We start from the raw sequence: 96,588 nt of genomic DNA on the forward strand, positions 1-96,588 counted from the left end.
AAAGCCACTTAACGCAAGTGTTAAGTGGCTTTTTTGTTTTTATATTATATAATATCGCTTATTTCTTAGCTAATTTAAACCTCACCTTCTCCCCTGCAGCATCAATCTTCATTAAATAAATAACTGTTGCCAATTCCTTAATCTATAATTTACACTCAATATATAAGATAAATAAAACAATAAGATTATTTACTATAATTCAAAAAAGAGAAAGTACCAAATACAAAAAACGCTTAGCAAAAGCTAAGCGTTCTTTTAAATATTAAAGAGTGTAAATTTCTTAGTACTTATAAAATTAATAAAGGAGCAATAAATCCAACACTTAGACGTCCTGTATTGTAATTTTCAAGACCTAAATTCTCTTTAGCATAGCTTGAATGATTATAATAACGTCCAACATAAGAAACAAAGAATCTAATATTCATATCTTTAAAAGGAAGATACTGTACAGAAGGAATGAATCCATAACTTGTACGCAATAAATCTGTTCCGCTGTTATCAGCCTTTACATCTTTTCCATAAGCATTACTCGCCATCAAAGTCATTGACAAATTAACCTTTGGCGCAACCAAATACTCCATTCTTAACCAGTTTTCCATATAAGAAACACTTTGAGCTGTAAAATCACTTTGATTTTCTACTAATCCTGTAACAATTCCCTTACGGTCGATTGCTTCATGACTATATTTAAAATCATACATCAAAGTCAAATTATTATTTTGGTATTTATGTCCTAAAGCATAATAATTCATTGCTTTATTCTTTGCTTCTTGAAAATAGCTATAACTATATAGTGTTTCTAACTTACCATCAAAAAAACTACCTCTCCAAGTACCAATATAAGCAAGGTGCATTTTTGATTTTTCAATATGCTCAGGTAACGTTCCTTTATATAAATCTTCAAAATTTTGAGTACGTGAATTTAACACTTGTAAACCAAATCCATGATTCGGAGAAACTTGGTGTGTAATACCAGCACCTGTCAAGAAATTATCAGCATACTCTAAAATGTCGTTATACTCCAAGATATCAATTGGATTTAAATCGAACTCAAAACCACCCCAATCTGCACTCATCTTACCAAGATTCAATTGTGTTTTTGGAGATAATTCCACACCAATAAACGCTAAATCAGTACCTCTACTAATATGATCACGAGACCCAACATTAGGATCCTTAGTATATCTATCACGGAATCTAAAATACACTTTATCGTGAATTTTACCTTTTATTTCAAGTCTAACTTGGTTATTATTAAACTCTGAATTTGTATGTGTTCCATCTTGAAAATACGTATCGTACGCAAAACGCATATTCATAATTACATCAACATTATTTAGCAAACTTTGCTTCCCAACTGAAATAATTGGTTTTGAAATAGTATCATTACTCGTTTGCTGATTCTGTGCAAACATTCCCGTTTGCATCAAAATCAAAAGAAAAAATAAAGATTTTTTCATAATTATATTTTTTATTTGGTTATAAAAAGTGTGTTTATAATAAGAAAGCACCTAAGGCAAATCCAGCTGCCACAGCAACTATAATTGCAACTAAGCCAGGCACCATAAAACTGTGGTTAACCACAAACTTTCCGATTTTTGTACTCCCCGTTCTATCAAAATTAATAGCAGCAAGTAAAGTAGGATATCCAGGTAAAACGAAATCAGCATTCACAGCAGGGAAAATAGCAATCAAAGCAGGGTTAGAAACACCTAAAGCCATCCCTAAAGGCATCATTGTTTTTGTAGTAGCAGCTTGACTAAACATTAAAGCACCAAGAACAAAAACAGCGATAGCAAAAGTCCAAGGATAAGTAGTAACAATACTTTCCATATATCCATTTATAGCGATTTTATTATGAGCCATAAAAGTTGCACTCATCCAAACAACTCCAAAAACAGATACAACTGCTGTAGCCATTGATCCGAACAAACTTACCTTAGTCACATCAACAGCACTTGTTTTCGTAATAATCATCATTATTGCAGATGCCGTAAGCGTTATAATACTAATTACAGCTACCATTTGTAATTCACCATTCGCTTTTAAAACCAAGTTAGCAACACCTGGTTCAAACTGTGGTAGTATTTGAGGGAAAGCCCCTGCTACGACAATCAATAATACAGCGATAGCAAAAACAATAACAGAAGACTTAGCTCCTTTTTTCAAAGATTTCTGAGGTCCAACTTCATTTGAATCTAAACTTTTTGCAAACTCAGGATCCTTCATCTTTTCCTGAAAAATAGGATCATCCTCCAGTTCTTTACCTTTTTTCAAGACAGCAAAACATCCAAACAAGATTCCTATTAAACAAGCTGGAATACAAATTTTCATAATATCTATCAATGCTCCAGGATAAGCCAATATACTTGCACCTGCAAAAGCTGCAGTAGCCGCACTCATTGGACTTCCAGTGATAGCTAAATGAGAAGCAATAACAGAGATACTTAAAGGTCTTTCAGGTCTAATTCTTTTTTTTGCTGCTACCTCTGAAATAATAGGCAAAAGCGAATATAAAAGATGGGCAGTACCTGCAAATAAGCAAAAGAAATAAACAGTAAAAGGAGCAATAAAAATAATGTTAGAAGGATTACTACGGATAACTTTTTCTGCCAATCTAACTAAGTAATCTAACCCTCCACAAGCTTGTAGAGTTGCAGCAGTAGAAACAATAGCCATAATAACAAGCATAACATCAATTGGAGGATCTCCAGGTCGCATTCCAAAAACGAAAACAAAGATCATTAATCCGACCATTCCCATCACACCTAATCCAATTCCTTTCATTTGCGACCCTATAAGGATCATTGCAATTAGGATTATAAACTGTAATAATAACATAACTATCCTATTTTAATTAGCACTACTACATTAGGATAGGTATAAAAAAGGAGCGTTTATAAATACTATTAAGTATTCCGCTCCTTTATAACCTATTCTCTTAATGAGTCATATTTTAATATTTAAAAAACATATCTTGGATAGCTTGACGATCTTTTGTTTGAGTCAAAGCTAACATCAATAAAATTCTTGCTTTCTGTGGACTTAAATCATCAGACACAATAAAACCTAACGCTTGATCATCAACCTCATTAAATAAAGTTACACGTCCAGCACCAGCTCTTGCAGCTCTACATACAATAATTCCTTGTTTTGATGCAGCTTCTAAAGCATCTCCTACAGGAGCATTAAAGTTTCCATTCCCCATACCTGCATATACAATACCAGCTACACCATCTTTAGTTGCAGCTTTCACAGCTCTTGGATTAGCATCTGCATATCCATAAACAACTTCAACTTCAGGTAAAGTTTTCAACCCTTTAATATCAAATTTTTGTTCTGGAGATCTTAGTGTTTTATAATAGTAACTAACTTTACCATCATAAATCAAACCGATTGGTCCAAAATTTCTTGACTGAAAAGTAGCCATATTTGTAGTAACTGTTTTCGTCACATCTCTTGCAGCAAATACCGCTTCATTCATTGCAGTAACAACCCCTACACCTTTACTATTTGGCGATGAAGCAACCATTACAGCGTCCAATAAATTTCTATTACCATCTTGGCTCATTGCAGTAGCTGGTCTCATTGCTCCAACTAAAACGACAGGATTATCAGACTTAACAGTTAACTCTAAAAAATAAGCAGTTTCCTCTTGAGTATCAGTTCCATGAGTAATAACTACACCATCAGCTTCATTCTTTTCAAAAATTTCATTAATACGATTACTCAGTTTTAACCAAGTTTCGATATTCATATCTTGACTACCTATTTGAGCAATCTGCTCTCCTTTAACTTGAGCGAAGTTTTTCATTTGAGGAACAGCATTCACAAGGTTTTCAACCCCGATTTGTCCTGCTGTATAAGCTGCTTTAGTAGAAGATTCACCTGCACCAGCAATTGTACCACCAGTTGCTAAAATAATTACTCTTGGTTGCGTGTTTTTTTCAACGTTTTTAGACTGTGCTTGAACTTGAAAAGTTAGTAGTATTCCAACTACTAAGGTTAATACTTTTTTCATAATATAATTGTTTTAATAAATTAAGAATTAATTAGTTTCGGATGGATTAAATTTTCAAGAGAATAAATTTCATCCCATTTCTCTTGAGAAATCAATTTACGTTCCAAAACTACAATTTCATGAATGTTTTTTCCTGAAATTAAAGCCTCCCCTGCAACACTTGCAGAAGCTTCATATCCCAAAATCGGATTTAATTGAGTAACAATACCTATACTATTCATTACAAGATTTGCACAATGCTCTTCATTAGCTGTAATTCCAAGTACACACTTATCAACTAAAGTTTCTATTGCATTTTTTAAATAATCTAAAGAAGTAAACATTGCAAAACCAATTACAGGCTCCATTACATTCAACTCTAATTGTCCAGCTTCAGCGGCCATTGTAACCGTTAGGTCTTGTCCGATAACATAAAAGCACGTTTGATTTACGACTTCAGGTATAACAGGATTTACTTTTCCAGGCATAATTGAAGAACCTGGCTGACGAGCAGGAAGATTAATTTCATTGAACCCTGTACGTGGACCAGAACTTAACAAACGTAAATCATTACAAATTTTAGAAATTTTCACGGCAGCACGTTTAAGAGTTCCCATAATTTGAACATAAGCACCAGTATCACTTGTTGCTTCTATCAAATCAGGAGATAATGAAAGCTGTAGATTTGTTTCTTTAGCCAGATAATTTACGCACAACTCTGGATATCCTTCAGGAGCATTTACTTTCGTTCCAATAGCAGTTGCGCCCATATTTACTTCTAAAACTAATTTTTGCACCTCTCTTAGTCTGAGTAAATCCTCTCCAATAGTAGTAGCATAAGCAGAAAACTCTTGTCCTAAAGTCATTGGAACAGCATCCTGCAATTGCGTACGTCCCATTTTAAGGACTCTATCAAATTCTTTACCTTTAAGTTGAAATGCACTTTGAAGTTTTTCAAGTGCTATACAGAAATCATCTATTTTAAGATATAAAGCAATACGGAAAGCAGAAGGATAAGCGTCATTAGTAGATTGAGAACAATTTACATGATTATTAGGGTGAACAAAATCATATTGTCCTTTTTCATAGCCCAGATACTCTAAAGCTATATTTGCAATAACCTCGTTAGCATTCATATTTACAGAAGTACCAGCACCACCTTGAATAAAATCACTAACAAATTGATTATCGTATTTACCTGCTATTACTTCATCACAAGCAAAAGAAATTGCCTCACATATCTTATCATTTAATACACCACAATCACGATTAGCTAAAGCAGCTGCCTTTTTAACCCATCCTAAAGCTTTAATAAGTTTAGGCTCATGGTGCAAAGTAATGCCAGTAATATTAAAGTTTTCTACAGCTCGGAAAGTTTGAATACCATAATATAATTCATTAGGAATATTTAACTCTCCTAAGAAATCATGTTCTTTTCTTGTATTTTTCATATATAAAAATTTTAATTCATTACATTTTATTTGTAATCAAAAAACTTTTACTAGCCCCAACTATATATATTTCATACTACATTGTAAAGTTGCAATGAAAATAACATTATAAAACTGATAAATCACCATACTTTATAATAAAAAATATTCATAAATTAATAAGAATCAAACAATTACCAAATTACAATATTTCAACAAAAAACAGACAATACACCTCAAATCAACAACTATTCACTAACTATCACTTACATTGTTCTATTTTTAACGACTTTCTTACAAATCATTATAATACACACCCTCCCTTTAACTCTTATACTTCTATAACATAGCGATATGAAAATCACTAAAAAAAGTTACTATAAATGCTAAAGAAAAAAAAACATTAATGTTTTTAAAATTTATTTGATTTATAATTGGTAACAAACTATACTTAGATTACAAAATAACAAATACACTTACCCAAATTCATTCTATATAAATAAATACAGTAGTTTTGTTGAAAATAATAAAAATGACAAAATCACTTATAGCTTTAATTTTATTAAGTACGACAACATTATTCGCTCAGAAATTAGAAATCATTCCATTAGGAGTATATGGAGGTGGTGATGAAAGCAATCTATCCTCATATTTAATCGGAGTGGAGAATACAAATAGCTACCTGTCGTTAGATGCCGGAACAATACGCAGTGGTATAAATAAAGCAATTGAACATAAAACTTTTAATGTTACCAATGAAACAATTCTTAAAGAATATATCAAAGGATATTTTATTTCACATGGCCATTTAGACCATCTATCAGGACTAATTATAAACTCCCCTGAAGATAGTCACAAACCAATTTATGCATTACCTTTTGTAATTGATATTTTCAAAAACAATTACTTCACAAATGCATCCTGGTCAAACTTTGGGAATGAAGGTGATTCTCCTATAATAGCGCGTTATACTTACAGTAGAGTAAAGCCAATGGTAGCTTTCAATATAAACAATACACCATTAACTGCTGAAGTTTTTGAACTAAGTCATGTTAATCCACAGAAAAGTTCAGCAATATTAATCAGAAATAATGATGAATATATTTTATACTTTGGAGATACTGGAGCAGATAGAGTAGAAAAAACAAATCACTTAAACACTATTTGGGAGTATATAGCGCCCCTTATAATCAACAAAAATCTACAAACTATTATGATAGAAGTATCATTTAGTAATAGCCAACCAGAAGATAAACTTTATGGACATTTAACTCCAAATTTACTTATTGAAGAAATAGGAAATTTATCAAAGTACACGGGTAAGCAAGCTTTAGAAAACTTAAATATAATTGTTACCCATCTTAAGCCAAGTGGCAAGCAAATAGAACAAATAAAACAAGAATTAACAAAAGGTAATATATATAATCTCAACTACATTTTTCCGTCACAAGGAGTTAAAATATCACTATAACAAAAAATCCACTTCAGTTTGAAGTGGATTTTTTGTTATATATTAATCGTTTACTTGTTTGAATAAAAATTTATCAAAGACATAAACAGTAACAAAAGCAATCAGTGAAGGTATTAACCAAGGCACATCATAACTACTCATTGGTAACCATTTTATAAAACTACTTGCCTTTTCAGAGAAATCAACGAAATCATATTTCAATGAAATAAATGAACTAAACTGAATCAATGCAACAATAGCAGTAGTTATTATTGCTCCGACAAAAGGAGCTCTACGTTTTACTCTCTTTCCAAAGGCCACCATATAAATAATCAATGTCAATGTAATAGGATAAATAATTCCTAAAAAAGGAGCTGCATAATCAATAATACTATCTACACCGTTAACTGCTAAAATTGCAGAAGAAACACACGTTATAGTTACTACTAAACGATAACTCAAAAATCCTTTTGTAAGTTGACTAAAGAAAGTTCCTGTTGCACATACTAATGCTATTGCAGTAGTTAAACAAGCTAACGCTATACAAAGAGATAAAGCAAAAGTACCTTGTGTACCTAACACACCATTTGAAATATGTAATAACAATTCAGTTCTCTTCAGATGCTCTCCAATAGGATAACCAGAAGTTGCTCCTAAATAAACTAATCCTCCATAAATAAACAACAAACAGAAAATAGCAACAGACCCAGCCATAAAAGTAACCTTAGTTTTTTCTTCTAATTTTACATAGCCTTTTGATTTTACAGCAGATATAATAATACCAGCATAAATAACAGAAGCTAAAACGTCCATCGTTTGATATCCTTCAGAAAAACCAAGTCTAAAAGCATCATCATTACTTCTTTCTAATAAAGCAGTAGTATCAATAGGCTTTATAATCCCTAATATAACCATTGACACCAAAAGTAATAAAAGCAAAGGCGTTAAATATGAACCGATTATATTAACAACTTTAGACGGAGAAATAGACAAAACTAAAGTTATAGCAAAAAATATAACAGATGATATTATAGGACTAAAATCAGGCCAAATAGCTAAAACGCCAATTTCATACGTAGTAGCAGCTGTACGAGGAATAGCTACCAAAGGTCCAATACTCAAAATAATAGCAGTTGCCAATATCCAACCCAACAAACTGTTTATTCTCTTTCCTAAATCAGTAAACTCATCACCAGAAATCAACACCGCTATTATTCCTAAAAAAGGAGCTAAAATAGCTGTAATTGAAAAACCTGATACTGCAAAATTCCAATCTCCTCCACTTACTAAACCTATAATTGGTGGTAAAATAATATTCCCCGCTCCAAAAAACATTGCGAATAAGGCAAAACCTATTATTAAGGCATCTAGTGCTGATTTTTTTTTCATTGTAATCATATTTGTATTCTATTTATAAGTCGCTAAAAGAGAATAAACAATAGCTTATAAAAGCTACAAACTTTAGGTGTAAATTCTACATTTTTTAAACTAAAAAAATATTTAAGGTGCACAATATATAAAAAATATCCCTAAAAATTGCAATTACCCCAAATCAATACATTCAATTTATTTTACTTTATAACTAAAAAAAAGAAAACTACTTGGCTTTTTACAATTAGCAAGTCTATTATAATGTTATAAATAATTGTTTCTATCTACTTCCATAAAACTATAGTTATCTAACCTAACAAGCCTATCCTCGAATTAATGATAAGAAATTACTTTTCTTATAAAATCTATGTTTATTAATTCAACAGCAAAAAAACATTACAAGTTAAATTGCTTATACTAAATAACACAAAAGCAAATTAACATTATTGTGTTATAAAAGCAAAAAATACAAATAAATAATAATTAAAGTAAATTTTAAAGCAAAAAAGTCAACAAATAACACGAAATACACAACACAATAAGATATAATATTATTTATTTTTACATAATCAAGCAATATTTATTTAACAAATAAAACTTATCGTTATGATGCAAAATAAAAATATAATTCACGCAGATGGAGAAAACCAATTTAATAATTGGCCAATGACAAATAATATTTATGTTATTAAGCATTCTATAGATGAGATGCTGATGTTACCTATTGAAAATAGCAATCTATATGCTATTTCATATGTAAAAGAAGAAGCCAGTTATTATAATGGATACACTACAAAAGAAATAAAAAAGCCCTGTTTATTCTTTTCTATTCCAAGTGCTTCAAAAGAAATAAATTTAAAAATTAAACAACCTGCTGTTATATCAGTCCTATTTGAAAAAAGCCTCTTGGGACTTAATAATCAATTACTATATAAACTTAATAATTCTGTAAAAAGCTTTCCTTTATTATTATTAAATGAAAAACACGAAGAGTTTGTTAGAATAATTGTTGAAAAAATAGAAGAAGAACTTAATAGCTGCTTTCCCTCTAAAAGTGAACAAGTAAGAAGGTTAATTGAATTACTAATTTACAAGAACTATAAAATACAGCCAATTCAAACTTGGGACAAACAAAATGTAGATAAAGGACGTGTTTGTCAAAATTTTTTAGATTTATTAGAAATGCAATTTCCTGTCACTAAGAATGGGAACAAATTAAAGGCAAACAAACCTTCATATTTTGCTGACAAATTAAATGTTCACATAAATTATTTAAATTATACAGTTAATAAATCATTAAACATATCTACATCCCAATGTATTAAAGATCGTATTATCTCAGAATCTAAAAACTTATTACATTATACAGAATGGTCAATAACCGAAATAGCATTTACATTAGGATTTCAAAGTCCAGGTTACTTTTCAGCATCCTTTAAAAAGGAAACAGGACTTACACCTAATCAGTTTAGAAAAATAAACAAAATTGCATCATAAATAATTTCCAAAATCAGAATTGTACTTACTATACAATTCTCCCTAATCTTTAAATAAGAAAGCCACTGATTGATCAGTGGCTTTTAACATTTATTCTTTTACAGTTCTCAGTAATTCAATTTCAAATATCAATGTACTATTCGGACCAATTTCCTTGCTAATATACTCATCCTTATAAGCGTATTCAGCAGGAGTTACCATTTTGAATTTTGTTCCTATTGGCAATTTAGGAACTACGATTTGATAAGCTTTAATCAACTTATTCAACATAAATACTGCAGGTCTGCCTCTTTGAATAGAGCTATCAAAAACATCACCATTTACATTAACCCCTTCATAATGACACTCAAACTTATCTTCCAACTTAATAAATTCACCAGTCCCTAAAGAAAGTACTTGATATGCAATTCCTTCAGGTAATACAATTACATTCTCTAATTTCGAAAACTCTTTTAAAAATTTTTCACCTTCTAAAATATTTCTATTCGCTAACTCTTCTTTTCGCTTTTTTAATAACTCAGCAACTCCCATATATTAAATTCAATTATTTCTTACCTCCCTCTGTCTTTTTCAATTGGTACTTTCCTTCTATTAATTCATGTTCCTGGTATGTATGTAACTGCCAAATACACAAATTCTCAATTGCACGAGTACAGCCAATATACCATTCATACGGTGTTAATTTATTCGGTTTATCTACTATCAAAATAACATTCTTGCGTTCCAATCCTTTAAACTTTACAGCTGTTGTATACTGTAATTTAGTAGGCTTTAATGTTAAGTTAGCAGTAGTCAATTCCTCCATTCCTAATTCAAGAATTAAATCTGCAACGTTATTTCTACGTTGCCAAACTTTACTTTGTACAAGAACAATCACATCTTCAGCTTTCAAAGACGACTTAGGATCATTAATATTTCTTATCAAAACCTCCATTGCCTCTTGTAATTGTTCGCGAGTTTGAAACGAGCGTAAATCTATTTCATCATATTCTTTATGATGCATTACATCATCCCATTCTTCTGGATGCGCTTGAATATGTTCTGCTATTTGACGTATTTGAGTTTTTTGAGCACTACGTCTTACTTTGTGTAATTTAAAATGCGTGAAATACTCCTTCATAAAATAAGCATAATCCGAAACATCACGTCCAAAAAGCGAGAAACTTTGATCCAAATCATACAACAAGATAATATTCCCTTGCTTCATACCATTATGATCTCCACACAACTTATGCATCATTAAATGCAAATTCCTATCAAACAGATCTTGAGCCTCATCAATAATCATATAATCATAATTAGGCAATTTATTTTCACTTTGAAGAAAATCAATAGTTTCTTTTATAAAAACCGCAAATTTAGCAGGTTCTAAATAAAACAGCTCACTTTCATTTATTCCAGGTAAATTATCAACTATAAACTGAGTCATCGTAATACAGTCAATATTTACATTTAGCGCTTTAAAACGTTGAGCATTATACCCACACAATAGTGCATTCCAACACAAATAGATTCCTTTACGCCCTACTTGCATTTCAGCATAAGCCATTGCCATCGTTGTTTTTCCAGTACCAGGAGCTCCTTCAATCATCAAACGAGGGTTCTCTGAAAGAGAATATAGTATCTCTAAATTCCTCTCTTTCAACCACTCTAAAGAGTCATAAGTTTGAAACAAGTTTGTATCCTGTACAACAGGGTTAAACGTATTTATAATCGTTGATATTTCTGCTTTAGTAAGCTTTGAAAACCGAATAGGGTGAATACTTTCTAATCTATTCTTTGTATATTCATAGATATGTAAAAAGAATTTCTCAATATTCTTATACCTATCCTTTTTCGTAAAATCACTATAAATTAATTGAGAATCATAAATGGTGTTCTCAATTGCTATTTTTGTAGTAGGAAATGATACTGCTTCACAAAACTGTACATGTTTAAAGTTTGGAAAAACCTTATTCATCAAGGTATACTTATACCCTTTAACTTGTTCAAAAGGATTCTGATTTAACCATTTCTTTCTTCTTCCATCTTTAAAACAGAATCTTCCTTGATCTACAAATATATTTCCACCCTTTACTTCTAAAACTATCACACCAAATTCTGACACAATAATAAAATCAAGCTCAGCATCAGCTTTTGCTCGTTTTACATTACTATTATCGTGAAAAGGTAATTTCATACTGTACCATACATACCAATCATACTTACTTTTGGAAAGGGACTCAACAATATCTCTATATACCAAAAATTCACCAAAAGGTACTTTAACACCATTAATTACCAATTGTTCTAACTCGTCCAACGGATATTCTGGATATATTTTTAAAGGCATAATTTTTTAGTTTTTCAAATCTCACTAATTTACCAAAAGATTTTAGCTCACACAGCCTAAAACCACATAAACTTTTCAGTATTCCATAAATCTCACAATAAATAATCTGAATACTTTCTCAATTCATATAAGCAGTAAAAAAGATACATTTTTTCTACATATACAAGTAATAAAATACAGACCTTGAAATTAGTATTCACTTCATTTCTTAACAAAATTTAAAAAAATCAATTACAAAACTAACTTTTTATAATCCACCTCAACAAAAAAAGACAATACTAAAATATAGTATTGTCTTTTTATTTTCTTTATTTCTTTTACTCTCTTGGAAATACAGGACGTCTCATTTTATACTTACTTCCTGACAAAGACTCAAGAAACGCAACCAATGCTTTAATTTCTTCCTTATTTAATTCTAATGGTTTCATTAATGAATCAGTAACAGGATATAAAGGATCTGCTAATTTTTTTTCTGCTGTCGGATTAATCATTTTCATACCGCTATTGTACATATTTACAATCCCCTCCAAATCATCAAATAATCCATTGTGCATCCAAGGCCTTGTCAATAATAAGTCTCTTAATCCTTGTGTTTTGAATTTACCAACATCATCAAGGTTCTTAGTAATTTCATATCTTCCTAAATCTTGGTATTGACGTTTATAATAAGTCAACCCAATATTATGAAAATCTTCATCTGTAAAATACTTTCCATTATGACAATTCATACATCTGCCCTTTGTTCGAAAAATATGTAAACCATAAACTTCTTGCTCAGTCAATGCATTATACTTTCCTTCAACAAAAGCATCAAATCTACTTGGCTGACTCTTTATAGTACGTTGAAATGAAGCAATTGCACCAACTATTCTCTCATATGTAATTTCACTATCACCAAAAGCCTTTTCGAAATATGTTTTATAGCCTTCAATTTTTTGTAATTTAATAGGTAAATCAACTATATCGATTGCCATCTCATTATGTGCACTTAAAGGTCCTGCTGCCTGTTCCTCTAAAGAAGATGCTCTACCATCCCAAAAAAAAGAAGCTCTCTCTGCGATATTGTACAAAGAAGGTGTATTTCTTGGTCCTTTTAAATGATCGTGTCCTAAAGCTACCATTCGTCTATCTGTCCACCCTAATTCAGGATCATGGCAAGTGCTACACGAAATCTGATCAGACTTAGATAACTTTGGATCAAAAAACAATAGTTTACCAAGAACCACCTCAGCTTTATCTTGCACCTCAAAAAATGTAGAATCACGTTTAATACTACTCAACTCCTCCCATTTTACTCCCTCGTCAATAATAGGCTTAGGCCATTCTGCTATTGGTTTTTTATAACTATCTATAATTGCTAAATAAGCAGGATCATCGCTTCCTACTAACTTCTCAACAATAGTATTAAAACCTACCAAACCAAAAGCCAAAACACCAGATAATAAAAAAACTACCTTTCTCATTTTGTATTCTATTTGCTGTTAGAAAGTAACACCAACTGCTACTCCCATATAATTATTTGATTTATTAATGTTATATTTTGTTTGTTCTACTTGTGCTTGTACATAAAAAGCAGGGACCTTCTCTAACTGCAAATCATAACGAGCTACCAAACCTATTTGTTTATAATTCGCATTCATAACCTCAAAGTTTGAATACAACATTTCTGTTACACCTTTTTGAGAAGGAAAATCCATTAACTTATTCGTACTTTCCTTGACATTTCTAACCTTGACGTACGGTTTTACATTTAAAACACCAGACTTAGATATTTGTCGCATATAATCTATAGTCAATCCAAAGTGAATATATGTAAAACGTTGTTTTGCAAAAGTATCTTTTCTGCGTTCACTATTTTGTTCAACTCCAAAAAAAGGAATAGCAACCAAGCGATTTACCTCATCTTTATACTGATAAAATAACTCACTAAAGAAATTGCTCTCAATGTATTTATACAATTCTTTCTCAGCTAATCGCGTTATTATCTTTGCATTCTGTGTGTAGAAATACTCTGTACCAATAGCCTCTTTTAACCAATAGTTCATCTTCATTCCTACCCTATGTTGACCAAAGTCAAAAAACTTTAATCCACTAACTGTATAAGTCGTTGTTTCTAACTTCGCCAAATCATACGCATCAACACCTGAATCACCTTTATTCTTTGTTAGATTAAACTTTCCTATTACCCCTTGTAACACAAAACTCTTATTTTTACTCTTTGCTAAAGTAGCTCCAACATTGTATCCAAATCCCTCAAAAGTAGAAACCAAATCTTTAGCACCACTAAAAAAATAGTTATAACTCCCCAATCCACTCATATGATACACATATGGTTTACTGATTTCGCTTACAAATTTCACACTACTATTTTGTGTGTACTTATTAAAATGTCCAAACACTCCAATTTCATAATCTCGATAAAAGTTGTAATCAATTCCAAGGTCCATTTTAAAAATAGAGGATGTATTCTTTGACCGTGGGTCTACTTGTCTATATCCATTTTTAGCTACATAATTCACTTCCCCTCCAAGTACCCATCTATTCCATTGCTTAGCAAAACCACCGGCAAACTGATAAACTTCCTGTTTCATTGTTCCTCCTACAGAATCAGCAACGACATATGGACCAATTATATCCTTATCTAAACTTTCATTCCAAACCATATTCTGCTGGCGTTGGTTCATATAAGAAGCGCTTCCCCAAACCACTTTATTCCCTTTCAAACGTTGAAATGAATTAGTACTAATCTTAAAACCTTCTAACCCATCACCATCTTGTAACACGTACGCATCCTTCTTATCCTGCTGGTAGTTTACACCTAACTCAGAAAAAGACAAATCACTATACACGGTCATCCTTGCTTTATTAGTAAAAAATGATTCACTAAACACGCGTTCAGCACTGTATTGGTTTTCTATCTTATTATAGAAAGACAATGTATCTTTTGTTTGCGCGTAGCCTCCTAAAGAAAACACCCCACAAAGAACACTAACCAATTTTTTATATCTAAATTCCACAACAACCTCTTTTTACTTGTGACTAATTCCATTAAGCAAACTTGCTGGGCTATCTGGCACAAAGTCAACTGTCGAATTATTAGTATCCTTATAAACATTACGCCCTGCAGTATTCTGTCCTAATGACTTTCTTCTTATCGCTTTACCAAAACGCGTATCATCACTTTCAGACGAACCACAATAAGAAAAGCCACTATCTAAAGATGCTCCCATTACCAAACGTTGAAACTTAGGAGCAATACTACTATTTACCCCATCGACAATCCACGCATTCGGAATTTTATAAGTAGACTTTTTCGTTTCCTTACCTGTAGCATTCACATAAGAATAATCATACTTATGATTAGCCAACCAAGACTCCACACTTTCACCTTCAGGTAAACGCGCCAATACATGTCCTTTATACCCTCTGTTATGCATAATAAACATACTATATTTCATATTTGTATAAACTACAATCGCATTAGGCACATTTGGGTTATCTGGCTGGTTAATTGCGGGACTCTCTGTTATAGGAAATTCAAAATCAGCATTAGTCAAATCTGGACCAGGGATGTTTACTGTTCTATGATTTTGAGCATTATCAGCAACTACAATAAAATCTCCAGGCTCTACAGGATAATCCTTTCCTTTTCCGGGTAACATTAATACGCCATCAACAGGAAAAGCACTATCAAAAACATTAGGTGTCTCATTATTATCTGTCGTAGTCAAAAACTCTGACTTACAAATTAACAATCCATCCGCATATAACACCTCATCCGTATTATTTACTATCTTAAAATATTGCCCTGAGTTATATGCTTTCCCTTCCAATGTTTTCACACCTGTAAAAAATATTTCTTCAAAAATGAAATCCTTGCTGAACTGTTTAACTCTCAAATCAACCACTAAATTTAGCACTTGTCCTGAAGCATCTAACTTATCATTTACACCACCTACTCTGATTTCCTCTCCATCCTCTAAAAAAGCAGCACCCTCAACTGACATACGGTAAGCTCCAGTAGGTAATGCAATAGAATAAAACGACACACCTACCACTTGTTCTTTTGTCACTAACCCCGTATTAATCTCTGTAAATTCTAAGTCCAGTTCTTTAAACTCCTTTACTCCATTTGCTTTAAAGTTGATAGAAACAATTGTAGATTGATTTACACCAGCAGTAACATCATCATCACTCAAACAAGAAGAAACTGAAATACCCAAAGTAAAAACAGTTAGCAAAATATATAGTACTCTTAACTTCATCTCTATTGTATTCTTAAATATTAAAATTAATCTCCATTCCAAAATAAGGACCTTCAGTATCCTTTCTGTTTACTTTCACGCCATTTAAAGTATATGATTGGTAGTGTGTAAACAGCCTATTAACAAACATTGAGGCTTTCACTGATTTATAAATTCGTTTAGACACCTTAAAATTAGCATTAAACGTAAAAGGCAATCGTGTTTGCATCCCATCAGTAGTAGAAACATTTCTTACTAAATTTTGTAGCATTGGGTCTGTTTTATCCTCTTCTGTAAATGAGTGTACCTCATTGTCAAATCCAAAATACGCATACGGTTCAGCTACGCGATTTAGCATTTGTTCTCTTCTAAACAAATCCCCTTGTAAAGAAGCTGAAATATTCATATCAATACTCGGCACATACGTATCAATAACAAGGTTATAAACCATAGATGATTTCTTATACCCATTATCATCAGCGTAAATTCCGACATAAGGATAATCCTTTCCGTTCAATGTAATTCCTGGACGATAATAAAAATCAGAACTATTAGAATATATTGTTTTAAACCAAGCTCCATTTAAAGTAAAACGTGTATTAATTCCCTCAATTCTCGGTGAACTATACCCGAATTCAATCCCATCTTTAAACGTATTACTTCCATTTTCACGCATACTATATTGATAATGTAGTAATCTATCTTCGTATAATGTTCCCTCTAAATTAGGATGCCCTAAATCATCGTTCCACTGCAATCCAGTCGTCTCATACTTTTTGTATTCAAACCCTCTAAAGTAATTCACATCCCTAAACCCATTATTCATACGCTCGTTGAAATAAGTCACAAACAACTTGTGCTTTTTATAAGATAAATCAAGGCGAATTTCTCTCTTTATATTCTTAGCGGCAACTAACGAATGATTTTCCGTATTCAACTTAAAAGTGTTAAACTGTGCGTAACTATTATTATTTACTTGATCAAAGTAATTCACTTCAAGCATATCAAAATATCTATCATTTGGATACAGCAACGAAAGCGTAGGCTGTTTATACAACTCACCATATCCTAATGTAACATCTGTTTTCAACACATCTTGTCCTAACCTAACATCCGGAAGTCCCCATTGAAAATTAACACGAGGTTCTGCATATACCCTATCACTTGTACTAAAATCACTTTCAATTCCCAACATCTTAGATAAACGCACACCTGTGTATAGCTGAAAATGGTGATTACCTGTTTCATATTCCATCCTATCCCCAATAAATCCAGCTAATATCTGAGAAGCGGGAATATCTGAGAATGGTCGTGTTCTACTATTTACAAGTCCCTTAGATGGTGGAAGCAAAGGATCGTAAACTTCCCCCTTGCCATTATTCTTAGAATATCTAAAGTCAATTCCCGTTTCAATATTATGAGCAATACCACTTGTATTAATCCCTAACTCTGTTTGTAACTTAACATTAATGTTTACTGGTCGTCCTTCTGTTCTAAAGTCTGACACATAAGACAATGGCAAGTAGTATCCTTGGTTAATCCCAGTTTCACGGCTTGTAGAAATAGCTTTAAAACCAGTTTGTTGTACAAATGTAGTTCCTTTTATGTCCTCTATTCCTTGAGAAAAAGCAGTATTCAAAGTAATCTTTTTAAACACATTCTCTTTATCAAACTCCCATTTAAAGTTATTAGCTATACTTATATTTTGTCTTGTATTTTTATACCTATCCGTACGTGCATAACCACTATCTGGATCAAATTTATCATTATCAATAGTACTATTGTAATCCAAATTAGCATTCCATATTAAATCATATCCATTAACAACAAAAGACTTCTCCGTACGAAAAGAAGTAGAAATACGTTTATAATTTTCCAATGTATTAGTCGGTTCATTCTTTGCATCAAGATAATCCATACTTAGATTTAGCTTCCAACCACTACGTGTGTCTACCCCTTTTCCAACATAATACATCTTACTAAAACCATCTGCTTTAAAACGAGCTTGTAAAGGCGTATAACCAATCTTTCTTTTGATTTGAATTAATCCAGACGTTAAATCACCATAAGCAGCAGTAGGAATACCCCTTGTTATCTCAACACTTTCAATATCATTTGTTGATAGAGTACGCATATCTACTCCTGTTCCAATTGTATTTCGCTTAGCATCAACCTTACCACTACTCAACATTTGTTCCTGATAAGAAGAAACTTGTAAATCAGCGTTAGAATTAATAGGATTTCCATCTAATATAAACTGTACACCAAGAGAACCAGTGTCATACCCTTGTTTACCTGTTTCGCGGAGTAACACAGGGTTTTTACCCGTCAATACAGGATCTTTTGCTTGTCCACCAGGAAGAAGTTCCATCAAATCTGAAAAACTTGAAGGCTGTAAGTGTTCCATCGCTTGGCGATTTATTACCGAGGTAGAAGTCAATCCCTTCCCCTCTTTTGCAGTAATTACCATCTCCTGTAAAATATTAGATAAAGAAGTTAACTGAATAGTAATGGCCTTCTTTTGCAATAAATTAATTTGTGTTGTAGAACTCTCATATCCAATATGTGTAACCTCTATTCTATAATTGTCCGCAGACAACTTAAAATCTACAATCCCTTTAGTATTTGTAATACCTACCAACTCTTTTGTAGCACTACTCACGAGAATAGTTACATCACTTATCGATTGTTTATATTCATCTTGTATAGAAATAGTTAAGTCTATTCCTTTATCTTGACCAAAAATATGAGAACTACAAAAAAAGGCACAAAGCACTAAAGCTATTGACAATACCTTATGTAAACGTGTCATTAAATATAAATTTGAAACTTCGCGACAAAATTAGACAAGAATTAGAATGTAAACTAATTTATTTAGACTCAGTTCAAATAAATGCGACTATAGTAAAATAGAATAATTACAAATAACTATATTATATATAATTCACATAATTGAAATAAAATATACAACAATAGATGAAATTTATTACTAATAACACCTTTCTAAAAATATACCTTATACTAAATAATATACCTAACACGACTAAAAAATTATAGATACAGATGATATTTATACGTTAGATATGATAATATAATGTGATTACGACTGAAACTATTAGTCTATCTTAATTCACAATATCGTTAATGTCTTAATTAAAAGCTTTTATGGGGACTACGTACAAACATCCTTTTTTTACAAGAAACATAATAAACGAAGATTTAAAATATAATACATTGGATTGTTATTGTGATAAAGAACATATCATAGGGTAGTTTTACACGTACTATGTTCGACACATCTACCACTCAAGTACCACAGAAGTTCGGAAAACAAGCCTTTTTACCGAAGAAGTGTGGTACTTGAGTGGTGCTTGTCCGAAACAAGTATCAAAGAAGCCTGTAATGATACTACTTTAATTCCCCTTTAATTAATTGAGATACTAAGAACAAATTACTGGTCTGGTCATCAACTATGCATAAGGCAACATAATTAGACTGAAGATTAAAAAGGAATATGTACCCTTATATTGAATCCTTCAATGTGAAAGTAAAGCACTTTAAACTAACCTTTTTTTTATTAAACCCTTTTCTTATATCAAACTCACATAAATATAAGTCTCTCTTTCTCATTTATCTTAATATTTGTACTAACAAACACTGATACAGCTTACTTTTTAAGTACTCAAAAAAAAACCGGTTATAAACATAATTTATAACCGGTTGTGAACATATTCTTTTATTTTTCTAATCATATCGTATCGCTTTTACAGGCGATATTTTCGTAATCATATAAGATGGTATCAATAACACCAACATTGCTATAACTATAACTCCAATATTTAACAACAATACATCTGTAAAGCGAATTAACACAGGAGCCTCTCTAACATAATAAGCTACTGGATCTAATTTGATAATGCCTGTATACTTCTGAATCATTAAGACCCCTAAACCAATAACATTACCATATATAAGTCCTTTCACAATTAAATACACTGCATTGTACAAAAACATTTTACGAATAGACCAATTATTAGCACCTAATGCTTTCAAAATACCAATCATTTGAGTGCGTTCTAATATTAAAACTAATAAGGCAACGATCATATTAATTGATGCTACAGCAACCATAATGATAATAATAACCATAATATTAAAGTCAAACATTTCAATCCATCCGAAAATATTAGAATATTTATTTGTAATCGTTTTGCTGTCTACTGTAGATGGTAACTCTAAATACAACTCACTTCCCTTCTTATCTATTTCATCAAAATTCTTAACTAATACTTCTACACCACCAATCTCATTTTCGTTCCATCTATTTAAACGCTGTACGTGTTTCAAATCTCCAATAACAATATTAGCGTCGAATTGTTGTAAACCTGAATTATATATACCAACAATATCAAACTGACGAACATTAGGTACTTTATTTCCCCACTCTTTCATAAAGTACGTAGTCATTTTATCACCTACATCTAAATGCAAACGATCTGCCATATATTGAGAAAGCAACACTTCATTACTCATTGTATTACCCATTTCTGGTAAACGACCAGCAACAAGATAGTCTTTTATTTCTCCAAGGTTATAAAGCGAATCTACACCCTTATAAATAATTCCTTCAAAAGCAGTCTCAGTACGAATAATACCAGCCTTTGATGCATATACTTGTACTTGTTCAATCCCATCTACCTTTTTAAAGGCATCAGAATTAACAATATCTCTATCTAAAGGTTTCAAAGTTAAGTCACTTACATTGCTATCATAATTAGTAATAATGATATGACCACTAAAAGCTGAGATTTTATCTCTAATTTTGTACTTCAAACCCAAACCAGTAGCTACGGATATTAGCATCATAATAATCCCTAAAGCAATAGCAGTTATTGCAATTTTTATAATTGGAGCAGAAATACTACTTTTATAATTACTTGACGTAACTAAACGTTTGGTTATAAAATATTCTAATTTCAAAGTAAATATGGTATCAAATTCAACGTTCAAAAATACATTTTTATTCTTAGTATGTCTATTGGTTTCTTGCTTAAATGTAAATTGTCGTGCTACAAATAAAAAGCCTCTTGCAAAAAGCATTGACACTACTTTATTAGTTGGTGCTGAAAACACAGCATTGTATTTTGACAAATTACAAAACAAGAATATAGGAATTCTGACTAATCAAACAGGAGTTATCAGAAGCAATACATCTACTGATAATTATGATACTTCTATTGTTGATTTTCTTTTAGCTAATAATATAGCTGTGAAAAAAATATATGCACCTGAACACGGTTTTAGAGGAAATGCTGATGCAGGTGAATTAATTAAAGATGGTAAAGACATTAAAACAGGGTTACCAATTATATCTTTATACGGAAATAGTAAAAAACCATCTAAAGAACACTTAGCTGGAATTGATATTATGCTTTTTGACTTACAAGATGTAGGTGCACGTTTTTATACCTATATTTCTTCATTACATTACTTGATGGAAGCTTGTGCTGAAAACAACATTCCTCTTATTGTATTAGATCGTCCTAATCCCAATATTGGTATAGTAGACGGTCCCACTTTAGAAATGGAAAATAAGAGTTTCGTTGGTATGCATCCAATTCCTGCTATGCACGGAATGACTATTGGTGAATACGCTCAGATGATTAATGGTGAAAAATGGTTGAATAAAGGTGTACAATGTAACTTAACAATCGTGCCAAATACAAACTACAATCGTAGTATTACTTATTCATTACCTGTACCTCCTTCTCCAAACTTACCTAATCAAAAAGCGATAAACTTATATGCAAGTTTATGTTTCTTTGAAGGAACAAATGTTAGTTCTGGTAGAGGTACAAACTTACAATTTCAAGTATATGGTTCTCCTTTCTTAACTAATATGCCCTACACTTTTACACCAAAACCAAATGCTGGTGCTAAAGACCCAATGAACAATGGTAAGTTATGTTATGGAGAGAACTTATCTCAAGAAGAAGACGTAACTAAACTCGAAATTAAATGGTTGTTAAAAGCTTATCAGAGTTCTAAAAATAAAACTAATTTTTTCAATAATTTCTTTATTAAATTAGCAGGGACTAAATCATTAAAAGAACAAATTATTGCTGGTAAAACTGAGCAACAAATCAGAAGTACTTGGCAAAATGGTTTGGAAAATTTCAAACAAAAACGTAAACCGTATCTAATTTATTAGTAATAAATCTAAGTCCCCTTTTGAAAACACCTAACAACAGATACATTTCTCGAAAAGCCTTTATTGCAATTGGAACAGCTATTTTAGCTATAACAATGATTTCTATTTACTTCTTGAGTTCGTCTATCAATAACAGTAATCAAGAAACCTATAAATATATTACACAAAAAAACTTTTATCAAAAATTAGGTGCTCTTGAAATGGAGTTTCAGAATTTAGATGAACATCTCTTATCCTTAGGTGAAATTACTGAAACAAGCTCTATTCAAGACCTAAAGATGAAATTTGATGTTTTGTCAAAAGTTTATAACAACGGAAATATAATTCGCTTGAATTGGTTTTTGGTTATTAACGAACAAAACCAAGTTATTGATTATTATCTTGGTGCCAATAGACAATTTCACAATGACCACACTTTTGTGAAGACAATCTTAGCTAATCCAACCTCCTCGGTAGTAAACAATTTTGTTGTTAAAGACAACCATTACTATTGGCTGATTTACAATAGTCGCTCTTTAGAAGATGGCAATAAATTAATCTATGGGATTACTTTAGATATGGAAAGTTTTCATAAATATTTGACTACAATAGATGTTTCAACTCCTAATTATGCATATATATTCACCAAAGAAGGATTGTGTATTTATCATCCTGAGATAAGTATAATAGGAAAAAATGTATTTGAGTTATCAAGTCTAAAACCACAAGATACTATTAGCTCCTTTAAAGCAAAAGAACCTCCTGTAGTACTGTCTGAATACTTAAATTTAGAAGTATTTCGCTTTATAAGCCCTTTTAACTCTAAGAACTTCAAAGGGTATATCACAGTTAATTTTCCAAAGTTTAATGTAGACGACAATGTAAAACCTATTCAAAGAAATACTATACTTATCTTTATTACAACTGTTTCTTTAATTGTAGTACTTTTTTATTTTTTTAGCCAAGCTAACAAACGTGCGCACTTAGAGAAAAAAGAATTAGCAATAGAAAACGAAAAAGTAAATAAAGAGAAAGCGTTAATGCAGTTACAACAACTAAAAAATCAAATCAATCCGCATTTCTTGTTTAACTCATTAAACTCACTTTATATGCTCATTGATATTAATCCAGATACTGCACAAAAATTCACATTAAATCTGAGCAAAACATATCGTTACCTAATTACCCCTCCCGAAGATAATATCGTTGATTTGAATGACGAAATAACCTTTATTCAAAAATATATTACACTACAACAGATTAGATTTTCAAAAGAATTACACTTTGAATTAGTTAATAAGAATGGCAATCATACAGATAAAAAAATCCCTTATTTAGCATTGCAAATTACAGTTGAAAATGCACTAAAACACAATATTGCAACAACTGAAAATCCGCTACTAATTCAAGTCATTATTGAACGAGATTATATTATTGTAACTAACAATTACAATCCTAAAAAGTCTCATCAACAAGGAGAGTTATTTGGTTTAAAATACTTACAATCAATTTATAAATATTACAATAAAACTGATTTTATAGCAAGACAAGAAGGAGATACTTTTGTGTGTATCTTACCTTTATTCTAATTTAAAAAACAACCATTCACTCCATTTTTCAATCCATTCACTCTTTAAAATTTTATGCTTAAAATTAAGGTGAGTAGCTTTAGCGTAATTTAACTATAACTTTAAATAGGAATGAATAAAAACGCGGTAAAACTAACTATCAGTGCATTACTACTTTCTTGTGGGCTATCACAGGCAACTTATGCCTTGGCTCCAAAAAAGAAAGCAACACCAAAAGCTGAAAAAGAAGTTACCAAAGAAAAGGATTCAACAGATAGTAAAAAAAACAACTATGCTGATTTACTAAAGAAAGGAACTTATAAGAAGGGAATGTTCAATACAATTCAAGTAAAAACGGATGTGTATTTTGAAATTCCAGATAGCTTATTAAACCGCCAATTCTTAATTGTAAATAAATTATCCCAAGTTCCTTTAGAAGTTAATGATGCAGGAGCAAATAAAGGAATGAATTATGAAAATAAATTAATTACATTCCACAAAGATACATTAGCAAATAAAGTATGGGTTAAGACAGAAACAACACGCGTAACGTCCCCAGAAAAAGACGCTATAACAGAATCAGTTAAAAACAACTTCATTCAATCTGTACTTGAGGTATTTGATATTGAAGCACAAAACCCTGATTCTACTTCAACAGTTATTAAAGTAAATAAAGTATTTGACGGAAGTCAAAAAAGTTTTAATGACGTATTAACTGGATTAGGACTTCCAACATCTATTAAAACAAACTTATCCTTTATAGAAGGTGTAAAAACATTTCCTGAAAACATCGTTGTGAAGTCATTAATGACTACAAGTGTAAATGAAGGAACTGGAGATATGCCCGTTTCATTAGGTGTGACAAGTAATATTGTATTGCTTGCAAAAGAGCCTATGCAACCTCGTATCGCTGATAAAAGAGTTGGTTTTTTTACAGAAAAAAACTGGTTCTTTAGTGATGCTCAACACAAAATGGAGCAACGAGAATTTATTACTAAATGGCGTATGGAGCCAAAAGAAGAGGATATTGAAAAATACCTTCGCGGCGAATTAGTAGAGCCTAAAAAACCAATTGTATACTATATTGACCCAGCTACTCCACCACAATGGAGACAAAAAATTATAGCAGGTGTTCACGATTGGCAAGTAGCTTTTGAAAAAGCTGGTTTTAAAAATGCCATTATTGCAAAAGAACCAACTGAAGACGACTTAGATTTCGATATTGATGACGTTCGTTATTCTGTTATTACGTATGCTGCATCACCGAAAGCAAATGCTATGGGCCCTTCAGTAATGGATCCAAGAAGTGGTGAAATCCTTGAGGCTGATATTATTTGGTGGCACAATGTAATGACATCTGTTCATAGTTGGATGAGAATTCAAACAGGACCTATTGATCCAAAAGCAAGAGCTAACAAATTTACAGATGAACATATGGGTGAAGCTATTCGCTTTGTTTCGTCTCACGAAGTTGGGCATACTTTTGGTTTAAAACACAATATGGGGGCTTCTTTCGCCTTCCCTGTTGATTCATTGCGTTCTAAAGAGTTTACTGATAAAATGGGAGGAACTGCTCCTTCTATTATGGACTATGCACGTTATAACTACGTTGCACAACCACAAGACGGAGTTACTGCAATTACTCCTCAAATCGGGTTATATGACAAATATGCTATAGAATGGGGATATCGTTGGTACCCTGACCAAGAAACAGAGAAAAAAGCACTTCGCAAGATGATCGAGGACCATCAAAATGATCCTATGTACTTCTATGGAGAGCAACAAAGTTTCTTAAACATCGTTGACCCACGTTCTCAATCTGAAGACTTAGGTGATGATGCTATGAAAGCAAGTGAATACGGACTTGAAAACTTAAAAATAGTAGTTAAAAATATTATTCCTTGGACTTACGACGAGGGAGAGGATTATTATGAAGCTGGTAAATTATACATGGGCGCTGTTGGACAGTGGCAAATGTATAACCAACATGTACTTTCAAATATCGGAGGGGTTTATTTAGACCATGCTGTATACGGAAACAACAAAAAAGCATACGCACCTGTACCTTACGATACACAAAAAAGAGCTGTTGAATACTTGGCTAAACACGCATTAGAAATTCCAAATTGGTTATTCTTTAATGATGTTGTTGAAAAAACATATAGTTTAAAAGACTCTCCTGTAGGTCCATTTGAATATTCTCCTTACTCATTAGCAAGAGAATTACAATACACTACTATATACTATACTTTGATGGACGAACGCTTATTGCGTCTATTAGAAAATGAAGTATTAGAAGCGGAAATGAAAACTGAAAAGAATTTTACTATTAATGACTTGTTTACAATGCTTAATAATGAGATTTTTGCAAAAACAAATAAAGGTAAAGCCCTTTCAATTTTCGACCGTATGACTCAAAAGAACTATGTTGATGCGTTGATCATTGATGTAAACAAGTTATTTGAGAAAACGAATAAAAAAGGATTAGTTGCTAACACATCTTTACAATTTCCAACATTGTGTAATCACCTTGAAGGAGATAAAGAATTGAGAAACATTAACTACACAGTTATGAAAAGAGTATCTGAAGTTACTTCTTATAAAAAAGCTGAGTTAATCAAAATCAAAAAGCAATTATCTAAAAAGAAGAATACAGGAGATAAAGCTACAAAAGCTCACTACTTTGATATAATCAATCGTATTGACGAGGCTTTAAATCTTCAGTAATACACTAACCCTACAATTTTTTAAAAGGAACTATGAAGAAATTTTTCCTCCTTTTTTCACTACTAACTATTTCTTTTGTCTTTGCACAAGAGAAAAGAGTGATTACAGGTTTTGTTCAAGATAGCGTGGACAAACTTGGGTTACCTGGTGCTTCTGTGATTGTAGAAACACAAACTGTTTCTAATGCAACAGGACACGATGGTATAATTGAAAGTACAAGTATCGGTACTATGACGGACTTTGATGGGAACTTCTCATTTCAAGTACCAACAGATACAAAAGCAATTCGAGTTAGTTTTATTGGTTATGAATCTAAATTAATCAATTTAACATCGAAAGAGCACTATGTTGTAACGTTAGGTGCCGATGACAACATCTTAAACGAGGTTGTTATCACAGGTTACCAAACGATTGAAAAAAGAAAACTTACCTCGTCTGTAGCACAAGTAAGCATGGCTGATATTGAGCAAGCTGGTGTTGCAAGCGTTGATCAAATGTTAGCTGGACAAATTGCAGGGGTTGCTGTAACTCCTCAAACTGGAGCTCCTGGTGGACCTGCTAAAATAAGAATTCGTGGTACTGCATCTCTAAACGGACCTCAAGATCCTTTATGGGTTATTGACGGTATGCCTTTAGAAGGTAACGACTTACCTGATCTAAACGATAAAGGAAGTATTGCTGAATTACAAAACTACTCTATCGCAGGTCTAAACCCTGATGATATCTTAGATATCACTATTCTTAAAGATGCTTCTGCAACAGCTATTTATGGTGCAAGAGCTGCTAATGGTGTAATCTTAGTTACCACTAAAAAAGGGAAAAAAGGGTCTATGAAAGTAAACTTTACGGCTAATACTTTCATCAACGAAAGACCTAACTTTAATAAGTTGAATCTAATGAATTCATCTGAAAAAGTAGACTTCGAATTAATGTTAGCTGGTAGAAGTGACATCTATAATACACGTTCTAACCAAGGTGAAGTAATGCGTATTCTAAATGGCACGAACCAATTAGATGCCTACAGAAATGGTGGTTTTGACGCTTTAAGCTATGAAGCACAATCTGCAATTAACAATTTAAAAAACACTGATACTGATTGGGGTAAATTATTATACCGTCCTACTTTTAACCAACAATACGGTTTAAGTATTTCCGGTGGTTCTGATTTATCTGATTACTACTTCTCATTAGGTTATTTCAATGAAGAAGGAACAACTATTGGAACAGGATTTGAACGTTACAACATCACGTTAAAAGACAACTTTCAAGTTAGTGATAAATTAAGAGTTGGTGTAGCATTATTTGGAGCTCAATCTAAAAAGAAAAGCTTTGTTACTGATGCTGATTCAAGTATTAATCCGTCTACTTATTCAAGAAATGCGAATCCTTATTTAGCACCATATAACGAAGATGGTAGCTATATGTATGACAAAGATATATCAGGATATAGTGGAAGATATGTTCCTTTTAACTTTATGGAAGAAAGAAACAATACAAGCTATGAATTAGAAAATAAATCATTAAAAGCTGTATTTGACTTAGAGTACCAAGTGTTAGAAGATTTAAAATTGACTTCTCAATTAGGCTTGCAATTAGAGAATAATGACACTGAAAAGTACTTAGGAAAAGAAACATACTCTACACGAAAATTCCGTGAAGGTACTCGTTACTTCAAAGGAGGAAAACCATATTATTTCTTACCTGAAGGAGGAATTATTGAAAACTTTACTGATAAATACTTCCAATACAACTGGAAAACACAAGCTACTTATAATGCTATCTTTAATGATATGCACGAAATAGATGTAATGGCTGGTATGGAAATTCGTAAAACCGACCGTACGACTATCAAGTCTAAAGGGTTTGGTTATGATTCAAATTCATTAACAACAAAACCTATTGTTTTTCCTGAAGGAAGTACTGACACTACTGATAAACTATACGAAACTTATAAAAGAGCAGAAGATGAAAATGCCTATGCATCATTCTTTGCTACAGCTGCCTATACTTTTAATAGAAAATATACTGTTTTTGGAAGTGTTAGATATGATGGTTCTAACTTATTTGGTGTTGACCCTAAATATAAATATGTACCATTATGGGCTATTTCAGGTTCTTGGAATGTAACGAATGAGAAGTTTATGGAAAATGTTGATTTCATCAGCAATTTGCGTTTACGTGCTTCTTATGGTTTACAAGGAAATATTGATAGAACAACTTCTCCTTTTGTAATTGGAGAATACCAAACATCAACTATATTACCAGGTAATCCAGAAAACACTATCCAAGTAACAAATGCTCCTAACGGAACCTTGAGATGGGAAAAAACAACGAATACAAACTACGGATTTGACTTAGGATTATTCAATAACAGAATTTCTTTAGGATTTGACGCTTATAATAGAAAAAGTACTGACTTAATTGGATTAAGAGCATTACCTCTTGAAACAGGTTTTGAATTTACTAATATGAACTGGGCTCAAATAACAAATAAAGGTTATGAAATTTCTTTGACAACAAGAAATATCTCAAATCCTGGATTTAGTTGGACTACTACATTCAATTTTTCTCACAACAAGAGTAACATTGACAAAATTCAAACATCGGATACACAAAGAACACCTGATCGTGAAGGAAGACCTGTTAATGCAGTATTCGTAATCAAAACTGCTGGTCTTGACGAAAATGGTAATATCTTATTTTGGAAAGATGGGGCAAAAGTTTCGGGTACTGAATTCTTCAAGTTAAAAGATCAAATGCCTGACATCTATCCTGGTTCTGGAGTAATTTCTGAATTAACTGATGAAGAATACAGAAACTTATATTCTTATGCAGGAGATAAAGATCCTAAGTTTACAGGAGGTTTAATCAATACTTTTAAAATTAAAAACTTTGATATTACAGTATCTACTGCATTTAACATCAAGCAAACAGTTTTAAAATCACCTTCGTATAACCCTGGAATGGTTGACCCTGGAAGAAATTATACTACAGATTTATTGAATACTTGGACTCCAGATAATCCAAATGCTACATTACCTGGAATCATTGGAGATGACTATGGAGACCCTTTCAATAACTTAAGTAATGACAATTGGATGATGGCGAAATGGTTTACTGGTGGGGATGCTGGAAACTCATATAGATACTTAGATATTTGGAAAAAAGATATTAGCTATTTGCGTGTTAGTAGTATTCGTTTAGGTTATACATTACCTAAAGATGTTTTAAATAGATTAAGATTAGACAATGTAAGATTTACATTAGAAGGTCGTAACTTATTTGTTATTGGAACTGATTACGATGGTTATTTTGATCCTGAAACGTATGGTAATATCTACGCTCAACCTATTCAAAAATCAATCACGTTAGGACTTAATGTAACTTTCTAACAAAGACTAAAATGAAAAAAATATTAGTATTACTTAGTGGTTTACTCTTAGGAGTAACCACTATAAGTTGTGAAAAATTTCTTGACATTGAACCTCAAGGAAAGATTATCCCTAAAACAGTGGAAGATTTTCGAAAAGTATTAACTTCTGCTTATCAAGGTTATCCTAAACATAAATCTTTAACTAACTTTCGTACAGATGAAATTTTCATAGAAGCAAATGGAGAAAACTTTGGCTTCTTAGGTGTTAAAGATGTTTATACCTTTCAAGATGCTAATCCTGACAAACAAACCTTGGAATTTGGATATGACCAATTTTACAAAACAATCTTCTATGCTAACCAGACGATTAATGAAGGTGTTAATACAATGGAGACTGGGGATGAAAAAGAGCAATTGTTAGGAGAGGCTTATGCTATTAGAGCAATGGCTTATTTTGACTTAACAAACCTGTATGCTAAGCCATATAACCCTGCAACTGCTTCAACTGATTTAGCTATCGTATTGCAAAACAAAATTGATATTGAAAACAGAAAACCAAAGTCAACAATGACTGAAGTTTATGCTCAAGTTCACAGTGATATTGATATGGCTAAAAAGCATTTGAAAGTTACTTTCTATGACGCTGGTAAAAACTACCGTTTTACACAAGCTGCTATTTATGCTTTAGAAGCAAGAGCAAACTTATATCAACAAGAGTATGAGGCTGCACTTGTAAGCATTGATAAAGCGATGACGTATAAAAGTGAATTACAAAACTTAAATACAACTAAAGATATTTCTGTTGCAGATTTTAAATCTGTAGAGTCAATCTTAGCTTTAGAAACTGCTTTACAATCAACTTTACAATCGTTGACTTATGTATCACAAGATCTATTAAATGCATTTGATAAAGAGAACGATTTAAGATTTGCTGTATCTTTTGAAAAATCTGGAGACTTTTATGTTCCTGTAAAAACAGGTAAAGACAACCAAAAGGTGTCTTTCCGTACATCTGATTTATATATGATGAAAGCAGAGGCATTAACTCACTTAAATCGATTAGGAGAAGCTACTGATGCTCTTAAAACAATCATTAACAATAGATATAAACCAGAAGCAGCGAGTAAAGTAATAGCTTCTCTAAATGGTTTAGATCAAAAAGCGATGATGAATGCAATCTTAGATGAAAGCTTTAAAGAATTTGCTTTTGAAGGACGTAGATGGTTTGACCTAAGACGCCTTGATCAAAAAGAAATTAACCATAAATTAGGTACTCACGTATATAAACTAATTGAAAACGACGTAAGATATACATTGCCTTTCCCTAAAAAGGCAAGAGAAAATAATCCAAACTTATAGTTTGAATTCTCTAAGAATACTTTAAACAACAAGGAAAAAAGGAAGCGTAACGCTTCCTTTTTTTTTGCTTATAACTATCATAATATATCCAATCATTCGTATCATATTTAAACCTATTGTACTCAATGAATGCTCTGAACATCCACCTAATAAACTACATTTAAAACAACTCTACAGTCCTTGTACAGAGATATCTTAATATGTATTCATAAATTTTATACTTTTGTAAAAACAAAAATGACAAATGAAAATTGCCATTGTAGAAGATGAATTCTTAGCATCTACGTATTTAAAAAAACTATTATTAAAACAAGTTGTAATTCCAATTGAAGATATAATAATACTATCTTCAGTAAGGGAGGCAATCCTTTTTTTTACAACTAATACAGTCGATCTAATCTTTATGGATATTCACCTCGGTGATGGCAAAAGTTTAGAGATTTTCGAACAAGTAGAAATTACTACACCAATAATTTTTGTAACTGCATTTGATTCCTATGCCATTCAAGTTTTCAAACAATTTACTATTGACTATATACTTAAACCATTTGAAAAACCGGAACTTGAAAATGCTTTAATTAAGTTCAAAAATATCACACAAAAATTTGAAATTACACAAACATTACACACACTTGTCCAAATAGAAGAACAAACGACTAATGAATATAGAAAAAGATTTTTAGTAAATAATGGACATAAATTAAAATCTATTGAAACTGCTGATATTGCCTATTTCTTTGCTTCGGGCAAGCATTTATTTATTCATACTTTTGACAACAATAGCTACATTTATGACGATACTATTAAAGATATTATCAATAAATTAGATGACAAAGTATTCTTTAAAATTAATAGAAAATACATTATCAATCGAAAAGCTGTACATCATATCGTAAAACACAATAGTCAAAAGATCGAAGTTATCCTTACTCCTAATCCAGAAGATAATAATACTATTTTGGTCAGTAAAAACTGTATTTCTGAATTAAAAGCTTGGTTAAGCTAATTAAAATAACATATAAACTTTGTTGTAATTTTAAGAAACTCTGCTATAATAATTTATTATATTTGAAGAAATCAAACTGAGAAAAACTAAAAATTACATTATGAACATAAGTGATCGCTTAATCGATTTCGTTGATAGAATACTTGACTTATTTAAAGCAATTAAAGGATATTTAAACAATGCAGTTGCTTTTTTCGAAAAGTTAAAGAATATGATTTTAGAAGTTGTTGAATATTTCAAAGATAGAATTGAAGATGCTGTAGATAGATTAGAAGATCTAACAGACGAACAAATCCTTTCTTTAGAAGAAGAACACTTCTTTATATAATTTTTACTTTAAAATTATTTTTTTCTTCATCTCCTCTACTACTTCAAATGCAGCTGGACATATAGCTACATTTTTTAATGTTAGATTAGCTATTTGATTAAATTTTTTACGATCTGTGTGTGGGTATTCTCTACATGCTTTAGGACGTACATCATAAATCATACAATAATTCTCAGCATCTAAAAAAGTACAAGGAAGACTTTGTAAAACAAAATCGCGATCCTCATCAATCTGTAGATAGGTATCTATAAATTGTTGGGGTTTCATTTTTAAATGCTTCGCTATTCTTTCTATATCAGCATTGGTAAACAACGGTCCTGTCGTTTTACAACAATTAGCACAACTTAAACAATCTGTACGCTTAAATACACTATCGTGTATTTCTTGCATCTTATAATCTAAATCTTTAGGTGCTTTCTTTTTTAATTTATCGAAATACTTTTTATTTTCATTATGCTTATCTTTGGCAACTTTAGGAAGTTGTTTCAGTATTTTATCCATGGAAATTATTTTACTGCAAAATTACAATAACTCCTTTTTAAATTTAAATGAATTAAGAAATAATGAAAGATCTTTTAGGAAAAGCTATTTTAGATTTTCAAACAAATAACAACCCTCAGTCATTAATTACTGAGACAGACATTTCTGAAGCAGAAGAAATGGATATTCAATACCTTTTTAGATCGTTTAACGAAATGCCTAAATTGGAACAATTAGCTTTAAAAAAATGTAGAGGTAAAATACTTGATGTTGGTTGTGGTGCTGGTGCTCACAGCATATACCTACTTAATAAAGGATTTGATGTGAAAGCAATTGATATTTCTGCAAACTCTATAGAAGCTTGTAAACTAAGAGGTATTGAAAATGCAGAAGTAAAAAACATTTTAGATATCAAAGACGAAAAATTTGATACAATCTTACTATTAATGAATGGTACAGGTATTTTTGGAAGACTAATAAATACTACTAAATATTTAACTCATCTTAAGTCATTACTTAATCCTGGTGGACAAATATTGATTGACAGTTCGGATTTAATATACATGTTTGACGAAGATGAAGACGGTGGTAAATGGATTCCAATGGATAATAAAGATTATTATGGTGAATTAGTTTTTACTGTAGAATACAAAGGAGAAATTGAAGAACCTTTCAATTGGTTATACTTAGATTATAATACACTACAAAATGCAGCTAATGCGAATGGTTTAACCTGCGAATTACTTCAAGAAGGTAATAATTGTGACTATTTAGCTAAACTTAGCCTTACATAGCCTAAAATAGGATTAGATAAATAAAAAAGCGTCTGTATAATTATACAGACGCTTTTTTATTTATTCTCCAACTTTTGAATCATCTCCAAGATATTTCATAAAAATACCTTGTAAACCCATAGCCCATTCAGTTCCTACTTCTTGTCCTTTCTCGAATAAAACTTCATTTTTATCACTTAGTTTTTTTCCAATTGGTGATTCATAAAACTGAATTAACTTCTTAATATCATCATGAGTAAACTCAGTCATATACATATCAGCCATTTTATCTAATAGAAGATTTAAACTTCCCTTCAACTCTTTGTTAAAGTCAGCTCTCTTTTCCTCTGCTACGTCATTAGCTAAGTCTTTGGTTAGTAACTCAAACGTTTTTAACTGTCCGCTTAACTCCATATATTTCTTAGTATCAGCTTTAAATACTTCTTGTGCAAAAGAGAACTGAGCTACAAATACTAAAACAAATGATAGTAATATTTTTTTCATATTTATTTTTTTATCAATTGTAAAATTAAACTTAATTAAGGAATATCCAAATATTTATGTGTTTGCATAGATATTTTCCACTTTGGATTTTTCTTGACGTATTCTACAATTAATGGTGTCATCTCATCTCTCTTACTCCACTCCGTTTGTAACAATAACAAAGCATTATCATTTACTCTTGCAGCTTGTTCTTCTGCAAATATGAAATCATGCTTATTATAAATAACTACTTTCAACTCATGTGCTGCATCATAAACACTTTGTGTAGGCAATTTATTCTTTTTAGGAGACAAACAAATCCAATCAAAATCTCCACTCATTTCATAAGCCCCTGATGTTTCAATATTTGTTTGCATACCTTCTTTCTTCAATTCACTTGTAAGATAATCTAAATTGTACATCAAAGGTTCCCCACCAGTAATAATAACAAGCTTACCTTCGTTTTCAGATGCTTTAGCTACCATATCTTCCACTGTAGTCAATGGATGTAGTTCTGCATCCCAGCTTTCTTTTACATCACACCAGTGACATCCAACATCACATCCACCAAGTCTAATAAAATATGCAGCATGCCCTGAATAGAATCCCTCTCCTTGAATAGTATAAAACTCTTCCATTAATGGTAATTCTTTTCCTTCTTTCAATGCTTTATTGTTTTCCTCTTTCAACATTTTACTTTTCATTAAAGTGCAAAGATAAGCGATAAACAAAACAAATATTAGTTATAATAAAAAAACTCATCTAATTAAAGATGAGTTCTTAATATGTTTTAGTTTTAGTAATTGAGATTACTGTAATGCTTTAATCGTGTTTTTCGCAAATTCATTTGATGGATCAAGAGATAATACTTTATTGAATGTATCTATTGCTTCTTTGTTATCCTCATTATTTGCATAATACGTAGCGATTGATGTATAAGCTTCAATTACTTGATCTTGATAATCTGGGCTATTCAATGCTTGTTTATCCTCTAAAGACTTAATGAATCCTTGGTAAGCTTCAAAAACGCCTTTAGAAGCAGTTTCTGTCTTTAGATAACGATTTGTTCTTGCTTTAAAGAAGTAAGCCTCTGAAATACTTGGATCCAATACAATAGTTTTGGCAAAATACTGATCAGCTTTTAATAAATCTTCTTGTCCTTGCGCTTCATTACTACTACCCAATTGATAATAGCAATAAGCAGTATAGTAGTTGTCATAACTCACATTAGGTTGATCTTTGACTTCAGCTGAAATACTAAGAATATCTATCGCTTGTTTATACATTGACTTTCTATATAAATCAACACCTAAACCATTAAATTCACCTGCAATAGCAGGCTCTACTTTTATAGCTTCTTTTAAATTCTTAACTCCTATTTCGTAATTTTCTTTACTGTCTTTTGATAAAGCAATATGACTTAATCCTAAATACAAATAATCACGACCAATAGCTTTTGAGCTAATACCTAAAAACTTTGTCATTGCATCAATTGCCTCCTGATATTTTCCATTTTGATATGATGCGTAACCTAAATAACGAAGAATACGATTATTTACTCCTTTTACATTTTTAAGATTCTTTGCTAAATCTTCCAAAGCTTTATAATTATCCGTCAACAATAAAAAATCAGCATATTTCATCTGCGCATCAATCGCATTGTCTGAAGCGACAATATACTTTTTGTAATTTTCATTAGCATTAATTATATGAGCTTCCTTATTATCATTGTCTCTCCTCGACAATAGGTAATAATTATCAGCAATTTCTCTAAAGGCTGGAGCATAATTACTATTTACAGCAAGTATCTCTTCACACGCTCTAATAGCCTCTTTATAACCACGCCCACGTTTAGTAATAATTGCCAATTGCAACTTAGCATCAAGTAAACCTTCATCATAAGAAATTGCATTTCTAAAAGAAGAGAAAGCTTCATTAAAGTCTTTCAGCTCCATATATGCTTTTCCCATTACATTATGTGCTTCTGCAATTGTATAATCTTTTTCAATTACAGAACTGGCAATTTTCTGTGCCTCTTTTGGAAGACTATTCATTGAATACAAATAAGCATTTGCTACTAACAACTGCTCGTCATAATCCTTTTTACGTATTTCTGATAAAGCCTTGTTTAAAAATTCTTTTGCTCTGACAGCATCATTCGCCTCTAAAGCCAATTGTCCTAAACCAATATTATTTAAGAAGCCTTTACTTTTAACAGCGATACCTTTTTCAAAAAAGAAGCGTGCAGAATCAGCTTGCTCCTCCTTTAAAAAAACATCTCCCAAATAATAATAATTTTTACCATCATTGGGTTTATCAATAACTAATGAACGTAAGATTGCTTTTGCTTTATCCAATTGCTCATCTTGTATAGCTTTTTTTGCGGTCTCCAAATCTTGTGCAGTCATAGAGCTACTAACTATACCTGCTGCCAATAATGACAAGACCATTTTTTTATTCATAATCATGATATGGTTGTTTTATAGATATTTCTATATTTCTTTACGAACGTTAAGTTCTCTTGGTGGTACTTTAAATGGCACTAAACCCGATTTCAAAACAATACGTTGTCCCTTGTATCCAGCGATATAAGATGCAAAACCTACACCTAATCCCGATTTTCCTTGAATATCAATCACGTAATCTTTTCTAATTAAAGGATAAGTACCTTCTGCAATATTATTTTGAGTTGCTTTATAGTATTTTCCATCTTCATAATTCTTTACAGCTAATACTTTAATTCCTTCTAACAACTTTTCAGTAGATACTGTTGGTTGTACTAACCAATTTAAACCAATAACGCCTATTGCATTTTTATTTTTACTTACATACTCAATTACAGCATCGGTATCTTTCAAATAATAAGCATAATCTTTTGGAAACTCAGTAACATTTGCCGCTTTTCTAAAAGCAGAAGATACACTTGAATTAATATTATCAAATACCAAAATTGTTTTATCCTCTGCATCGACAGATTTACTCTGTAAATTTTTAATAACATTATTGTAATCAATAACACTGTCATTATATGTTTTATTGGTTACAAAAACAATCGCATCAGAAGCAAAATGAGTCATTTTTGGAGTAACGCGACCTTTAAAAAGTTCTAATTCTTTTTCATCTAATTCGCGTGGCAAAACAGCAATTCGAATAGAATCATTAAGTAATAAATTTAAAATCTCCTGTTCAGTGTGTTTAAGTAAATTAATCTTGATTCTATCATACTCATACATAAAAATCTCGTTAACATCATTAACAATAGGGAAGATAGACTCATCAACTAAAATATTCGTCTGTCCTGAAACCGGTGTTTCTTCTAATGTACTAAAATCTATTTCTTCTTTTGTTACATGATCAACCTTTTTTTTACATTGTACAAAAGCTACGCTAACACAAGATAATAATGCAACACTGCATAATAATCTAAAACCTCTTTTTTTCATTAGGTATGAACTTACTATAATTGTTATTCCCTAAAGATAAAAAATTAAAGGAACATCCAATAATAGAAGTTCCTAAATAATCGAATTCTATATATTGAAAAAACACTATAGATATTAAAAGAACTACATAAGAAATAGTATATACAAAAAAAGCTACGTTTTCACGTAGCTTTCTCTATTCTTGTTGCCATAATCGAATAAATCGAAAGACACCATATACGATAAGTAATACCCCAAACCATACACGATTAGTGTATTCTAAGGCTATTGGCATATCCTTCCAAACTAAGAACATTATACCTAATCCTAAATAAATAAGAAAGAAGGCAAGTCCTAAAATGAACAGAAATCGCTGAAGTAGCGATTTCTGTTTAAATTTATTTATCAACATACTATTGTACTTGGATAGTAATTGGTAATGTAAATTGAGAACGAACTGTTCTGTTGTTTTGAATTGCAGGCTTCCATTTAGGCATAGACTTCAAGACTCTCACAGCTTCTTTACCAGCTCCATAACCTGGGTCACGTGCTACTTTGATATCTGTTAAAGATCCGTCTTTCTCCACAATAAACTGAACAATAACTTGGATTCTCTTAACTCCAGAATCAATATCTGGTGTTCTAAATCTACTAATAAACTGCTTATTAAAAGCAGCCATACCTCCTGGGTACTCAGCTCTAACTTGTACAGCTACGAAAACCTCATTTGAGTCTCCATCTCCGTCTCCAGAACCTTTTCCTTTGTCAGCTTCACCAGTTTTTTCACCAGTTTTAATGTCTCCTTTTTCTTTGTCTCCTTTTTGATCTTTTGTACCAGGGTCAGCATCTTTGAAGTCATCTTGTTTAGCGATTTCTTCTTTTACTTCTTCTTTCTTAGCAATCTCAGGTTCAACAAACTTCTTTTGATCATTCACCGACTTAGTTGATTCCGCTGGTGGCGGTGGCGGTGGAGTTTCTTCCACTGGTGGTGGCGGTGGTAACTCTTCAATCGGTGGTGGTAAATTAATATCAACCACTTCGATTACTTGATCAATCACCTTTTTTTCTTTTATACCGAAAGTTCCCTTAGCCATTGCGATAAGCATTGGAGAAGCAATTGCTAAACCAAACATTGCCATACCTGCAAACAAAGCAACTGTAGTAACTTTTGGATTTTCAGATCTTAATTGATAAGCTCCGTAAGATTTGTTACGTCCTTCGAATACAATATCAATCCAATCTTTTTTAAAGATATTTAATTTTGACATAATTTCTTTTTTTCAATAAGACGTTAACTATTTTTCTCCTAAGAACTCTAAATCTTGTGCTGTGATATCAACGATAGCATACGCTTTTGTATTCGTAATTGCCATTTCATCTAATATATCTACAAGATTACGGTAAGTAGAACTCTCACTCGCTCTAATAATAACAATCAGTCCTTTCTCTGGATCTTGAGAATAAGCTAAAGCTTTTTTATTGTGCTCTAAAATAACTTGTCTTATTCCTGCTTGACCATAAGTAGATTCTGTTGGTCCCTCAAGTGGCTCGTGAGGCATCCCCATATACCACTTTAACTTATTATCCGCACCTAACAAGATAGTCATAGTACGATTCTCATCGACTTTAGTCTTACTATCTTCATCTGGCAATTCATCTTTATCCTTGTCAGGCATTGCAAGATTCATAGACTGCGGTTTATTCATTGATGTTGTCAACATAAAGAACGTAATCAATAAGAACGCTAAATCCACCATTGCTGTTAAGTCAACACCTGCATTTTGCTTTTTACTTCTTACCTTTTTGCCTTTACCGTCGCCTCCACCTGTATTTAATTCAGCCATTTACAGTTTTTTTAATGATTAAAAATCTTCATTTCTTAGACCTGTTACCAAATAAAATTTGTTCAAACGTTGTTCTTGCAAAATATCCATAACAGTTTTTACCTTAGGGTAGTGTACTTCAGCATCAGCTTTAATAGCTACTTCAAGTACTTTGTTATTTCTCTCTTTAGCAACAATACGTGCAGTTTGAACCCAATCCTTTAATTGGTTGTTTACTGAATCCGTAGGGATTCCAGGTTGCGATGCACTAATTTTATTTCTAACATCTGGCGGAAGATTCAAGAAACTTTTCAAATCCTTAATTGGAGTTCCAACACCCTCTATGTAAGAAAACGTCTGTTTTTCTTGATCATTAAATTCTATTTCATAACGCTCACCCATTTTCTCAAGGGTAGCTATACGATCTTCTTTACCTAAAACTCCAAAGAAAACCTTTTCTGCTCCATTCTCACCACCTACTGTAATAGTAGCTAAATTTACCTCCGGTAATTTAGTTTGTACTGTAGAATTTGGAGTATCAACAGGTAATGGCTCTGGAAGTTTTGCTGTAGAAGTCAATACGAAGAAAGTTAAAAGTAAGAATGACACGTCACACATCGCGGTCATATCCACTCTCATACTTTTCTTTTTCATTTTACCTTTAGCCATTGATAGTTAATTTTTAAACTGAACCTGTGTTATCTTACTAACACAGGTTATCAGTATTAATATTATATTCTTATTCTCGAATTATTTTACTAAACCTTTGAATCTTCTGTAAGATTGAGTAATAGCAAAACCTGCTTCGTCAATAGAATAAGTTAATCTATCAATTTTAGTTGTAAATGAGTTATACATAACAATAGCTAATGTAGAAGTACCAATACCTGTAGCAGTACATACTAAAGCCTCAGAAATACCTGTTGCTAATGCTGCCGAGTCAGGTGTACCAGAAGTTGCTAAAGCAGAGAACGCTTTAATCATACCTGTTACTGTACCTAATAACCCCACTAAAGTACCAATAGAAACTAATGTTGCTAATACAATCATATTTCTTTCTAACATTGGCATTTCTAATGTTGTAGCTTCTTCGATTTCTTTTTGAATAGCTTCTGTAGCTTCTTCACTTGAGAAACCTTCTTTTTTCATTTCTTCATACTTAACTAAACCAGCTTTAACTACGTTAGCTACTGATCCTTGTTGAGCATCACATGCATCCATTGCTTCGTTGATTTTTCCAGCGTTGATTGTACCTTGGATATCTTCTACGAATTTGCTTACATTTCCTTTTCCTGCAGCTTTAGAGATTACGAAGAATCTTTCAATTGAGAAAACCACTGTCATTGTTAATAAACCAATTAACGCTGCTACAACGATTCCTCCTTTATAAACCATTCCCATGAAGTTACCTGGAAGTGGGTGTCCTTCAGGATCACCATTTTCGAAGTTTGCAGGGTTACCCATTACAAATTTCCAAATAATGTAACCAAAAACCACACAAAATACTACTGCTAGTGATGCAATTACTCTGCTTGCTCCTGAACTAGATCCTTTTTTCTCAACTGTTTCGTTTGTCATCTTTTTAAAAATTTAATTCTTTTTTTTTCAATTATTACTTATTACTTATTTCTCTTTTAATACATATGAGAGTCGCAAATTTATGTTTTTACAGCAAATAAAAAAATTTAAAATGCTTTTTTTAAATTGTTTATTTGACGAATTAACACTAAGGAAATTTAACAGCCATATATAAAAGGAAATGTTAAGTAAAGGTAAAGATAATAAGTCTAATTGAATTAAACCATACTATTTTTTACAGAACCCTCATTTTTAACATTTCAATTTTATACTATTTATAATTTTACTTATCATTATCTTTGCTTTGTAAATGAAAATATTCACATTTAAGTTTAATAAATGAATACAGAAAAATTCACATCGCAGTTTCAAAATGGCTACACTTTTAAAGGTGATTATATCACAATTGGAGGTGCCAAATTAGACGACGCTATTCTTAGTGATCATTTAGTTAAAATTCCTTTAAAAACCATTAATAGACACGGCCTTATCGCTGGAGCAACAGGGACAGGAAAAACTAAATCTATACAGGTTTTATCTGAACAATTATCTTCAAAAGGTATACCAGTTTTAATGATGGATATCAAAGGTGACTTTAGTGGAATTGCTCAACCTGGAGTCGAAAATGATTTTATTAAGAATAGACATCAGCAAATGAATTTACCTTTTAATTCTCAGGGATTCCCTGTTGAATTAATGACTATTTCTGAACAGAACGGTGTGCGATTACGTGCTACAATTACAGAATTCGGCCCTATTTTGTTTAGTAGAATCCTTGATTTGAATGAAACTCAATCTGGAATTGTCTCATTAATTTTCAAATATTGTGATGATAAAAAACTTCCTTTATTAGATATTAAAGACTTTAAAAAGACGCTTCAGTACTTAACTAACGAAGGAAAAAGTGAAATTGAAGCTGAATATGGTAGAATTTCAGCAGCTTCAACAGGTGCAATTATTCGTAAAATCATCGAAATTGAACAACAAGGTGGAGAACTTTTCTTTGGTGAACCGTCATTTGATATTTCAGATTTAATGCGTGTTGATGAAAGAGGTCTTGGTTATATTAATATTTTACGTTTGACAGATATTCAAGATAAACCTAAACTTTTCTCTACATTTATGTTGAATCTACTTGCTCAAGTTTATTCTCAAATGCCTGAACAAGGAGATAGTGGACAGCCTGAATTAGTTATTTTTATTGATGAAGCTCACTTAATATTTAATGAAGCAAGCAAAACTTTACTTAATCAGATTGAAACAATAGTAAAATTAATTCGTTCTAAAGGAATTGGTATATACTTTATCACACAAAATCCAACTGATATTCCAAATGGTGTTTTAGCACAATTAGGTTTAAAAATTCAACATGCTTTAAGAGCTTTTACTGAAAAAGACAGAAAAGCAATTAAAACAGCGTCAGAAAACTTTCCGCAAACTGAATTTTATAAAACCAGTGAGATCATTACTCAATTAGGTACAGGAGAAGCCTTAGTAACTGCTTTAAACGAAAAAGGAATTCCTACTCCACTTACTGTTTGTGCAATGAGAGCACCTATGAGTAGAATGGATATTTTATCTAACGATGAAATTAATTCTATTATTGACAAATCTTCTTTAGCGAAAAAATACAATAATTATTTTGACAGAGAAAGTGCTTACGAAATCTTAACTGCTAAGCTAGAAAGAATGCAGTCAGAAGAAGTAGAGGTTCAAAAGCCAACAAAAACTTCCAAAACTACTACTGCTGCTCCAAAAAGTCAAAACAATGATATTACAAAAAGTGTTTTAAAAGTTGTAACAAGTGCTACTTTTATTCGTGGTGCTTTTGGAATATTAAATAAAATATTTGCTAATAATACAAAAGGTAAAAAATAATAAAAAAAGGCTGTCTATGTAGACAGCCTTTTTTTATTTAGTCATTCTAATAAATAGAAAATAATAGCTCTTTTATATTATAAACAAGCTAACATCTACTATTACATTATTCAGATTGAACGATCTCCTTCAACTTTTCCATTATCTCTGGAGAATCCCATTTCTCTTCAATATTATCTTCTCTCATTATTATATCCATCCATAAACCTTGCTGTTTTCCCATTTCTAAAGCTGCAACGTACGTATCAGTACTAAATGTAACTCTATCATATAAAGGCAACCATAAATCTGGGTAGTGAGAAGCAAACTTACTCTCTATCTTCTTACGCAATAAAAAAGTATCATCTGCCGTATGTTCACTCATTTCTCTAAAGTTTTGATATGACAACTCGGCAATTGCATCACCATTTGGCTTTCTCATCTCTTGATAACGACTCAAAACCTCATTCCAGTTTACCTCATCATATTGGTCAAGTATTTCACTTAAAACAAATACATCTTCTAATCCTGCATTTAATCCTTGTCCATAAAACGGAACTACGGCGTGAGCAGCATCACCAATTAAGGCTACTTTAGACTTGTGAATCCAAGGAAAACATTTCATTGTTACAAGTGAATTCACAGGATTTCTTAAGTATTGTGTTATATAACCAGGTATTAGTTGGGATACTTCTGGAAAATACTTAGCAAAAAACACCTGAATATCTTCTTCTGTTTTAATGCTCTCAAATGAAACATCTCCTTCAAAAGGCATAAATAATGTACAAGTAAAAGAACCATCTACATTTGCCAATGCTATTAACATAAAGTCCTTTCTTGGCCAAATATGAAAAGAATTAGCTGCTAATTTGTGTTCTCCTACCTCAGTAGCATCAATTACTAACTCTTTATATCCCAAATGTAAATATGATTGTTGATACTCAAACCTACTTTGTTTTTGCATTCTTGCTCTAATGCGTGAATAAGCTCCATCTGCCCCAATTATCAAATTATGTTTGATTGCTTCCCATTGCAATGCTTCTTCTTTAGCTGTAAATAACAGCCCTTTATCTAAATCAACATCCCAAATCGGTGTCTCAAACTTAAAAACTACACCAGCTTCTTCCGCAATCGTAATAAGGTGTTTGTTCAAATCTCCTCTTGATATCGCCCAAATAGCATCTCCTTTAACACTGTAAGGTTGGTGTTTAACCTCTCCTTCTATTGTATGAATTGCTCTTTGATACATCGGTATTCCAATTGCTCTTACTTGATCTGCAATACCTATTTTATCAAGAATACGCCATCCTCTATCTGAAAGAGCTAAATTGATAGATCTTCCTCTAAAGTCCAACGTTCTAATATCACAACTTTTATCATATACAACAACTTGGTAACCTTTCTTCTTTAAAGTTAATGCTAATACAACACCAACTAATCCACTACCTACAACTGCAATATCTTTACTCATCACATTTATACTATTTGAAACTATTACACCAAATAAACTATCGTATTCATAATTTATCTTGACTATAATAACTACTTATAATTCTGTTTGTTTTAGCTCATAAAGCTACAACCACAAATGATAACAAAAAAATAAAGAGCCAAAAAATGGCTCTTTATCTTTATATCAAAATTACTTTTTGAATTCTATTTTTTCTCCTACTGCTAATCCTTGTGATTTAGCATAAGCTCCACACATATGGAATAACAATCTTGCTCCTACGTTTCCATCCCAATCATCTTCTCCTGGTGCAACTTCTACCAAGTCCATACCAATTATCTGCTTATTCGTTTCAGATAATCTTGTGATCATATAAGTAGCTTGTTCAAAAGTTAATCCTCCTGGAACTGGTGTTCCTGTATTTGGACAATACCAAGGTAACAACGCGTCGATATCAAAACTAATAGCTACTTTCGCAGGTAATGAATCTATGATTTGGTCACATTTCGCTTTCCAAGACATTCCTTCAAACTCATCTGTTTTTAAATCCGAATCTGTATGAACTAATACTCTACCGTTTGAAGTATGTACAACCTCAGCTTCTTGCTCACAAAAATCTCTAATTCCTACTTGAACTATTTTTTCAACTTGAGACAGTCCTAAAGTATTGAACATAATTGACGCGTGAGAATAAGTAAATCCTTCATAAGCATCTCTTAAATCCATGTGTGCATCAAAATGTAAAATTCCAAAAGAATCGTGGTATTTTGCTAAAGACTTATAGTATCCTAATGGCGTACTGTGGTCCCCTCCTAATAACACAACTTTTTTACCTTTTTCCATCCAATAAGTGATTCTTTCTTCAACCTCTTTATGGAATACCTCACACGCTTCATTAATAGCGTCTAAATCTTTTTGCAATGCTGGATTTTCTGCAACATCTTCACCATTCTCTAATGCCTCAATAATTGGCTGAGCCATTTCTTTATATTTTGCACTATTCTCTGCCCAATGTGCAGGTGCCTCATCTATAAATATCCCTAATTTCCATAACTCAGGATACTGTTGATGATGTAAATCTACTTGAAAAGAAGCTTCTAAAATAGCCTCTGGTCCTTCAGAAGTACCAGCTCCATAACTAACAGTAACCTCCCAAGGTGCAGGAACTACAATAATTTCACTTTCTTCTGCAGTAAAAGGTAATCCATAAATACTTGCATCAGCTAATCCTGGTTGAGAAGGATCAAAATTGTCTATTTTATGCTGTTTTGTTGACATCTGTAAATGTTTATTTTTTTTGCAAATTTAAAATTATAATTCAATCTCAAAACAATACTACACATTAGATTGTTTTAGTCCTTGTTTCAATATTTGTCCAAAGTGATAAATATCTTCATAAGAGGTGTAAAAAGGAACTGGTGCTAAGCGAATTACATTCGGTTCACGCCAATCTACTATCACTCCGTTTTCCATTAAATAAGTAAATAACTCACGACCTTCTCCGTGTAATAAAACTGAAAGCTGACTCGCTCTTTCTTCTGGGACTACTGGTGTGATTACTTCAAAATTACCTCCTACTTCTTTTGCAATATCTTGAATAACAAAATCAAGATAAGCTGTTATTTGATCTCTTTTACCTATTAACGTAGACATCCCAACTTCAGAAAACATTTCTACAGAGGCTAAATAAGGAGCTAAACTTAGAATCGGTGGATTACTAATCTGCCATCCATTTGCACTTTCAATTGGATCATATTTTTTTTCCATCAAAAAGCGACGCTCTTTATTATGCCCCCACCATCCACCTAAGCGAACAAGTGTTTCATCTTGGTGATACTTTTCATGTATAAAACAACCTGAAGCATTTCCTGGTCCTCCATTCATATATTTATAACTACACCAAGCTGCAAAATCTACATTCCACTCGTGTAACTTTAATTCTACATTACCAGCAGCATGAGCTAAATCCCAACCTACTTTAGCATTGTATTGCTGTGCATAATTGGTAATCGTTTTCATATCTAATACTTGACCAGTGTAATAATTAATTCCACCTATCAGAACAAGAGCCAACTCATCTCCTACCTCATCAATTTTAGCAAGAATATCTTCCGTTCTAAAATTGTGTTCTCCTGCTCTACGTTTTACCTCTACAACAACATCTTTATAGTTTAGTCCGTGCCATTGTACTTGTGATTGTATTAAATACTGATCACTCGGAAATGCCTTCTCTTCACAAATAATTTTAAACTTTCCATTAGTAGGTTTATAAAAAGTAGCCATTAACAAGTGTAAATTAACCGTCAATGTATTCATTACAGTAACCTCACTTGCTTTTGCTCCAACAACCTTTGACAAAGGTTCACAGAATCTCTCGTGATAATCCCACCAAGGTTTTTCTGCATAAAAATGTCCCTCTACTGCTAATTCTGCCCAATCAGTCATTACTTCATTTACAAACTTAACTGCTCTTTTGGGCTGAAGCCCTAATGAATTACCTGTAAAGTAGATAACTTGTTTCCCGTTTACTTTTGGAAAATTAAACTCCTGTCTGTATTTAGACAGTACATCTTTACTATCTAAATTCTTTGCATAAGAAAGAGTGTTCTCAAACATCATGAATTATATTGCTTTTGGTTTTAGTAAATGTAACTATTTTAATCCTATCTCAAAGACACCTCATCGAATAAAACCGAATGCTACTTTCTATTAAAATAACTAAATGATTATCTCTAAACAATAACTTATCACAATAGTGTTAACTACTTTATATCCTTGTTTCCTTAACTCAAAACAAAAAAGAGGATATCTAAACAGATATCCTCTTTTATAAATTATTTAAAATCTTCTACTATAAGATTAGCATCGCATCTCCGTAAGAGTAGAATTTGTATTTCTCTTTTACAGCTTCTTTATAAGCTTTCATCATTAAATCATGACCACAGAAAGCTGAAATCATCATCAATAATGTTGACTTAGGCATATGGAAGTTTGTTACCATACAGTCAGCAATACTGAAATCGTAAGGAGGGAAAATAAATTTATTTGTCCATCCAACGAAAGGATTCAAAGTTTGGTTAGAAGATACAGAGCTCTCTAAAGCACGCATACTTGTAGTACCTACAGCACATACTCTGCTTTTTCTTACTTTAGCATCATTAACTATATCACAAGCTTCTTGAGTTACAAACATCTCTTCAGAATCCATTTTATGCTTAGATAAATCTTCAACCTCAACTGGGTTAAATGTACCTAATCCAATGTGTAATGTAACTTCTGCAAATTTAATTCCTTTAATTTCTAAACGTTTTAATAAATGCTTAGAGAAGTGTAATCCTGCCGTTGGTGCAGCTACAGCTCCTTCTTCTGTTGCATATATTGTTTGGTAACGTTCTGCATCTTCTGGAACTACCTCACGGTTGATATATTTAGGAATTGGAGTTTCTCCAAGTTCTTGAAGTTTTACTCTAAATTCTTCATAAGACCCATCATATAGAAAACGTAATGTTCTTCCTCTTGATGTTGTATTATCAATTACCTCTGCTACAAGAGAATCATCTTCTCCAAAGTATAATTTATTTCCAATACGAATTTTACGAGCAGGATCTACTAAAACATCCCATAAACGCTGTTCTGCATTTAACTCACGTAATAAGAAAACTTCGATTCTTGCTCCAGTTTTTTCTTTATTACCATATAAACGAGCTGGGAATACTTTAGTATTATTTAATACCATTACATCACCTTCATCGAAATAATCGATTAAATCTTTAAATTCTTTATGGTCAATAGTTCCTGCTTTACGATCAATCACCATTAAACGTGATTCATCTCTATTTTCAGCTGGAAACTCTGCCAATAACTCAGTTGGCAAATCAAAATTAAAGTTTGATAACTTCATTGAATACGGTTTAAATTAAAATAACACTAAAGACTATAATAGTCCAAGAATCTGCAAATATACAACCTCACGATAGGGGTTGTCAAGTATTTAACGATATTTTTCTTTTTATAGCTTATATCTCTGCTATATTAAATCCTAATTCAGTCAAGCAATCCCAAAAACTAATAAATGATTTACTAACTACCTCTGCCTCAAGAATTACTATATCAGTCTTTAATGCTAAAGGAGCAAAAGCCATAGCCATCCTATGATCTTGGTAAGTTTCAATTGCAATCCCACTATTAATCACTTGACTTGAATCGATAAATAAACTCTCATCCGTGACAGCAATAACAGCACCAAGTTTTGTTAATTCGTTTTGTAAAGCAACTAATCGATCTGTTTCCTTGATTTTTAACGTATGTAGCCCTTTTAACTCACATTCAACTCCCAATCCGAAACACGTAACTGCAATTGTTTGAGCTAAATCTGGTGTTTCTACCAAATCCGCACTAAACTTAGACTCTGCCTCTTCTACCTTTTGTAACGCTATACAATCATCTTCTAAAAAGATAGTTTCAACTCCTAATCTTACATATAACTTTGCTACATTACTATCACCTTGTAAACTATTCTCTTTATAACTACTTAATCGCATTGTTGTTCCTATAGGTGATAATGCGATTATGGAATAAAAATAAGAAGCGGAAGACCAATCAGATTCCACAGTAAAACTATTTTTAAATGGTTTTTCTAATTGTTTCACAACAATAGTATTGCCTTCAAAAAGTGTTTCTACCCCTAATTGATTTAATAAAGACAAAGTCATCTCAATGTACGGGCGTGAGGTAATATCTCCTATTAATTCTAATTCAACCCCTTGTTTAAAATGAGTTCCTACTAACAATAATGCAGTTATATACTGACTACTAATATTAGCAGGTAATACAACTCTCCCTCCTTCTGACAAATGTCCTTTTATTTGCAATGGTGGATATCCTTCAATTCCCTTATAACTAATTTCAGCTCCTAACTGACGTAAAGCATCGACCAAAACACCAATAGGTCTTTCTTGCATTCGTTTACTACCAGTCAATACCAAGCTTCTATTTGTACATAAAGAATAATAAGCCGTCAAAAAACGCATTGTTGTTCCTGCGTGATGAATATCAACCACTTCCTCTGTAGTTGACTTCAATGCATTTACCATAGCACAAACATCATCTGAGTCAGATAAGTTTTTAATGTGTAATAACGGAAACAATTGCTGTAAAATAAGTAGGCGATTACTTTCAGATTTACTTCCTGAAATCACCAACGATTTACGATTGTTTATTTGACTATGAGAGAGTATCTTCTTCATATAAACAGTTTATTTCAATTTTTCATTGTTGTGGTGGCGGTCGTGATCGCGCTTTGTTTTCACATCCATCTTTTTATCAAAAGCTTCTTGTAGATTAACTCCTGTCTGATTTGCTAAACAAAGTACAACAAAAACAACATCGGCTAATTCCTCACCTAAATCTTTATTTTTATCACTTTCTTTTTCAGATTGTTCTCCATAACGTCTTGCGATAATACGGGCTACTTCTCCAACTTCTTCTGTTAATTGAGCCATATTAGTCAACTCATTAAAATAACGAACTCCGTGTTCTTTAATCCAATTATCTACTGCTTTTTGTGCGTCTTGTATATTCATCTTTTTTATGCTTAATTCTTTTTAAATATTTTTCCTTTAATCCACTTGTCGTAAATAATCATCAATGCCATAAATACAACATATTTTACCATAAAATTCAAAACACAGGTTTGATTTCCTGCTATGGCACATCCTAACTCATCTGACAAAAACCAAGTTAATCCAATATATATAACCGTAAAAAAACTATATTTTACTAATGTATTCATTACTCTTTATTTTGTGTGTCAATAATTATAGTTACAGGTCCATCATTTAAGAGTTCTACTTTCATATCAGCTCCAAACTTTCCTGTCTGAATAGTCTTTCCAAGTTCTTTTTCTAATTGTGCTATAAATTTCTCATACATCGGCACGGCAAAATCAGGCTTTGCTGCACGTATATAAGAGGGTCTATTCCCTTTTTTTGTAGAAGCGTGTAAAGTAAATTGACTTACCAACAAAATATCTCCTTCGATATCTTTAATAGACTTATTCATCACTCCATTCTCATCATCAAATACACGTAAATTAGTTACTTTTCCTCCTAACCATTCTATATCACTTTGTGTATCTACTTCTTCAATACCAACAAGTATAAGCAATCCCTTTTCAATTTCACCTATAACTTGCCCTTCTACAGTTACAGATGCTCGTGTTACTCTTTGTATTACAGTTCTCACTTGATAATTCTTTTTTAAATCAATATCTACAAACTTAAAACTTTCAATTAGTCTCTCCTCTCTTTCTACTCGTTTTTTTTACTTTATCAAAACCTCAAAAAACAATATAAATCCAAACTAAACACTACTCAACATTCACTTAGTGAGAATATGCTTTTTTACACTAATTCTAATTAAAATATAAACAAAAAAGGAAACAACACAATCATAAACAGCTATAAACAAACATATTACACCTCATTTTTCAACAATTAACTTTTACCTAATTATTAGTATTTAATCTAAATAAAGAGCTATATGTCTTTGATTAGTTAATAAAATGTTTAATTTTATACATTAATTTAGAATAAGTCTTAATTAAACACTCACTATGAAACCTCTTAAAATCAATTTATTAATCGCTTTCATTTCTTTACTTTCTACTGTCTCTTTTGCTCAAACGCAACAATATGTAGGAAAAGTAATCAATCAACATACGAAAAAACCTGTACAAGGTGCGATTATCACCTTAATAGATACTAAACAAGTTTTTATTACTGAAGATAATGGTACCTTTTCATTTACAGCTCCCAAACAAATAGACATTATCGTCTCTCATTTAGGTTTTGAAGAAATCCGTATGTCTTTAAAAAATACTTCTCAAAATATTTATCTAAACCCAATTATGGAGCAACTCGAAGAATTGCTCATAAAATGCACAAACAATATAAATGATATTGATGTACGTAATCTAACTGGTTCTGTAGTTACACTTGATATGAATAAATTAAGTGAACGCTCTGAAATAGATATGGCAAAACTTTTACAAGGACAAGTACCAGGATTAACTGTTAATTATGGAGGGGAACTTGGAAAGAAACCTGAAATACGAATTAGAGGTAACTCTTCGTTTAATTACAATGGAAGTGCTAATGAACCTCTCTTTGTAATGGACGGAATTATTATTTCTACAGAAACTTTTCTTACTTTAAATCCAAATGATTTTACTACGATAAAAGTCCTTAAAGATGCTCCTGCTACTGCTTTATATGGTATAAAAGCAGCTAATGGAGTAATTGAATTAACTTCAAAAAGAGGTTTTGAAGGCAAACCTGTTTTTAGTTTTTCAATGAAACAAGGAATTACTCTTAGAGGTGAACGTCCTGTAGAAATGATGGGAACAAATGAAAAATTAGCATTCGAAGAACGAATGGAAATGCTGGCAACTCCTGGATATCTATTCTCTGAGAAATACATCACTAAAAATTATCAAAATAGCTCTTTATTACAAGCGAAATTAGCGGAGGGAAACAGAGTACTTGATTCTCTTAAACAATATAATACTGATTGGTTTAAAGAACTTATTAAGCCTAATCATTTTCAATCGTACAACTTTAGTGTGAGAGGTGGAACTGAAAAAAACACCTATTTCTACTCTTTGAATTACAGTAAACAAGGTGGTCGTATTCCTGGTAACGATATTAACCACATCACTGCCCGCGCAAACTTAAATTATCTAATATCAGATAACTTCAACCTTGCTATTAATAATAGCTTTGGGGTAGCAACTGCAAATACGGAGAATGGTATGGATAATGATCCATCTTCTCTTGCTTACATTTTAAACCCATATGAAACAAAAGAAAGTAAAACACTATATAGTTTTGACAAAAATCGTTCCTATAAAGATTTAATTAATCAATTCTATCAAAAAAGTACTACTAAGCGCTTTAGTAGTTCTTTGGTTATGCAATGGGATGTTTTACCTGAATTAAATATCTCAGGGGTAATTGGTGCAGATTATAGTTTAGGGGAAGTAAATAAACGCATATATAGTACTGCATACAGCCAACGTGATTATCCTATAAATGCACAAGGTTACTTATCAGAGGAAGATAATAAAAACTTTGATTTTTCTTCAAACATTCGTGCGAGTTACCAAAAGCAGATTGGAGACCACGACTTTTTTATTGGAATCAATTCTGATTATTATATAACAAATATAAAATCACTTTCTGCGTCTGGTTATGGTATTGCTGATGATATAAACAGTATTTCTGGTATCAATAACTCTTTAACGGGAGCCTATGCTCCTAATAATTCTGGGAACAAAATTAAAAATGCCCAATTAGGTTTTGGAGCTGCTTTAGGATATACATTCCAAAACACCTATGATCTATATGCAAGCATTAAAAGAGATGGTTCTTCTCTTTTACCAAGTAACAACAGATGGAACAATGCTTGGTCTACGGGTATCGGATGGTCTCCAAGTGAATATGCTTTTTTTGCTAAACAGAATATTTTAACGGCTTTAAAGTTTAAAGCTTCTTTAGGTTATACAGCAAGTATGGTTGGAATTACTCCACGTGATATTGCAACGACTTTCAGTAACTCTAACAACTTTTACGGAGAAAGTAGAATCTTACAACTCCTTGCTTTACCTAATAAGGATTTAAAACCTCAGCAAACCTATTCGACAAATTTTACAATTGATTTTGGTTTCCTAAATAGATTTAACCTTACAACAACTTTGTACAACGAATTAACGAAAGAAGCCATAGTTGCTGTTCCAATTGCAAGTAGCAATGGTTTTAAAACGTTTACAAAAAATATCGGGGAATTAGAAAACAAGGGTATTGAGTTAATGCTTAATGGTGATGTTCTACGCATTGCTGATTTTAAATGGAACTCATCTATTTCTATGTCTTATAATGCTAATAAAGTCAAAAATCTTTATGGTACGGATAAAATTTATTTATCTGACCAATCTGTTATTCCTGAATATGAAGTTGGCAAACCTTTAGGTGTTATTTATGGGTTACAAGATAATGGCGTTTACCCTATTACTGGATTACCTCAATATGTAGATAATGATGGAAAAATAATCAACTATGAAGACAATGTCTCTCCTAATTACTTCAATAATTTAGGATACTCTATTGCTCCTTATAGTGGTTTTTTCAACAACTATTTTAGTTATAAAAATTGGTCTTTAACTGTTAACATTAACTATAGTTCTGGTGGTAAAGCAACTTATAGTAAATCTTATATTAGAGATAATACAAATGCTAATCAGAATGCTATTAAAGGACAATTAGACAATATGTGGTTTGAAATTGGTGACGAAAACAAATTATATCCTGCTAAAAACCTTCCAAGCTCTGTTTATGATTTGTATCAATATCCAACAACAAAAACGGTGTATAAAACTGATTATATAAAATTAAACTTTGTTCAATTAGGTTATAACATTCCACAAAGCGCATTCATTAATCGCTACTTCAAATCTTTACAAGTAAATGTACAAGCTGACAATATTTACACCTATCGCAGACAAAAAGATAAAGGCTCTCTAAATGATGTATTACAACCTATTTTAACTTTTTCTATTAACGCTACATTCTAATTATGAAAAAAATATTTCTATTTATAGCTATAGGCTTTCTAACAGCGTGTAGTTTAGACATAAAATCACAAGACGAAATATCTGGTGATAATATCATTAATACTCCTACAAAAGCAATGGGAGTATTATCTCAAGCTTATAAGAGCCTTCCTGTTTCTTCTGAAAAATTCACTTTACTAACGGAGGATTTACAACCTAACTATCAAGTTGTGTACAAAAAAGAATATCAACTTAGCTATAATTGGGACCAACGTGAACTAACAAAAACAACTGCAACTATTTGGGAAGATTACTATAATGCTTTAATTAACTTAAATGTTATTTTACTTTCTAATGACAATTTGAATAAAGACAATAAGGATTGGCAATATATAAAAGGAAATGCACTCTTATTAAAAGCATATATATACTTTGATTTGTTGCAGCTTTACAGCAATCGTTATAATCCTAATGCTTTAGGTATTATTCCTAAAAACTCCTTAAGTCTGGAAACAAATAAGCGTTTAACCCAAACAGAAACATTAGTTGAAATTAACAACCTATTGGAAGAAGGATTGTCTCTCATAAAAGATTATCCTTATGAGAAAAACTATTTCATAACTAAAAAAGGAGCTCTGCATATACAAGCTCAAGTAGCTCTTTTTATGAGAGACTTTTCAAAGGCAGAAAAATTGGCGAAAGATCTTTTAAATGATAATTTTAAACTGATTAATACTGAAACATCGTATGCCAATCTTTGGAATAATCAGCTGACAAGTATTTCTTCTAATGTTTATTGGATATATGATTTACAAGAAAACCCTAATCACTATTTGTATTATCAACAAAACGCAGGTGATTATTTCTATATCAATGAAGCTCTTTCTTTTGCCGAAAAGGATATAAGACATAATGTTTCTCAATATTTATTTAAGTTTAAAGCTACTGGTACAGATGGAATAGATAGACAGTTGTTAGGAAAATATAAAACTACATCTGAAGACAAAACACAAAAGCCTATTGTTATGTCAAGAAATACAGAGACTTATTTTATTTTAATTGAAAGCTTAATTGAACAAAATAAAAATGCTGAAGCAATAGAACTGCTAAATGATTTCCTTTCAAACTTAAATGTAGATACTCTTACTCCTAATCTTTCGCAAAGTGAATTAAGAGCAATCTTTCGCTTACAAAAACAGAAAGAGTTCATTGGAGAAAAGATAAACTTCTTCGACTTAAAAAGATGGAATATTGACCTTGTCAGATATATACCTGATAGCAATAATAAAGCTGCTACAATTAAATCTACGGACTTCAGGTGGACTTGGCCATTGCCTGCTTCTGAAACGAGACATAATCCAAATGCAACTCAAAATGAAGGATGGACTATTGTTGACTAATATTGAAAAAAAATGAAAAAGACATTACAAAAAAACATATTCGTTTTAACTGCTTTCCTAATTACTATAAGCTCTTTTTTCGCTTGCTCTACTGAAGATAATGCAAATGGTGAATTTTTAGGTGAAAATAAAATAGTACTGATTCCGCAAACGAGCGTATTTCTAAAAGATAATAGTACTGATGAAACAGTAATAGACATTCATCTTGTAAAAGCAGTAAACACGCCTATTAAACTTAAATTTGCTCTACAAGGCAATATAGTAGAGAATACAAAAATTCTTGATATAGAAAACCCAACTATTGAATTTTTGCCTGGGCAAAAAAAAGCAGAACTAAGGATTAAAAGTACGTCGAGAAAAGTAATTACTGAACCAACAAATATTACTTTATCTCTTGTAGAAAACAATAGTACACTGAATCTTGAAAAACACTTACAATTTACATTACAACCTCTTTCTTCTACTGATGAATTAACATCTGACCAAATAGAGTTACTTGAACACTATAAACGCAATGGTTTAGATTTATTTCCTCTTATTGGTGATGTAGAAATGACAGGAACTATCTACTTTCCTGGTGATGGTAATTTAGAAGCTTTATATGACAAGAAAACAATACAGATTAATGGAATAACAACATTTACATTAAGTGAAAAAGCTACTGCAGAAAAACCAGTATTAAAAATGGTATCTAACGCAATGGGATTAGAAAGTTACTTATACAAATTGTTTAGAGATCTTACTATTGACGACCTTGTATTCTGGAATAATCAAAGTCCAGATGCTCCTCCTGCTAATAAAAACATTATGGAACTTATAGGTCTTACGCGAGAATCTAAAGAAACCTTTGAAGTTATGCTGGATGATATTGAAATAGACTTAAATACTAAAGAAGTTTCTTACATAGGGAAAGGCGAAGATTTTTATGGTGAAGAAATTACAATTATCCCTTTAACATACAGGTATAGTGCCTATGAAAGATTACAAAAATTCATTAATGATAAAAATCCTATCGCGATAGAAAGCATTGAAAATGGAGGTAATATTAATCCTGCTGCAATTATAAACAATGCAAATATTGAGGAAGATGACTATGATAATGACACTTGGACAGAAAGTACTGCAACTTTATCAAAGGACAAACTTTCTTTTAAATTTATAATGGGACACTCTGAAGCTGGAGGATACATAAACATAACTATTAACTACAAAATCAAATAATGACTACATACAAAATCTTATTATCTTCTTTATTTTTATCACTTTGTCCATTTATAACTAATGGACAAAGTCTTTATAAAGAATTACCAACGATACAGAATAAAACAATTGATAGCTTAACCAACGGTTTACAATACATTATTCACTCAACAGAACAACCGAACACAGAATACCGCTTGGTATTTAATATAGGTTCTCTTCAAGAAACAGATGACGAAATTGGTTATGCTCATTTCTTAGAACATTTAGTATTTAATGGTTCGGAAGACTTCCCTAATAGACAAGCAGTTGATACCTTACAAGCGCTGGGCTATAGTTTTGGAAGAGATATTAATGCTTATACGACGTATGAACGTACGGTTTATGAATTGTCTCTTTTAGACCCAAAACAATTAGATTTAGCACTTAATATCTTAGCTAACTTCTTAGGAAAATCTTCTTTAACAGATGAAGCTATTTTAAAAGAAAAGAAAATTGTAATCCAAGAAATTAGAGATTATGGCGTTGAATCTACTTTTACAAAAAAGAAATTAGAGGGAACAAAACACGCGCATCGTTTACCTATTGCAACTGAACAAGATATTATAAATATCGATCACCAACGCTTAAGAGAGTTTTACAAAAAATGGTATTCCTCTAATTTAGCTACAATTATAATCACTGGAAATGTTAATGCTGATAATGCAATAAAAGCAATCCAAAAGAATTTCGGACAATTTAATCCTGCTCCAAATGTCAATAGAAAACAGAATATTTTTGCTTTTAATCCAGTATTCAAAGACAAACTTACTACGCAAGAATCTCCAAACTCAAAAGTGAATAAACTTGAAATAATTCGCTTTGTAAAATCTCCTTTATTAGAATCTAAAGAAGACTTTAAGCTTCAACTTATAGAACATTTATATAACTCATTTTTAAAACAAAAACTGAAAGAGGGAAATTCTAAAGCGAATAACCATTCTACTTGGTATTTATCTAATAGAAATGAAAATGCTTTTGAACTACAAGCTACAACTAAAAAAGAACTCCTTTCTGAGGTTCAATTATTAAGTAGCATTATATACTCAATTGAACAAATTGGAATATCTGAAGAAGAATTATATGTTCTAAAAACTTCTTATTTAAATACTTTAAACAAAAGTGAAATCTCTAATCCTTATTATATAGCAAACTCTTATATTGACCAAGTAGCAGCATATAGCTACTTTTTAAATAATAGCGAAGAAGAACTTTTAGCACAAGAAATAATAGCTTCCATTTCAATTGATGATATCAATACGCATCATAAAAACACTTGGGCAAATGGTACTGCCAACTTATATTTATTCGAATTTAATTCTGATTTATTTGAAATCAAGAACGAAAAAGAATTAGAAAAGAGCTGGAAAAACGGAGCAAAACAAGTAACTAAATTCATTAAAAAGCAACCTATAATCAGTGATGATACAAACGAATTATCGCTAAATTGGGATACAATGCCTCCTATTGCTTTTAATTCAAAAGCTCATATCGTCTCTGAAAAAGAGTACAAAAATATTGGGGTTACCGAAATAACACTTCAAAATGGCTTGCGTATTGCTATTAAACCAACAACGAGTGAAGATAATAATTATATATTATCAATCGCTACACGAAAAGGCCTAAATCAGGTAAAACAAGATGAACGCGCTTTGTTTGAAGAAACTCCTTATTTCTTAGATACTGCTTGGATTAATGGCTTATCTAAAGACAACTATAGTGATATTGGAGCGCAAAAAGATGTTTCTACTTTGATAAGTATGATTGATAATGCCAGTATTGCAAATACTTCAAGTAGACAGGCTAATGCAACTGATTTATTTGAATGGAGCTATAGAAAACTGTATGACTATGTAATTCCTCAAGAAGACTTTGATGAATTTATTGCTGAAGAAATAGAGTCTTTAGCTACTACTCCCGCTACACCTAATTATCTGAAAAATCCATTTATCGCTATGTCTCATAAAATAGCTGCGTATAAATTTGGAATAAAGGCCACTAAACAACCATTAAAAACAAAAGAAGACATCCAAAGAATCAACATTAAAAATATGTTCACTCTTTTTGACGCAACATTTAGATCGCCTAAAGATATGTCAATCGTTATCAGTGGAAACTTCTCAATAGATGAAATTAAAGATAAAGCAACAACTTATTTTGGTAGTATTCCCTTGCATAAAAGGACACAGCAAAAGAGTAATATTGCTGATCCTCTAAAAGAGAAAGAAGAAATTACAAGAGCTAAAATAATTGCTTCAGAAGCTGAAAGACCAGATGTCTCAATCGTTTTCAAAGGTGATATTAATGCTACACTAAAACAGAGCATTATTGCTCAAATGGTACGTGAACTTTTAAATGATGCATTTTTAAATGTTTCTCGTGAAAAGGAAGGTTTGGTATATTCACCGTATTCAGATATTGACGTTACTCTATATCCTGAAGCTAAAACGTTTACTTCTTTACATTTTTCTGCAGAGGAAAAAGATCTTGCTACCTTAGAGGAATACGCCAAACAAGCGGTTAAGAAATTACAATCTACTCCGATCAACAACGAGATGTTAGAACGAATGAAGCGAACAATTCTAAACAACAAAACACTTCACTTAACAAGTAGTAGCACTTACCAATGGGTAGAAAAATTAAGAGAAATATACCTCAACTTTGAAGATTTAAGTGAGTTTGATCAGTATGATACTATATTGCAATCAATCACGACAGAAGACGTCTTAAACACAGCTAAAACAATGTTTAACTTAAATAAATACGGTGTATTCGTTATCGCTCCAAAATAACAACACAAAAAAGCCTCAAGAAGCATAAAATATCTTGAGGCTTTTGTTTTTTTATTTTTTTCGGGCAAATACAACTTGTTGTTGTAATACCTTTCCTACTTTCTGATATAAATCACGTACATATGGATAATCTTTTACCCCTATCACTCCCTTATTCTTTAAAAACAATAAAGTTCCTTCTACTTTATTTGTATCAACAGTAAACTTAACTTGCATTTCTATCCCTGCTTGTTGATTCCTCAACACTACATCTTCGGGTACTTTCTCTACTTCATAGCCTTGTGGAATTGCAATGCTAATCATATAATTTTCCATTGTAGGATATCCAAAATAAATAGGCATTATTCTATTTTCTGCTTCAAAAACTGTTGCGTTAAAATTGTATAATTGAAATGGATTTACAAAAAGCCTATCGTTAAACATTGATACAGCGTTTCTCTTATACAATGAATAATTTACTCTAACATCTTTTGATAAATCTTCCTTGGCATTAAACACTCTAACATTGCTAATTTGTACACCAAATTGTTGTGATTCATATGTCTTACCCAATTGCCATTCGCTACCATTATAACCACTTCTAAAAACAAGTGCATCATAATTAGTGTAGTTTTTAAGTAATTGCCCCTGCATAGAACCATCAATGTTTAATTCAACTTGATATCTATCGGTTATGCCTGAAACAAATTGAGGCATTAAATCAATTGACACAACACTTCCATTGTCTTTAAACAACATTCCTCTACCATTCAAATCTTCTAATGGCAAAATATTAATTCCTGAGTAAGGACTTGTGCCATCCAGTAAATAATAGGCTTCTCCTACTTCAACAGCAGTTATAACGTGATTGTAGTAATTTCTCTGCCAAGTTGTTTTCACGCCATTACTCCTTGTACTTAACAAGACAGGATTAGCTTGCAGACCTATATACCTCAACATACTTGTTAGCATCAGATTTATATCAGCAGAATTCCCAATCCCTTTATTGTATGCTGTTTTTGTACCATTACTCGCGAAAATGCCATAGGTACTATCCCATTTTACTTTTTGTTGCACAAATTTTAAAACCTTCTCTATTTTTTCTTCAGTTGACAAACCTTGATAATCCTCCAGTAAAATATCTCTTTTATAATATTTATCTTGCTTTAATTCACGCGAAAAACCTCGATTATTAGTCAAATCTGTCAAAAATTCTTTCTCGTTCAACAAAACTTTCTGTACAGGTGAAAACGGAAATTGTACTTCTAATAAATCAAAGCGCAAGGAAGCAATATAGTTTATTGGATTATCAATATAGGGCTCGTTAACAAAAGCAGGAACATTAACTACTTCAAATGTCTTTTCAAGTGCATTGACATTAGTTCGTGTTCCTGGTGATACAATTCCTGTCATAGACACTCTCTTTTCAGTTGTTGTCTCTTTCAACTTAACATCACCATTCTGAACAATACTATATTGAAAATACTCAGGTAAAACTACTGTGTATTTTGAGATACGCTTAGGCAAATCACCTTGAATAATCCACTCAGGTAACTCATCAATAAAACTTGTTACTCTACTATATGAATAAGTAACGACATCTCCTTTTTTTGCATTTTTAAATAACACGCCAACTTCCTTCCAATTGCCATAGTCATTCTTTACAACTTCCTCTTTTTCTATTTTTTCCATAGAAACATCTACCCCTTGCAAAGAAAAAAGTGACGCTTGATGTAAAACTACTTCTTCGCTTAAATAACCTTTAGGAGAATAAGAGACATAGAAAGAAAGCGACTCTCTTGCATCATCTTTATATAATTTGACTTTACGACTAACCTTTTCCGTTACACGAAAACCATAATCTTGAATATAATCCATTGCAACATCAATCTGTTCATTCAAGATTACAGCATCCGCTTCTGGAAAAATAGGATTAGTATTTTCTCTCAACTCCTCTACACTTACTTTCTCAAGAAAACTTTGTGCGTAAGTTGAAGGAATATTCATAAATAAAACAAACGCCAATAAGGGATATAAATATTTCATTCTTTCTTTTATTAATCTCTAAACGATAAAGGTAAAAATTCCAACGTACATAAAGTATGACATTGTACAAATAAAAAAACCAAGACTATTCGTCTTGGTTTCTTCCATCTTTATAAATATCTGTTCGATAATGTTCTTCTTCACCATCTAATATCTGAATATAACTTTTATATCTTGACCAAGCTAAAACATCTTCATCAAGCGCATCTTTCACAGCACAATGTGGCTCTTCTTTATGCAAACAGTTATTAAACTTACATTGGTCTTTCAATGCAAAAAACTCAGGAAAATAGTCTCCTACCTCTTGCGGTTCCATATCAACAATACCAAATCCTCTAATTCCGGGAGTATCTATAATACTTGCGTCAAAAGATAAATCATACATCTCTGCAAAGGTCGTTGTATGTTGTCCTTGTTGATGTTGCTCTGAAATCTGTGCGGTCTTTAAATTCAGTCCAGGCTCAATTGCATTAATCAAAGTTGATTTCCCAACTCCTGAATGTCCAGAAAACATAGAAACCTTTCCTGTCATTCGTTCTTTAATCGCATCAATTCCTTTTCCTGTCAATGCAGACACACGTAAACATTCGTATCCTATTTGCGAATAGATGTATTGCAAATACAATTGTTCATCTAAAGCATCTTCAGAATACGTATCAATTTTATTAAAAACTAATACTGTTTTAATCCCGTAAGCCTCAGCTGTAACTAAAAAACGGTCAATAAAACTTGTTGTTGTTACAGGATTATTAATAGTAACTATTAAAAAAACTGTATCTATATTAGAAGCAATAATATGTACTTGTTTAGACAAGTTTACAGATTTACGAACGATGTAATTCTTTCTTGATTCAATCTTATTAATTACTCCAGTCGTAACATCATTTGTAGTCTCAAGTTCAAACTGAACGTGATCACCAACAGCTATTGGATTGGTACTTTTAATACCTTTTAATCTGAACTTTCCTTTGATACGACAATCATAGAAATGTCCTTCTTCATTTTTTACCGAGTACCAACTTCCTGTTGACTTGTAAACTATACCTTTCATAAATAGTATTGCCCTCTTGTTTTATTCTTTGTTAATAATTTTATCTTGTCTATAAATACTCTCTTGGTGAATTGCTGTATAAATAGCTGTAATAAATTCTTCAGTAAACCCAATGTGCTTACCTTCTTCTTGCATTTTCTCCAAAATTGTAGTCCAACGTCCTTGTTGGAAAACAGCAACGTTCTTCTCTTTTTTCAACGTACCAATTGCATCTGAAATCAACATACGCTTTCTCAAAAGATCTAAAAGTTTACTGTCCATATCGTCAATCTGAATACGAGATGCTTGTATTTGTTGTAAAAACTCTTCCGTTTCATCTGTAACATTTCTCACTTTCAAGTTATCTAAGATATCTTGTAATTGATCAGGTGTTACTTGTTGTGGTGCATCACTCCACGCATTATCAGGATCACAATGTGTTTCAATCATTAATCCGTCATAATTCAAATCAAGTGCTTGCTGCGATACTGCAAATATCTTACTTCTATTTCCAGTAATATGTGATGGATCACAGAAAATTGGAATATTAGGCAAATGTAGCTTTAAATCTAATGGTATTTGCCATTCTGGGTTATTGCGATACTTTGTTTTTTCATAAGTACTAAATCCTCTATGAATAACTCCTAATTTAGCAATTCCCGCTTTAGCAAGACGCTCAATTCCCCCCATCCATAAAGATAAGTCTGGATTCACTGGATTTTTTAACAAGACAACTTTATCAGTTCCCTTCAAAACATCTGCAATTTCTTGAATAGCAAACGGATTTACTGCTGTTCGAGCACCAATCCATAAGATATCTACATCGTGTTCTAAACACAACTGCACGTGTTCTGCTGTTGCAACTTCTGTAGCAATCAACATTCCTGTCTCTGCTTTTACTTGTTGCAACCACTTCAATCCAATGGCTCCTACTCCTTCAAATCCTCCTGGACGTGTACGAGGTTTCCAAATCCCAGCGCGAAATACTTTCACTTCTTTCGGTAGTGATTTAGCGATTTTCATAACCTGTTCAGGCGTCTCTGCACTACAAGGTCCTGCAATGATCGCAGGATTTTGTCCTTGAAATAAAGACAACCAATCCTTGTTAATGTTTACTTTTTCCATTGGCACAAATTTAATAGTATTACTTTAATAACGACGTAAAGAATAGGTAAGATTAACACCTATTATTTACAAAAGAGAAATTAAAGATAACATATCTAAATTATAAAATTGCACTTAAAATCGATTTTTATACGATAAATACTTACTTTTAACCACATTACTACAAAAATTATATCGAAATGACATTACTTACGTTCACGCTAATTATGTTTTTAGGAGCATTTGCAGCTGGATTTATTGGTTCTCTTTCTGGTTTAGGAGGAGGAATCATCATAATCCCTTTACTTTCTGTATTTTTAGGAGTAGATATGCACTATGCCATTGGTACTGCTTTAGTAGCTGTTATAGCAACTTCTTCTGGATCGGCTTCGGCTTACGTAAAAGAGGGAATTACAAATATGAGACTCGGAATGTTTTTAGAAATAGCGACAACAGCCGGTGCTGTAATTGGAGCTTTAATTTCTACCAATGCCCCAACATCAGTATTAGCAATTATATTTGGTGCAACATTAGTGTTCTCTTCTATAAATTCTCTTCGCAAAAAAGAAGACCATTTGGTTACTCCGGAACAATCAAGCACGCTTACACACAAATTAAAATTAACGAGTACATACCCTACTCCCTCAGGAGAAAAAGTTAAGTATGGGATGACAAACATCATCGGTGGTTTTAGTATGATGGGGGTTGCTGGTATGATGTCTGGTTTATTGGGAATTGGCTCTGGTGCTTTTAAAGTGATTGCAATGGATAGCATTATGAAAGTTCCTTTTAAAGTTTCTACTACAACAAGTAACTTTATGATGGGTGTTACAGCAATTGCCAGTTCAGTGATCTATATTCAAAAAGGATATATTGAACCAAGTATTTGTATGCCTGTTATTATTGGGGTACTAATTGGTTCGATGGTTGGCGCTAAAGTGCTGATGAGAGCGAATACTAAAAAACTAAAAGTGTTCTTTGCATTCCTAATTTTAGTTTTAGCTGCAAATATGATTTATAACGGAGTACTTGGAAATATTTAACCTTATGACTACAAAGAAATTTAACGATACAGATTTACAAGCAATCATTGGAAATGTCTTGCGATATGGCGTATTATTAGCTCTATCAGTTGCTCTAATAGGTGGTATCATCTTATTGTTTACCCAATCGGGAGAAACAGTAAACTTTGCAACATTTACAGAAAAACACGATAATATATACATTGTGTTTAATAATATCATCAGCGGTGTAGCCCAAGGAGATGGTGAGGCAATTATATTTTTAGGAGTATTGTTATTATTCCTTACACCTGCCCTGCGTTTAGTGCTATCACTACTCTCTTTTTTCTTGGAAAAAGATTGGTTATATATTGTTATTACATTGATTGTTATTGGGATAATTGGCCTAAGCGTATCTTTCGGTTTTTCTCATTAAAATAACTACATTTGTTACTCTAATACTTATAAACAATGTCACTACTCGTTAAAAACATCAGTAAAATATACGACGATCAAAAGGCCTTAGACAACATTAGCTTTTCTATCCCAAAAGGACAAATAGTTGGCTTTTTAGGTCCTAATGGAGCTGGTAAATCAACATTGATGAAAATACTTACAACCTACATTCACAGTGATGAAGGAAAAGCTTATGTAAACGAGTTTAACGTTGAAACTGAAAGAAAAAAAGTACAGCAATCAATCGGATATCTACCAGAACATAATCCGCTTTATTTAGATATGTATGTTAGAGAATACCTGCAATTTAATGCAGATATATACAAAGTTAACAAACAACGCATAGAAGAAGTGATTGAGCTTACTGGACTTACACCAGAAGCACATAAGAAAATTGAACAGCTTTCTAAAGGATACCGACAAAGAGTAGGTCTTGCAACTGCTCTTCTTCACAATCCTGATGTTCTAATTTTAGACGAACCTACCACTGGATTAGACCCTAACCAATTAGTAGAAATCAGAGAGCTTATTAAAAATATAGGAAAAGATAAAACTGTTTTCCTTTCTACTCACATTATGCAGGAGGTTGAAGCTATTTGTGAACGTGTGATCATTATCAAAAAAGGACAGATAGTAGCTGACCAGATGTTAACGGATATGTTAGAACATCAAAACGAACAAATCATTGCTGTTGAATTTGATTACAAAATTGAAATTCAGTTTATCAATCAAATTCCAAACCTTGTTAAAGCTAATCATATACACGATACACAATGGGAGTTGTTTTTCCCTATCGAAGGAGATTACCGTGGTACTGTTTACGACTTTGCACAAGAAAATGGTTTAAAAACATTATCACTACAAGTAAAAAGTAAGAACCTCGAAAAACTATTTAGAGAAATTACTAATGCATAAAAAAAGAGCTGTCTAAAGACAGCTCTTTTTATTTATCGTCAACTTATTTCTTTACAAAATAATGTTATTGCTTTTTAAATAACCCATTGATTTCTGCATCAATCTTATTGATAACATCTCCTAAGTCTTCTGGATTATCAACGAAGTCTAAATTATCAACATCAATGATTAATAATTTACCTTTATCATACCCTTTAATCCATTCTTCATATCTATCGTTCAAACGATTCAAATACTCAATTGAAATAGAGTTTTCATACTCTCTACCTCTTTTGTGAATTTGTCCCACTAAATTAGGAACTGAGCTTCTTAAATAGATTAATAGATCAGGTGCTCCTACTAACTCTTGCATTAATTCAAACAAAGAAGAATAGTTCTGGAAATCACGGTTAGACATTAACCCCATTGCGTGTAAGTTAGGTGCAAAAATATGGGCATCTTCATAAATAGTACGATCTTGAATAATCGACTTACCACTTTGTCTTATCTGTAAAACTTGGCGAAAACGACTATTTAAAAAGTAAACCTGCAAATTAAAAGACCATCTATCCATCTGATGATAGAAATCATCTAAGTACGGATTGTCAACTACATCTTCATAATGAGGCTCCCAATTATAATGTTTTGCCAATAAATTTGTAAGCGTAGTTTTTCCTGCGCCAATATTTCCTGCAATAGCTATATGCATTACGGTAATTTTATAAGGTAATTATTTATTTTCTGTTCCGCAAAAATACTCAATTTTTGAGTGTTATAAAAGAAGCTTGAAATGCTTTTTTCCGGAACGGCAATCGGATATACTTTATTCTGCACCAAATCAACGTAATATACTTTATTTTGGTAGCTATAAATTAATTTCTGTAAGTCTATAATCTGAATCTGATCATAGTTAGTAGGCAACGCATAATCAAATATTGTTTTTCCTGTCAAGCCTACTGCGTGCACAATATTTTTATTATCTACATAAAAGAAAGCTTGGGGCAACGAATAATAATTCTTTATTCCACCCTCTGGCAACGTAAATACACGGTGTAATTCATACGTTGTACTACTATATAAACTAACACTTCTATTTGCACTATTCACTATCCAATAATTGCGCTTCGTACTATTAGAAAGATATTCCATTTCCATACTCGGAAACTTTTCCCCAAATTCTACAGTGCCTACTGGAGCTAAGTCTTTATTAAGTATAACAACTGATTTGTCTTCTTTAAAAAATAGAAGTATCTGCAACGGATTACTGAAATCTACTTGCGTTAACGAACCTTTATTTTTATTTGAATAATTTACAGAAGTATATCTTGTTACTTTTTTAAAGACATTTTCTTCCTCCGTTAGATAAGTACTATCATAAATATCTTTCCCAACAAACAATTGCCCTTTTGTCAAGTTCTCACTGTTGAGCAATTTTACTTTAATACTATCTTGTGCTTGTAGATTCAAAGAACAAACAAACAAAACAAGAAGAGAAAATATCTTTTTCATAAACGTATTTTTTAACAGTTACTTACTTCTCAAAAGTTTGAAAAGTAAATGAGTATTGATGTTTCTCATCTATACCGTGAAACTCTTCTTTTTTCAACTTCCACTCCCCCAGTGAAAATTCAGGAAAAAAGGCATCTGCATCTAAACTTGTATGAACTCTTGTCAACTCAATTCTATCTGCAAATGGTAGAGCTAATTTATATATTTCACCACCTCCTATTACAAACACCTCAGCTTGTTCTTTTACAATTGCTAAAGCGTCTTCTAAACTCGCTACAACAATACATCCCTCTGGTGCTGTATAGTCTGCTTGTCTTGTGATGATAATATGTGTTCTATTGGGCAATGGCTTAGGAAAAGACTCAAACGTTTTTCTCCCCATTATAATAAAATGGTTTGATGTTAAGTTTTTGAAATGCTTAAAATCATCTGGCAAATGCCATAACATTTCATTGTTCTTTCCCAAAGCATTATTTTCTGCTGCTGCAGCTATTAAAATAAGCTTCATTGTATTCTTTTATTAGAAATCAGAATTCGTTTTTGTTACATCAGTATTTTTCTGATCTAAATCTCTTTTTACATCTACTAAAGGAAAATCTTTTTCAACTCTTGCTCTTAGCTCTTTAATTCGCTCTTCCTGTTTCTCGATCAATCGCTTCACTTGTTTATCTTCCCATTTTTTCCCCATAAAACTGTCAACAATCAATACGTTCACAGCGTGTAAAAAAACAAGAATAGACCACGCTCCAATAGCATAAGGCCACCAAACAACTGTATTAGCAGGATCTTGAATAAAAGCGTTAAAGCAAAACATCAAAACACTTCCCAAGAAAAAAACAGCGAAGTGAAAAAACAATAACTTTTTTTGTTTAACTCTTCTACGGGCGTAATCATACGCTTCATAAGGATTCTTATTGTCCATAGCTATATCGTTTATAAAGGTTATTCTGTTTTAAACCGACACCTTACCTTTTATTGCAGGATGAGGGTTGTAATCTTCTAATGTGAAATCTTCGTATGTAAAACTAAAGATATCTTTAACATCTTTATTCAATACCATTTTTGGCAATGCCATTGGCTCTCTTGACAACTGAAGATTGACTTGTTCAATATGATTATTGTAGATATGTACATCTCCAAAAGTGTGAACAAAATCTCCCACTTCTAAATCACAAACTTGTGCAACCATCATAGTTAATAAGGCATAAGAAGCAATATTAAAAGGTACTCCTAAAAACACATCAGCACTACGTTGGTACAATTGACAAGAAAGTTTTCCTTCAGCTACATAAAACTGAAAAAACGAGTGACAAGGAGGCAACGCCGCTTTTCCATTTGCTACATTCTCTTCAAAAGAAACAGATGTATCTGGTAAAACACTTGGATTCCAAGCAGAAACCATAATCCTTCTACTATTCGGATTCGTTTTCAACGTGTCAATAACCTCTTTAATTTGGTCTATTCCCTCTCCATTCCAATTTCTCCATTGGTACCCATAAACAGGTCCTAAATCACCATTATCATTTGCCCATTCATCCCAAATACGAACACCATTATCTTTTAAATATTTAATATTAGTATCTCCGTTTAAGAACCATAAAAGTTCATAAATTATAGACTTTAAATGCACTTTTTTAGTTGTTACCAAAGGGAACCCCTCTGCTAAATCAAAACGCATTTGATGACCAAAAATACTTTTAGTCCCTGTTCCTGTCCTATCTCCTTTTTGAACTCCTTTATCTAATACTTCTTGTACTAAATTTAAATATTGTTTCATAGTGTGTTGTATAGTAGTTTATTATTTTCTCTTCGTTAGTTCATCACGCAATTTGGCTGCCTTTTCATAATCTTCGTTAGCAATTGCCTTATTTAATAAGTCATTTATTACCTCAACTGACAACTTAGAAAAGTCATTAGCCTTCGCTTCACTTTCTAAAAACTGTTCTACCTGTGTTGCAATATCATTTAGATCATCACTATCTTCATTGTCATCTTCATCCTCTAAAACATCGTCCTGATCTCCATTTAAGATAATACCAGCCTTTTCCATAATATCTTTAAATGTAAAAATTGGTGCAAAGAAACGAATAGCAATAGCGATTGCATCTGACGTTCTTGCATCAATTATTTCTTCCACTCCTTCTCGCTCACAAATTAAACTTGAATGAAAGATTCCATCTACTAATTTATTAATAATTACCTGTTTAACAACAATACCATACTTATCTGACAATGTTTTAAACAAATCGTGTGTCAAAGGTCTTGGCGGTCTTATATCATCCTCAATTGCGATTGCGATTGATTGTGCTTCAAACGCTCCTATTACAATAGGTAACTTTCTATTTCCGTTTTCTTCATTCAAAATAAGTGCATAAGCACCATTTTGTGTATGACTGTAAGATATTCCACTTACTGTTAATTTTATCAAACTCATAATTTTTACTTAAACAAAAAAGCAACTAAAACAAAGATATAAATTCTTTGCCTTAATTGCTTTTTTTTATCTATTGCATTTAGAAATGCTTATGCGTTTTTCTCTTTGAACTCTTTTAATTTTTCAACTAATTGAGGTACTACTTGGAATGCATCTCCTACAATTCCGTAGTCAGCAACTTTAAAGAAAGGAGCTTCTGCATCTGTATTAATAGCAACTTTCACTTTAGAAGAGTTAACCCCTGCAATATGTTGAATAGCTCCAGAAATACCAACAGCGATATACAAGTTAGAAGAAACAGGTTTTCCTGTTTGTCCAACGTGCTCTTCGTGTGTTCTCCATCCTAAGTCAGAAACTGGTTTTGAACAAGCTAAAGCAGCTCCTAAAACATCAGCAAGATCTTCTAACATTTTCCAGTTTTCTGGTCCTTTTAATCCACGTCCTCCTGATACAACAACATCTGCATCAGCGATAGTAACTTTTCCAGAAACTTTCTCTACGCTTTCAACTTTCAATGAAAAGTCTGCATCATTTAAAGAAGCAGAAAAATCTTCAGCAGCAGCAGCTCCAGAAGCCTCTACTAATCCGAATGAGTTTTTAGCCAATGCAATAACTTTTACATCAGTTGTAAGTTCTGTTTCGTTAAACGCTTTGTTAGAGAAAGAGTTTCTCTTTACTACAAATGGAGAAGTACTAACAGGTAAAGCAACCACGTTAGAAGCATATCCTGCGTCTAAACCTACTGCTACAATCGGAGCAGCATATAAACTATCTGTAGAAGAAGATAATACAACTACTTTCGATCCTTCTTTTTGAGCAGCTTGTTTAATAACATCTGCGTATGCTTTAGCGTTAAAAGTTTTCAATTTGTCATCAGAAACTTTTAATACTTTATCTACACCGTATTTTCCTAATTCGCTAACATCATTAGCATTAACTGTTACAGCTGTTACAGTTGTTCCTAAAGATTCTGCTACTTTTTTCGCATAAGAAGCTAACTCTAATGCTACTTTTTTAAATTTTCCTTCTGCTGATTCAGCATATATTAAAACTGACATAATACTTTCTTTTTTAAAGGTTTACAAATAAATTAATAGAATTAGATAACTTTTGCTTCGTTATGTAATAAGTTAATTAGCTCATCAATGTTGTCTGGAGAAATCATTTTACAAGCTGATTTAGCAGCTGGTTTTTCAAATTTAACCACTTTAGTAGCAACATCAGTAGCTACTGGTTCTAACACTGTTAAAGCTTTAGATCTTGCTGACATAATTCCACGCATATTTGGAATACGTAAATCTTTTTCGTCAACAATTCCTTTTTGTCCACCTACAACTAAAGGTAAATTACCTGAAATTGTTTCTTTACCTCCATCAATTTGACGGATTGCTTTTATAGAAGTACCATCTACTTCAAGTCCTTCACAAGAGTTGATGAAATCAAATCCTAAATAAGCAGCTAACATACCTGGAACCATTCCACCATTATAGTCTAATGATTCTTTACCTGCTAATACTAAATCATAACCTCCGTTTTTCACTACCTCAGCTAATTGTTTTGCTACAAACATTCCGTCTGTAGGATTAGCATTCACACGGATAGCCTCGTCAGCTCCAATTGCTAATGCTTTTCTCAATGTAGCTTCTGTATCTGCTCCACCTACATTTACTACAGTAACTGTAGCTCCTTGTTTTTCTTTAAACCAAATTGCTCTTGTTAAAGAATACTCGTCATTTGGGTTGATTACAAACTGAACTCCGTTTGTATCAAACTCTGTATCTCCATTAGTGAAGTTGATCTTTGAAGTAGTATCAGGCACGTGGCTGATGCAAACTAATATTTTCATTTTTTATATAGTTTTTGTGTTTTACAATTTTACTTACTGAACGAAAATAAGAATTAATTTCGATATTTTACTATGCACGCATACAATTTTAAACTAAGCTATCAAAAGATTTCTGTTTAAACATTACTTTCTTTAGAGTAATTCTAAAGAATAGGGAAAACTTATCTTATTCACATTATATAAATAGGGCAACTTTCTGCTAATAATGCATAAATAATACGACTGCAATTACTGCTGATGTAACAAACAATACTTCATTTTTTTTATGGAATACTCGACTTGTACACTTATACTTTATAAATAAAAAGAATAGTTACACTGTCCTGAAATAACTGTACAGTACAAAACAGGATTATCAACTATAGCTGTACAGCTATAGTAGGACGAGACAAGGAACAAAACAAATAGAATGTTAGTTTTAAGATGGGTGTTTGTATAGTGTATGTATAGTGCTTGTATAGTGTATGTATACTTTTTATGTAAAACAATACAAACAGTACACATATAATGTACATACAATATATATAGACACACAATAAGATTTGACTTGGACTTAGATACCTTTAGATAAAAAATAAAAACAGCTATTCAAAAAAATGATCTTCGTGACAGCTTCTGTTCTAAAAAAGTAGTAGTAGAATTTCTAAAACTTATAACTGATATAGGTTTACAAAAAAGGAGAACAAAAAAATAAAAGGAGAAAAGAGCAAAAACTTGCTGATAGAGAAATAATCCTTTAAATATAATAGCAATATATAAGTATTCAATCCCCTATTATTATCAATGCTTATAAAATAACAATACCCTCCGTTAAAAAATGCAAAACATACCATAACATAAGGTAGATAAAGATATTTTTTTATACTTTTGCTTTTGTAAATTAATTACAGAAAATAGTAAAATTATGAAAACGATTCAATTTAGAGAGGCCATATGTGAAGCCATGAGCGAAGAAATGCGTCGCGACGAATCAATATATTTAATAGGTGAAGAAGTAGCAGAATATAATGGTGCTTATAAAGCTTCTAAAGGTATGTTGGACGAATTCGGTCCTAAACGCGTAATTGACGCGCCTATCGCTGAGCTTGGTTTTTCAGGTATTGCAGTAGGATCAGCAATGAACGGTAACCGTCCAATTGTTGAGTTTATGACATTCAACTTCTCTTTAGTAGGAATCGACCAAATTATAAATAATGCTGCTAAATTACGCCAAATGTCTGGTGGACAATTTAATATGCCGATCGTATTCCGTGGTCCTACAGCTTCTGCTGGACAATTAGGAGCGACACACTCTCAAGCTTTTGAAAACTGGTATGCTAACGTACCTGGATTAAAAGTTGTAGTGCCTTCTAACCCTTATGATGCAAAAGGATTATTGAAAGCTGCTATCCGTGATAACGACCCAGTTATCTTTATGGAATCAGAGCAAATGTATGGTGATAAAGGAGAAGTGCCAGAAGGTGAATACTCTATCCCATTAGGAGTTGCTGACATCAAAAGAGAAGGTACTGATGTAACTATCGTTTCTTTCGGTAAAATTATCAAAGAAGCTTACAAAGCTGCTGATGAATTAGCTAAAGAAGGAATCTCTTGTGAAATTATCGACTTACGTACTGTACGTCCTTTAGATAAAGAAGCAATTTTAAACTCTGTTAAGAAAACTAACCGTTTAGTAATCTTAGAAGAGGCTTGGCCATTTGGAAGTATTTCTTCAGAAATCACTTACATTGTACAAGAGCAAGCATTTGATCACTTAGATGCTCCTATCCAAAGAATTACTACTGCTGATACGCCAGCTCCTTATTCTCCTGTTCTTTTAGAAGAATGGTTACCGAATTCGAATGACGTTGTAAAAGCGGTTAAAAAAGTACTTTATAAATAAAAAAATAACGTATATTTGAAAGACTCCATTTTTAATTAAATGGAGTCTTTTTTTATGTCCTTATATTGCTATGAAAAACAAATTTAAGTTCCTACTGTTATTTTTATTTATTTCCATGTTTAGTTGGGCTCAAACCAAAGTAAGTGGTAAAATCATAGATAAAAACAACCAAGAAGTCCCTTTTGCAAGTGTTTATTACAAAAACTCTACTGACGGAGTTATTGCCAATGAATATGGTAAATTCTATTTAGAATCTGCCAAAACTTACGATATCCTTATCGTTTCTTTTGTGGGCTATGAAACAAAAGAAATTCAACTTGCAGGAAAAACAAACCTCGATATGACCATCGTTTTAGAGGAAGATAACCTTCTTTCTGAAGTTACTATTTACGCTGGTAAAACATCGAAAAAAAATAATCCTGCTTTAGATATTCTTCGCAAAATTTGGGAGAGAAAAAGAAAGAATGGTTTGAATATGTTTGCTCATTATGAATATGACAAATATGAAAAAATTGAATTTGACTTAAATACAATTGACAGTGCTTACAGACAAAAAAAGCTGTTTAGAGGAATGGACTTTATCTTTGAACACGTAGATACAAGTAAGATCACTGGAAAAACATACTTACCTATTTTTATCAATGAAAATTTCGGACAGGTTTATGGTGATAACCAAAACAACAAGAAGATTGAAAAAACATTAGGTAATAAAAACTCGGGGTTTGACACAAATCAACATATTATTGAGTTTGTAAAAGACCTATATGCTGATTATAACATCTATAATAACTACATTAAAATTTTTGATAAAGACTTCGTAAGCCCACTTTCAAGAACAGGTATTAACGTATATAACTACGTTTTGGCTGATAGTGCTTTTATCGAAGACAAATGGTGTTACAATATCGTTTATTATCCAAGAAGAAAAGGAGAGCTTACATTTAAAGGTGATTTCTGGGTGAACGATTCTACGTTTGCTATCAAGAAAATCAATATGGACGCCAGTAAAGATGCAAATATTAACTGGGTTAAGGATATCTATATTGAGCAAGAGTTTGATGTGCTAAACGACTCGGTTTTCTTATTGACAAAAGACTACTTTATGTCTGACTTTGCATTGTCTAAAAAAGAAACATCTAAAGGTATTTATGGTAAGAGAACTTCTATTTACAAACACCATAAATTCGACATAGAACATCCTGCAGAATTTTATCAAAAGAATGTGAATGTTTACGACGAGACTGTATACAAACGCTCTGATGATTTCTGGAAAAGTTATCGTTTTGAACCGTTAAGCAAAGACGAATTAGGTATTTATAAAATGTTAGATACACTAAAAACGGTGCCTAAATTCCGTTTCCTATTTGACTTATCATCAACTATTGCGAGTAACTATTACAATATCAATAAATATAATTTTGACTACGGTCCTATTTTCTCAACTTTTGGTTATAACGACATAGAAGGTTTAAGACTTAGAGCTGGAGGTAGAACATACTTTGGTCCAAACGACAAATGGAGATTAGAAGGCTATGGTGCTTATGGGTTTAAAGACAATAAATTTAAATATGGTATTAGCGGAAAAGTATTGTTACACAATGACAGTCGCTTAATTTTATTTGGAGGTAATAGAAGAGATATAGAACAAATTGGGGTGAGCTTAACTGAAACTAATGATGTATTAGGTAGAAGTTTTGCTTCGAGTTCGCTATTTGCAAGTGGAGACAACTCTAAACTTACTGATATTAATCTATCTACTGTTGGTTTAGAAATTGAACCTGTCAAAAACCTTAGATTCATTACTACTTTCAGTTATAGAACGCTAAAACCCGCTTCCGATGCCTTTAATTTGAATTATTATGCAAATAAAGAAACTGGGGAAATTAAAAATGAAACCAAACAATCTGAAGTTGAATTAGCAATTGATTATACGCCTGGCCGTAGAACAATTGGTTATGGAGTTGATAGAAAAGATATAGATAGCAAATATTTAAAACTATACTTGAGATTTAGTCAAGGTTTTAAAGGTGCTTTAGAAAGTGATTTTGAATACCAAAAATTACAGTTCTATGCGCGAAAACCAATTTTATTAGGTGGTTTTGGAACGCTTACAACTACTTTTGAAACAGGTAAAACATTTGGAGATGTTCCTCTTGGTTTACTTAGTGTAATACCGGGTAACCAAGCGTGGTTTAATATTACGAATACATTTGCTAACTTAAACTACTATGAATTTGTAACAGATCAATATGCTTCTCTTCATTTAGAACACAACTTTGGAGGTCGCTTATTTTCAAGAATACCTTGGTTGCGCGACTTTAATTTGAGAGAAATTGTTGGTATTCGTGGAGCTTATGGAAAAGTCTCTCAAGCTAACATAGACTTGAACGCTTCTGATTTAGTGTATAAAGCACCACAAGATATTTACTACGAATACTATGTAGGAGTTGGAAATATCTTTAAGATTTTCAGATTAGACCTAAGCTGGAGAGGTAACTACCTTGATATGCCAGATGCAAGAAGATTTGCAATACGAGGTTCTTTTGGAATTTATTTCTAATTATTTGGGGAAAGCTTGTTATAAACAAGTAATTACAGTATTTTTGCACCCGATTATTTAGAATTAAGATTTAAAATAAATAGATATGAATACATTTGAAACTTTCGACGCTTTTGTTGAAATTCCAGCAGGAAGCAGAAACAAATACGAGTATGATTTTGACTTAAAAAGATTACGTTTTGACCGTCTTTTATATTCAAACATGAGATATCCAGCTGATTACGGATTTATTCCAGAAACTTTAGCTTTAGACGGAGATCCATTAGACGTATTAGTAATGTTTACTGAGCCTTCAGTTCCAGGATTGGTAGTAGAGGTTAAACCTGTAGGTATTTTCTACATGGCTGATGATAAAGGAGATGATGAAAAAATTATCTGTGTTCCAGTATCTGACCCAATTATGAATAAGTTAAACGACATCAACGACGTTAACGAACATTTCAAAAAAGAGGTTGAACACTTTTTCCAAGTTTACAAAGACTTAGAAAACAAAAAAGTTACAACTAATGGTTTTGGAGACAAAGCTGCTGCTATCAAAATGATCCAAGAATGTAAAGAGCGTTTTGATAACATCGAAAATAAAGAAGAAGGATTATTCAGTATCCGTTTCTAATAAACACAAAGGCATCTATTAATTTAGATGCCTTTTTTTATGCTTTTCCAATCTGTCTCAAAAGCAATTTTATTCTCCCGCCGTTTTTACCATTTTCTCAAGCAAATACAAATGAGATTAGTATCCTTTTTTAGCAATACTCCTATCACATCTGACGTTTTTTGTCTTATACCAATTTTAAAACAGTCTTTATCTTATCAATATTCCACCAATATTATGCTTTAATTTAAAGCATAAGTCAAATTTACTCACTGTTTCACAGATAATTATTGTACTACTCTACACCATAGCTTACCCATATTCTATAAGCTTAGAAGTTATTCTCAAAACAACTTAAAATACCCCTACTAACTACTATTGTAAACAACAGACTACTTTTAGCCAAACACACTGTTAATCAATAATTTCAATCAAACACTTTCATCTGAATATAGAAAAAGAAGTTTATTTCTTAAATTTATTTTATTCCACAATTCTTTTTTTAGAACAAGTAAAAAAACCTTTACAATAAGTGCAATACTTCAGCTATTAGATTATATTTTCTTTATTTATAATCCTTTCAAATCTATAAAAACAAAAAATAAACTTTGTCATTAGTTAAAATATTCTTACTTTTTAACCAACAACAAACAACTACTATGGAACACGCAATTCAAGTCGCCAATGATATCATTTGGTCAGACGTCTTTATTGCCCTTTGCCTCTGTGCAGGGCTATTTTTTTCAATACGAACAAAGTTTGTACAAGTACGCTTTTTCAGACATATGATTAAGCTACTATTTACAGAAGGATCCTCTGAAAAAGGGATCAGTCCATTTCAAGCTTTTAGTATCGCAATAGCGGGTCGCGTTGGAGTTGGTAATATTGTAGGAGTAGCTACTGCAATTGCAGCAGGAGGTCCGGGTGCAATATTTTGGATGTGGATGATTGCTTTCTTAGGAAGTGCGTCTGCATTTGTAGAATCAACATTAGCTCAGATTTACAAAGTAGAAAAAAACGGACAATATTGTGGGGGACCTGCTTTTTATATTCAAAGCGGAATGAACAATAAAACATTTGCTTTAGTATTTTCGATTATAACAATCATAAGCTGTTCTTTATTCTTACCAAGTATTCAAAGTAATAGTATTTCAATTAGTATCAACAGTGCCTTTGGAGTACCTCAATGGATAACAGGACTATTTATATGTTTATTTCTTGGTCTTGCAGTATTTGGAGGTGCAAAAAACATTGGGCGTATCTCACAAGTTGTAGTTCCTTTTATGGCGGCAGCTTATATCATAATGGCACTTATAATTATAACCTTAAACTACCAAGAAATACCTTCAGTTTTTGGACTAATATTTAGATCAGCTTTCAATATGGAAGCGGCGTTTAGTGGCGTATTCGGAGCAGCAATCGCTTGGGGAGTTAAAAGAGGAATCTATTCCAATGAAGCAGGACAAGGAACTGCACCACACGCTGCTGCTGCATCAGAAACATCACATCCAGTAAAACAAGGATTAGTACAAGCCTTTTCTGTGTATATAGACACTTTATTTGTTTGTACTGCTACTGCCTTAATGATTCTATTTACTAATCAATACAATGTTGTTGATGGTGTTGGAAACTATATTGTAGAAAACATTCCTGGTATTGAACCAGGAGCAGCATACACCGTAAAAGCTGTAGCAACACAATTTCCAGCATTTGCAAGTCAATTTATCGCAATTGCCCTAACGTTTTTCGCGTTTACAACCACAATGTCATACTTATTTATTGCAGAATCAAACTTTGAATATCTAAGTAAAAAGAGAAATATCATCTTGAGATGGATTATGCGTACTATCATTTTAGTATCCGTATTTTTCGCTTCTATCAATGAACCAAGTACAGCTTGGGCAATTGGAGATATTGGTGTAGGTGCAATGGCTTGGATTAACATTATTGCAATTCTATTATTATACAAACCTGCAATGATTGCTTTAGATGATTACATCAAACAACGCAAAGCAGGAAAGGATCCTGTTTTTAACCCTGCTAATGTCAATATCAAAAATGTAAGTGAGATTTGGTATAGAGTTGTAAAAGAAAAAGAAAGAGAAGAGAAAGATAAGGATAGACTCGCAAGTGAAAAAACACTTTAGTACCTTTGCATTTCAATTTTAAAGTATAAAAAAATGCAGTTTACTATTAGACCAGCGAAAAAAGAAGATTACGACGTTGTTCCAGAGTTAATGCTACAAGCAATGGAAGATATTGTTTTTAGTTTTATTCAAAAACAAGACGTTGAAGAAGCAATCAACTTCTTGACTATTCTTTTTAGAAAGCCAAACAATCTGTATAGTTATGAAAATACTTTTGTAGCTGTAGATGAAGAAGACAATGTTGTAGGGTCTGTAACAGGATACAATGGAGATGACTTTGAAAAACTTAGAGAGCCGGTCTTAGAATTAATGAAAGCACAATATCAAAATGACTTAATTCCAGAAGCAGAAACAGAAGGAAATGAATTTTATTTAGATACTGTAGCTGTTTCTCCAATCGTACAAGGAAAAGGTGTAGGAAGTCATTTATTAAATCACGCTGTTACTTTTGCAAAAGAGAAAGGGTTTAAACAAGTAGGTTTAATCGTTGATTTAGAAAATCCAAATGCAATGAAACTTTACTCTCGTTTAGGTTTTAAACAAGGAAAAGAACTTGAATTTGTAGGAGGAGATTATTACCATATGTATATCTAAGAAAATATTTTATACACTAAACCTAAGCATTCTGTGCTTAGGTTTTTTTATTTCTATTAAGAAAACAATCTAAGGGGCAATTATACGAGTGATGAAACTTACAATTTGGCTTTAAATAATTATATTTGCTCAAAATTTATTTACAATGTCAAAGAATATTACTCCATACGAAGAATCTGAACTTGGTAAAAAACAGCAAGTAGAACAAATGTTTGATACAATTTCTGGGAATTACGATAATTTAAATCGTATGATTTCATTAGGAACTGATCAAGGATGGAGAAAAAAAGTATTAAAATTGGTTTCTGATACAAATCCAGAATCAATCTTAGATATTGCTACAGGAACAGGTGATTTAGCTATTTTGTTATCAAAATCGAACGCAACTAAAATTACAGGTCTTGACTTATCTGCAGGAATGCTTGAAGTTGGTAAACAAAAAATCAAAGCTTTAAATCTTCAAAATAGAATTGAAATGATTCAAGGTGATTCAGAAAATTTACCTTTTGCTGACAATTCTTTTGACGCAATTACTGTAGGTTTTGGAATTAGAAACTTTGAAGACCTTGAAAAAGGACTTTCTGAAATATTAAGAGTATTAAAACCAGGAGGAATTTTTGTAATTCTTGAAACATCGGTGCCTACTAAATTTCCATTTAGACAAGGGTACTTCTTTTACACTCAAAATATTATGCCTTTTATGGGTAAATTATTTTCTAAAGATCAAAAAGCATATAAATATTTATCTGACTCTGCTAAAAACTTCCCTTTTGGAGAAGAATTAAACAATATTTTAAGAAAAGTTGGGTTTAAAGATGTAAAGCATCGTCCACAAACTATGGGTATTGCTACTATTTATTCATCTTCGAAATAATATGAAAAAACTACTTGTCATAATCATTGTCTTACTTACAAGCTCAAATTCTTTTGGGCAATGGGTCTTTGGAAGAAATCCTATTATCAATAAACCTGACTGGGACAAACAACGTGTTCATTGGGGATATTACTTAGGATTCAACTCTTATGACTTTAAGTTTAATTACGACAAGAACTTTTATGACAAGCTTCAAGAATATGAAGAAAAACAAGGTACACCAAGTGATTATACAGAAATTCAAGTTACATCTAACATTGGATTTAATGTAGGATTGGTTGGTAACTTAAGAATTATGGAATATATAGACTTGCGTTTTGAACCAGGTCTATATTATACCAAACGAGAATTAAGATACCCTTCTGCCATTATCAATGAATATTTCCATTCACAAGGTATTGCAAACCCTTCAACTAATGAATTGAACAATACTTCAGTTAAAAGTGTTAGTTCAACTTATATTCACTTTCCATTACTTTTGAAGTTCTCTTCTAAGCGAATTGGAAATATTAAACCTTATGTACTGGGTGGTGCTTCTTTAGATTTAAACCTAAGTAGCAATCACAAATCTGACTCTGATAACTTTGAAGGTATGTGGAGAATGAAAAACTGGACTGCTAATTATGAATTAGGAGTTGGTATCGATATTTACTTTGAATACTTTAAGTTTTCACCTTCTGTTCGTGGAGTATTTGGAATTGGTGATGAATTAAAAAGAGATAATAAAAACAGTCCTTGGACTGGAGATATTACCTCTATGAAAACAAGAGGATTATTCGTAAACTTTACCTTCCATTAGAAGTTAATTCTACGAAACTCATTTATAACTATAGACGCTGCCATTGCAACATTTAAACTTTCGGTTTGTTGCAATGATCCAAAGCGAGGAATTGCTATTTTTTGTGTTACTAATGATTCTATTGTTTCAGAAATTCCATTAGCTTCATTTCCCATTACGATTATTCCTTTATTTACAAACTCCTGTTTATAAATACTTTCTCCGTCCATAAACGTTCCGTAAACAGGAACATCCGGCACATCTTTAATCATCTGCTCTAAATCGCCGTAAACTAAATTTACTCTGACCATAGACCCCATTGTTGCTTGTACCACCTTTGGATTATAAACATCAACTGTTTCACTTGTACAAATAATATGACGAATACCAAACCAATCACATAGGCGAATAATAGTACCTAAGTTACCTGGATCTCGTATATTATCAAGAGCTACTACAATATCATCATAGTTAACTTCCTCTTCTTTAGCACAATGAAATACAGCCAAACAATTAGAGTTAGTCGTTAAAGCAGACATCTTTTTCATATCATCTTTACTCACAAGAGAAACCATTGAAGAAGAAACTTCAAAGTTTAATTCCTCTGTACAATAAATATGCTCAAGAACTAAAGACGATTTTAGCAATTCACCTATCACTTTAACCCCTTCTGTTATAAAAAGTTGGTGTTCTTTTCTATATTTTTTCTGATGTAAACTCTTAATTAATTTGATTTGGTTTTTCGTAACCATAAAAAAATGTATTTTTGACTGATAATTGACATTACTACTTTGAGCAAATATTTCCCAAAAATACTACTAATTCTATTAATGAGCATAAGTTTTTTTTCTTGCTCAATCACGAAGCGCGTTCCTGAGAACCAAGCTTTGTTAATGGATAATATCATTATTGAAAATGGTAAAAAAACGACAAAAGAAGATATAATTAATCAATTGTATCAACACCCGAATAGTTCGTTACCAATGACTAATTTCAGGTTGAGATTAGCCTTATATAATCTTGCAAAGCCAAATGCTGACTCATTGTACCATCAATGGCTAAAAGAACATCCAGGGACAAATAAAACATTAGAAGCTATCTTGTCAAAAAAACAAGTGAATAGATTGGGTGAATCATTTGTAATTTCAGGTATTAACAACTTTCTTATTAAAACAGGAGAAGCACCTGTCTTACTTGATTCTTTAAGAACAACTAAATCAATCGCTCGCTTATCAAATTACTACTTTAACAAAGGATACTTTGACCGTACAGTAGTTAATAAGGTTGATAGCGTTGGCGTAAAGAAAGTAAAAAACACATATACTATTAATACTGGACTTCCTTACTATATAGATAGTATTAGTACTGATATTACAACAAAACCTTTAGAAGAAATATACGAAAGATCGAAATCAAAGAGCAAGATAAAAACTAATACCGTTTTTGATGTTCAAAATTTTGAAGATGAACGTAAAAGGATAACTGCTGAATTTAGAGACAATGGTGCTTATCATTTTCAAGAATTAAATATTCGCTATGAAGTAGACACCGTTTTACAGAAAAAAAACAAAGCTAATATTGAAATGATCATTGACCCGAGAACAGTAAAATCGGGAGATACGCTTATTCAAGTACCTTTTAATATTTACAAAATAAGTGATGTCAATATTTACACTGACAATAGCTCTAAAAACAAAGAGTATGTATTAGACAGTGTACATTATAACAATTTTAATATTTATAGTTCGACCAAACTACAATACAAACCGAAAGCCTTAACAGACGCTATATTTATCACAAAAGGAAGTACTTTTAGTGACCAAAGACGTATGCTTACTTCCCGTTCGATTAGTAACTTGCGTACATTTAATTATCCTGTAATTGAATACATTGAAGACCAAAGAGATTCTACTGGACAATCATTAATCAGTAACATCTATTTGACTTCAAGAAAAAAAATGACTTTCAACCCTTCGTTAGATATCACACACTCAAATATACAAGACTTTGGTATTGGAGGAAGTGTTGGACTTTTATTTAGAAACGTATTTAGAGGGGCAGAACTTTTAGAGATAAATTTAAAAGGAGCATTAGGTTCATCAAGACAAATGAACAATCCTAATAACGTTTTCTTCAATGTTACAGAATATGGTGGAGACATTAAGTTAACTTTTCCAAGATTATTATTCCCTATCAAAACAGAAAAAGTGATTCCTAAAACAATGTTGCCTACAACTTCTATGAGTTTTGGTCATTCACAACAAAGAAATATTGGGCTGGATAAAAACAACTTTAATGGTATTATTAACTATAGCTGGTATCCATCAAGAAAAAACTCTTTTAGCGTTGACTTAGCCAATATACAATATGTTAGAAATACCAATCCGCAAAACTATTTTAGTGTATATAAATCATCCTATAAAAGACTAAATGACATTTCTAAAGAATATGAAAATGTCAATCCAGATTACGTTGACCAAAACGGCAACCTTACAATCTCTGAAGGAGGGGCTAATCACTTCATTAGTGAAGCATTAAGCCCAGACAATCCTCTAAGCATTAATCAACAAGATTATAGAGAAATTAGGAGTATTGAAGAAAGAAGAATTCGTCTATCAGAAAACAACCTTATCATTGCCTCTAACGTTACATTTACTAACACAACACGTACTAATATTGCTGACAACAACTTCTATACACTAAAAGCAAAAGTAGAATCGGCTGGTGGATTAATGGACGTTATTATGAAAAGTGCCAGTTCTAAAGTAGGCCCTACAGGTAAGAAAACAATCTTAGATGTAGAGTTCTCTCAATATGTAAAAACAGAAGTAGACTTCGTTAAATATTGGGATTTAGGACATAAAAAAGTAATAGCAATGCGTTTATTTGGAGGATTAGCCGTTCCGTATGGTAACTCCAATTCGATTCCCTTTACACGTAGTTACTTTTCAGGAGGATCAAATGACAACAGAGGATGGCAATCCTATAGACTTGGTCCAGGGCGAAGTGGCGGAATTAACGATTTCAATGAAGCTAATATGAAACTATTTTTCAGTACAGAATATAGATTCAATGTAGCAGGAAAATGGTATGGTGCACTGTTTGTAGACGCATCGAATGTATGGAACGTTTTTGATGATGTAGAACAAGAAGAATATACATTTAATGGGATATCATCCTTAAAAGATTTTGCAGTAGCATCAGGATTTGGAATTCGCTATGATTTTAGTTTCTTTGTATTCCGATTAGACTTTGGATTTAAAACATACAATCCATCCATAGAATCAGATCGCAAGTGGTTTAAAGAGTTTAGCCTAAAAGAATCGGTTCTAAATGTTGGAATTAATTATCCATTCTAATCAAATAATAATTAGTATTTTTGTAAAATAAAAAAACAACACGACTATGGCACATAATATTAAACCAGGGGTTGCATTTGGAGACCAAGTGCAAGAGATTTTTAAATACGCTAAAGAAAAAGGATTTGCGTTACCAGCGGTAAACGTAACAAGTTCAAGTACTATTAATGGAGTATTAGAAACTGCAGCTAAGTTAAACTCACCTGTAATAATTCAGTTCTCTAATGGAGGTGCTGCATTTATGGCTGGAAAAGGTCTTTCAAATGAAAACCAAAAAGCTGCTATTATTGGAGCTGTTGCTGGAGCTAAACACGTTCATACTTTAGCAGAAGCTTATGGTGTACCTGTAATTTTACATACAGACCATTGTGCTAAAAAATTATTACCTTGGATTGATGGGTTATTAGATGCTGGTGAAGAGTTTATGAAACAATTCGGTAAACCTCTTTTCAGTTCACATATGATTGATTTATCAGAAGAATCAATTGAAGAAAATATTGAAATTTCTAAAAAGTACTTAGCAAGAATGGAAAAACTTGGTATGACATTAGAAATTGAATTAGGAATTACTGGAGGAGAAGAAGATGGAGTTGACAATAGTGATGTTGATACTTCAAGATTATACACTCAACCAGAAGAAGTAGCATATGCATATGAAGAATTATCAAAAGTAAGTCATAGATTTACAATTGCAGCTGCTTTTGGAAACGTTCACGGTGTTTATAAACCAGGAAACGTAAAACTTACTCCTGTAATTTTAAAAAATTCTCAAGAGTATGTTGCTAAAAAATATAATTTAGCGCACAACCCTGTTGATTTTGTTTTCCACGGAGGATCAGGTTCTACATTAGAAGAAATTAGAGAAGCTATTTCTTATGGTGTAATAAAAATGAATATAGACACTGACCTTCAGTTTGCATATACAGAAGGTGTAAGAGACTATATGGTATCAAAAATTGACTATTTAAAAACTCAAATAGGAAACCCAGAAGGAGCAGATGTACCGAATAAAAAGTACTACGATCCTCGTGCTTGGGTAAGACAAGGAGAATTGACTTTTAACGCTCGTTTAGAAGAAGCTTTTAAAGACTTAAACAACGTTAACACCTTATAGTCTGACTCTTTGTTTAAAAACATAGTATAAACAAAACAAACATTTTATGGCTTGGTTTAAAAGAAAAGAAAAAGGAATTCAGACACCAACAGAAAACAAAAAAGATATTCCTAAAGGTTTATGGTATAAATCACCTACTGGAAAAATTATTGATTCTGATGAATTAGCACATAATTTATGGGTAAGTCCAGAGGATGGATATCACGTTCGTATTGGTAGTAAAGAATATTTTGAAATTCTTTTTGACAACAACGACTACAAAGAAATAGCCAAAAGCCTTTCTTCAAAAGATATTTTAAAATTTGAAGATACTAAAAAGTATGTAGATCGTTTAAAAGAAGCAATGGCTAAAACGCAATTGAAAGATGCTGTTAGAGTTGCTGTTGGTAAATCAAAAGGAGAAAAATTAGTAGTTGCTGCTATGGATTTTGCTTTTATTGGAGGTTCTATGGGATCTGTAGTAGGAGAGAAAATTGCACGTGGAATTGACTACTCTTTAAAAAACAACATACCTTTCTTAATGATTTCAAAATCAGGAGGAGCACGTATGATGGAAGCAGGTTTTTCATTAATGCAAATGGCAAAAACTTCTGCAAAATTAGCTCAATTGAGCGATGCTAAAATCCCGTACATTTCATTGTGTACTGACCCTACAACAGGTGGTATTTCTGCATCTTTTGCAATGTTAGGAGATATTAATATCGCTGAACCTGGTGCATTAATTGGATTTGCAGGTCCTCGTATTGTGAAAGATACAACTGGTAAAGATTTACCAGAAGGATTCCAAACATCTGAATTCTTATTAGAACACGGATTCTTGGATTTCATCACTCACAGAAGAGATCTTAAAAAGAATGTAAATCAATATTTAGATTTAATTCTTAACAGAGCAATGAGATAATATACTCGTTATTATAAAAAAGGGCTAATTCCAGATGGAATTAGCCCTTTTTACTTTTTATATATTTTATACTACCCTCCCATTCTAATTGCCTCAACAGGATCTAATTTAGCCGCTGAACGAGCTGGCAATAAACCTGATATTAAACCAATTATTCCAGATAAGAATAATCCAATTACAATATTGTAAAAGCTCAACACAAACTTAAAATCGGAAAAGCTATTGATAAGCAATGCTATTCCCCAAACTAAAAACAAACCTACTACACCACCAATCAAAGCCAATATCACAGCTTCAAAAAGAAACTGAAACATAATAAACCTACTCTTCGCTCCTATTGCTTTTTGAACACCTATTAAGTGTGTCCTTTCCTTTACAGAAACAAACATAATATTAGCAATTCCAAAACCACCCACTAATAAAGAGAAGCCACTTATAACCCAACCAACCACATTCATCTTCCCTACAATTTCGTCAATCATATCCAACATCCCCCCAAAGACATTAATAAAGAAGTTATTCTCCTCGCTTACTTTAATACCACGAAACATTCGCAACTTAGAAGCTATTTCCTCTTCAAATTGTTTGATATCACTTCCTTTAAAAGGCTTTAGGACTATAGCAGGAGTACCCTTTATATTTGTATCCCCATAAAGCTGACGTAAGAAATTCACAGGAAAAAACACCGTTTCATCGTGGCTTCCTCCAAGTGCTTTACCTTGTTTGTTTACAACACCAACAACACGAAAATTACGTCCATAAAAACGCACTGACTTACCTATTGGATCATAATTTTTAAACAAAGTATTTGCTATTTCATAACCAAGAACTACAACTGCAGCTCCTTTTGTAGATTCTGCCTCATTAAAAAAACGACCATTACCTATTTTTACATTGTCTAAAAACTCCATTTCAGAGGTGCAAGGCTTCACGTTTACACTTTCAACTACGTTAGCTCCAAATTTAATATTCTCACCACGCGTAAAAACACTATAAGATATAAACTCTACTTCCTTTAAATTTCTCTTTAAATAATCATACTCTTCATAAGTAACCTTGGGAAACCTATCGATCTTCCATTTAGGAACATCCGTTGGTCCAAAAGAATGATTAAAAACGTACATCATACTTCGGTCGAGTCCACTTAATTCAGACTTTATATTTTTATCCATCGAATCTACAGCAGCAAGAACAGCAATGATTGAGAATATACCAACCGTAACCCCTAATAGAGATAATAAAGTCCTTAACTTGTTAGTTATCAAAGCAGCCCAAGCAAAACTAAAACTCCCTAAAATCAATCTTAAATACAACACCATAACTTACTAAAAACATTGTTAATACGCCATATAAATAAGACGACGGTTAGTTCTGTACATCCCAAAAAAACATACATCCTTCTAAATTAAACATTATTGCAAAAAAAGAAAAATAATAGTCAAAAAGTTGCAGATTAAACTTTGATTAATAGACTTACAATGGTTACTTTTGCTTTTTACTAAAACACACACACACAACATGAACACAACTAAAAAAATTCAATCGGCATTGATTTCCGTTTTTGATAAGAACGGTTTAGAACCGATTGTTAAAGAGTTACACAAGCACAATGTAACTATTTACTCAACAGGAGGAACAGAAACTTTTATTAAAGAATTAGGTATTCCTGTAGTTCCAGTAGAAGACGTAACATCTTATCCTTCAATATTAGGAGGAAGAGTAAAAACGTTACACCCAAAAGTATTTGGTGGAATATTAAACAGACAAGATCACGAAGGAGATATCGCTCAAATGAAAGAGTTTGATATTCCACAAATAGACTTAGTGATTGTAGACTTATATCCATTTGAAAAAACTGTGGCTTCTGGAGCTGTAGAAGCAGATATTATAGAAAAAATTGATATTGGTGGTATTTCTTTAATTAGAGCTGCTGCTAAGAATTTTAAAGATACAGTAATTGTTGCCTCTGTAACAGAGTATGATTTGTTTTTACAAATGTTACAAAACAACAATGGAGGAACGAGTCTTGCAGAAAGAAGATTATTAGCAACTAAAGCATTCCACGTTTCTTCTCACTATGACAGTGCTATTTTCAATTATTTTAATGCAGAAGAAACTACATTAAAAATCAGTATTGACAATGGTAACGAATTGAGATATGGAGAAAACCCACATCAAAAAGGACACTTCTTTGGTAATTTCGACGAATTATTTCAAAAATTACACGGAAAAGAATTGTCTTACAACAATTTATTAGACGTTGATGCTGCTGTTAATTTAATGAACGAATTTAAAGGAGGATTACCAACATTCGCTATTTTAAAACACAATAATGCTTGTGGTGTAGCTCAAAGACCTACAATGAAACAAGCATATCTTGATGCTTTAGCAGGAGATCCAACATCTGCTTTTGGAGGTGTTTTGATTGCTAATGACAAAATAGATGTAGAAACAGCAAAAGAAATCAACAAATTATTCTGTGAAGTAGTAATTGCTCCATCATTTGATGTAGAAGCAATAGAAATTTTACAAGAAAAGAAAAATAGAATTATTTTAGTTTTAAACGACGTAAAACTACCTACAAAACAAGTTCGTACTTGTTTAAACGGTATTTTAGTTCAAGATAAAGATAATGTAACAGACAATAAAGACATCTTGAAAACCGTTACTAAATTATCACCTTCTACTAAAGAAATAGATGATTTACTATTTGCTTCTAAAATTTGTAAGCACACTAAATCAAATACAATTGTTTTAGTAAAAGAAGGTCAATTATGCGCTTCAGGAACAGGACAAACATCACGTGTAGATGCATTGCGCCAAGCTATTGAAAAAGCAAACTCTTTTGATTTTAATTTAAAAGGAGCAGTAATGGCAAGTGATGCCTTTTTCCCATTCCCTGATTGTGTAGAAATTGCGGGGAATGCAGGTATAACAGCTGTAATCCAACCAGGAGGATCTATCAAAGACGACTTAAGTATTAATTATTGTGATGAAAATAATATCGCAATGGTACTTACAGGAATTCGTCATTTTAAACATTAATTTATTACTTTTGTAACGCACAAATTATATTAACTATAAAAGCCTTTTAATTGTATGGGATTTTTTGATTTTATGACTGAGGATATCGCGATCGACTTAGGAACAGCGAATACTCTAATCATACACGATGGAAAAGTGGTTGTAGACAACCCTTCTATTGTAGCCCGAGATAGAACAACGGGAAAAATTATTGCTGTCGGGAAAGAAGCAAGTTTGATGCAGGGGAAGACACATGGTAATATCAAAACAATCCGCCCTTTAAAAGATGGTGTAATTGCTGATTTTGATGCGTCAGAAAAAATGATAAGCCTCTTTATCAAGAGCATCCCTTCATTAAGAAAAAAGATGTTTACGCCTGCATTACGTATGATCGTTTGTATCCCTTCAGGTATAACTGAAGTAGAAATGCGTGCTGTAAAAGAATCTTGTGAACGTGTGAATGGTAAAGAGGTTTACTTAATACACGAACCTATGTCTGCTGCAATAGGTATTGGTGTTGACATTATGCAACCAAAAGGAAACATGATTGTTGATATCGGAGGAGGAACAACAGAAATTGCTGTAATAGCTCTTGGAGGAATTGTTTGTGATAAATCAGTAAAAATTGCTGGTGATGTATTTACAAATGACATCATTTATTATATGCGTACACAACATAACTTATTTGTTGGAGAGAGTACTGCAGAAAAAATAAAAATCCAAATAGGAGCCGCTACAGAAGATTTAGAAACTCCACCTGAAGATATGTTAGTTCAAGGTCGTGACTTACTTACTGGTAAACCAAAACAAGTAACTGTATCATACAGAGAGATTGCTAAAGCCTTAGATAAGTCTATTCAACGTGTTGAGGATGCAGTAATGGAAACATTATCTCAAACTCCGCCTGAATTAGCAGCTGATATCTATAATACAGGTATTTACTTAGCAGGTGGTGGATCAATGTTAAGAGGTTTAGACAAACGTATTTCACAAAAAACAGATCTACCTGTTTACATTGCTGAAGACCCATTAAGAGCAGTAGTAAGAGGAACAGGTTTAGCTATTAAAAATCTTGATAAATACAAAAGTGTATTGATCAAATAAAAATAACTTATGCAGCAAATAATCAATTTCTTTATAAAAAACAGTACTAAGCTACTGTTTTTGCTGCTTTTAGTCATATCATTCGGATTAATAATTCAAACACACTCTTTTCATCAGAGTTCTTTTATTAGTTCAGCGAATGGTGTGACTGGTTATGTCTATGAAAATGTAAATGATTTTAAAGAATATATGCACTTAAAAACAGAGAATGATGCTCTTGTTTTAGAAAATGCACTTTTAAAATCAATTGTATACAATAGTACTTCAGAACAAGATTCTGTTGAAATAAAGAAACTCATGCCTTTAGAAAGGCAAGAGTTTTCTATTATTGTAGCCAAAGTAATCCGCAATACCTTTAATACAAAAGAAAACTACATTACGATTAAAGGTGGTTCTAAGCAAGGTATCGAAAAAAATATGGCCGTTATTAATAGTAATGGAGTTTTAGGTATCATTGAAAGAACTTCAAACAACTATTCAACTGTACAAAGTATCTTAAACGTTAAATCTAAGATTAATGCTAAAATTAAGGGATCTAATCACTTTGGTACTTTAGAATGGGATGGTAAAAACACTGGATATGTGCATTTATCAGATATACCAAGATTAGCAGAGATCTACAAAGGAGATACTATCGTTACTGGTGGTGATTCAACTATTTTCCCTGAGAACATTCCTATTGGTGTAATTGATAAAGCATATACAAATGAAACATCAAACTACTTCACCATTTCAGTTCGCTTATTCAATGATATGACGAACTTAGGATACATCTATGTTATCACTAACAAAGATATAGAAGAAATTAATCAACTTGAAGAGGAGACTACAAATGAATAGTATTGCATTTTCAAATATTGCTCGATTTATAGTGTTGTTAATCGCACAGATTTTAATATTTAATAATATTGATCTGTTTGGTTTTATAAATCCTTTTCCCTATATACTTTTCATAATACTCTACCCTTCTGAAAACTCAAAACCTATATTTTATATAGCAAGTTTTATGTTAGGTTTAGTGGTAGATATGTTTGAAAACTCTGGAGGAATTCACGCAGCTTCAAGCTTAATTCTTGCTTTTTTTAGACCTTCTGTACTAAAATTTTCTTTTGGTATTAGTTATCAATATCACAACTTAAACATTATCAAAAAAGTTACTAAAGACCTTTTTAGTTCTTTAGAAGTAATGGGATATATCGTTATATCTGTAGTTATTCATCATATTGTATTATTTGGATTAGAGTTTTTTAGATTTAACTTCGTTTGGGAAATCTTGTATAGAACATTACTTACAACAATCACTACTCTATTAGCTTGTATTTTAATTCTATTTTTGATTAAACCATCTAAGAAATGAGAAAATTGTTATTGCCAATTATAATTGTAGTTGTTACAGTTGTAATCTTATTAAGGCTGTTTTATTTACAAGTTGTAGATGACACATATATCAAAAAATCAGAAAATAACGCACTTAAAATAGTCTATGAATATCCTGAAAGAGGTTATGTTTTCGATCGTAATGGTAAGTTATTGATTGCAAACCAACCGTCTTATGATATTATGGTTATTCCAAGAGAAGTTAAAGACATTGACACTTTAGCTCTTTGTAACTTATTAGACGTATCTATAGAAACGTTTAATACTAAGCTTGAAAAAGCAAAAAAATATAGTCCACGTTTACCTTCTATTTTCTTACCACAGTTGAATAAAAGGGAGTATGCGGCATTTCAAGAAAAAATCAGAAACTTTAAAGGTTTTTATATCCAGAAACGTAACTTAAGAGATTACCAAGTTTCTTCCGGTGCTAATATTTTCGGATATATCAGACAAGTTAACGAGCAAAACATTAAAGCTAACCCATACTACAAATCAGGAGACTTAATAGGTATTCAAGGTGTTGAACAACAATATGAAGAAACACTTAGGGGTACTAAAGGCGTACGATATATACAACGTGACCGATTTAATAGAGAAATAGGTTCTTTTAAGAATGGTATATACGATACTTTAGCTGTAAAAGGAGAAGATATCACCCTTACCATAGATAGTGAACTACAAGCTTATGGAGAGCTTTTAATGCAAAATAAAAGAGGGGGAATTGTAGCAATTGAACCTAAAACAGGTGAAATATTAGCACTTGTTAATGCTCCAAGTTATGACCCATCTTTACTTGTAGGCCGAGAAAGATCCAAAAATTACACTAAACTATATAATGATTCTTTAGCAAAGCCGTTATATAACCGTGTATTATCAGGAGAATACTCTCCTGGTTCACCATTTAAAATACTTACCGCGTTAATTGGATTGCAAGAAGGTGTAATAACACCTCACACGACCTTTAGTTGTAATAGAGGTTTTTATTATGGAAAAGGAGCTTGGATGGGATGCCACGATTCAGGTAATTGGAATTTAAATACCGCAATAGCAAAGTCTTGTAATACCTATTTTGCAAATGCTTATAAACGAGTTATTGAAAAATATAAATCACCTACAGTAGGAATTAATAAATGGAGTGAGCACTTACATAGCTTTGGTTTAGGTCAATTTTTAGGTTATGACTTACCAGAAGGTAGAAAAGGACATATTCCTGACGCTGATTATTATAACAGATGGTATCCAAATGGTGGGTGGAGAAGTACAACAACAATCTCCAATTCCATCGGACAAGGAGAAGTTATACTAACACCAATGCAACTTGCTAATATGATGGCTGCCGTAGCTAATCACGGTTATTATTATACACCTCATATTATCAAAAACATCGAGCATCACGATATAGACAATAAGTTTACTACTAAACACCAAACATCAATAGATCCACAACATTTCTTACCGATTGTACAAGGAATGAATGATGTGTTTAATTTTGGTACAGGTAGATCTGTATATGTTGACGGTTTAGATATGTGTGGTAAAACAGGTACGGTTGAAAACTTTACCAGAATTAATGGTAAACGCTATCAATTAACAGATCACTCAGTGTTCGTTGCTTTTGCTCCGAAAGAGGATCCTAAAATTGCAATTGCTGTATTCATTGAAAACGGATACTGGGGAAATCGTTGGGCGGCTCCGATAACAAGTTTAATGATTCAAAAATATTTATTAAAAGAAATTGTAAGAAAAGACCTTGAAGATAGAATGTTAAAAGGTAGCTTACAATCAGAATACGATAGAGTTCTTCAATTATATAGAGCAACAGAGAAAGCACATAAAAAATGAAAAATGTAAGTGTTCAAAAAAATATTGACTGGATAACGATACTAATATATGTTTTATTAGTATTTGCTGGTTGGATAAACATTTACTCTGCTTCTTTACCTGCGGAGACAACTTCTATATTTGATCTTAAACAAATATATGGAAGACAATTAATGTTTATAATTATGTGTATTCCTCTTATTATTTTGATTGTCTCAATAGACGCTAAATTTTATGAGAAATATGCGTTAGTATTTTATGTAATAGGACTACTGTCTATACTTGGATTGTTCTTTTTTGGTAAATCTGTAAAAGGACAAACCAACTGGTATCAAATAGGAGGTTTTGGTATACAGCCCTCAGAATTTGTAAAAACTACAACTGCATTACTTTTAGCCAAATACCTCTCAGATAATCAAACTCATTTAGCTACATTTAAAGAGCAAATTGCAGCTTTAGCAATTGTTGGTATACCTACCTTATTTATTTTAAAACACGATACAGGAAGTGCAATGTTATTCGTATCTCTTGTTTTTGTTTTATACAGAGAAGGGTTGCCAAGTTGGTACTTATGGACAGGTTTTATAACTATTATTCTATTCGTTCTTGCCCTTGTAGTTAAGCCTATAATCATTATTACTTTAATCATTATAGCTGTTAGTATTCATTTTTATTTGAATAAAAAAATCACAAGAAACCCCGTTTTTTACATTATTTTAACAGCAATAATGACTACTTTTGTCCTTTCAGTAGATTACGTTTATGACAACGTTCTTGAGTCTCACCAGAAAGACAGAATAAATGTTTTAATTGGAGAAGAAGTAAATTTACAAGCTGAAGGATATAATTTAAACCAATCAAAAATTGCTATTGGTTCAGGAGGTTGGTCAGGTACAGGCTTTTTAGAAGGAACACAAACAAAAGGTGGTTTTGTTCCAGAGCAGCATACTGACTATATCTTTACAACAGTCGGTGAAGAATGGGGATTTACAGGAGCAACAGTCGTGATTATTTTATTTGTAGGATTATTTTTTAGACTAATATATTTAGCAGAAAGACAAAAGAAAACTTTCAACAGAGTCTATGGCTATTGTGTAGTTTGTTTTCTTTTTATACATTTCGCTTTTAATATCACAATGCTAATTGGTTTATTCCCTACAATTGGAGTACCATTACCTTTCTTCTCTTATGGAGGGTCAAGTTTAATGGCGTTCACAGTTCTACTTTTTATCTTTTTAAAATTAGATGCCAATAAAATTAATGAGTGGTAATTAAGACCACAATAAAAAATAACTTAATAAAACTCCGAATAAACAAATGAAAAAGAAGATGCTTTTAGCTGCAATACTTTTCGCAGCTACAACTAGCACAATGGTTGCTCAAGAACTACCTAAGGAGCTTCCAACAACTAACAATGCTATTCAACAATTACAAACAACTGAAGAATTAGAACACGCTAAAAACGCAGTTGCTACAGATTTAAAAATTGAAGAGCTTAAGGTACAAAACGAACTTGACGCTGCTAAAAAATTAAAGCAACAACAAAAAATTGAAGCTCAAAAACAAAAAGCAGAATTAAAAGCTCAAAAACAAAAAGAAAAAGAACAAAAACTGGCTATTAAAAAACAAAATGATATAATTAAAAGCCAAAAGAGATTAGAAAAAACTACTGCTAAGCTTCATAAAGCTCAAGATAAATTTAATACAGAGAACATTAAATTTACTCAAAAGAAAGCATTAGGAAAACTAACTCCAATCAATGAATTAAAAGGGAAAGGAAAACTTTTAAAACTTCAAACAAGAATTACAGAATTAGAATTTGAAGTTAAAAGACAAACTTTACAAGTAAATGCTTTGACTAAATAATACCAAAGGCTACTCATCAAAATGGGTGGCCTTTTTTAATTTCACTCCTCCTCAAATTAATCTACTTGTAATTTACAATAGAACACACTTAACTATATAAATACCATAATAAATAAAAGAAATTAAAGCATATTTACGCCCTTTTCTCCACTACCAACACCCTTATAACCTAAACTTAATTAAAGGCTTTTAAAACTCCATTAAGAAAGAATAGAGATATTGATTGATTTCCATACAGATTTATAGAACATTATACATATACACAACTTATAATTGACCTTGTATTTGGCATCTATTTTTTTGAATTAAATGTAAAAGCAGCAAAACAAAAAAGCCGATACATTACTGTATCGGCTTTTAGTGGTGGTGCCTCCAGGAATCGAACCAGGGACACAAGGATTTTCAGTCCTTTGCTCTACCAACTGAGCTAAGGCACCAGTGAGCTTACCATGTTTTAAATTTGTGGTGCCTCCAGGAATCGAACCAGGGACACAAGGATTTTCAGTCCTTTGCTCTA

At 32.0% G+C, this 96,588-nt stretch carries 78 protein-coding genes and 1 tRNA gene; 35 read left to right on the plus strand and 44 right to left on the minus strand.

The features are described from left to right. Positions 1-287: 287 nt before the first annotated feature. The 4 genes from AABL81_RS08655 to aspA form a co-directional block, all read right to left on the minus strand. Positions 288-1,460 carry a porin gene (locus AABL81_RS08655; RefSeq protein ID WP_341340827.1) on the minus strand — a complete coding sequence of 391 codons (1,173 nt, stop codon included), beginning with the start codon at positions 1,458-1,460 and terminating at the stop codon, positions 288-290. A 34-nt stretch (positions 1,461-1,494) separates the two neighbouring features. Continuing rightward, positions 1,495-2,841: an anaerobic C4-dicarboxylate transporter family protein gene (locus AABL81_RS08660; protein WP_158210226.1), complete on the minus strand. Its 1,347-nt coding sequence runs from the start codon at positions 2,839-2,841 to the stop codon at positions 1,495-1,497. 115 nt (positions 2,842-2,956) lie between these two features. Further along, positions 2,957-4,021 (minus strand): type II asparaginase, encoded by a 1,065-nt coding sequence (locus AABL81_RS08665; protein ID WP_341340828.1) that lies wholly within the window; start codon positions 4,019-4,021, stop codon positions 2,957-2,959. 20 nt (positions 4,022-4,041) lie between these two features. After that, a complete protein-coding gene (gene aspA, locus AABL81_RS08670) occupies positions 4,042-5,451 on the minus strand; it encodes an aspartate ammonia-lyase (RefSeq protein WP_158210224.1) in 1,410 nt (469 codons plus the stop codon). A gap of 511 nt (positions 5,452-5,962) precedes the next feature. Between aspA and AABL81_RS08675 the strand changes: the two genes are divergently transcribed. Next, complete coding sequence (locus AABL81_RS08675; protein WP_158210223.1) at positions 5,963-6,901, plus strand: MBL fold metallo-hydrolase; 939 nt, start codon at positions 5,963-5,965, stop codon at positions 6,899-6,901. Positions 6,902-6,943: 42 nt separating this feature from the next. On the opposite strand, the gene brnQ is transcribed toward AABL81_RS08675, so the two are convergent. After that, on the minus strand, positions 6,944-8,269 hold the full coding sequence (brnQ, locus tag AABL81_RS08680; protein WP_158210222.1) for a branched-chain amino acid transport system II carrier protein: 1,326 nt from the start codon (positions 8,267-8,269) through the stop codon (positions 6,944-6,946). A gap of 588 nt (positions 8,270-8,857) precedes the next feature. Between brnQ and AABL81_RS08685 the strand changes: the two genes are divergently transcribed. Then, positions 8,858-9,748 (plus strand): helix-turn-helix domain-containing protein, encoded by an 891-nt coding sequence (locus AABL81_RS08685; protein ID WP_158210221.1) that lies wholly within the window; start codon positions 8,858-8,860, stop codon positions 9,746-9,748. A 90-nt stretch (positions 9,749-9,838) separates the two neighbouring features. Here the strand turns inward: AABL81_RS08685 and AABL81_RS08690 are convergent, their stop codons facing one another. The 7 genes from AABL81_RS08690 to AABL81_RS08720 form a co-directional block, all read right to left on the minus strand. Beyond that, positions 9,839-10,279: an FKBP-type peptidyl-prolyl cis-trans isomerase gene (locus tag AABL81_RS08690; RefSeq protein WP_158210220.1), complete on the minus strand. Its 441-nt coding sequence runs from the start codon at positions 10,277-10,279 to the stop codon at positions 9,839-9,841. 13 nt (positions 10,280-10,292) lie between these two features. Continuing rightward, a complete protein-coding gene (locus AABL81_RS08695) occupies positions 10,293-12,080 on the minus strand; it encodes a nuclease-related domain-containing DEAD/DEAH box helicase (RefSeq protein WP_158210219.1) in 1,788 nt (595 codons plus the stop codon). Between the two features lie 317 nt (positions 12,081-12,397). After that, positions 12,398-13,543: a cytochrome-c peroxidase gene (locus tag AABL81_RS08700; RefSeq protein ID WP_158210218.1), complete on the minus strand. Its 1,146-nt coding sequence runs from the start codon at positions 13,541-13,543 to the stop codon at positions 12,398-12,400. A gap of 18 nt (positions 13,544-13,561) precedes the next feature. Then, the gene (locus AABL81_RS08705; protein ID WP_341340829.1) at positions 13,562-15,097 is read right to left on the minus strand and encodes a DUF6850 family outer membrane beta-barrel protein; all 1,536 of its coding nucleotides are present in this window, start codon (positions 15,095-15,097) and stop codon (positions 13,562-13,564) included. A gap of 12 nt (positions 15,098-15,109) precedes the next feature. Further along, entirely contained in the window at positions 15,110-16,345 is a 1,236-nt protein-coding gene (locus AABL81_RS08710) for a DUF4876 domain-containing protein (RefSeq protein WP_341340830.1), read from the minus strand. Between the two features lie 13 nt (positions 16,346-16,358). Then, positions 16,359-19,136: a TonB-dependent receptor plug domain-containing protein gene (locus tag AABL81_RS08715; protein WP_341340831.1), complete on the minus strand. Its 2,778-nt coding sequence runs from the start codon at positions 19,134-19,136 to the stop codon at positions 16,359-16,361. Between the two features lie 932 nt (positions 19,137-20,068). Continuing rightward, entirely contained in the window at positions 20,069-21,304 is a 1,236-nt protein-coding gene (locus tag AABL81_RS08720) for an ABC transporter permease (protein ID WP_341340856.1), read from the minus strand. A gap of 7 nt (positions 21,305-21,311) precedes the next feature. Between AABL81_RS08720 and AABL81_RS08725 the strand changes: the two genes are divergently transcribed. From AABL81_RS08725 to AABL81_RS08755, 7 genes are all read left to right on the plus strand, one after another. Further along, entirely contained in the window at positions 21,312-22,535 is a 1,224-nt protein-coding gene (locus AABL81_RS08725; protein ID WP_341340832.1) for an exo-beta-N-acetylmuramidase NamZ family protein, read from the plus strand. 20 nt (positions 22,536-22,555) lie between these two features. After that, positions 22,556-24,103 (plus strand): histidine kinase, encoded by a 1,548-nt coding sequence (locus AABL81_RS08730; protein WP_233269242.1) that lies wholly within the window; start codon positions 22,556-22,558, stop codon positions 24,101-24,103. Between the two features lie 111 nt (positions 24,104-24,214). Further along, the gene (locus tag AABL81_RS08735) at positions 24,215-26,809 is read left to right on the plus strand and encodes a zinc-dependent metalloprotease (RefSeq protein WP_158210213.1); all 2,595 of its coding nucleotides are present in this window, start codon (positions 24,215-24,217) and stop codon (positions 26,807-26,809) included. Positions 26,810-26,841: 32 nt separating this feature from the next. Beyond that, positions 26,842-30,201: a SusC/RagA family TonB-linked outer membrane protein gene (locus AABL81_RS08740; RefSeq protein ID WP_341340833.1), complete on the plus strand. Its 3,360-nt coding sequence runs from the start codon at positions 26,842-26,844 to the stop codon at positions 30,199-30,201. An 11-nt stretch (positions 30,202-30,212) separates the two neighbouring features. After that, entirely contained in the window at positions 30,213-31,541 is a 1,329-nt protein-coding gene (locus AABL81_RS08745) for a RagB/SusD family nutrient uptake outer membrane protein (protein WP_341340834.1), read from the plus strand. A 244-nt stretch (positions 31,542-31,785) separates the two neighbouring features. Further along, complete coding sequence (locus AABL81_RS08750) at positions 31,786-32,547, plus strand: LytR/AlgR family response regulator transcription factor (RefSeq protein WP_158210210.1); 762 nt, start codon at positions 31,786-31,788, stop codon at positions 32,545-32,547. Between the two features lie 100 nt (positions 32,548-32,647). Next, a complete protein-coding gene (locus tag AABL81_RS08755; RefSeq protein WP_090409024.1) occupies positions 32,648-32,875 on the plus strand; it encodes a hypothetical protein in 228 nt (75 codons plus the stop codon). A 3-nt stretch (positions 32,876-32,878) separates the two neighbouring features. On the opposite strand, the gene AABL81_RS08760 is transcribed toward AABL81_RS08755, so the two are convergent. Then, complete coding sequence (locus AABL81_RS08760; protein WP_158210209.1) at positions 32,879-33,376, minus strand: YkgJ family cysteine cluster protein; 498 nt, start codon at positions 33,374-33,376, stop codon at positions 32,879-32,881. A gap of 62 nt (positions 33,377-33,438) precedes the next feature. On the opposite strand from AABL81_RS08760, the gene AABL81_RS08765 reads away from it, so the two are divergent. Then, positions 33,439-34,149, plus strand: a complete 711-nt coding sequence (locus tag AABL81_RS08765) for a class I SAM-dependent methyltransferase (RefSeq protein WP_341340835.1) — start codon at positions 33,439-33,441, stop codon at positions 34,147-34,149. 60 nt (positions 34,150-34,209) lie between these two features. On the opposite strand, the gene AABL81_RS08770 is transcribed toward AABL81_RS08765, so the two are convergent. From AABL81_RS08770 to AABL81_RS08810, 9 genes are all read right to left on the minus strand, one after another. Further along, positions 34,210-34,632, minus strand: coding sequence for a DUF2059 domain-containing protein (locus AABL81_RS08770; RefSeq protein WP_341340836.1), 423 nt, complete (start codon positions 34,630-34,632; stop codon positions 34,210-34,212). A 35-nt stretch (positions 34,633-34,667) separates the two neighbouring features. Beyond that, a complete protein-coding gene (locus AABL81_RS08775; protein WP_158211344.1) occupies positions 34,668-35,303 on the minus strand; it encodes a 7-carboxy-7-deazaguanine synthase QueE in 636 nt (211 codons plus the stop codon). A 117-nt stretch (positions 35,304-35,420) separates the two neighbouring features. Further along, positions 35,421-37,073: a tetratricopeptide repeat protein gene (locus AABL81_RS08780; protein ID WP_158211343.1), complete on the minus strand. Its 1,653-nt coding sequence runs from the start codon at positions 37,071-37,073 to the stop codon at positions 35,421-35,423. A gap of 30 nt (positions 37,074-37,103) precedes the next feature. Next, positions 37,104-38,054, minus strand: a complete 951-nt coding sequence (locus tag AABL81_RS08785; RefSeq protein ID WP_341340837.1) for a PstS family phosphate ABC transporter substrate-binding protein — start codon at positions 38,052-38,054, stop codon at positions 37,104-37,106. 175 nt (positions 38,055-38,229) lie between these two features. After that, positions 38,230-38,445, minus strand: coding sequence for a hypothetical protein (locus AABL81_RS08790; protein WP_158210205.1), 216 nt, complete (start codon positions 38,443-38,445; stop codon positions 38,230-38,232). Between the two features lies 1 nt (position 38,446). Further along, on the minus strand, positions 38,447-39,301 hold the full coding sequence (locus AABL81_RS08795) for an energy transducer TonB (protein ID WP_158210204.1): 855 nt from the start codon (positions 39,299-39,301) through the stop codon (positions 38,447-38,449). A gap of 27 nt (positions 39,302-39,328) precedes the next feature. Further along, positions 39,329-39,877 carry an ExbD/TolR family protein gene (locus tag AABL81_RS08800; RefSeq protein ID WP_090409001.1) on the minus strand — a complete coding sequence of 183 codons (549 nt, stop codon included), beginning with the start codon at positions 39,875-39,877 and terminating at the stop codon, positions 39,329-39,331. 18 nt (positions 39,878-39,895) lie between these two features. Next, positions 39,896-40,525 (minus strand): ExbD/TolR family protein, encoded by a 630-nt coding sequence (locus tag AABL81_RS08805; RefSeq protein WP_090408998.1) that lies wholly within the window; start codon positions 40,523-40,525, stop codon positions 39,896-39,898. 81 nt (positions 40,526-40,606) lie between these two features. Continuing rightward, the gene (locus AABL81_RS08810; protein WP_090408996.1) at positions 40,607-41,434 is read right to left on the minus strand and encodes a MotA/TolQ/ExbB proton channel family protein; all 828 of its coding nucleotides are present in this window, start codon (positions 41,432-41,434) and stop codon (positions 40,607-40,609) included. A gap of 339 nt (positions 41,435-41,773) precedes the next feature. Between AABL81_RS08810 and AABL81_RS08815 the strand changes: the two genes are divergently transcribed. Then, entirely contained in the window at positions 41,774-43,312 is a 1,539-nt protein-coding gene (locus AABL81_RS08815; protein WP_341340838.1) for a helicase HerA-like domain-containing protein, read from the plus strand. Positions 43,313-43,418: 106 nt separating this feature from the next. On the opposite strand, the gene AABL81_RS08820 is transcribed toward AABL81_RS08815, so the two are convergent. The 8 genes from AABL81_RS08820 to dtd form a co-directional block, all read right to left on the minus strand. Further along, positions 43,419-44,762, minus strand: coding sequence for an FAD-dependent oxidoreductase (locus AABL81_RS08820; protein ID WP_341340839.1), 1,344 nt, complete (start codon positions 44,760-44,762; stop codon positions 43,419-43,421). 171 nt (positions 44,763-44,933) lie between these two features. Beyond that, positions 44,934-46,019, minus strand: a complete 1,086-nt coding sequence (locus AABL81_RS08825) for an agmatinase family protein (RefSeq protein WP_158210201.1) — start codon at positions 46,017-46,019, stop codon at positions 44,934-44,936. Between the two features lie 57 nt (positions 46,020-46,076). After that, the gene (gene kynU, locus AABL81_RS08830) at positions 46,077-47,360 is read right to left on the minus strand and encodes a kynureninase (RefSeq protein WP_158210200.1); all 1,284 of its coding nucleotides are present in this window, start codon (positions 47,358-47,360) and stop codon (positions 46,077-46,079) included. A 232-nt stretch (positions 47,361-47,592) separates the two neighbouring features. Beyond that, positions 47,593-48,642: a tRNA preQ1(34) S-adenosylmethionine ribosyltransferase-isomerase QueA gene (queA, locus tag AABL81_RS08835; protein WP_158210199.1), complete on the minus strand. Its 1,050-nt coding sequence runs from the start codon at positions 48,640-48,642 to the stop codon at positions 47,593-47,595. A 115-nt stretch (positions 48,643-48,757) separates the two neighbouring features. After that, positions 48,758-49,987, minus strand: a complete 1,230-nt coding sequence (locus tag AABL81_RS08840; protein ID WP_341340840.1) for a 3-phosphoshikimate 1-carboxyvinyltransferase — start codon at positions 49,985-49,987, stop codon at positions 48,758-48,760. A 9-nt stretch (positions 49,988-49,996) separates the two neighbouring features. Continuing rightward, complete coding sequence (locus AABL81_RS08845; protein ID WP_090408976.1) at positions 49,997-50,323, minus strand: nucleotide pyrophosphohydrolase; 327 nt, start codon at positions 50,321-50,323, stop codon at positions 49,997-49,999. Between the two features lie 11 nt (positions 50,324-50,334). Beyond that, positions 50,335-50,532 carry a hypothetical protein gene (locus AABL81_RS08850; protein ID WP_158210197.1) on the minus strand — a complete coding sequence of 66 codons (198 nt, stop codon included), beginning with the start codon at positions 50,530-50,532 and terminating at the stop codon, positions 50,335-50,337. Next, positions 50,532-50,984: a D-aminoacyl-tRNA deacylase gene (gene dtd / locus AABL81_RS08855; RefSeq protein WP_158210196.1), complete on the minus strand. Its 453-nt coding sequence runs from the start codon at positions 50,982-50,984 to the stop codon at positions 50,532-50,534. Before dtd ends, AABL81_RS08850 begins: the two co-directional genes overlap by 1 nt. Before the next feature lie 370 nt (positions 50,985-51,354). Between dtd and AABL81_RS08860 the strand changes: the two genes are divergently transcribed. The 4 genes from AABL81_RS08860 to AABL81_RS08875 are packed head-to-tail and all read left to right on the plus strand — an operon-like array spanning position 51,355 to position 59,779. Then, positions 51,355-54,369 carry a SusC/RagA family TonB-linked outer membrane protein gene (locus AABL81_RS08860; RefSeq protein WP_341340841.1) on the plus strand — a complete coding sequence of 1,005 codons (3,015 nt, stop codon included), beginning with the start codon at positions 51,355-51,357 and terminating at the stop codon, positions 54,367-54,369. 2 nt (positions 54,370-54,371) lie between these two features. Further along, positions 54,372-55,748: a RagB/SusD family nutrient uptake outer membrane protein gene (locus AABL81_RS08865; RefSeq protein WP_341340842.1), complete on the plus strand. Its 1,377-nt coding sequence runs from the start codon at positions 54,372-54,374 to the stop codon at positions 55,746-55,748. Between the two features lie 12 nt (positions 55,749-55,760). After that, positions 55,761-56,969: a DUF4929 family protein gene (locus AABL81_RS08870; protein WP_341340843.1), complete on the plus strand. Its 1,209-nt coding sequence runs from the start codon at positions 55,761-55,763 to the stop codon at positions 56,967-56,969. Beyond that, complete coding sequence (locus tag AABL81_RS08875; protein ID WP_341340844.1) at positions 56,969-59,779, plus strand: M16 family metallopeptidase; 2,811 nt, start codon at positions 56,969-56,971, stop codon at positions 59,777-59,779. Before AABL81_RS08870 ends, AABL81_RS08875 begins: the two co-directional genes overlap by 1 nt. A gap of 51 nt (positions 59,780-59,830) precedes the next feature. On the opposite strand, the gene AABL81_RS08880 is transcribed toward AABL81_RS08875, so the two are convergent. The 3 genes from AABL81_RS08880 to AABL81_RS08890 all read right to left on the minus strand — a co-directional run bounded on the left by AABL81_RS08880 (position 59,831) and on the right by AABL81_RS08890 (position 63,959). Beyond that, positions 59,831-61,804, minus strand: a complete 1,974-nt coding sequence (locus AABL81_RS08880; RefSeq protein WP_341340845.1) for a DUF3857 domain-containing protein — start codon at positions 61,802-61,804, stop codon at positions 59,831-59,833. Positions 61,805-61,889: 85 nt separating this feature from the next. Continuing rightward, a complete protein-coding gene (gene rsgA / locus AABL81_RS08885; RefSeq protein WP_158210190.1) occupies positions 61,890-62,855 on the minus strand; it encodes a ribosome small subunit-dependent GTPase A in 966 nt (321 codons plus the stop codon). Positions 62,856-62,876: 21 nt separating this feature from the next. Then, positions 62,877-63,959: a chorismate mutase gene (locus AABL81_RS08890; RefSeq protein ID WP_341340846.1), complete on the minus strand. Its 1,083-nt coding sequence runs from the start codon at positions 63,957-63,959 to the stop codon at positions 62,877-62,879. Positions 63,960-64,138: 179 nt separating this feature from the next. Between AABL81_RS08890 and AABL81_RS08895 the strand changes: the two genes are divergently transcribed. The 3 genes from AABL81_RS08895 to gldA are packed head-to-tail and all read left to right on the plus strand — an operon-like array spanning position 64,139 to position 66,310. After that, the gene (locus AABL81_RS08895) at positions 64,139-64,981 is read left to right on the plus strand and encodes a sulfite exporter TauE/SafE family protein (RefSeq protein ID WP_341340847.1); all 843 of its coding nucleotides are present in this window, start codon (positions 64,139-64,141) and stop codon (positions 64,979-64,981) included. 4 nt (positions 64,982-64,985) lie between these two features. Then, entirely contained in the window at positions 64,986-65,375 is a 390-nt protein-coding gene (locus AABL81_RS08900) for a DUF1634 domain-containing protein (RefSeq protein WP_158210188.1), read from the plus strand. A gap of 35 nt (positions 65,376-65,410) precedes the next feature. Beyond that, complete coding sequence (gene gldA / locus AABL81_RS08905) at positions 65,411-66,310, plus strand: gliding motility-associated ABC transporter ATP-binding subunit GldA (RefSeq protein WP_090408941.1); 900 nt, start codon at positions 65,411-65,413, stop codon at positions 66,308-66,310. A gap of 64 nt (positions 66,311-66,374) precedes the next feature. On the opposite strand, the gene AABL81_RS08910 is transcribed toward gldA, so the two are convergent. From AABL81_RS08910 to AABL81_RS08945, 8 genes are all read right to left on the minus strand, one after another. Continuing rightward, positions 66,375-66,998, minus strand: coding sequence for a deoxynucleoside kinase (locus AABL81_RS08910; protein WP_158210187.1), 624 nt, complete (start codon positions 66,996-66,998; stop codon positions 66,375-66,377). Further along, positions 66,998-67,798 (minus strand): hypothetical protein, encoded by an 801-nt coding sequence (locus tag AABL81_RS08915; protein WP_341340848.1) that lies wholly within the window; start codon positions 67,796-67,798, stop codon positions 66,998-67,000. The genes AABL81_RS08910 and AABL81_RS08915 overlap by 1 nt, the downstream gene beginning before the upstream one ends. A 22-nt stretch (positions 67,799-67,820) precedes the next feature. Further along, positions 67,821-68,306, minus strand: coding sequence for a dihydrofolate reductase (locus AABL81_RS08920; protein ID WP_341340849.1), 486 nt, complete (start codon positions 68,304-68,306; stop codon positions 67,821-67,823). Positions 68,307-68,318: 12 nt separating this feature from the next. Beyond that, positions 68,319-68,720: a 2TM domain-containing protein gene (locus tag AABL81_RS08925; protein WP_158210184.1), complete on the minus strand. Its 402-nt coding sequence runs from the start codon at positions 68,718-68,720 to the stop codon at positions 68,319-68,321. A gap of 30 nt (positions 68,721-68,750) precedes the next feature. Further along, complete coding sequence (locus AABL81_RS08930) at positions 68,751-69,575, minus strand: thymidylate synthase (RefSeq protein ID WP_158210183.1); 825 nt, start codon at positions 69,573-69,575, stop codon at positions 68,751-68,753. 21 nt (positions 69,576-69,596) lie between these two features. After that, positions 69,597-70,232 carry a bifunctional nuclease family protein gene (locus AABL81_RS08935; protein ID WP_158210182.1) on the minus strand — a complete coding sequence of 212 codons (636 nt, stop codon included), beginning with the start codon at positions 70,230-70,232 and terminating at the stop codon, positions 69,597-69,599. 89 nt (positions 70,233-70,321) lie between these two features. After that, positions 70,322-71,290 (minus strand): electron transfer flavoprotein subunit alpha/FixB family protein, encoded by a 969-nt coding sequence (locus tag AABL81_RS08940; protein ID WP_341340850.1) that lies wholly within the window; start codon positions 71,288-71,290, stop codon positions 70,322-70,324. A gap of 41 nt (positions 71,291-71,331) precedes the next feature. After that, positions 71,332-72,078, minus strand: a complete 747-nt coding sequence (locus AABL81_RS08945; protein WP_090408924.1) for an electron transfer flavoprotein subunit beta/FixA family protein — start codon at positions 72,076-72,078, stop codon at positions 71,332-71,334. A gap of 904 nt (positions 72,079-72,982) precedes the next feature. Here AABL81_RS08945 and AABL81_RS08950 point away from each other — a divergent pair. The 7 genes from AABL81_RS08950 to porT all read left to right on the plus strand — a co-directional run bounded on the left by AABL81_RS08950 (position 72,983) and on the right by porT (position 81,526). Next, complete coding sequence (locus tag AABL81_RS08950) at positions 72,983-73,960, plus strand: pyruvate dehydrogenase complex E1 component subunit beta (RefSeq protein WP_158210180.1); 978 nt, start codon at positions 72,983-72,985, stop codon at positions 73,958-73,960. Between the two features lie 70 nt (positions 73,961-74,030). Then, positions 74,031-76,520 carry a DUF5686 and carboxypeptidase-like regulatory domain-containing protein gene (locus tag AABL81_RS08955; RefSeq protein ID WP_158210179.1) on the plus strand — a complete coding sequence of 830 codons (2,490 nt, stop codon included), beginning with the start codon at positions 74,031-74,033 and terminating at the stop codon, positions 76,518-76,520. A gap of 85 nt (positions 76,521-76,605) precedes the next feature. Then, positions 76,606-77,133, plus strand: a complete 528-nt coding sequence (locus AABL81_RS08960; protein WP_341340851.1) for an inorganic diphosphatase — start codon at positions 76,606-76,608, stop codon at positions 77,131-77,133. A gap of 638 nt (positions 77,134-77,771) precedes the next feature. Further along, entirely contained in the window at positions 77,772-79,259 is a 1,488-nt protein-coding gene (locus tag AABL81_RS08965; RefSeq protein ID WP_341340857.1) for an alanine/glycine:cation symporter family protein, read from the plus strand. A gap of 33 nt (positions 79,260-79,292) precedes the next feature. Then, positions 79,293-79,853, plus strand: a complete 561-nt coding sequence (locus tag AABL81_RS08970; RefSeq protein WP_341340852.1) for a GNAT family N-acetyltransferase — start codon at positions 79,293-79,295, stop codon at positions 79,851-79,853. A 145-nt stretch (positions 79,854-79,998) separates the two neighbouring features. Further along, entirely contained in the window at positions 79,999-80,727 is a 729-nt protein-coding gene (gene ubiE / locus AABL81_RS08975) for a bifunctional demethylmenaquinone methyltransferase/2-methoxy-6-polyprenyl-1,4-benzoquinol methylase UbiE (RefSeq protein WP_158210176.1), read from the plus strand. A 1-nt stretch (position 80,728) separates the two neighbouring features. Next, positions 80,729-81,526, plus strand: a complete 798-nt coding sequence (porT, locus tag AABL81_RS08980; RefSeq protein WP_158210175.1) for a type IX secretion/gliding motility protein PorT/SprT — start codon at positions 80,729-80,731, stop codon at positions 81,524-81,526. On the opposite strand, the gene AABL81_RS08985 is transcribed toward porT, so the two are convergent. Continuing rightward, the gene (locus tag AABL81_RS08985; protein WP_341340853.1) at positions 81,523-82,257 is read right to left on the minus strand and encodes a TrmH family RNA methyltransferase; all 735 of its coding nucleotides are present in this window, start codon (positions 82,255-82,257) and stop codon (positions 81,523-81,525) included. The genes porT and AABL81_RS08985 overlap by 4 nt on opposite strands. A 78-nt stretch (positions 82,258-82,335) precedes the next feature. Between AABL81_RS08985 and tamL the strand changes: the two genes are divergently transcribed. Genes tamL through accD form a run of 3 tightly spaced genes read left to right on the plus strand, consistent with a single transcriptional unit; the run spans position 82,336 to position 86,879 of the window. After that, complete coding sequence (gene tamL / locus AABL81_RS08990; protein ID WP_341340854.1) at positions 82,336-84,864, plus strand: translocation and assembly module lipoprotein TamL; 2,529 nt, start codon at positions 82,336-82,338, stop codon at positions 84,862-84,864. 46 nt (positions 84,865-84,910) lie between these two features. Next, positions 84,911-85,978, plus strand: a complete 1,068-nt coding sequence (gene fbaA, locus AABL81_RS08995) for a class II fructose-bisphosphate aldolase (RefSeq protein WP_090408899.1) — start codon at positions 84,911-84,913, stop codon at positions 85,976-85,978. A gap of 46 nt (positions 85,979-86,024) precedes the next feature. Then, positions 86,025-86,879, plus strand: a complete 855-nt coding sequence (accD, locus tag AABL81_RS09000; protein WP_158210172.1) for an acetyl-CoA carboxylase, carboxyltransferase subunit beta — start codon at positions 86,025-86,027, stop codon at positions 86,877-86,879. Positions 86,880-86,950: 71 nt separating this feature from the next. On the opposite strand, the gene AABL81_RS09005 is transcribed toward accD, so the two are convergent. Beyond that, complete coding sequence (locus AABL81_RS09005) at positions 86,951-88,198, minus strand: ABC transporter permease (RefSeq protein WP_341340855.1); 1,248 nt, start codon at positions 88,196-88,198, stop codon at positions 86,951-86,953. Positions 88,199-88,397: 199 nt separating this feature from the next. Here AABL81_RS09005 and purH point away from each other — a divergent pair, with 199 nt between their 5' ends. The 7 genes from purH to AABL81_RS09040 are packed head-to-tail and all read left to right on the plus strand — an operon-like array spanning position 88,398 to position 96,071. Continuing rightward, positions 88,398-89,924: a bifunctional phosphoribosylaminoimidazolecarboxamide formyltransferase/IMP cyclohydrolase gene (gene purH, locus AABL81_RS09010; RefSeq protein WP_158210170.1), complete on the plus strand. Its 1,527-nt coding sequence runs from the start codon at positions 88,398-88,400 to the stop codon at positions 89,922-89,924. Positions 89,925-89,978: 54 nt separating this feature from the next. Continuing rightward, positions 89,979-91,007 carry a rod shape-determining protein gene (locus AABL81_RS09015; RefSeq protein WP_090408887.1) on the plus strand — a complete coding sequence of 343 codons (1,029 nt, stop codon included), beginning with the start codon at positions 89,979-89,981 and terminating at the stop codon, positions 91,005-91,007. A 9-nt stretch (positions 91,008-91,016) separates the two neighbouring features. Further along, positions 91,017-91,847, plus strand: coding sequence for a rod shape-determining protein MreC (mreC, locus tag AABL81_RS09020; protein ID WP_158210169.1), 831 nt, complete (start codon positions 91,017-91,019; stop codon positions 91,845-91,847). After that, positions 91,840-92,364, plus strand: a complete 525-nt coding sequence (locus AABL81_RS09025; protein WP_158210168.1) for a rod shape-determining protein MreD — start codon at positions 91,840-91,842, stop codon at positions 92,362-92,364. The genes mreC and AABL81_RS09025 overlap by 8 nt, the downstream gene beginning before the upstream one ends. Then, positions 92,361-94,226 carry a penicillin-binding protein 2 gene (mrdA, locus tag AABL81_RS09030; RefSeq protein ID WP_158210167.1) on the plus strand — a complete coding sequence of 622 codons (1,866 nt, stop codon included), beginning with the start codon at positions 92,361-92,363 and terminating at the stop codon, positions 94,224-94,226. The genes AABL81_RS09025 and mrdA overlap by 4 nt, the downstream gene beginning before the upstream one ends. Next, on the plus strand, positions 94,223-95,476 hold the full coding sequence (gene rodA / locus AABL81_RS09035) for a rod shape-determining protein RodA (protein WP_158210166.1): 1,254 nt from the start codon (positions 94,223-94,225) through the stop codon (positions 95,474-95,476). The genes mrdA and rodA overlap by 4 nt, the downstream gene beginning before the upstream one ends. Before the next feature lie 46 nt (positions 95,477-95,522). Next, the gene (locus AABL81_RS09040) at positions 95,523-96,071 is read left to right on the plus strand and encodes a hypothetical protein (protein WP_233269326.1); all 549 of its coding nucleotides are present in this window, start codon (positions 95,523-95,525) and stop codon (positions 96,069-96,071) included. Positions 96,072-96,432: 361 nt separating this feature from the next. On the opposite strand, the gene AABL81_RS09045 is transcribed toward AABL81_RS09040, so the two are convergent. Then, positions 96,433-96,508 (minus strand) — tRNA-Phe (locus tag AABL81_RS09045). Positions 96,509-96,588 lie beyond the last annotated feature (80 nt).

It is taken from the genome of Myroides sp. C1519 (genome assembly GCF_038039755.1).
GTDB classification, from domain to species: domain Bacteria; phylum Bacteroidota; class Bacteroidia; order Flavobacteriales; family Flavobacteriaceae; genus Flavobacterium; species Flavobacterium phaeum_A.

Excerpts from the sequence above, each read along its gene's own strand:
- AABL81_RS08655 (WP_341340827.1), bottom strand. The coding sequence starts at position 1,460 with ATGAAAAAATCTTTATTTTTTCTTTTGATTTTGATGCAAACGGGAATG.
- AABL81_RS08660 (WP_158210226.1), bottom strand. The coding sequence starts at position 2,841 with ATGTTATTATTACAGTTTATAATCCTAATTGCAATGATCCTTATAGGG.
- AABL81_RS08665 (WP_341340828.1), bottom strand. The coding sequence starts at position 4,021 with ATGAAAAAAGTATTAACCTTAGTAGTTGGAATACTACTAACTTTTCAA.
- aspA (WP_158210224.1), bottom strand. The coding sequence starts at position 5,451 with ATGAAAAATACAAGAAAAGAACATGATTTCTTAGGAGAGTTAAATATT.
- AABL81_RS08675 (WP_158210223.1), top strand. The coding sequence starts at position 5,963 with ATGACAAAATCACTTATAGCTTTAATTTTATTAAGTACGACAACATTA.
- brnQ (WP_158210222.1), bottom strand. The coding sequence starts at position 8,269 with ATGAAAAAAAAATCAGCACTAGATGCCTTAATAATAGGTTTTGCCTTA.
- AABL81_RS08685 (WP_158210221.1), top strand. The coding sequence starts at position 8,858 with ATGATGCAAAATAAAAATATAATTCACGCAGATGGAGAAAACCAATTT.
- AABL81_RS08690 (WP_158210220.1), bottom strand. The coding sequence starts at position 10,279 with ATGGGAGTTGCTGAGTTATTAAAAAAGCGAAAAGAAGAGTTAGCGAAT.
- AABL81_RS08695 (WP_158210219.1), bottom strand. The coding sequence starts at position 12,080 with ATGCCTTTAAAAATATATCCAGAATATCCGTTGGACGAGTTAGAACAA.
- AABL81_RS08700 (WP_158210218.1), bottom strand. The coding sequence starts at position 13,543 with ATGAGAAAGGTAGTTTTTTTATTATCTGGTGTTTTGGCTTTTGGTTTG.
- AABL81_RS08710 (WP_341340830.1), bottom strand. The coding sequence starts at position 16,345 with ATGAAGTTAAGAGTACTATATATTTTGCTAACTGTTTTTACTTTGGGT.
- AABL81_RS08715 (WP_341340831.1), bottom strand. The coding sequence starts at position 19,136 with ATGACACGTTTACATAAGGTATTGTCAATAGCTTTAGTGCTTTGTGCC.
- AABL81_RS08725 (WP_341340832.1), top strand. The coding sequence starts at position 21,312 with ATGGTATCAAATTCAACGTTCAAAAATACATTTTTATTCTTAGTATGT.
- AABL81_RS08735 (WP_158210213.1), top strand. The coding sequence starts at position 24,215 with ATGAATAAAAACGCGGTAAAACTAACTATCAGTGCATTACTACTTTCT.
- AABL81_RS08740 (WP_341340833.1), top strand. The coding sequence starts at position 26,842 with ATGAAGAAATTTTTCCTCCTTTTTTCACTACTAACTATTTCTTTTGTC.
- AABL81_RS08745 (WP_341340834.1), top strand. The coding sequence starts at position 30,213 with ATGAAAAAAATATTAGTATTACTTAGTGGTTTACTCTTAGGAGTAACC.
- AABL81_RS08750 (WP_158210210.1), top strand. The coding sequence starts at position 31,786 with ATGAAAATTGCCATTGTAGAAGATGAATTCTTAGCATCTACGTATTTA.
- AABL81_RS08755 (WP_090409024.1), top strand. The coding sequence starts at position 32,648 with ATGAACATAAGTGATCGCTTAATCGATTTCGTTGATAGAATACTTGAC.
- AABL81_RS08760 (WP_158210209.1), bottom strand. The coding sequence starts at position 33,376 with ATGGATAAAATACTGAAACAACTTCCTAAAGTTGCCAAAGATAAGCAT.
- AABL81_RS08765 (WP_341340835.1), top strand. The coding sequence starts at position 33,439 with ATGAAAGATCTTTTAGGAAAAGCTATTTTAGATTTTCAAACAAATAAC.
- AABL81_RS08770 (WP_341340836.1), bottom strand. The coding sequence starts at position 34,632 with ATGAAAAAAATATTACTATCATTTGTTTTAGTATTTGTAGCTCAGTTC.
- AABL81_RS08775 (WP_158211344.1), bottom strand. The coding sequence starts at position 35,303 with ATGTTGAAAGAGGAAAACAATAAAGCATTGAAAGAAGGAAAAGAATTA.
- AABL81_RS08780 (WP_158211343.1), bottom strand. The coding sequence starts at position 37,073 with ATGAATAAAAAAATGGTCTTGTCATTATTGGCAGCAGGTATAGTTAGT.
- AABL81_RS08785 (WP_341340837.1), bottom strand. The coding sequence starts at position 38,054 with ATGAAAAAAAGAGGTTTTAGATTATTATGCAGTGTTGCATTATTATCT.
- AABL81_RS08790 (WP_158210205.1), bottom strand. The coding sequence starts at position 38,445 with ATGTTGATAAATAAATTTAAACAGAAATCGCTACTTCAGCGATTTCTG.
- AABL81_RS08795 (WP_158210204.1), bottom strand. The coding sequence starts at position 39,301 with ATGTCAAAATTAAATATCTTTAAAAAAGATTGGATTGATATTGTATTC.
- AABL81_RS08800 (WP_090409001.1), bottom strand. The coding sequence starts at position 39,877 with ATGGCTGAATTAAATACAGGTGGAGGCGACGGTAAAGGCAAAAAGGTA.
- AABL81_RS08805 (WP_090408998.1), bottom strand. The coding sequence starts at position 40,525 with ATGGCTAAAGGTAAAATGAAAAAGAAAAGTATGAGAGTGGATATGACC.
- AABL81_RS08810 (WP_090408996.1), bottom strand. The coding sequence starts at position 41,434 with ATGACAAACGAAACAGTTGAGAAAAAAGGATCTAGTTCAGGAGCAAGC.
- AABL81_RS08815 (WP_341340838.1), top strand. The coding sequence starts at position 41,774 with ATGAATACAGAAAAATTCACATCGCAGTTTCAAAATGGCTACACTTTT.
- AABL81_RS08820 (WP_341340839.1), bottom strand. The coding sequence starts at position 44,762 with ATGAGTAAAGATATTGCAGTTGTAGGTAGTGGATTAGTTGGTGTTGTA.
- AABL81_RS08825 (WP_158210201.1), bottom strand. The coding sequence starts at position 46,019 with ATGTCAACAAAACAGCATAAAATAGACAATTTTGATCCTTCTCAACCA.
- kynU (WP_158210200.1), bottom strand. The coding sequence starts at position 47,360 with ATGATGTTTGAGAACACTCTTTCTTATGCAAAGAATTTAGATAGTAAA.
- queA (WP_158210199.1), bottom strand. The coding sequence starts at position 48,642 with ATGAAGTTATCAAACTTTAATTTTGATTTGCCAACTGAGTTATTGGCA.
- AABL81_RS08840 (WP_341340840.1), bottom strand. The coding sequence starts at position 49,987 with ATGAAGAAGATACTCTCTCATAGTCAAATAAACAATCGTAAATCGTTG.
- AABL81_RS08845 (WP_090408976.1), bottom strand. The coding sequence starts at position 50,323 with ATGAATATACAAGACGCACAAAAAGCAGTAGATAATTGGATTAAAGAA.
- AABL81_RS08850 (WP_158210197.1), bottom strand. The coding sequence starts at position 50,532 with ATGAATACATTAGTAAAATATAGTTTTTTTACGGTTATATATATTGGA.
- AABL81_RS08860 (WP_341340841.1), top strand. The coding sequence starts at position 51,355 with ATGAAACCTCTTAAAATCAATTTATTAATCGCTTTCATTTCTTTACTT.
- AABL81_RS08865 (WP_341340842.1), top strand. The coding sequence starts at position 54,372 with ATGAAAAAAATATTTCTATTTATAGCTATAGGCTTTCTAACAGCGTGT.
- AABL81_RS08870 (WP_341340843.1), top strand. The coding sequence starts at position 55,761 with ATGAAAAAGACATTACAAAAAAACATATTCGTTTTAACTGCTTTCCTA.
- AABL81_RS08875 (WP_341340844.1), top strand. The coding sequence starts at position 56,969 with ATGACTACATACAAAATCTTATTATCTTCTTTATTTTTATCACTTTGT.
- AABL81_RS08880 (WP_341340845.1), bottom strand. The coding sequence starts at position 61,804 with ATGAAATATTTATATCCCTTATTGGCGTTTGTTTTATTTATGAATATT.
- rsgA (WP_158210190.1), bottom strand. The coding sequence starts at position 62,855 with ATGAAAGGTATAGTTTACAAGTCAACAGGAAGTTGGTACTCGGTAAAA.
- AABL81_RS08890 (WP_341340846.1), bottom strand. The coding sequence starts at position 63,959 with ATGGAAAAAGTAAACATTAACAAGGATTGGTTGTCTTTATTTCAAGGA.
- AABL81_RS08895 (WP_341340847.1), top strand. The coding sequence starts at position 64,139 with ATGACATTACTTACGTTCACGCTAATTATGTTTTTAGGAGCATTTGCA.
- AABL81_RS08900 (WP_158210188.1), top strand. The coding sequence starts at position 64,986 with ATGACTACAAAGAAATTTAACGATACAGATTTACAAGCAATCATTGGA.
- gldA (WP_090408941.1), top strand. The coding sequence starts at position 65,411 with ATGTCACTACTCGTTAAAAACATCAGTAAAATATACGACGATCAAAAG.
- AABL81_RS08910 (WP_158210187.1), bottom strand. The coding sequence starts at position 66,998 with ATGCATATAGCTATTGCAGGAAATATTGGCGCAGGAAAAACTACGCTT.
- AABL81_RS08915 (WP_341340848.1), bottom strand. The coding sequence starts at position 67,798 with ATGAAAAAGATATTTTCTCTTCTTGTTTTGTTTGTTTGTTCTTTGAAT.
- AABL81_RS08920 (WP_341340849.1), bottom strand. The coding sequence starts at position 68,306 with ATGAAGCTTATTTTAATAGCTGCAGCAGCAGAAAATAATGCTTTGGGA.
- AABL81_RS08925 (WP_158210184.1), bottom strand. The coding sequence starts at position 68,720 with ATGGACAATAAGAATCCTTATGAAGCGTATGATTACGCCCGTAGAAGA.
- AABL81_RS08930 (WP_158210183.1), bottom strand. The coding sequence starts at position 69,575 with ATGAAACAATATTTAAATTTAGTACAAGAAGTATTAGATAAAGGAGTT.
- AABL81_RS08935 (WP_158210182.1), bottom strand. The coding sequence starts at position 70,232 with ATGAGTTTGATAAAATTAACAGTAAGTGGAATATCTTACAGTCATACA.
- AABL81_RS08940 (WP_341340850.1), bottom strand. The coding sequence starts at position 71,290 with ATGTCAGTTTTAATATATGCTGAATCAGCAGAAGGAAAATTTAAAAAA.
- AABL81_RS08945 (WP_090408924.1), bottom strand. The coding sequence starts at position 72,078 with ATGAAAATATTAGTTTGCATCAGCCACGTGCCTGATACTACTTCAAAG.
- AABL81_RS08950 (WP_158210180.1), top strand. The coding sequence starts at position 72,983 with ATGAAAACGATTCAATTTAGAGAGGCCATATGTGAAGCCATGAGCGAA.
- AABL81_RS08955 (WP_158210179.1), top strand. The coding sequence starts at position 74,031 with ATGAAAAACAAATTTAAGTTCCTACTGTTATTTTTATTTATTTCCATG.
- AABL81_RS08960 (WP_341340851.1), top strand. The coding sequence starts at position 76,606 with ATGAATACATTTGAAACTTTCGACGCTTTTGTTGAAATTCCAGCAGGA.
- AABL81_RS08965 (WP_341340857.1), top strand. The coding sequence starts at position 77,772 with ATGGAACACGCAATTCAAGTCGCCAATGATATCATTTGGTCAGACGTC.
- AABL81_RS08970 (WP_341340852.1), top strand. The coding sequence starts at position 79,293 with ATGCAGTTTACTATTAGACCAGCGAAAAAAGAAGATTACGACGTTGTT.
- ubiE (WP_158210176.1), top strand. The coding sequence starts at position 79,999 with ATGTCAAAGAATATTACTCCATACGAAGAATCTGAACTTGGTAAAAAA.
- porT (WP_158210175.1), top strand. The coding sequence starts at position 80,729 with ATGAAAAAACTACTTGTCATAATCATTGTCTTACTTACAAGCTCAAAT.
- AABL81_RS08985 (WP_341340853.1), bottom strand. The coding sequence starts at position 82,257 with ATGGTTACGAAAAACCAAATCAAATTAATTAAGAGTTTACATCAGAAA.
- tamL (WP_341340854.1), top strand. The coding sequence starts at position 82,336 with ATGAGCATAAGTTTTTTTTCTTGCTCAATCACGAAGCGCGTTCCTGAG.
- fbaA (WP_090408899.1), top strand. The coding sequence starts at position 84,911 with ATGGCACATAATATTAAACCAGGGGTTGCATTTGGAGACCAAGTGCAA.
- accD (WP_158210172.1), top strand. The coding sequence starts at position 86,025 with ATGGCTTGGTTTAAAAGAAAAGAAAAAGGAATTCAGACACCAACAGAA.
- AABL81_RS09005 (WP_341340855.1), bottom strand. The coding sequence starts at position 88,198 with ATGGTGTTGTATTTAAGATTGATTTTAGGGAGTTTTAGTTTTGCTTGG.
- purH (WP_158210170.1), top strand. The coding sequence starts at position 88,398 with ATGAACACAACTAAAAAAATTCAATCGGCATTGATTTCCGTTTTTGAT.
- AABL81_RS09015 (WP_090408887.1), top strand. The coding sequence starts at position 89,979 with ATGGGATTTTTTGATTTTATGACTGAGGATATCGCGATCGACTTAGGA.
- mreC (WP_158210169.1), top strand. The coding sequence starts at position 91,017 with ATGCAGCAAATAATCAATTTCTTTATAAAAAACAGTACTAAGCTACTG.
- AABL81_RS09025 (WP_158210168.1), top strand. The coding sequence starts at position 91,840 with ATGAATAGTATTGCATTTTCAAATATTGCTCGATTTATAGTGTTGTTA.
- mrdA (WP_158210167.1), top strand. The coding sequence starts at position 92,361 with ATGAGAAAATTGTTATTGCCAATTATAATTGTAGTTGTTACAGTTGTA.
- rodA (WP_158210166.1), top strand. The coding sequence starts at position 94,223 with ATGAAAAATGTAAGTGTTCAAAAAAATATTGACTGGATAACGATACTA.
- AABL81_RS09040 (WP_233269326.1), top strand. The coding sequence starts at position 95,523 with ATGAAAAAGAAGATGCTTTTAGCTGCAATACTTTTCGCAGCTACAACT.